This window comes from Actinoallomurus bryophytorum, assembly GCF_006716425.1.
GTDB classification, from domain to species: Bacteria; Actinomycetota; Actinomycetes; order Streptosporangiales; family Streptosporangiaceae; genus Actinoallomurus; species Actinoallomurus bryophytorum.
Genome location: NZ_VFOZ01000001.1, coordinates 1,081,436 through 1,196,496, shown reverse-complemented (window position 1 = coordinate 1,196,496; position 115,061 = coordinate 1,081,436). Strand labels below are relative to the sequence as shown.

Annotated in this window: 107 protein-coding genes, 1 tRNA gene, 3 rRNA genes and 2 pseudogenes (2 of these 113 running past the window's edge); 75 read left to right on the top strand and 38 right to left on the bottom strand. The window is 70.0% G+C overall.

All coding sequences use genetic code 11. The features are described 5' to 3' along the window. The 8 genes from FB559_RS05655 to ligD (FB559_RS05615) form a co-directional block, all read right to left on the bottom strand. Positions 1-120, bottom strand: the start of a protein-coding gene (locus FB559_RS05655) for a DEAD/DEAH box helicase (protein WP_246121374.1). 1,623 nt of this gene lie to the left of the window's left edge; 120 of the gene's 1,743 nt are visible here — the first part of the coding sequence; the start codon lies at positions 118-120; the stop codon falls past the left edge of the window. A gap of 1,453 nt (positions 121-1,573) precedes the next feature. Further along, positions 1,574-1,843, bottom strand: a complete 270-nt coding sequence (locus FB559_RS05645) for a GlsB/YeaQ/YmgE family stress response membrane protein (RefSeq protein ID WP_141954006.1) — start codon at positions 1,841-1,843, stop codon at positions 1,574-1,576. An 81-nt stretch (positions 1,844-1,924) separates the two neighbouring features. Beyond that, positions 1,925-2,149, bottom strand: a complete 225-nt coding sequence (locus FB559_RS05640) for a DUF3107 domain-containing protein (RefSeq protein WP_141954004.1) — start codon at positions 2,147-2,149, stop codon at positions 1,925-1,927. Between the two features lie 98 nt (positions 2,150-2,247). After that, complete coding sequence (locus tag FB559_RS05635) at positions 2,248-2,868, bottom strand: TetR/AcrR family transcriptional regulator (protein ID WP_141954002.1); 621 nt, start codon at positions 2,866-2,868, stop codon at positions 2,248-2,250. Positions 2,869-2,965: 97 nt separating this feature from the next. Next, on the bottom strand, positions 2,966-3,229 hold the full coding sequence (locus FB559_RS05630; RefSeq protein ID WP_141954000.1) for a hypothetical protein: 264 nt from the start codon (positions 3,227-3,229) through the stop codon (positions 2,966-2,968). Between the two features lie 11 nt (positions 3,230-3,240). Then, positions 3,241-4,584, bottom strand: a complete 1,344-nt coding sequence (locus tag FB559_RS05625) for a dihydrolipoyl dehydrogenase family protein (protein WP_141953998.1) — start codon at positions 4,582-4,584, stop codon at positions 3,241-3,243. Between the two features lie 154 nt (positions 4,585-4,738). Further along, positions 4,739-5,632, bottom strand: a complete 894-nt coding sequence (ligD, locus tag FB559_RS05620) for a non-homologous end-joining DNA ligase (protein WP_141953996.1) — start codon at positions 5,630-5,632, stop codon at positions 4,739-4,741. A 62-nt stretch (positions 5,633-5,694) separates the two neighbouring features. Then, positions 5,695-6,660 (bottom strand): non-homologous end-joining DNA ligase, encoded by a 966-nt coding sequence (gene ligD / locus FB559_RS05615; RefSeq protein WP_246121373.1) that lies wholly within the window; start codon positions 6,658-6,660, stop codon positions 5,695-5,697. Positions 6,661-6,856: 196 nt separating this feature from the next. Here ligD (FB559_RS05615) and ku point away from each other — a divergent pair, with 196 nt between their 5' ends. The 3 genes from ku (at position 6,857) to FB559_RS05600 (ending at position 10,507) form a co-directional block, all read left to right on the top strand. Then, positions 6,857-7,810 carry a non-homologous end joining protein Ku gene (gene ku / locus FB559_RS05610; protein ID WP_141953992.1) on the top strand — a complete coding sequence of 318 codons (954 nt, stop codon included), beginning with the start codon at positions 6,857-6,859 and terminating at the stop codon, positions 7,808-7,810. A gap of 189 nt (positions 7,811-7,999) precedes the next feature. Continuing rightward, a complete protein-coding gene (locus FB559_RS05605) occupies positions 8,000-9,448 on the top strand; it encodes a DEAD/DEAH box helicase (RefSeq protein ID WP_246121372.1) in 1,449 nt (482 codons plus the stop codon). A 141-nt stretch (positions 9,449-9,589) separates the two neighbouring features. Continuing rightward, the gene (locus FB559_RS05600) at positions 9,590-10,507 is read left to right on the top strand and encodes an alpha/beta fold hydrolase (RefSeq protein WP_141953988.1); all 918 of its coding nucleotides are present in this window, start codon (positions 9,590-9,592) and stop codon (positions 10,505-10,507) included. Between the two features lie 35 nt (positions 10,508-10,542). On the opposite strand, the gene FB559_RS05595 is transcribed toward FB559_RS05600, so the two are convergent. Then, positions 10,543-10,737, bottom strand: a complete 195-nt coding sequence (locus FB559_RS05595; protein WP_141953986.1) for a CsbD family protein — start codon at positions 10,735-10,737, stop codon at positions 10,543-10,545. Positions 10,738-10,941: 204 nt separating this feature from the next. Here FB559_RS05595 and moeZ point away from each other — a divergent pair, with 204 nt between their 5' ends. From moeZ to FB559_RS05575, 4 genes are all read left to right on the top strand, one after another. After that, the gene (gene moeZ, locus FB559_RS05590) at positions 10,942-12,120 is read left to right on the top strand and encodes an adenylyltransferase/sulfurtransferase MoeZ (RefSeq protein WP_141953984.1); all 1,179 of its coding nucleotides are present in this window, start codon (positions 10,942-10,944) and stop codon (positions 12,118-12,120) included. Positions 12,121-12,408: 288 nt separating this feature from the next. Continuing rightward, positions 12,409-13,164 carry a hypothetical protein gene (locus FB559_RS05585; protein WP_141953982.1) on the top strand — a complete coding sequence of 252 codons (756 nt, stop codon included), beginning with the start codon at positions 12,409-12,411 and terminating at the stop codon, positions 13,162-13,164. Then, positions 13,152-14,414 carry a S8 family serine peptidase gene (locus tag FB559_RS05580; RefSeq protein ID WP_141953980.1) on the top strand — a complete coding sequence of 421 codons (1,263 nt, stop codon included), beginning with the start codon at positions 13,152-13,154 and terminating at the stop codon, positions 14,412-14,414. Before FB559_RS05585 ends, FB559_RS05580 begins: the two co-directional genes overlap by 13 nt. Beyond that, on the top strand, positions 14,377-14,712 hold the full coding sequence (locus FB559_RS05575) for an MGMT family protein (protein WP_246121371.1): 336 nt from the start codon (positions 14,377-14,379) through the stop codon (positions 14,710-14,712). The genes FB559_RS05580 and FB559_RS05575 overlap by 38 nt, the downstream gene beginning before the upstream one ends. On the opposite strand, the gene FB559_RS05570 is transcribed toward FB559_RS05575, so the two are convergent. Continuing rightward, the gene (locus FB559_RS05570) at positions 14,705-15,190 is read right to left on the bottom strand and encodes a VOC family protein (RefSeq protein WP_141953978.1); all 486 of its coding nucleotides are present in this window, start codon (positions 15,188-15,190) and stop codon (positions 14,705-14,707) included. The two genes, FB559_RS05575 and FB559_RS05570, sit on opposite strands and share 8 nt — an antisense overlap. A gap of 199 nt (positions 15,191-15,389) precedes the next feature. On the opposite strand from FB559_RS05570, the gene FB559_RS05565 reads away from it, so the two are divergent. The 3 genes from FB559_RS05565 to FB559_RS05555 all read left to right on the top strand — a co-directional run bounded on the left by FB559_RS05565 (position 15,390) and on the right by FB559_RS05555 (position 22,383). Beyond that, a complete protein-coding gene (locus FB559_RS05565) occupies positions 15,390-18,539 on the top strand; it encodes an ATP-dependent helicase (RefSeq protein WP_246121370.1) in 3,150 nt (1,049 codons plus the stop codon). 64 nt (positions 18,540-18,603) lie between these two features. After that, positions 18,604-21,924, top strand: coding sequence for an ATP-dependent helicase (locus FB559_RS05560; RefSeq protein ID WP_141953974.1), 3,321 nt, complete (start codon positions 18,604-18,606; stop codon positions 21,922-21,924). Between the two features lie 207 nt (positions 21,925-22,131). After that, a complete protein-coding gene (locus FB559_RS05555) occupies positions 22,132-22,383 on the top strand; it encodes a PspC domain-containing protein (RefSeq protein ID WP_141953972.1) in 252 nt (83 codons plus the stop codon). A gap of 136 nt (positions 22,384-22,519) precedes the next feature. Here FB559_RS05555 and FB559_RS05550 read toward each other — a convergent pair whose 3' ends face one another. The 4 genes from FB559_RS05550 to FB559_RS05535 are packed head-to-tail and all read right to left on the bottom strand — an operon-like array spanning position 22,520 to position 27,943. Next, entirely contained in the window at positions 22,520-23,641 is a 1,122-nt protein-coding gene (locus FB559_RS05550; protein ID WP_141953970.1) for a type III PLP-dependent enzyme domain-containing protein, read from the bottom strand. Then, complete coding sequence (locus FB559_RS05545; RefSeq protein WP_141953967.1) at positions 23,641-25,299, bottom strand: IucA/IucC family protein; 1,659 nt, start codon at positions 25,297-25,299, stop codon at positions 23,641-23,643. Before FB559_RS05545 ends, FB559_RS05550 begins: the two co-directional genes overlap by 1 nt. Continuing rightward, positions 25,296-26,831 (bottom strand): IucA/IucC family protein, encoded by a 1,536-nt coding sequence (locus FB559_RS05540; RefSeq protein ID WP_246121369.1) that lies wholly within the window; start codon positions 26,829-26,831, stop codon positions 25,296-25,298. The genes FB559_RS05545 and FB559_RS05540 overlap by 4 nt, the downstream gene beginning before the upstream one ends. Continuing rightward, the gene (locus FB559_RS05535) at positions 26,828-27,943 is read right to left on the bottom strand and encodes an ATP-grasp domain-containing protein (RefSeq protein WP_141953965.1); all 1,116 of its coding nucleotides are present in this window, start codon (positions 27,941-27,943) and stop codon (positions 26,828-26,830) included. Before FB559_RS05535 ends, FB559_RS05540 begins: the two co-directional genes overlap by 4 nt. Before the next feature lie 174 nt (positions 27,944-28,117). On the opposite strand from FB559_RS05535, the gene FB559_RS05530 reads away from it, so the two are divergent. Together FB559_RS05530 and FB559_RS05525 are read left to right on the top strand one after the other, a co-directional pair. Further along, positions 28,118-28,921: an ABC transporter ATP-binding protein gene (locus FB559_RS05530; RefSeq protein ID WP_246121368.1), complete on the top strand. Its 804-nt coding sequence runs from the start codon at positions 28,118-28,120 to the stop codon at positions 28,919-28,921. After that, on the top strand, positions 28,921-29,541 hold the full coding sequence (locus FB559_RS05525; protein ID WP_141953963.1) for an HD domain-containing protein: 621 nt from the start codon (positions 28,921-28,923) through the stop codon (positions 29,539-29,541). The genes FB559_RS05530 and FB559_RS05525 overlap by 1 nt, the downstream gene beginning before the upstream one ends. Here the strand turns inward: FB559_RS05525 and FB559_RS05520 are convergent. Next, on the bottom strand, positions 29,495-29,764 hold the full coding sequence (locus tag FB559_RS05520) for a DUF4031 domain-containing protein (protein ID WP_141953961.1): 270 nt from the start codon (positions 29,762-29,764) through the stop codon (positions 29,495-29,497). The genes FB559_RS05525 and FB559_RS05520 overlap by 47 nt on opposite strands. A gap of 58 nt (positions 29,765-29,822) precedes the next feature. On the opposite strand from FB559_RS05520, the gene FB559_RS05515 reads away from it, so the two are divergent. Together FB559_RS05515 and nudC are read left to right on the top strand one after the other, a co-directional pair. After that, entirely contained in the window at positions 29,823-31,217 is a 1,395-nt protein-coding gene (locus FB559_RS05515; protein ID WP_141953959.1) for a dipeptidase, read from the top strand. 20 nt (positions 31,218-31,237) lie between these two features. Next, positions 31,238-32,134: an NAD(+) diphosphatase gene (nudC, locus tag FB559_RS05510; RefSeq protein WP_141953957.1), complete on the top strand. Its 897-nt coding sequence runs from the start codon at positions 31,238-31,240 to the stop codon at positions 32,132-32,134. Positions 32,135-32,413: 279 nt separating this feature from the next. Here nudC and FB559_RS05505 read toward each other — a convergent pair whose 3' ends face one another. Continuing rightward, entirely contained in the window at positions 32,414-32,611 is a 198-nt protein-coding gene (locus FB559_RS05505; protein WP_141953955.1) for a DUF5999 family protein, read from the bottom strand. Positions 32,612-32,891: 280 nt separating this feature from the next. On the opposite strand from FB559_RS05505, the gene FB559_RS05500 reads away from it, so the two are divergent. Further along, on the top strand, positions 32,892-33,302 hold the full coding sequence (locus FB559_RS05500) for a response regulator (protein ID WP_141953953.1): 411 nt from the start codon (positions 32,892-32,894) through the stop codon (positions 33,300-33,302). 30 nt (positions 33,303-33,332) lie between these two features. Here FB559_RS05500 and FB559_RS05495 read toward each other — a convergent pair whose 3' ends face one another. Continuing rightward, positions 33,333-33,992, bottom strand: a complete 660-nt coding sequence (locus FB559_RS05495) for a response regulator transcription factor (RefSeq protein WP_141953950.1) — start codon at positions 33,990-33,992, stop codon at positions 33,333-33,335. Between the two features lie 83 nt (positions 33,993-34,075). On the opposite strand from FB559_RS05495, the gene FB559_RS05490 reads away from it, so the two are divergent. The 9 genes from FB559_RS05490 (at position 34,076) to ptsP (ending at position 44,995) form a co-directional block, all read left to right on the top strand. Next, positions 34,076-36,028 (top strand): CHASE3 domain-containing protein, encoded by a 1,953-nt coding sequence (locus FB559_RS05490; RefSeq protein ID WP_141953948.1) that lies wholly within the window; start codon positions 34,076-34,078, stop codon positions 36,026-36,028. Between the two features lie 102 nt (positions 36,029-36,130). Next, positions 36,131-37,873, top strand: coding sequence for a pyruvate dehydrogenase (locus FB559_RS05485; protein WP_141953946.1), 1,743 nt, complete (start codon positions 36,131-36,133; stop codon positions 37,871-37,873). 1,239 nt (positions 37,874-39,112) lie between these two features. Further along, complete coding sequence (gene pfkB / locus FB559_RS05480; protein WP_141953944.1) at positions 39,113-40,051, top strand: 1-phosphofructokinase; 939 nt, start codon at positions 39,113-39,115, stop codon at positions 40,049-40,051. 40 nt (positions 40,052-40,091) lie between these two features. Beyond that, positions 40,092-41,273, top strand: coding sequence for a mannitol-specific PTS transporter subunit IIC (mtlA, locus tag FB559_RS05475; protein ID WP_246121367.1), 1,182 nt, complete (start codon positions 40,092-40,094; stop codon positions 41,271-41,273). Positions 41,274-41,276: 3 nt separating this feature from the next. Then, the gene (locus tag FB559_RS45255) at positions 41,277-41,576 is read left to right on the top strand and encodes a PTS sugar transporter subunit IIBC family protein (RefSeq protein ID WP_246121366.1); all 300 of its coding nucleotides are present in this window, start codon (positions 41,277-41,279) and stop codon (positions 41,574-41,576) included. Beyond that, positions 41,569-42,018, top strand: coding sequence for a PTS mannitol transporter subunit IIA (locus FB559_RS05470; RefSeq protein WP_141953942.1), 450 nt, complete (start codon positions 41,569-41,571; stop codon positions 42,016-42,018). The genes FB559_RS45255 and FB559_RS05470 overlap by 8 nt, the downstream gene beginning before the upstream one ends. Next, the gene (locus FB559_RS05465) at positions 42,015-43,049 is read left to right on the top strand and encodes a zinc-dependent dehydrogenase (RefSeq protein WP_141953940.1); all 1,035 of its coding nucleotides are present in this window, start codon (positions 42,015-42,017) and stop codon (positions 43,047-43,049) included. Before FB559_RS05470 ends, FB559_RS05465 begins: the two co-directional genes overlap by 4 nt. A 13-nt stretch (positions 43,050-43,062) precedes the next feature. Beyond that, positions 43,063-43,347 carry an HPr family phosphocarrier protein gene (locus FB559_RS05460; protein ID WP_141953938.1) on the top strand — a complete coding sequence of 95 codons (285 nt, stop codon included), beginning with the start codon at positions 43,063-43,065 and terminating at the stop codon, positions 43,345-43,347. Then, positions 43,340-44,995: a phosphoenolpyruvate--protein phosphotransferase gene (gene ptsP, locus FB559_RS05455; protein ID WP_141953936.1), complete on the top strand. Its 1,656-nt coding sequence runs from the start codon at positions 43,340-43,342 to the stop codon at positions 44,993-44,995. Before FB559_RS05460 ends, ptsP begins: the two co-directional genes overlap by 8 nt. Before the next feature lie 259 nt (positions 44,996-45,254). Here the strand turns inward: ptsP and FB559_RS05450 are convergent, their stop codons facing one another. Continuing rightward, positions 45,255-46,016, bottom strand: a complete 762-nt coding sequence (locus FB559_RS05450; RefSeq protein WP_141961514.1) for a DeoR/GlpR family DNA-binding transcription regulator — start codon at positions 46,014-46,016, stop codon at positions 45,255-45,257. Between the two features lie 835 nt (positions 46,017-46,851). Here FB559_RS05450 and FB559_RS05445 point away from each other — a divergent pair. The 4 genes from FB559_RS05445 to FB559_RS05430 all read left to right on the top strand — a co-directional run bounded on the left by FB559_RS05445 (position 46,852) and on the right by FB559_RS05430 (position 52,700). Then, positions 46,852-48,753 (top strand): ricin-type beta-trefoil lectin domain protein, encoded by a 1,902-nt coding sequence (locus FB559_RS05445; RefSeq protein WP_141953934.1) that lies wholly within the window; start codon positions 46,852-46,854, stop codon positions 48,751-48,753. Positions 48,754-48,802: 49 nt separating this feature from the next. After that, positions 48,803-50,254 carry a ricin-type beta-trefoil lectin domain protein gene (locus tag FB559_RS45250; RefSeq protein ID WP_141953932.1) on the top strand — a complete coding sequence of 484 codons (1,452 nt, stop codon included), beginning with the start codon at positions 48,803-48,805 and terminating at the stop codon, positions 50,252-50,254. A 28-nt stretch (positions 50,255-50,282) separates the two neighbouring features. Further along, positions 50,283-51,548 (top strand): glycoside hydrolase family 16 protein, encoded by a 1,266-nt coding sequence (locus FB559_RS05435; RefSeq protein WP_141953930.1) that lies wholly within the window; start codon positions 50,283-50,285, stop codon positions 51,546-51,548. 162 nt (positions 51,549-51,710) lie between these two features. Then, positions 51,711-52,700, top strand: coding sequence for a quinone oxidoreductase family protein (locus FB559_RS05430; RefSeq protein WP_141953928.1), 990 nt, complete (start codon positions 51,711-51,713; stop codon positions 52,698-52,700). 3 nt (positions 52,701-52,703) lie between these two features. Here the strand turns inward: FB559_RS05430 and FB559_RS05425 are convergent, their stop codons facing one another. Further along, positions 52,704-54,551: an ATP-binding protein gene (locus FB559_RS05425; RefSeq protein WP_185792054.1), complete on the bottom strand. Its 1,848-nt coding sequence runs from the start codon at positions 54,549-54,551 to the stop codon at positions 52,704-52,706. Positions 54,552-54,616: 65 nt separating this feature from the next. Then, the gene (locus FB559_RS05420) at positions 54,617-54,883 is read right to left on the bottom strand and encodes a mycoredoxin (protein ID WP_141953924.1); all 267 of its coding nucleotides are present in this window, start codon (positions 54,881-54,883) and stop codon (positions 54,617-54,619) included. A gap of 153 nt (positions 54,884-55,036) precedes the next feature. On the opposite strand from FB559_RS05420, the gene FB559_RS05415 reads away from it, so the two are divergent. The 3 genes from FB559_RS05415 (at position 55,037) to FB559_RS05405 (ending at position 58,807) form a co-directional block, all read left to right on the top strand. After that, the gene (locus FB559_RS05415; RefSeq protein WP_141953922.1) at positions 55,037-57,121 is read left to right on the top strand and encodes an ATP-dependent DNA helicase UvrD2; all 2,085 of its coding nucleotides are present in this window, start codon (positions 55,037-55,039) and stop codon (positions 57,119-57,121) included. A 33-nt stretch (positions 57,122-57,154) separates the two neighbouring features. After that, positions 57,155-58,015: an acyl-CoA thioesterase II gene (tesB, locus tag FB559_RS05410; RefSeq protein WP_141953920.1), complete on the top strand. Its 861-nt coding sequence runs from the start codon at positions 57,155-57,157 to the stop codon at positions 58,013-58,015. 78 nt (positions 58,016-58,093) lie between these two features. Then, entirely contained in the window at positions 58,094-58,807 is a 714-nt protein-coding gene (locus FB559_RS05405; RefSeq protein ID WP_221639893.1) for an alpha/beta fold hydrolase, read from the top strand. A gap of 128 nt (positions 58,808-58,935) precedes the next feature. On the opposite strand, the gene FB559_RS05400 is transcribed toward FB559_RS05405, so the two are convergent. Both FB559_RS05400 and FB559_RS43645 read right to left on the bottom strand, forming a co-directional pair. Continuing rightward, positions 58,936-59,814: a hypothetical protein gene (locus FB559_RS05400; RefSeq protein ID WP_185792053.1), complete on the bottom strand. Its 879-nt coding sequence runs from the start codon at positions 59,812-59,814 to the stop codon at positions 58,936-58,938. After that, positions 59,811-60,368, bottom strand: a complete 558-nt coding sequence (locus tag FB559_RS43645; protein ID WP_185792633.1) for an RNA polymerase sigma factor — start codon at positions 60,366-60,368, stop codon at positions 59,811-59,813. Before FB559_RS43645 ends, FB559_RS05400 begins: the two co-directional genes overlap by 4 nt. A 211-nt stretch (positions 60,369-60,579) precedes the next feature. Here FB559_RS43645 and FB559_RS05390 point away from each other — a divergent pair, with 211 nt between their 5' ends. The 5 genes from FB559_RS05390 to FB559_RS43640 all read left to right on the top strand — a co-directional run bounded on the left by FB559_RS05390 (position 60,580) and on the right by FB559_RS43640 (position 62,760). Beyond that, entirely contained in the window at positions 60,580-61,380 is an 801-nt protein-coding gene (locus tag FB559_RS05390; RefSeq protein ID WP_141953916.1) for a TrmH family RNA methyltransferase, read from the top strand. A gap of 121 nt (positions 61,381-61,501) precedes the next feature. Then, a complete protein-coding gene (locus FB559_RS05385; protein WP_141953914.1) occupies positions 61,502-61,759 on the top strand; it encodes a hypothetical protein in 258 nt (85 codons plus the stop codon). Between the two features lie 111 nt (positions 61,760-61,870). After that, entirely contained in the window at positions 61,871-62,140 is a 270-nt protein-coding gene (locus tag FB559_RS05380; protein WP_281286323.1) for a WhiB family transcriptional regulator, read from the top strand. Next, positions 62,137-62,346 carry a hypothetical protein gene (locus FB559_RS05375; protein WP_141953910.1) on the top strand — a complete coding sequence of 70 codons (210 nt, stop codon included), beginning with the start codon at positions 62,137-62,139 and terminating at the stop codon, positions 62,344-62,346. Before FB559_RS05380 ends, FB559_RS05375 begins: the two co-directional genes overlap by 4 nt. A 261-nt stretch (positions 62,347-62,607) precedes the next feature. Next, positions 62,608-62,760, top strand: coding sequence for a hypothetical protein (locus FB559_RS43640; protein ID WP_185792051.1), 153 nt, complete (start codon positions 62,608-62,610; stop codon positions 62,758-62,760). A 15-nt stretch (positions 62,761-62,775) separates the two neighbouring features. On the opposite strand, the gene FB559_RS05370 is transcribed toward FB559_RS43640, so the two are convergent. Continuing rightward, entirely contained in the window at positions 62,776-64,113 is a 1,338-nt protein-coding gene (locus tag FB559_RS05370; protein ID WP_141953908.1) for an ABC1 kinase family protein, read from the bottom strand. A 215-nt stretch (positions 64,114-64,328) separates the two neighbouring features. Between FB559_RS05370 and FB559_RS05365 the strand changes: the two genes are divergently transcribed. From FB559_RS05365 to FB559_RS05310, 13 genes and pseudogenes are all read left to right on the top strand, one after another. Then, positions 64,329-65,117: an enoyl-CoA hydratase/isomerase family protein gene (locus tag FB559_RS05365; protein WP_141953906.1), complete on the top strand. Its 789-nt coding sequence runs from the start codon at positions 64,329-64,331 to the stop codon at positions 65,115-65,117. 316 nt (positions 65,118-65,433) lie between these two features. Continuing rightward, a complete protein-coding gene (locus tag FB559_RS05360) occupies positions 65,434-65,964 on the top strand; it encodes a M48 metallopeptidase family protein (protein ID WP_246121365.1) in 531 nt (176 codons plus the stop codon). Continuing rightward, entirely contained in the window at positions 65,961-66,551 is a 591-nt protein-coding gene (locus FB559_RS05355; RefSeq protein ID WP_246121364.1) for a DUF2064 domain-containing protein, read from the top strand. The genes FB559_RS05360 and FB559_RS05355 overlap by 4 nt, the downstream gene beginning before the upstream one ends. Positions 66,552-66,674: 123 nt before the next feature. Continuing rightward, positions 66,675-66,779: pseudogene (locus FB559_RS46085) on the top strand (LacI family DNA-binding transcriptional regulator); the annotation flags it as partial. Continuing rightward, positions 66,753-67,643 (top strand): LacI family DNA-binding transcriptional regulator, encoded by an 891-nt coding sequence (locus FB559_RS05350; protein ID WP_281286322.1) that lies wholly within the window; start codon positions 66,753-66,755, stop codon positions 67,641-67,643. The pseudogene FB559_RS46085 and the gene FB559_RS05350, both read left to right, overlap by 27 nt. Positions 67,644-67,651: 8 nt before the next feature. Then, positions 67,652-68,848: an extracellular solute-binding protein gene (locus tag FB559_RS05345; RefSeq protein WP_141953904.1), complete on the top strand. Its 1,197-nt coding sequence runs from the start codon at positions 67,652-67,654 to the stop codon at positions 68,846-68,848. Next, entirely contained in the window at positions 68,845-69,933 is a 1,089-nt protein-coding gene (locus FB559_RS05340) for an ABC transporter ATP-binding protein (RefSeq protein WP_221639892.1), read from the top strand. Before FB559_RS05345 ends, FB559_RS05340 begins: the two co-directional genes overlap by 4 nt. Beyond that, positions 69,934-70,857 (top strand): ABC transporter permease, encoded by a 924-nt coding sequence (locus FB559_RS05335; RefSeq protein ID WP_141953901.1) that lies wholly within the window; start codon positions 69,934-69,936, stop codon positions 70,855-70,857. It abuts the gene before it with no gap. Beyond that, complete coding sequence (locus FB559_RS05330; protein ID WP_141953899.1) at positions 70,857-71,702, top strand: ABC transporter permease; 846 nt, start codon at positions 70,857-70,859, stop codon at positions 71,700-71,702. The genes FB559_RS05335 and FB559_RS05330 overlap by 1 nt, the downstream gene beginning before the upstream one ends. Further along, a complete protein-coding gene (locus FB559_RS05325; protein ID WP_141953897.1) occupies positions 71,699-72,439 on the top strand; it encodes a 5-deoxy-glucuronate isomerase in 741 nt (246 codons plus the stop codon). Before FB559_RS05330 ends, FB559_RS05325 begins: the two co-directional genes overlap by 4 nt. A gap of 7 nt (positions 72,440-72,446) precedes the next feature. Then, a complete protein-coding gene (gene manD / locus FB559_RS05320; RefSeq protein ID WP_141953895.1) occupies positions 72,447-73,658 on the top strand; it encodes a D-mannonate dehydratase ManD in 1,212 nt (403 codons plus the stop codon). Further along, a complete protein-coding gene (locus tag FB559_RS05315) occupies positions 73,648-75,081 on the top strand; it encodes a UxaA family hydrolase (RefSeq protein WP_141953893.1) in 1,434 nt (477 codons plus the stop codon). Before manD ends, FB559_RS05315 begins: the two co-directional genes overlap by 11 nt. An 11-nt stretch (positions 75,082-75,092) precedes the next feature. After that, positions 75,093-76,412, top strand: a complete 1,320-nt coding sequence (locus FB559_RS05310) for a mannitol dehydrogenase family protein (protein WP_141953891.1) — start codon at positions 75,093-75,095, stop codon at positions 76,410-76,412. A gap of 44 nt (positions 76,413-76,456) precedes the next feature. Here the strand turns inward: FB559_RS05310 and FB559_RS46585 are convergent. Then, a pseudogene (locus tag FB559_RS46585) lies at positions 76,457-76,867 on the bottom strand (helix-turn-helix transcriptional regulator); the annotation flags it as partial. Between the two features lie 19 nt (positions 76,868-76,886). Here FB559_RS46585 and FB559_RS05300 point away from each other — a divergent pair. From FB559_RS05300 to FB559_RS05285, 4 genes are all read left to right on the top strand, one after another. Next, positions 76,887-77,222, top strand: a complete 336-nt coding sequence (locus FB559_RS05300; RefSeq protein WP_141953889.1) for an ATP-binding protein — start codon at positions 76,887-76,889, stop codon at positions 77,220-77,222. Then, entirely contained in the window at positions 77,219-78,010 is a 792-nt protein-coding gene (locus FB559_RS05295; RefSeq protein WP_141953887.1) for an SDR family oxidoreductase, read from the top strand. The genes FB559_RS05300 and FB559_RS05295 overlap by 4 nt, the downstream gene beginning before the upstream one ends. A gap of 19 nt (positions 78,011-78,029) precedes the next feature. Continuing rightward, positions 78,030-79,082 (top strand): NAD(P)H-dependent amine dehydrogenase family protein, encoded by a 1,053-nt coding sequence (locus tag FB559_RS05290; RefSeq protein ID WP_141953885.1) that lies wholly within the window; start codon positions 78,030-78,032, stop codon positions 79,080-79,082. A gap of 159 nt (positions 79,083-79,241) precedes the next feature. Next, positions 79,242-79,439 carry a hypothetical protein gene (locus FB559_RS05285; protein WP_141953883.1) on the top strand — a complete coding sequence of 66 codons (198 nt, stop codon included), beginning with the start codon at positions 79,242-79,244 and terminating at the stop codon, positions 79,437-79,439. A 53-nt stretch (positions 79,440-79,492) separates the two neighbouring features. Here FB559_RS05285 and FB559_RS05280 read toward each other — a convergent pair whose 3' ends face one another. Together FB559_RS05280 and FB559_RS05275 are read right to left on the bottom strand one after the other, a co-directional pair. Next, positions 79,493-80,056: an NUDIX hydrolase gene (locus FB559_RS05280; RefSeq protein ID WP_141953881.1), complete on the bottom strand. Its 564-nt coding sequence runs from the start codon at positions 80,054-80,056 to the stop codon at positions 79,493-79,495. Further along, the gene (locus tag FB559_RS05275) at positions 80,053-81,348 is read right to left on the bottom strand and encodes a zinc-dependent metalloprotease (RefSeq protein ID WP_141953878.1); all 1,296 of its coding nucleotides are present in this window, start codon (positions 81,346-81,348) and stop codon (positions 80,053-80,055) included. The genes FB559_RS05280 and FB559_RS05275 overlap by 4 nt, the downstream gene beginning before the upstream one ends. 157 nt (positions 81,349-81,505) lie before the next feature. Between FB559_RS05275 and FB559_RS05270 the strand changes: the two genes are divergently transcribed. The 4 genes from FB559_RS05270 to FB559_RS05255 all read left to right on the top strand — a co-directional run bounded on the left by FB559_RS05270 (position 81,506) and on the right by FB559_RS05255 (position 84,476). After that, positions 81,506-82,591, top strand: coding sequence for an NAD-dependent epimerase/dehydratase family protein (locus FB559_RS05270; RefSeq protein ID WP_141953876.1), 1,086 nt, complete (start codon positions 81,506-81,508; stop codon positions 82,589-82,591). A gap of 145 nt (positions 82,592-82,736) precedes the next feature. Then, a complete protein-coding gene (locus FB559_RS05265) occupies positions 82,737-83,159 on the top strand; it encodes a molybdenum cofactor biosynthesis protein MoaE (protein WP_141953874.1) in 423 nt (140 codons plus the stop codon). A gap of 59 nt (positions 83,160-83,218) precedes the next feature. Beyond that, positions 83,219-83,410 (top strand): hypothetical protein, encoded by a 192-nt coding sequence (locus FB559_RS05260; RefSeq protein ID WP_141953872.1) that lies wholly within the window; start codon positions 83,219-83,221, stop codon positions 83,408-83,410. Positions 83,411-83,420: 10 nt separating this feature from the next. Then, positions 83,421-84,476 (top strand): YlbL family protein, encoded by a 1,056-nt coding sequence (locus tag FB559_RS05255; RefSeq protein WP_141953870.1) that lies wholly within the window; start codon positions 83,421-83,423, stop codon positions 84,474-84,476. A gap of 7 nt (positions 84,477-84,483) precedes the next feature. Here FB559_RS05255 and FB559_RS05250 read toward each other — a convergent pair whose 3' ends face one another. After that, positions 84,484-84,984 (bottom strand): PPA1309 family protein, encoded by a 501-nt coding sequence (locus tag FB559_RS05250; RefSeq protein WP_141953868.1) that lies wholly within the window; start codon positions 84,982-84,984, stop codon positions 84,484-84,486. A 118-nt stretch (positions 84,985-85,102) separates the two neighbouring features. Between FB559_RS05250 and FB559_RS05245 the strand changes: the two genes are divergently transcribed. The 5 genes from FB559_RS05245 (at position 85,103) to rrf (ending at position 95,234) form a co-directional block, all read left to right on the top strand. Next, positions 85,103-88,021 (top strand): UPF0182 family membrane protein, encoded by a 2,919-nt coding sequence (locus FB559_RS05245; protein WP_141953866.1) that lies wholly within the window; start codon positions 85,103-85,105, stop codon positions 88,019-88,021. A 55-nt stretch (positions 88,022-88,076) separates the two neighbouring features. Further along, positions 88,077-88,153: transfer RNA gene (locus FB559_RS05240), tRNA-Met, on the top strand. 1,722 nt (positions 88,154-89,875) lie between these two features. Next, a 16S ribosomal RNA gene (locus FB559_RS05235) occupies positions 89,876-91,390 on the top strand. Between the two features lie 478 nt (positions 91,391-91,868). Next, positions 91,869-95,015: ribosomal RNA gene (locus FB559_RS05230) — 23S ribosomal RNA — on the top strand. Between the two features lie 102 nt (positions 95,016-95,117). Next, positions 95,118-95,234 (top strand): 5S ribosomal RNA (gene rrf / locus FB559_RS05225). Together the 16S, 23S and 5S rRNA genes form the textbook arrangement of a ribosomal RNA operon. A gap of 283 nt (positions 95,235-95,517) precedes the next feature. Here rrf and FB559_RS05220 read toward each other — a convergent pair. Then, positions 95,518-95,847 (bottom strand): YnfA family protein, encoded by a 330-nt coding sequence (locus FB559_RS05220; protein WP_141953864.1) that lies wholly within the window; start codon positions 95,845-95,847, stop codon positions 95,518-95,520. Positions 95,848-95,991: 144 nt separating this feature from the next. Between FB559_RS05220 and FB559_RS05215 the strand changes: the two genes are divergently transcribed. Further along, positions 95,992-96,180, top strand: coding sequence for a DUF397 domain-containing protein (locus tag FB559_RS05215; RefSeq protein WP_246121361.1), 189 nt, complete (start codon positions 95,992-95,994; stop codon positions 96,178-96,180). Between the two features lie 497 nt (positions 96,181-96,677). Here the strand turns inward: FB559_RS05215 and FB559_RS05210 are convergent, their stop codons facing one another. Further along, positions 96,678-97,628: a sulfotransferase family protein gene (locus FB559_RS05210; RefSeq protein WP_141953860.1), complete on the bottom strand. Its 951-nt coding sequence runs from the start codon at positions 97,626-97,628 to the stop codon at positions 96,678-96,680. A 344-nt stretch (positions 97,629-97,972) separates the two neighbouring features. On the opposite strand from FB559_RS05210, the gene FB559_RS05205 reads away from it, so the two are divergent. After that, positions 97,973-98,998, top strand: a complete 1,026-nt coding sequence (locus FB559_RS05205) for an MFS transporter (protein ID WP_221639891.1) — start codon at positions 97,973-97,975, stop codon at positions 98,996-98,998. Positions 98,999-99,052: 54 nt separating this feature from the next. Here FB559_RS05205 and FB559_RS05200 read toward each other — a convergent pair whose 3' ends face one another. From FB559_RS05200 to FB559_RS05190, 3 genes are all read right to left on the bottom strand, one after another. Further along, a complete protein-coding gene (locus FB559_RS05200) occupies positions 99,053-99,238 on the bottom strand; it encodes a hypothetical protein (protein ID WP_246121360.1) in 186 nt (61 codons plus the stop codon). A 93-nt stretch (positions 99,239-99,331) separates the two neighbouring features. Continuing rightward, complete coding sequence (gene hisN, locus FB559_RS05195) at positions 99,332-100,132, bottom strand: histidinol-phosphatase (RefSeq protein WP_141953856.1); 801 nt, start codon at positions 100,130-100,132, stop codon at positions 99,332-99,334. Positions 100,133-100,223: 91 nt separating this feature from the next. Then, positions 100,224-100,697 (bottom strand): Lrp/AsnC family transcriptional regulator, encoded by a 474-nt coding sequence (locus FB559_RS05190; protein WP_141953854.1) that lies wholly within the window; start codon positions 100,695-100,697, stop codon positions 100,224-100,226. Positions 100,698-100,853: 156 nt separating this feature from the next. Between FB559_RS05190 and FB559_RS05185 the strand changes: the two genes are divergently transcribed. Then, a complete protein-coding gene (locus FB559_RS05185) occupies positions 100,854-101,738 on the top strand; it encodes a phenylalanine 4-monooxygenase (RefSeq protein ID WP_141953852.1) in 885 nt (294 codons plus the stop codon). A gap of 15 nt (positions 101,739-101,753) precedes the next feature. On the opposite strand, the gene rsgA is transcribed toward FB559_RS05185, so the two are convergent. Both rsgA and aroA read right to left on the bottom strand, forming a co-directional pair. Continuing rightward, positions 101,754-102,746, bottom strand: coding sequence for a ribosome small subunit-dependent GTPase A (gene rsgA / locus FB559_RS05180; RefSeq protein ID WP_141953849.1), 993 nt, complete (start codon positions 102,744-102,746; stop codon positions 101,754-101,756). A 2-nt stretch (positions 102,747-102,748) separates the two neighbouring features. Beyond that, entirely contained in the window at positions 102,749-103,999 is a 1,251-nt protein-coding gene (gene aroA, locus FB559_RS05175) for a 3-phosphoshikimate 1-carboxyvinyltransferase (RefSeq protein WP_141953847.1), read from the bottom strand. A 156-nt stretch (positions 104,000-104,155) separates the two neighbouring features. Between aroA and FB559_RS05170 the strand changes: the two genes are divergently transcribed. Beyond that, the gene (locus tag FB559_RS05170) at positions 104,156-104,857 is read left to right on the top strand and encodes an ATP-binding cassette domain-containing protein (RefSeq protein WP_185792050.1); all 702 of its coding nucleotides are present in this window, start codon (positions 104,156-104,158) and stop codon (positions 104,855-104,857) included. Here FB559_RS05170 and FB559_RS05165 read toward each other — a convergent pair. Next, positions 104,844-105,416 (bottom strand): DoxX family protein, encoded by a 573-nt coding sequence (locus FB559_RS05165; protein ID WP_246121359.1) that lies wholly within the window; start codon positions 105,414-105,416, stop codon positions 104,844-104,846. The two genes, FB559_RS05170 and FB559_RS05165, sit on opposite strands and share 14 nt — an antisense overlap. 54 nt (positions 105,417-105,470) lie before the next feature. On the opposite strand from FB559_RS05165, the gene FB559_RS05160 reads away from it, so the two are divergent. After that, positions 105,471-106,397, top strand: a complete 927-nt coding sequence (locus FB559_RS05160) for an SOS response-associated peptidase (RefSeq protein ID WP_141953843.1) — start codon at positions 105,471-105,473, stop codon at positions 106,395-106,397. Between the two features lie 20 nt (positions 106,398-106,417). Beyond that, complete coding sequence (locus FB559_RS05155) at positions 106,418-106,750, top strand: TraR/DksA family transcriptional regulator (RefSeq protein WP_141953841.1); 333 nt, start codon at positions 106,418-106,420, stop codon at positions 106,748-106,750. Positions 106,751-106,865: 115 nt separating this feature from the next. On the opposite strand, the gene FB559_RS05150 is transcribed toward FB559_RS05155, so the two are convergent. After that, complete coding sequence (locus FB559_RS05150) at positions 106,866-107,633, bottom strand: class I SAM-dependent methyltransferase (RefSeq protein ID WP_141953839.1); 768 nt, start codon at positions 107,631-107,633, stop codon at positions 106,866-106,868. 235 nt (positions 107,634-107,868) lie between these two features. Here FB559_RS05150 and FB559_RS05145 point away from each other — a divergent pair, with 235 nt between their 5' ends. From FB559_RS05145 to FB559_RS05120, 6 genes are all read left to right on the top strand, one after another. After that, on the top strand, positions 107,869-108,489 hold the full coding sequence (locus tag FB559_RS05145; RefSeq protein WP_281286225.1) for a sigma-70 family RNA polymerase sigma factor: 621 nt from the start codon (positions 107,869-107,871) through the stop codon (positions 108,487-108,489). Between the two features lie 37 nt (positions 108,490-108,526). Continuing rightward, a complete protein-coding gene (gene rsrA / locus FB559_RS05140; RefSeq protein ID WP_141953834.1) occupies positions 108,527-108,793 on the top strand; it encodes a mycothiol system anti-sigma-R factor in 267 nt (88 codons plus the stop codon). A gap of 254 nt (positions 108,794-109,047) precedes the next feature. Continuing rightward, a complete protein-coding gene (locus tag FB559_RS05135; protein WP_141953833.1) occupies positions 109,048-110,391 on the top strand; it encodes an HD-GYP domain-containing protein in 1,344 nt (447 codons plus the stop codon). Between the two features lie 28 nt (positions 110,392-110,419). Next, positions 110,420-111,685, top strand: coding sequence for an HD-GYP domain-containing protein (locus FB559_RS05130; RefSeq protein WP_141953831.1), 1,266 nt, complete (start codon positions 110,420-110,422; stop codon positions 111,683-111,685). 93 nt (positions 111,686-111,778) lie between these two features. After that, positions 111,779-113,107: an acetyl-CoA carboxylase biotin carboxylase subunit gene (locus FB559_RS05125; RefSeq protein ID WP_141953829.1), complete on the top strand. Its 1,329-nt coding sequence runs from the start codon at positions 111,779-111,781 to the stop codon at positions 113,105-113,107. Positions 113,108-113,176: 69 nt separating this feature from the next. Then, positions 113,177-113,389 carry a biotin/lipoyl-binding carrier protein gene (locus FB559_RS05120; protein ID WP_141953827.1) on the top strand — a complete coding sequence of 71 codons (213 nt, stop codon included), beginning with the start codon at positions 113,177-113,179 and terminating at the stop codon, positions 113,387-113,389. Positions 113,390-113,407: 18 nt separating this feature from the next. On the opposite strand, the gene bsaP is transcribed toward FB559_RS05120, so the two are convergent. After that, positions 113,408-113,608 (bottom strand): biotin synthase auxiliary protein BsaP, encoded by a 201-nt coding sequence (gene bsaP, locus FB559_RS05115; protein ID WP_141953825.1) that lies wholly within the window; start codon positions 113,606-113,608, stop codon positions 113,408-113,410. A gap of 49 nt (positions 113,609-113,657) precedes the next feature. After that, positions 113,658-114,209 (bottom strand): GNAT family N-acetyltransferase, encoded by a 552-nt coding sequence (locus FB559_RS05110; protein ID WP_221639890.1) that lies wholly within the window; start codon positions 114,207-114,209, stop codon positions 113,658-113,660. Positions 114,210-114,479: 270 nt separating this feature from the next. Here FB559_RS05110 and FB559_RS05105 point away from each other — a divergent pair, with 270 nt between their 5' ends. Beyond that, a protein-coding gene (locus FB559_RS05105; RefSeq protein ID WP_246121358.1) for an HAD domain-containing protein crosses the window boundary here: on the top strand, positions 114,480-115,061 show its 5' portion. Its footprint extends 18 nt past the window's final position; 582 of the gene's 600 nt are visible here — the first part of the coding sequence; the start codon lies at positions 114,480-114,482; its stop codon lies beyond the right edge, outside the window.

Here is a 115,061-nt window from a genome sequence, read left to right as displayed (position 1 = left end):
CAGCGGCTTCTTTTTCCCGTGCTCGATGCGCTGGAGCAGCGGGATGCCGAAGGCAAGGGTCTTGCCGGTGCCGGTACGAGCCTGGCCGATGATGTCGTGCCCGCTGAGTCCGATGGGCACGGCGAGTGATTGGATCGGGAACGGTTCGATGATGCCCTCGGTCTCGAGGGCAGCTGCAATTTCGGGGATTACTCCCAGATCATGAAATGTCGTCAGGGCCTTCAGCCTCCAGAGTGCGGGGTCCGCTCGGCGCCGCGCATGCACCACGTGGTGGCGCGGCAGGCCATCTCACGGTCGCAAACTCATGCGCCGGCCGCGACAGGGCCTTGATGCACCTGCCGGTCGTCGCATACGGTCGCGCACTCGCGCGGGAGGGACCAGCCGTCAAATTCTTCCTAAGGACGTGACCGGGGGTCGCGCTGTTCAGCGCGCGGTCACATTTCGCCACGCAGTGTAGCGGGGCAGATCGGAAACAGAAAGCCTCCGATGTAAAGGTCTAACACACGTCCGTCCCTTTTCATTCCGGGCGTCCCTCCATGTGACCGGGAGGCCCCGTTCGCCCGTCTGCCCTGCTAGGGCCGTGCGGCGGTCCGGACGCCGTGCCCGGACCACCCGAACCGGCGGCGCGGCTGCCCGATCAGGCCACACACCCCACCGACACACAGCCCGACACCCCCGCACGCAGGGTAGGAAGCCGTCGTGATCACCTGGCCGCTTCCGGCCATGGCCGACCGGGCATGAGATCGCTGGTAGGGCGAGGTCGAGCCCAGGAGCCGACGTTACCGGCGCGACGGGCGTGGCCGATGTTACTGACGGTGACAATGAGCCCGCGAAGCCTTGCGCCGAGCGCCTGGACCGCCTGGCCCACGCGAGCCTGAGAGCAGTGGTGGACTTCTGCGGCGAGCAGGGCGGAGCGCGGCATCAGGTTGTTCCTCGGAAGCGGGGACGGAGGCGGAGGCACGGACGCAGAGGAAGGCAGGGACGGGTGGAGGCAGGGACGGGGTGGAGGCGGGAATGGGGGCGGAGACGAGGACGGGTGCCATGCCGGCGGCCCGCTCCCAAGAACATGGCGCACGCGCCCGGTATGACGACGAGCTCGGCCTGCATACGAGCAGGACCTGTGCGACTTTCATGATCTGCGTGACACATGCGCTACGTGACGCACTGACCCAAGAGGACCGAACATCTTGGCGCGGCTGGCGTGGCTGGCGTGGCTGGCGTGGCTGGCGTGGCTGGCGTGGCTGTTCCCGCGTCTAGCGCTCGATCCCACGAGCCAGCACCTCGTGACCCCGTGACTGTGATCCGCGATCCCGCGCTCTGTGCTCGATCTCGCGACCTCGCCCACCTGCGTTCGACCTCGCGACCCGCGCTCGACCTCGGCCTCGAACTCGAACCGACCTCGCGAGACTCTGCCGAGGTTTCCGTACCGGCCCAAAGCATTACGCCAGCGTGTGGAGTCGGGCGTGGGGTGGTGAGGGCTTGAGTGGACCCCCGACACAGGCGGCCGGCCGGATTGCTCCGGCCGGCCGTTGTCTGTCGCGCGCCGGGGGGAATCCCGGCTGTGAAGACGGGGTCAGAAGACGCGGCGGCGGCGGTAGCCGCCCCAGCGTCCGCCGCCGCTGATCAGTGCGACCACGACCGCGGCGATGATGACCGAGATGACGAACGCGAGGACGCTTCCCACGCCGATCGCGTTGGCGACCACTCCGCCGATGACCGCGCCGACGATCCCGACCAGGATCGTCAGCAGGATGCCCATCGGGTTGCGGCCCGGGATGAGCAGGCGGGCGAGGGCGCCGATCACGGCGCCTATGACGATGAACCAGACCACTGTCATCACCATCGTTGTGACACCTCCTGCCGGCCACCCTCTTCAGCGGCGCGGCTCAGCGGTCTATGCCCCCTGACGAGCAGGTCATTCCGACTAAAACGTGCCAAATCCGACAGAGGGTGCCTCGTCAACGCCGATCTCGACATAGGCGAGCTTCGCGGCGGGTACGACGATCCGGCCGCTCTTGCTGTTGATCGTGAAGACGCCGTCCGCGTCGCTGAGCGCCTCGGACACCGCGCGTTCCACCTCGTCCGCCGACAGGGAGGTCTCCACGACCAGCTCCTTGGGCACGGACTGCACACCGATCCTGACCTGCACGTCGTTCCTCCGTGATCGTCCATCCACTGTGCGCCGACCCAGCGTACGAACCCCCGCATGACCGGCTCATCGGAACTATTGCACGCGTTGCGGGATGCTCAGGTCGTACGCGGGAAAGCGCCGATGCCACGCCAGGACAGGCGGGAGATGAGGTGCTCGGCCCGATCCTGGGAGATCGTGCCGTGCTGCGACAGCCAGTAGCGCGCGCTGACCTCGGCCATGCCGACCAGGCCCATGCCCAGCAGATGCGCCTCGTCGCTGGAGACTCCGGTGTCCTCCTGGATGACCTGGGCGATCATCTCCGCGCACTGCTGGTTGGTGCGGTCGACCCGGGCGCGTACGGGCGCGACGTTGCGCAGGTCGGACTCGAAGACCAGCCGGAACGCCTCGCCCTCGCCGGCCACGAAGTCATAGAAGGCCTCCATGGTCCGCTCGACCCGCAGCTTGTTGTCCGGCGTCGAGGCGAGCGCCTCGCGTACGCGCTGCACGAGGTTTTCGGCGTGCTCGTCCAGCAAGGCCAGGTAGAGCTCGAGCTTGCCGGGAAAGTGCTGGTAGAGCACTGGTTTGCTGACACCGGCACGTTCGGCGATCTCATCCATCGCGGCGGCGTGGTAACCCTGGGCGACGAAGACCTCCTGCGCCGCGCCGAGCAGCTGACGACGGCGTGCCATCCTCGGGAGCCGCGTGCCTCGCGGGCGGGCGTCCGGGGTTGCGGTCACGTGGGTTCTCCGATCAGCTGCTGAGCGGCGCCGGAACGCGAAAGCGCCTGGTTCCCCTCATCCTACGGCTGGGTAACACCGAGCGGCGAGCGACGCCTCACTGATGGTCGTCCTCGTCCGATTGGTCGTCGGGGACCGCGATGTGCTGATCCACGGCGTCTGCCTCGTTCGCCTCGGTGGGTACGGTGTCCGGCCAGCGCTCCGAGGAGTCGTGTACGGGCGTGTGCTGCTCGGCGGCGTCGGCGTCGTTCGCCTCGGCCGGCACCGTGAGCGGCTCGGACCGCTCGTCGTCGTGGGCGTACTGCTCGGCGGCATCGTTCTCGGGAGTCTCGATGCTCAGCTCGATGTCTTGGTCGGACATGCCTTCCCCTCTCAGAGACGCTCGGCCAGCTCGCGCAGAGCCGGTTCGATGGCCTCGCCGTAGGTCGGGAATGCGTGGATTACCTCGGTCAGGATGCTCAGCGGCGTCTCGGCCCGTATGGCCAGCGTGATCTCGCTCATCCACTCTTCAGCGTAGAGGCCGACCGCCGCGGCGCCGACCAGGACGCCCCGTGCGCGGTCGGCGTACAGCTCGACCCGGCCGCGGTCGTCGTTCTCGACCGTCGCCCGCGGGGTGTTCACCAGGTCGTACCCGGCCGCCATGAGCTCCGGCCCGGTGGCCGAGACCGGCGAGACCCCGACGGCGTACGCCGTCGGGGTGGTGTAGACGGCGCGTGGCACGGCGCGGTAGTCGGCCTCGCGGCGTTTGCCGAGCACGTTCGAGACGACCACGCGCCACTGGTAGTTGGCCGCGTGCGTGTACGGCGCGACGCCGGTGACGTCGCCGGCGGCCCAGACGTTCGTCCCGCCGGCGTCGACACCGGAGTCGGTGACGGCGGCCTTGCAGGTGACGTCGACCGCGATGCCCTTTTCGGAGTCGGCCTCGATGCCGAGCCGCTCGAGCCCGAGGTCCGCCACGCGTGGCCGGCGGCCGGCGGCGATGAGGATGCGGTCCGCGTCGATGTGGTTGCCGTCGGACAGGCGCAGGCGCAGACCGGTCTCGGTGCGCTCGGCGCTCGTCGCGCCCACGCCGAGGCGCAGGTCGGCGCCCGTGCGGCGGAGCACGTCGCCGAGCACGTCGCCGATGAACGGCGCCTCCGAGGCCAGCAGCCGGTCCGCCGCCTCGACGAGCGTCACCTGGGTGCCGAAGGCGGCGTAGATCTGGCTGAGCTCACACCCGACCGGGCCTCCGCCGAGGACGATCAACCGGCGGGGCAGCTCGGGGCGCGTCAGCGCCTCGTCGCTGGTCCAGGTGGGGACGTCGCCGATGCCCTCGACGCCGGGCACGACCGGCTCGCTGCCGGTGGCGATCACGAGATCGGTGTAGCCGTACTCGACACCGTCGACCTCGACCACGCCGGGGCGCGCGACGCGGCCGTGGCCGCGTACGACCGTGACGCCGGCCTCGGCCATCTCGGCGGCGGTGGGGGCGTCGTCGAGATGACGGGTCACCTCGTCGCGGCGCGCCACCGCGTGTTCCCAGGTCTCGCCCTGCCGGGCCGAGTGCAGCAGTGACTTGGACGGCATGCACGCGAAATAGGGGCACTCGCCGCCGACCAGGCGCTTTTCCACCAGCGCGACCGAGCGGCCCGCCCGTGCAAGGTCGGCGGCGATGTTCTTGCCCGCGCCGCCACCGAGCACAAGGACGTCGTAGCGCTTGTCCTGTGCGTCCGTCACCTGATCATCCTCCCAATTCGCACGCCCGGGCGTGCGTCAACCCGTGGGCCCCATGTCTCCCCGGTCCACGATTGTGACCTCTGGGATCGGCCCGCCGGACCATCGGACCCAATGGTGACGCACCCGTCGCCATCCTGTACGCGGCCTCGAAGGTTCATGGAAGTCCGGGGTGGAGCTCCAACATCGGCGCTAGGAGGTCCCCGTCCCGCTCGACACGTTCGAGCACGTCATCGGGGCCGAACTCGAGATCGGCGTTGTTCTCGATCTCGTCCCAGGTCACCGGCGTGGAGACGTACGGTTCCGGTGCCGCCCGCAGCGAGTAGGGCGCGACCGTGGTCTTGTGCCGGTTGTTCTGGCTCCAGTCGACGAAGACCTTGCCGTGCCGGAGCTTCTTGTCCATGCGGCTGACGACGAGGTCCTTGTGGTCCTTCTCGAGCCGCCGGGCCGCCTCCTTGGCGTACGCGGAGGTGCGCTCGTCGGAGGTCTCCTCGATCGGGACGTACAGGTGAACGCCCTTGCGGCCGCTCGTCTTCGGGAACGCCTCCAGGCCGTCGTCGTCCAGCAGCTCGTGGAGCAGTACCGCGACGCGGCGTACGTCGTCCATGGCGGCCGGCGCGCCGGGGTCGAGGTCGAAGACCATCAGGTCGGGATCGCGGGCGCCCCCGCGGGGTCCGGTGCGCCACTGGGGGACGTGCAGCTCCAGCGAGGCCAGGTTGGCCGTCCAGACCAGCGTCGGGAGATCGTCGACGATGACGAAGTCGAGCGAGGTACGGCTGCCCCCGGGCGTCGGCAGCTCCACGGTGCGCACCCAGTCCGGCGTGTGCGAGGGGGCGTTCTTCTCAAAGAAGGACTGCCCGTCGACGCCGTCGGGATACCGGAGCCGCGTCGCCGGGCGGCCCTTCAGATGGGGGAGCAGCACGGGGGCGACCCGGGCGTAGTAGTCGATGACCTCGCCCTTGGTGAAGCCGTGCGCGGGGTAGAGGACCTTGTCGAGGTTGGACAGCGTGAGCCGGGTGCCGTCGACCTCGACGCTCGTCTTGGCGCTCACGGAGGCCCCCTCCCCGGCCGGGCCGGTTTCAATCCTGAGCAGGGCCTTTCACCGCAGAACGGTCACGGCTCCCGGTGGACCTCCCGTGGCGGGATCTCCGGACGGAGGCCGCGCCAGGAGGCGTGCAGGAGCATCCCGTCTCTCGTCCACCGCGAGAACTCCACCTCGCCGGTGAGCGAGGGCTCGACCCAGTAGGCGAAACGCGCGTGCTCCCGCGGCACCTCGCCGGTGTACGGGCTGTCCGGCCGCTCCAGCGAGACCAGGCGCTTGTGCAGGTCGTCCAGGTCGGCGTCGGTGAAGCCGGTGCCGACGTGGCCGACGAAGCGCAGGTCCGGGCCGTCGTACACGCCGAGCAGGAGCGAGCCGACGCCTCCCTCACGCCGTCCGCGGCCGGCCTTCCAGCCGCCGATGACGACGTCCTGGGCGGCGAAGTTCTTCACCTTGCGCCAGAAGTCGACCCTGCGGCCGGGCCGGTACGGAGAGTCCAGGCGCTTGGCGATGAGCCCTTCCAGCCCCTGTTCTCTCGTGTAGTCCTGCAGCTCGCGTACCTGCTCGATCTCGGCGCCGTCCAGGTACGGCGGTGCCTCGATGGGGCCGGCCGCCAGCTCCAGTCCGTCGAGCAGCGCGCGCCGCTCGCGGTACGGCAGGTCGTACAGCGCGTGGCCGCCGAGGTAGGGAAGGTCGAAGGCGACGAAGTGCACGGGCACCTGGCGGATGAGCCGCGCGTCCGGGTGGTCCATGTGCATGCGGGCCTGCAGCCGCTCGAAGCTCGGGCGTCCCTCCGAGTCGAAGGCGACGACCTCTCCGTCGATCACGGCGGTCTGGTCGGGGAGCAGGTCGGCGAGCGCCTGGAGCTCGGGGTACCGGCCGGTCGCCTCGATTCCACGGCGGCCGACCGCGCGCACGCGACCGTCCGCGACGTACACGATCGCGCGTACGCCGTCCCACTTGAGCTCCAGGGCCCAGCGGGCGACGTCGTCCGGCAGCTCGCCCGTCGTGGCGAGCATCGGTTGGATGTTGTCGGGCATTGGGTCACCCATACGGCGTTTCTGCCCATCTCACTCGTGCCTGACGCCAGACCGGCCGGAGTACGCCACCGCGCGGTTCCCGATCAGCCCGATGGGTACTGGCCGTGACGAGGCGGCAACCGTATATTCGAACATACTTCGCAATTCGGCTAGTTCTCGGCACTAGATCGGCAGCGTGAGCGGGTAGGGAGACCTCATGCGCAGCATCTGGAAGGGCGCGATCTCCTTCGGCCTCGTCACCATCCCGGTGAAGCTGTACTCAGCCACCGAACAGCGTGACGTGGCGTTTCACCAGGTCCATCGCGAGGACGGCGGCCGGATCAAGTTCAAGCGGGTCTGTACGAAGGACGGCGAGGAGGTGCCCTACTCCGACATCGCCAAGGGCTACGAACTCCCGAGCGGCGAGATGGTCGTCCTGACCGACGAGGACTTCGCCAACGTGCCGCTGTCCACCAGCCGCCGCATCGACGTGCTGATGTTCGCGCCGATGGAGCAGGTCGACCCCATCTACTTCAACAAGTCCTACTACCTGGAGCCGGAGGCGCAGGGCGCCAAGCCGTACGTCCTGCTGCGCGACGCGCTGGAGAGCTCCGGCAAGGTCGCGATCGTCAAGGTCGCGCTGCGGCAGCGCGAGTCACTCGCCACGCTCCGCGTACGCGACGGGGTCTTCGTGCTCGAGACGATGATGTGGCCGGACGAGGTACGCGAGACGGAGTTCAAGTTCCTGGAAGAGGACGTCGACCTTCGTCCCCAGGAGCTCCAGATGGCCTCCTCGTTGATCGACTCGATGGAGGGCGACTTCGACCCGTCCGATTACACCGACGCCTACCGCGAGGCGATCCAGGAGATCATCGACGCGAAGGTCGAGGGCAAGGAGATCGTCGCGCAGGAGCCGTCCGAGGAGGCCCCTGCCGCGTCCGACCTGCTCAGCGCGTTGCGCGCCAGTGTCGAGGCCGCCAAGAAGGGGCGCTCCGGCGGGGCTGACGGCAAGGCGAAGAGCCGGTCCCGCGCCAAGACGCCGGCCAAGTCCGACACCAAGACGGACGGCAAGTCCGAGACCAAGAGCGGCGGCAAGGGCTCGCGGGCCAAGACGAGCGCCGCCAAGTCCAAGGAGAAGTCCGGCACGGGCAGCGGCCGCAAGTCGGCCTAGCCGGGGGCCTCATCCGAGCGAGATCTACGGCACAGGGAATAGATCCGCCCCCCGGGTCGGTTGTGACGCCCTGTAGGCTTTGTGTTTCGTGTTCAGGCGCATTCCGCGCCGATGGCCGGCTACGAGTCCGCGATCCCCCGGATAGTTGCGGATACCTCTCGAGGCGGGCCCTTTCTGAGAGGTTCTTTCTTGACATCAGCTTCATCGACCTTGCCCTCCTTCGCCGAGCTCGGCTTGCCGGAGGTGCTGGTCTCCGCACTGGAGCGTCGCGGCATCAGCTCGCCGTTTCCGATCCAGGCGGCCTGCCTGCCGGACCTCCTCACCGGGCGCGACGTGCTCGGCCGTGGACAGACCGGCTCGGGCAAGACACTCGCCTTCGGGCTTCCTCTTCTCACCAGGATCGCCGGTGCCCCGGCCGCGCCGAAGCGGCCGACCGCGCTGATCCTGGTTCCCACCCGTGAGCTCGCCATGCAGGTCCAGGACGCCCTGGCCCCGCTCGGCCGCACTCTCGGTCTGCACGCCAAGACCGTCGTCGGCGGCATGTCGATGACCAAGCAGATCCAGGCGCTGCGCCGCGGCGTCGACCTGCTGGTCGCCACGCCTGGACGGCTCACCGACCTCATCGAGCGCGGCGCCTGCTCGCTCCAGGACGTGCGGATCACCGTCCTGGACGAGGCCGACCACATGTGCGACCTCGGCTTCATGCCGGCCGTGTCCGCACTGCTCGACATGATTCCCAATGACGGTCAGCGGATGCTGTTCTCGGCCACGCTCGACGGCGACGTCGACAAGCTGGTCCGCCGCTACCTCCACAACCCGGTGACCCACTCGGTCTCCCCGGCCGCCTCGCCGGTCGAGACCATGGACCACCACATCTTCATCGTCGACCGCGCGCAGAAGCACGACGTCATCGCCGAGGTCGCGGGCCGCGAAGGCCGCACGATCATGTTCGTGCGCACCAAGCACGGCGTGGACTCCCTGGCAAAGCGGCTGGCACGCGTCGGCGTACGCGTCGGCGCCCTGCACGGCGGCAAGACCCAGGCGGCGCGTACGCGCACTCTCGCGGAGTTCCGTGAGGGCAAGGTCGGGGTGCTGATCGCCACCGACGTGGCCGCGCGCGGCATCCACGTGGACGACGTCACCCTCGTGGTGCACGTCGACCCGGCCGCCGACCACAAGGACTACCTGCACCGCGCCGGCCGCACCGCGCGCGCCGGTGAGCGGGGCACGGTCGCCACGCTGGTCGCGCACAACGAGGTCCGCAACGCCGAGCGCATGATGCGGCGGGCGGGCGTCAACGCCCAGCGGTCGCGGGTCGCGGTCGGCGACGACACGCTGATCCGCATCACCGGCGCGCAGGCGCCGAGCGGCATCCCGGTCGAGGTGGAGCCGGAGCCGCGTCCGCGGCCCCGTGGCCACCGGCCGGGCGGCGCAGGCCGCGACCGGCGTCCGGGCGGCGGGCGCTACGGCGAGCGCCGTGAGGGCCGCGCAGGCTCCAGCGGACGCTACGGCGAGCACCGCGACGGTGAGGCCCGCCAGGGCGGGCAGCGGCACGAAGGTCACGGCGGCGGTCCGCGCCGTGACGACCGGCCGAACCGCCGTCCCGAAAACCGTCGTCCGCGCGAGACGGCCCAGTAACGGCAGTCAGCCCCAGTAAGACATGTATTTGCAGGTCAGAGCCAGGGTCACCCACTTCGTGGTGGGTGGCCCTGACTATGTCCAAGATCGGGTCAAGGCGGGCGAGGGCACAGATTCGACGCGCGTATTGTTTCTCTCGATATGAGCGCTCCGATTCCGGCCTGGCCTGGCGAACTCATCTCGCTCGGTGATCTGGAGGTCTTCACGCGGACGGCGACCGCGCGCGATCCCGACGCCGAGCAGGCCGTTTTCGTGCACGGACTCGCGGGCTCCGCCTCCAACTGGACCGACCTGATGGGCCTGATCTCCGATGAGTTCGCGTGCGACGCACTCGACCTTCCGGGCTTCGGCTACTCACCCCCGCCGCCCCGCCGTGACTACTCGATCGACGCGCACACCCAGGCGGTCGTCCGTCTGATCGAAAAGCGTGCCCGCGGCCCCGTACACCTGTTCGGCAACTCGCTCGGCGGCGCGATCGCCACGCGCCTGGCGGGCACCAGGCCCGACCTGGTCCGCACCCTCACACTCGTCTCGCCGGCCCTGCCGGACCTGCGGCCGAGGTACGGCCCGGCGCGCATCCTGGCCGCGACCATGCCGGGCTTCGGCCCGTGGGCGGTACGCAGGTTCACCCTGCTGTCCGCCGAGCAGCGCGTGCAGGGAACGCTCGACATGTGCTTCGCCGATCCGACGTGCGTGCACCCGGACCGGCTGATGGAGCTCGTGGAGGACGTACGGCGGCGTGACGGGCTCTCGCACACTCCGGAGGCGCTCATCGCCTCGTCGCGCGCCATCGTCAACGCGTACGTTCGGCGCTCACTGTGGCGCTACGCCGCGCGCGTGACCGCGCCGACACTGCTGATCTACGGCCGGCACGACCGGCTCGTCGACCCGCGGATGGCGGCGCGCGCGGGCCGGGTGTTCAAGCACGCGCGCGTCGTCGTGCTGCCCGACGTGGGACACGTCGCGCAGATGGAACGCCCGGAGGTCGTGGCCCGGGAATTCCGCGCGATGCTCGAAGACATCGCGATGCCCGAAGACACGACCTCCGCCGCGGGCTGACCGCCGCTCGGCGGTGCCCAGCCACGCGTGCGCTCTTACTTCTTGAAGCTCTTCTTGATGTCCTTGCCCATGTCCTTCAGGTGCTCGCCGGCCTGCTTGGCGCCACCGGACATGCGGTCGCCGCGGCCCCGTGCCTCGAGATCGGGGTCGTCGGCCACCCGGCCGGCCTGCTCTTTGCTGTGGCCCTTGGCCATCTGCAGCTTGTTCTTGACCTTGTCTATGAGACTCATCGTTTGCATCTCCTCGCTGAGGGCGTACTGCTGCGATGTGCCCGCTATTTAGCGATCTATGCCGATCGGAGCCTGAGGCTCTGGCGACACCTGCCAGCACGGAACGATGGGAATGACAGACCGTATGGGAGAGTTGTCGCCTGGATAGGACACTGATGGGGAAAAGAGTGTCCGCCCGGAAGAACCCGACGCACAGGAGAGACCGTGTCGTTGCCACCCCTGGTCGAGCCCGCGGACGGGCTCACCGTCGATGAGGTACGACGCTATTCGCGCCACCTGATCATCCCGGATGTCGGGATGGCGGGGCAGAAGCGTCTGAAGAACGCCAAAGTGCTGTGCGTGGGCGCCGGCGGTCTGGGATCACCCGCGCTGATGTATCTCGCCGCGGCCGGCGTGGGCACGCTGGGCGTCATCGACTTCGACATCGTGGACGAGTCCAACCTTCAGCGCCAGATCATCCACGGCCAGTCCGACGTGGGCCGCCCGAAGGCCGAGTCGGCGGCGGCCTCCATCAGGGAGATCAACCCGCTCGTCAAGGTGATCGTCCACAACGAGGCCCTGTCCAACGACAACGTCATGGACATCTTCGCCGGCTACGACCTGATCGTGGACGGCACCGACAACTTCGCCACCCGCTACATGGTCAACGACGCCGCGGTGCTGCTCGGCAAGCCGTACGTCTGGGGCTCGATCTACCGCTTCGACGGCCAGGCGTCGGTCTTCTGGGCCGAGCACGGGCCGTGCTACCGCTGCCTCTACCCGGAGCCGCCACCGCCGGGAATGGTGCCCTCGTGCGCCGAGGGCGGCGTGCTGGGCGTGCTGTGCGCCTCCATCGGCTCCATCCAGGTCAACGAGGCGATCAAGCTGCTCGCGGGCATCGGTGAGCCCCTCGTCGGACGCCTGATGATCTACGACGCCCTGGAGATGACGTACCGCAGCGTCAAGGTCCGCAAGGACCCCGAGTGCCCGCTGTGCGGCAAGAACCCGACCATCACCGAGCTGGTCGAGGACTACGAGGCGTTCTGCGGCGCGATCTCGGAGGAGGCGGCCGACGCGGCCAAGGACTCCACGATCTCGGCCCAGGAGCTCAAGAAGATGCTGGAGGGCGACGACATCTTCCTGGTCGACGTCCGCGAGCCGAACGAGTACGAGATCGTCAGCATCCCGGGCGCCACGCTCATCCCCAAGGGTGAGTTCCTGTCGGGCGCGGCCCTGGAGCGGCTCCCGCAGGACAAGAAGGTCGTGCTGCACTGCAAGTCCGGCGCCCGCAGCGCGGAGGCCCTGGCGATCGTCAAGGACGCCGGCTTCTCCGACGCCGTCCACCTCGGCGGCGGCGTGCTGGCCTGGGTCAACCAGATCGACCCGTCCCTGCCGTCGTACTGATCTTTCGGGCCGGGCCGGGCCGGGACGTGGACCTGTTCCACGTCCCGGCCCGGCCGTTTCGTGTGAAAAGCCGTTCCGTGAGCGCGTTCCCGCGCGGAGGACCGCATCGCCACGGACCGCGACGGCGGGCCGGGCCGCGGCGCAGGACGCGGCTTCGGGAGGGCGTGGTTCCGCGTAGGTCCGCCGGTCGGCCAAGTAACCTAGACGAATATGGCGCAAAGCTCCGGGCCGGGCTGGCCCGCCCCTGGCCCGGCCTCAACCGGGTCGTGGCGAGGCCCTCACTCGGAGTTGCCGGAGCCGCCTCCCGACCCCAAGCGCTGGCACGAGCGGCGCGCGCTGTGGCTCGTCATCGCGGTCTTCACCGCGGTCGGCTATGTGGCCGTCGGAGCGCTCGCCACCGGCCGGGTCTACTGGGAGTTCCACCGAAAACCCACCGCGGGTGAGCTCTACCGTGCGGCCACCGACGAGGTGCGCGACCGATGGCGCACCTGGCCGGCCGAGCGGATCTTCCCCACCTCCGTGCCGTACACCTCCGAGCAGGGCGGTATCGAACAGGCCCGGCGCGTCGGGATCGCCTCCGGCATCGGATGCGCGGACGGCATCGATCCCGTGTCGGCGGGAGTTCTGCGACGCAGCGGCTGCCGCGCCCTGCTGCGCGCCACCTACGTCGACCAGCTCCAGGGCATCGTCCTCACGGTCGGGGTGGCCGCCGTGACCGATGACCGGGCCGCGCGCGCGGCCAAGAACGCGCTGACGCCCGCCGACCCGACCGTCCCCGGGGCGACCCTCCACGCGCTGCCCTTCCCGCGGACGATCACCTCCCGTTTCACCGACGCCGCCCGTCAGTACGCCGCCGCCGGTCAGGCCGGGCCGTACGTCGTGCTCACCGTGGCCGGGCAGACCGACGGTCGTCCGGGCGCGGCGGTACGCAAGAAGCACACCAGCGCGTTCCTCCTCGCACCCGAGATCGGGGGCAACATCGCGGACGCGCTGGCCCTGCGCGCCCTGCCCGACTGCTCGGAGAAACGGCAGTGGAAGTGCTGAGGCGGTCCGCCGCGCTGCTCCTGGCGCTGGCGGTGGTGTCCGGTCCGACGCTGGCCCTGCGTCCCTCGCCGGCACACGCGGACGAGGTCCGTTCACGTGAGCAGTGGGTGCTCGACGCCGTCTCCGCCGAGCGGGCCTGGCACGTCACCCGGGGCAAGGGCGTCACCGTGGCCGTGCTGGACACCGGTGTCGACGGCTCGCACCTCGACCTGTCCGGGTCGGTCACCACCGGACCGGACTACATCCACAGCGTCGCGCCGCACGCGGGCCGCCTCCACGGCACGTGGATGTCCTCGCTGGTCGCCGGCCACGGGCACGGTGCGAACGCGGGAATCATCGGGATCGCCCCCGAGGCCCACGTCCTGGCCGTACGGACGATCGCCGATCCGGAGGAGCCCGGCTACCACGCCTTCCGGCAGCGGTTCGAGTACCGGGACGCTCTGCACAAGGCGATCCGCTACGCCGCCGACCACGGCGCCGACGTGATCAACATGTCGCTCGGCGGCCCTGGTGTCTCGACGGGTGACCGGGCCGCGGTCGCGTACGCGATCTCGAAGGGGGTTGTCGTCGTCGCCTCGGCGGGCAACGAGGGCGACTCCAAGAGCTCCAAGAAGGTCGACAAGAACGGCCTCGTCCGGCTGTCCTATCCGGCGGCGATCCCCGGGGTGATCGGCGTGGCGGCGCTGAAGCGCGGCGGCGAGCCGGCCAAGTTCTCGGACCGCAACTCCAGCGTGCTCGTCGCGGCACCGGGGTCCGGCGTGGTCGGGGCCGGCCCCTCCGACACCTACTGGGACGGTGACGGCACCAGCCAGGCCGGTGCGATCGTGTCGGGCGTGGCGGCGCTGATCCGGGCGAAGTACCACGACCTGGCGCCCGCGCTCGTGGCCCAGGCGATCAGCGCGAGTGCCACCCATCGCCCGAAGAGCGGCTGGAACGAAAAGGTCGGCTTCGGTGAGGTGGACGCCGCCGCCGCGCTGACCGAGGCGGGCCGGCTCAGCCGGTACAAAGAGGTCACGGACGGCAGGACCGGTCGCTTCGACGAAGGGCCGATCAAGCCGGTCCAGGTCGAGCGCCATCCCCCGGGACTGGTCATCCTCGGCGGCTGGGTCGGTGTCGCGGCGCTGTTCGGCCTCGCCGGAGCGGTGATGAGCACCGTGCTGCTCGTACGGCGGATACGGGCCCGCCGCGAGGACGCCGAAGAGGGAGCAGGGTATGACGGGTACACGGGGTACGGCGGGTATGGCGGGTGACCCGACGGAGTTCGCCGAGCGGGTGCTGGACGTGGTCGAGCGGATCCCGCCTGGACGCGTCATGGCCTATGGCGACATCGCCGAGTACCTCGGCGAGGGAGGCCCCCGGCAGGTCGGCCGCGTGATGGCGCTGTGGGGCGGGGGAGTGCCGTGGTGGCGGGTGATCCGCTCCGACGGCTCCCTGCCGATGAGCCACGTGAACGGTGCCCGGCCCCACTACGAGGCCGAAGGCACCCCGCTGCGCGGCGATCGCGTCGACATCCGCCTGGCCCGCTGGGACGGCGGACCGCTCAGCTGACCTTGCTGCCGTACATCTCGCCGAGCGAGTCGGCGAGCAGCTCCAGCCGGGCGCCGTCGGGGTCGCGCAGGTAGATCGAGGAGCCGCTCTCCGTCTGGTACTCCACGCCGGCCTCCTCCAGCTTGCCCCGCAGGCGCTCCCAGGTGTCGCGGTCGACCGAGATCGCGACATGGTGCAGGCCGCCCAGCACCTCCGCGTACGGCCCGAGGTCCAGGCCGGGGAAGTCGAAGAACGCCAGCAGGTTGCCGTTGCCGATATCGAAGAAGAAGTGGTTCGAGCCCTCGTAGTCGCGGTTCTCGAAGATCTCGGTCAGCGGGAACTCGAGCAGGTCCTGGTAGAAGCGGATGGTCCGCTCCACGTCGGAGGACAGCAGTGCCATGTGGTGCAGCCCGCGCGCCGAGCTGGCCGGCCGGTCCTCGCGAAGATGGACCTGCCGCAGCCGGGTCCGCTCCGCCTCGATCGCATCGAGATCGATCATGGTTCACCTCATAGCGGTAGTTAGTTGAAAACTAAATCACCTCTCGGCCGTCCTCGCAAGAAGACCGCGTACCTGGGCGATCATGAGCCGAATCGGCCACGAATCAATCGCAACATTCGTGACATGCGTGCGTCTTGGCCAGCGCAGCCCCGATGATCTGCTGGAATCGTGTGTTGTGTCAGCAGCGTCCTATCGACTCGTGCGACGCGCCGGACCGGCGCAGGCGACACCGCCCGTGCTCGACGAGCACCAGCGGCGGGTCGTCGCGCACGCGGGCGGGCCGCTGCTGGTCCTGGCCGGGCCTGGCACCGGCAAGACCACGACGATCGTCGAGACCGTCGTGGACCGCATCGAGACGCGTGGTGTCGACCCGGAGCGGATCCTCGTCCTGACCTTCGGCCGCAAGGCCGCCGGCGAGCTGCGCGAGCGCATCACGGGCCGGTTGCGCCGCACCACACGCACGCCGCTGGCGCTCACCTTCCATTCCTACGCGTACGCCCTGCTCAACCGCGAGGCGGCGCTGGCGGGAGAGGCGCCGCCGAGGCTGCTGTCCGGGCCCGAACACCTGCTGGAGGTCCGACGGCTGCTGCAGGGTGAGGTCGCCGACGGCGCCTCCGCGTGGCCCCAGCGCCTGCACGAGACCCTCAAGACGCGGGGGTTCGCCGAGGAGCTGCGCGACTTCATCCTCCGCGCCGGCGAGCGCGGGTTCGGCCCCTCGGACCTGATCAACCTGGGGCGGGCGAACGGCCGCGACGACTGGTACGCCGCGGGCCGATTCCTGCACCGCTACGACGAGCGCTTCGACCTCGACCCGGTCATGGCCTACGACTACGCCGAGCTGATCCGCGCGGCGGCCGGGCTGCTGACCCTGGAGGACGTGCGACGGCGCGAGCGCGCGGCGTACGACGTGATCCTCGTCGACGAGTACCAGGACACCGACCCGGCGCAGGAGCACCTCCTGCGGCAGCTGGCCGGCGGCGGCGCCGACCTCATCGTGGTCGGCGACCCGGACCAGTCGATCTACGGCTTCCGCGGCGCCGACGTCACCGGGATCCTGGAGTTCCCGAGCCGGTTCCGCACGCTCACCGGCGAGGAGGCACCGGTCGTCTCGCTCCGCACCTGCCGCCGGATGACGCCGCCGATCCTGGACGCCTCGCGGCGGGTGGCCGAGCGCCTGCCGATCGGCGGCCTGACGAGCGAGCATCGCGACCTGGCCCCGGCCACCGGCGACGACGAGGACACCCAGGCCGTACGCGTGGTCGTGGCCGACAGCGCCAGCCAGGAGGCGGCGCTCGTCGCCGACGAGCTGCGCCGTGCCCACCTGCTGGAGCACGTCCCCTGGTCGCGGATGGCCGTCCTGGTCCGCTCGGCGGTGCGCCAGGTGCCGACGCTCCGCCGCGCGCTGGCCGCGGCGGGCGTACCCGTCGTCGTGGCCGGCGACGAGGTTCCCCTGGTCAACGAGCCGGGCGCGCGACCGTTCATCGTGTTGCTGCGCGGCGCGCTGCGGCCCGAGCTGCTCGACGAGGAGGCGGCCGAGGAGCTGGTCCTAGGGCCGATCGGCGGCGCCGACGCCCTCGGCCTGCGGCGGCTCCGGCGTGCGCTCCGCGACCTCAACTCCCTGCGGGAGGACGAGCCTGCCGACCGGCTGCTCGTACGCGCGCTGAACGACCCGCGCGAGCTGGTGCTGATCCACCCGAAGGTCCGCGCGCCGGCCGAGCGGGTCGCGCGGCTCGTCGGCCTCGCGCGTGAGGTCACCGAGCGGGGCGGCGACGCCGAGGCCGTGCTGTGGACGGTGTGGCAGGAGAGCGGGCTCGCCGGCCGGCTCCTGGAGCAGAGCATCCGGGGTGGTGCGCGCGGCGCGGCGGCCGACCGCGACCTCGACGCCGTGGTCGCGATGTTCGACATGGCGGCGCGGTTCACCGACCGGCTGCCGCAGGCCGGTCCCCGGCTGTTCCTGGACGACCTGGCCTCGCAGGAGATCCCCGGCGACAGCCTCGCCGAGCAGTCGCCGGACGGCGCCGCCGTCCGCATCCTCACCGCGCACCGCTCCAAGGGCCTGGAGTGGGACGTCGTGATCGTTTCGGGCGTGCAGGAGGGCGTCTGGCCGGACCTGCGGCTGCGCGGGTCGCTGCTGGGCAGCGAGGAGCTGATCGAGTCGGCGACGACGGCGCCGGCTCACGACGGCGACGCGCAGGTGGCGTCCATGGCGGCCAAGCTGCTGGAGGAAGAACGCCGGCTGTTCTACGTCGCGGCGACCCGTGCCCGGCGGCGGCTCATCGTGACCGCGGTCGGTGGTGAGGACGCCGAGGAGCGTCCCTCGCGTTTCCTCCGCGAGCTGCTGCCCGACGCCGCCGAGCACCTCCAGCTCGACGAGCGCACCCGCTGGCTGTCGCTGCGTGCCCTGGTCGCCGACCTGCGTTCGGTGGTGACCGACCCGGAGACCGCGCCACCGCTGCGGCGCACCGCGGCCGGGCACCTCGCCCGGCTCGCCCGCAGCGGCGTGCAGGGCGCCGACCCGCACAGCTGGTACGCCCTGACGGGGCTGTCGCAGGAGGGACCGGCCTTCGCCGAGGACGAGCGGCTCGTCCTGTCGCCCTCACAGGTCGAGACGTTCGAGAAGTGCGGGCTGCGCTGGCTGCTGGCCGCGAGCGTCGGCGCCGAGGACGGCGGCGCGGGGGAGTTCGCCACCATGGGCAAGGTGATCCACGCGGTCGCCGAGCTGGTCGGCGGCGACGAGGCGGCGAGCGACGCGGACATCGCCAAGCGGCTCGATGAGATCTGGGACGACCTGGACTTTCGCAGCGTCTGGTACTCCGCGAAGCAGCGCCGCCAGGCCGAGAAGATGGTCGACAAGTTCATGGAGTGGCACAACCGGCCCGAGGCGCGCGAGGTCGTCTCCGTCGAGGACGCGTTCAACATCGACCTGGGCCGCGTCGTCATCCGCGGCCGGATCGACCGCGCCGAGCGTGACGACGAGGGGCGCGCCTGGATCGTCGACATCAAGACCTCCAGCGTCGCCGTACGCGAGGAGGATCTCGCCCGGCATCCGCAGCTCGGGGTCTACCAGCTCGCCGTGATGCTCGGCGCGTTCGCCGACAAGGGCCTGATCGAGCCCGGGGGGGCGGAGCTGATCCAGGTCGGTAAGGGCGCATACAGCGCACGCGTGCGCATCCAGACCCAGCCTCCGCCGTCCGCGGACGAGGACCCCCAGTGGCCGCGCAAGCTCGTCGACCGGGTGGCCGAGGGGATGGCCAGCCCGTTCTTCGAGGCCCGGCGCGACGACCACTGCCGTACGTGCCCTGTGCAGAGCTGCTGCCCCGCACACGAGAACGGCGGACAGGTCACGTGACCTCCTTCGTCGGGGAGTTGACAACGGTGCTGTGTTCATCGGTTCCCTCGCTACGCTCGCTCACGTGATCAGCCCGCAGGAGCTGGCGCAGCGGCTCGGGGTTCCTGAGCCGACGCCGGACCAGGCGGCGGTCATCCAGGCGCCGCTCGCGCCCATGGCCGTGATCGCGGGGGCGGGGTCCGGCAAGAGCGAGACGATGGCGGCACGCGTCGTCTGGCTGGTGGCGAACGGCCTGATCCGCCCCGAGCGGGTGCTGGGCCTCACGTTCACCCGCAAGGCCGCGGCCGAGCTCTCGGACCGCGTACGCCGGCGCCTCGGGCAGCTGCGCGAGCACGACGACCTCATCGACCCGGAGATCCTCGACGGCGAGCCGACCGTCTCGACGTACCACGCGTACGCCGCGCGGCTGTTCGGCGACCACGCGCTGCGGGCCGCGCTCGAACCGACCATGCGGTTGATCACGCCCGCGGTGGCCTGGCAGATCGCGGCGCGGGTGGTGGACGCCTACGACGGGCCCATGGACGACGTCGAGTGGGCCCCCGACACCGTCACCAAGGCCGTGATCGCGCTGGCCGGCGAGCTCTCGGAGCACCTGCGCACCCCCGACGACGTACGCCGGATCGGCCTGTGGCTCGACGAGCGCTTCGCCGAGGTCAAGAAGCCGACCAAGAAGCACCAGGGGACCGTGCTGGCCGCACGTGCCGTACGCGAGCAGCTCCTGCCCCTGGTGGACGCCTACCAGCGGGCCAAGGCCAAGCGTGAGGTGCTCGACCACGGCGACCAGCTCGCGCTCGCCGCCAGGATCGCCGCGGAGCACCGCGAGGTGGGCGTGATCGAGCGTTCGCGGTACGGCGTGGTGCTGCTCGACGAGTACCAGGACACGAGCCACGCGCAGCTCGTGCTGCTCAAGTCGCTGTTCGGCGGCGGGCATCCGGTCACCGCGGTCGGCGACCCGTGCCAGTCGATCTACGGCTGGCGCGGCGCCAGTGCCGGCAACCTGCTGGGGTTCGTGCGCGACTTTCCCGAGGGCGACCGGGTCGCGCCGATGCGCCAGCTGTCCACGAGCTTCCGCAACGGCGAGCGGATCCTCGATGCGGCCGCCCGTATCCAGGGAGAGCTGCGCGAGGAGGCCAAGGACGTGCCGCGCCTGTGGCCGGGCGCGGACCAGCAGGCGCGTGGCCGCATCGAGTGCGCGATGCTGGAGACGATCGAGGACGAGGCCGAGCGCCTGGCCGAACGCCTCGTCACGCTGCTGCGGCAGCCGGGCGAGATCGCGCCGGACGGCGTGGCCTGGGACCGCACCGGCCGGCACGGAGCGGGCGTACAGCCCTCCGACATCGCGGTGCTGGCCCGCAAGCGGTCACAGTTCCCGCTCATCAGGGCGGCGCTGGAGGCGCGCGGCATCCCGGTCGAGGTCGTCGGCCTCGGTGGCCTGCTGACCGTCCCGGAGGTGCAGGACGTCGTCGCGACGCTCCGCGTGGTGCACGACCCGACGGCGGGGGCGTCGCTGGCCCGGCTGCTCACCGGCCCGCGCTGGCGGCTGGGCCCCCGCGACCTGGTGGCGCTCGGCCGCCGGGCCCGCGAGCTGGCACGCGAGGCCGCGCGCGACGTCCATCCCGACGCCGGCACGCCGCCGGAACGCACGGCCGCCGACCCGCTCCGGCAGGTGGTCGAGGAGCTGAACGACGAGAACGGCAGCCTCGTCGACGCCCTGGACGACCTGGGGGAGGGCGACGCCTACAGCGAGGAGGGGTTCGCGCGGCTGGAACGGTTGCGCGACGAGCTGCGGACCCTCCGCAGGCACGTCGGCCTGGCCCTGCCCGACCTGGTCACCGAGGTCGAGCGCACGCTCGGACTGGACATCGAGGTCGCCTCGCGTACGGGCCTGGACCCGGTGACGGCCCGCGCCGACCTGGACGCGTTCGTCGACGCCGCGGCCTCCTTCGCCGGCGACGCCGAGGACCCGACGCTGGGAGCCTTCCTCGCCTACCTCAGGGCCGCGGAGTCCGAGGAGTTCGGCCTGGAGGCCGGGCGCGTCGGCGAGACCAACAGTGTGAAGATCCTGACCGTGCACGCCGCGAAGGGCCTCGAATGGGAGGTCGTCGCCATCCCCGGGCTGGTCTTCAACCCGACCAAGGAGGGCACGCCCGGCCCGGGCTCGGTCTTCCCGGCACGGCCGCAGAGCTCCTCGCGGTGGACCACGAACGCCCGCACCCTCCCGTACCCCCTGCGCGGCGACCGCGCCGACCTGCCGGGGCTGCCGGGCCTGCAGAAGGACGACATCGAGACGTTCAACGCCGCGACGTCCGAGCGTGACGTACGCGAGGAGCGCCGTCTCGCGTACGTCGCCGTGACGCGTGCCAAGCACCTGCTCATCGCCACCGGCTATCGGTGGGGCACGTCGAGCAGGCCGCTGGGCCCGTCGCCGTTCCTGGCCGAGATCCGGGAGGCGTGCGAGGCCGGCGCGGGCCAGGTCGGCTACTGGGCCGAGGAGCCGATCGGCGAGGAGAACCCCCTCCTGGCCCGGCAGCAGACCGCCACGTGGCCGGTCGCCCCGGGACCATGGCCGGGAGAGGGGGGAGCGGAGGAGGACGAGCGGTACGCCGCGATCGCCGAGGGCGCCCGCATGGTCGAGGACGCCATGCACGGCCGCCCCCGCCGCGGCGCCGCGGCCTACTCCGCGGTCCCGGCCGCCGAACGCGGCCGCGTCTCGGCCTGGGCCCGCGACGTCGAGCTGCTCCTCGCCGAGCGCGACCGGTCCCGCGGCACGGACGGTCTCGCCGTCGACCTGCCGGGCCACCTGTCGGTGTCCTCCCTCGTGTCGCTGGCCCGCGATCCCGCCACGCTCGCCCGCCAGATCCGCCGCCCGCTACCCCGCCCTCCCGCGCCGTACGCACGGCGGGGCACCGCCTTCCACCGCTGGCTGGAGTCACGCTGGGGCCAGCAGCGGCTGCTCGACCTGGACGACCTGCCCGGCGCGTCCGACGACGGCGCCGCGGCGGACGGGCAGCTCGAGGCGCTGCAGGCGGCGTTCGAGGCGAGCGCCTGGGCCGACCGGGAGCCGCACGACATCGAGGTGCCGTTCGAGACGCTGATCGGTGACCGGCTCATCCGCGGCCGGATGGACGCGGTCTTCCGCACCGGTGACGGGGGCTACGAGGTGGTCGACTGGAAGACCGGACGCCCGCCGTCCGGCGACGAGGCGCGTGTGGTGTCCGTGCAGCTCGCCGCCTACCGCCTCGCCTGGGCGCGGCTCACCGGCGTCGACGTCGCCAAGGTCAGCGCCGCGTTCCACTATGTGGCCGCGGACGTGACCGTGCGCCCCGCCGACCTCCTGGACGAGACCGGCCTGGCCGAGCTGCTCGACCGCGTCCCGCAGGGCTGAGCGGCGCCGCCGGGGCACCCGGTGGTCACCACGGCCGTCGCGCCTCTCTTCCGCCGCATGACCGCGCGGCGCCGATCCGGCCGGGCGGCCGACCGGCGACCCTGAGGTGCGCCCTCTCGAGTCGGATGCGGCCCCCAGGGGCGGCTCAGGGTCGTATCAGGGCAGATCCCGATAACGCCGCAGAGGTCCCCCCGGCAGTATCGAGACATGAGCGAAAACACCTCCACCTTCTCGATCCGCCGCGACGATGACGACAAGATGTTCGGCGGTGTCTGCTCCAGCGTGTCCAACCGCCTCGGCGTCGACCCCAATGTCACCAGGATCGCCGCGGCCACCGTGACCTGCCTCACCGGCGGCACCGCGGTGGCCGCCTACGCCGCCGCCTGGATGCTCATCCCCCGTGAGGGCGAGGAGTCCTCCATCGCCCAGAAACTGATCAACAACCGCCGCCGCGGGTGACACGCTCGCGCGCTGATCCCGCGCACCGGAGAGGGCCGTGGCCGGCGGCCCTCACGGTGCGCGTCCGGTAACCGGTGTGGTCGACGAGGACGCCCCGGCCCACCGGCCGGACGATACGCCTCGGCGGTCCTGTCTCTCAGCCGACGTAGTGGACGCCCGGTTTCGGGTGCATCAGGAAGTCGTGATGTGAGATGTTCCAGGCGTAGGCCCCTGCCAGCGCGAACGCCACGATGTCGCCGACCGCGATGCGCTCGACGGCGGCGTTCCGCGCGAGCACGTCCTTGGGCGTGCACAGCTGCCCCACGACCGTGACCGGTCCGTCCACCGCCGCCCCGTCGCCCACCGGGAGCACGGTGAACGGCTGGTCGTGTCCCTTGGCCACCGGGGTGCGCAGATGGTGGGTGCCGCCGCGCAGAACGGCGTAGGACGCTCCGTGCGTCCGCTTCACGTCCAGTACGTCCGTGACGTACCAGCCGCAGTAGGCCGTGACCGCGCGGCCCGGCTCGATCCGCAGGACCTCGCCGGGCCTGCGCAGCGCCGCCAGCCCGGTGCCGTACGCCGCCCAGTCGAAGCGGCGGCCGGGCGCGCAGTAGTCGACCGCCATACCGCCGCCCACGTTGAACTCCGCCGGGCCGTCTACGCCGTCCAGCCATGAACGCCCCCACGCGAGCACCTGGGCCGCCACGTCGAGCAGCGGCACCGCGTCGAGGCCGGACGCGAGATGGGCGTGCACGCCGCGCAGCCGGAGCCACGGCGCGCGCGCCAGCAGGTCGAGGCAGGTCCCCAGCGCCTCGGCGTCCATCCCGAACGGGCCGCTCATCCGCAGTGACGCCCCGGCCGCGGCGAGCGGGAGGTTCACGCGCAGGAGAACGTCCGCCTCGCGGCGGAGCGCGGCGAGGCGGCGCAGCTCGCCCGGCGACTCGACGTGGATCCGGTGGAGGCGGCGGCCCGCGAGCGGAAACGCGGCGTCCAGCTCCTCCGCGGTCTTGCCCGGCCCGCCGAAGGCCACGCGCGCGTCCGGCAGGACCTCGCGAACGTGCGCGAGCTCGCCGCCGGAGGACACCTCGATCCCGTCGACGTACGGCTTGAGCGCCGTGAGGAGCCGCGCGTCGGGGTTGGCCTTGGCCGCGTAGAAGAACTCCGCCGGGACCGCCGCGCGTATCGAGGCGGCGTGCGCGCGCAGGCCGGCCAGGTCGTAGACGTACGCGGGCGGCGCGACGGACAGCGCGCATTCCCGTACGGCCCCGGGCAGCGGCATCAGGCCACCCCCGGACGAGAACCGGGGACCGCGCCGAGGTCGGCGAGGGGGTTCGGCACGGAGACGTAGGCCGCCTCGCGGTCGGGATCGCGGGCCCAGCGGGTGCGCAGGTTGGCCTTTGCCGGCAGCGGGACCCCGGCGAGCAGGGCGCGCAGGCGGGCCGCTCCGCCCGGTACGGCAGGCGTCTCCCCGGCGCAGCGTGCGACGTGGTGGCGGGCCAGGCGCCACAGCTCGCGCTCCAGCGGCGGGCACAGGTCGGCGATCGCGGCGGCGACCTCGGCCAGGTGGTTGACGAACAGGCAGTACACCACGCGGTCCCAGCCGCGTTCGGCGTCGTACGTCATGGCGCCGGCCACGGGTCCGGGCAGCCCGGCCAGGAACGAGGCCCACGGCCGGTGCAGCAGCTTGGTCCCCTCCAGGTCACGGAAGATCGCCTGGATCGGCATGCCGTCGTCGTCGAGGCAGATCAGGACGTTCTGCAGGTGGGGCTCGAGGACGACACCGTGTTCGAGGTACGCGCGCAGCACCGGCGGGGCGACGTGCCGGACGTAGGCGTCCCACCAGGCCAGCAGGTGTTCTGGGGACGCACCGCCGAGCAGCCGGGCGACGGCCGCGCCGCTGCGGGCGTACGGGTCGGCGACGGCGGCGGCGAGCAGGGGCGTGCCCGCGAAGCCGCCGACGCCGTCGCGCACGATGACCCCGAGTCCCTCGTGCAGCCGCGGGTCCGTCAGGGTGACCGTCCGGTAGCCGGGCTCGCCGAGCAGCCCGGCCGAGAGGCCCTCGAAGACCGGCCGCAGGATCCTGGTCAGCGCGACCGCGCCGGGCAGCTCGTACCAGGCGTTCTTGCGCACGCAGTTGGTGATGCGCACGTCGAGGCTGAACTTCAGGAACGCGTCGGGGACGTACACCGTACGCACCGAGGCGGTCGGCACGGCCTCCGGGCCGTACGGCCCGAGGTCGATGATCGCCTCGGACTCCGGCCTCAGCAGCGCGAGCTGCCAGGGGTGGGCGGGCAGCACTCGGTAGCCCGCACGGACCGGCGGGCCGAGCCGGTCCAGCAGGGAGACGTCGCCCTCCTCGGCGATGGCGTCCTCGCGGACCGCGAGCCAGTGCAGCGGGAACCGGCTGCCGGTCTCGGGGGCGTAGCGCGGCCAGTCCGCTCCCTGCCGCGCCTTGGGCGAAGGATGGAACCGGTGCCCGGCGAGGAGCGCCTGCTCGGAGTCCAGGAACGGATCACCGGCCGGCCGCCGCCCCTCACCGATCATGGTCGCGATCGCGTCGTGGCTGGCCGCGACCTGGTCCGCGAACTCGGGGTTGGCCCTGCCGGTCGTCAGCTCCAGCTCGCCGGCGACCAGCTCGGCGAGCCGCTGCCAGCCCAGCGGGCTCCAGCCGTCGCGCAGCTCCTCGACGGGCGTCGCGAGCCTTGGGGTCATCAGCGGCGAGCGGAGCAGCCGGGCCCGCAACATCACGCCGGCGCGGGGGAGGCGCACGACGAGATAGGGCAGGGCCGGCCAGACCTGCCGGCCCGGCGCGCACAGCTCCCGCACCGCGCAGTTGAGCAACGCCAGCGCGGTGATCTCACCCGCGTCGGCTCGTGGCCGTGTCTCCGCAGGGGCGAGGGCGGGCCGCGACGGTGCGGCGTGGGCGAGCGACGTCAATGCGCAGACCTCTTCAGGTAGTTCGGTCCCGGCGGACCGTAGTGCTTGTTGATGTCCTCGGCGCGGGTACGGTCCTTGCCGACGAGCGTCCCCGCGGTGACCATGGCCTTGCCGGGCAGCCGGTCGGCCTCGAGGGTCCGGGCGCGGAGGAAGCCCGAGCCGTCGTGAGCGTCGAGCGCCGCGCCGAGATGATCGCGGATCAGGCCGAGGCCCGTGGCGAGGGGGAGCAGGCCCCGTTCGGCGAGCCCGAAGGCGATCGCCCCCGCGCACAGGTGCACGGTGATCGTGGTGAACACCCGGGCCAGCGCCTCGGGGTCGGAGGTCAGCAGCCGCCGGTCACCGAACTCCGCGGGCTCCGGCGCCCATCGCAGCGTCTCGCGCAGGCGGCGCAGGTCGAGCAGGGCCCCGTCGTTGTCCTTGATCATCAGCCGCAGGGGTTCGCCGGGCACGACCGAGACGTTCTGCTGGTGGGCCTCGAGCGCGATGCCGTACTTCGTCAGGAGCATGACGTTCCAGTCGAACAGCGCGCCGAGATAGCTCCCGAAGAAGGAGGGCACGTCGTCGGTGAGCTCCTCGATGACGTGTCCGCCCTTCTCGGTGCGGGCCAGCAGCGCCGCCACCGGCACTCCCTCGGCCGGCATCCGGCGCAGCAGGTAGCCGCGGAGCGGGTCGTCGGCGTGCCCCCAGGTCTGCTCGTCGGCCAGGAGCACGGGAGATCCCTCCCGCGCGAGTACGGCGCGGAGCACGCGCTCGACGAGGGCGCCGTCGGCGAGCGTGGCCGGCATGATCACCCGGCGGTTCCGCAGGCCCAGGGTGCTCGTCGGCAGCGGCAGTTTGAGCTGCTCATCGGTGCCGACCACCACCGTGCGCATGGACAGGGTGGGCCGGACGGTGACGGCGGGGCCGGTCACCGTGGGCATCAGCCGCGCGGCCAGCGGATGCACCGGGAACACGTCGAGGTCTCCGGGCATCCCGAGGTCGGCCGCCGTGGGCCACCAGGCAGGCCGGTCGCCCCGGCACGTGGAGTGGGGCACCGTGGTCCAGCACAGCCGGAAGGACGGGCCGAACTCGGGCGCGTACGCGAGCAGATCGCGTTCGTCCACTCCGAGGCGGCAGCGCGCGGTGGGATAGACCGGATGGTCGACGGTCGCGGCGAGCGCCTCGTAGCGGGCGATGCCGTGCGGCCGTGGCGTCACCGCGTCGTACAGCCGCAGACTGCGGAGCGCCTCACGGCACTCGCGCTCGAAGGCGGTGACGTCGTCGCGGGGGTCGGCCAGCGCCCGCACCGCGGCGAGCACCTCATCCAGGGTGAGCACGTCGTCCACGACCAGGTCGGCCAGGAACCCCGGATACCGCCCCGCCCCGGACGGCTCGCGGGTCAGCCGGACGACGCGCCCCCCGGGCAGCGCCAGGACCTCACCCGAGACACGGCCCGACAGGCCGCCGTAGTCCTCGCGGACCAATGCGTCGAGGACCCGCGCGGCGAGGTAGGTCTCGCGGCCGGCCCGCACCGTCGCGGCGTCACCGGTCAAGGGATGATCTCCCAGGTGTGCCCGGCGCGGAATCCGCGGATCGCCGCCTCGACGCCCGCGGCGTCGGAGCCGACAGCCCGGATCATGCCGACGTAGTCGCGGTTGGTACGGGTCAGCTCGATCGTGTCACCGGCCGTACGGACCGGCCAGTAGGCGAGCCGCACACCGCCGGTCTCGTACTCCTGCCGCGGGGGAGCCGCGGCGAGTGTGCCGGACCGCTCGGCGATCACCGAGTCGACCGTGGCGTGGCCGGGGGCGGACGGGACCGGCGGAACCGGCTCGCCGAGGTGCGCGCGCAGCACCCATTCGAAGATCGGCACCCCCAGCAGGTCGGCGAGCAGGAAGTCGCAGTGGTCGCCGATGATCCGGTAGTTGACCTCCACGATCCGGGCGCGGCCCTCGTGGACGACGTACTCCGTGTGACACGCGCCGAAGCCGACGCCCAGCGTCCGCAGCCCGGCCAGCACCTCCTCCGCGCAGGGCGGCAGGGTCCAGTCGAGGCGTTCCTCGACGAAGTGGGGCGGAGCCGAGACCGTCGTACGGAATCCCCCGATGACCTGGCCGTTCAGGGTCTCCAGGGTGTGCAGCCGGCCGGGGAGGTACTCCTCGGCGACGAGCGCCTCGTGGCGCCGGGCCCAGATCTCCCGGCAGCGGGCGGCGAGCTCGGTCGCGTCGCCGACCAGGAAGACGTCCTCGCTGGCCACGCCCTCGCGCGGCTTGACGACGAGGGGGTACGGCGCGCCCTCGGGCGGCTTGTCGCCGGGCAGCAGCTCGGCCGCGTACACCCCGCGGAGCGTCCGGCGCATGAGGGCCTTGTTCTTGGTGCGCAGTGCGGCTCGCCAGTCCTTGCACGGGAGCCCGAAATAGTCGGCGGCCAGTGCGGCCGGCGCCTGGAGATGGTCGCTGTTGGAGAAGATCGCCGCGGGCGTGTCCGCGTCGCGCGCGACGGCGGCGATGATCGAGCGGAAGTCCGTGACGTCACAGCGCACGGTCTCCACCGGCCACGCGCGGTCGGTGAGCAGGGTGACGTCGAGACCGAGCGCGGCGGCCGCCGGGAGGAACCCGTGCGTCACCGAGTCGGTCTGCTTGCCGGCCACGATGTAGAGCCGCACGAGTCCCCCGCATGGTGAGGTAGGTAAGGCTTACCTAAGCCAAGGGTGACCATAGTGGCCCGGCCCCATGGCGCCACGCAACCAACGGGTCACGCGCGTGTCTTGGAGCCCACGCGGGCAGGCGCGCGGTAGCGCGGTCCTGTCCGCGCGGGCTCTTGGGTAGCCTGGCCCGCGATGAGCATCGCGATGACCACCGAGCCGCCGGCCGTGCTGCGCACGCAGGATGTCCGGTTCGTACGCGAGCGCCGGGCGCTGCTCGACGACGTGTCCCTCACCGTGTGCGAGGGCGAGCACTGGGCGCTGCTCGGCGCCAACGGCGCCGGAAAGTCCACCCTGCTCAGCCTGCTCGGCGCCTACCAGCACCCGACGAGCGGGGAGGTCCACATCCTGGGCCACCGCCTCGGCCGCGTGGACGTACGCGAGCTGCGCGCCTGGATCGGGCACGTCAACCCGAGTCATCCGCTCCGTTCCGCCCGCACCGTCCACGAGATCGTCCTCACCGGCCTCACCGGCAGCATCGAGCTGGTCCCGCACTGGAAGCCCGAGCCGGAGGAGCTGGACCGCGCCGAGGAGCTCATCGAGCTGCTCGGGCTGGTCTCGCACCGTGACGCCCGCTGGCCCACGCTGTCGCACGGCGAGCGCGGCCGTACGCTCATCGCCCGCGCCCTTATGCCGCGGCCCCGGCTGCTCCTGCTCGACGAGCCCGCCACCGGCCTGGACGTCGCCGCCCGCGAGCGGCTGCTGACCTCCATCGACCTGCTGCGGCGCGCCCAGCCGTCGCTGACCAGCATGCTCGTCACCCACCACCTGGAAGAGCTCCCGGCCAGCACCACCCACGCGATGCTGCTGCGGGACGGACGGGTGCTCGCCTCAGGGGCCGTCGACGGTGTCCTGACCACCGAACTGATCAGTGCCTGCTTCGACCACCCGATCACCATCGAGAAGGCCGCAGGCCGCTGGACCGCGAGGGCCGCCTGATGGAACTCCTGAGCCGCTGGCCGGGCCCGGAGGCGATCGGCACGGACCTCCTGCGCCGCTACGGCGAGCCGCACCGCCGCTACCACACCACCGAGCATCTCGCCGAGGTGCTCGACCGCGTCGACGAGCTGGCCGCCGAGGCAGGTGACGTCGACGCCGTACGCCTGGCGGCCTGGTTCCACGACGCGATCTATGACCCGTCGCGCGGCGACAACGAGGAGCGCAGCGCGGTCCTGGCCGAGCGGATGCTCGCCGACACCGACCTGCCGGCGGGGACCGTCGCCGAGGTCGCCCGCCTGGTCCGGCTGACCACGACGCACGACCCGCGCGACGGCGACCGCGACGGCGCCGTCCTGTGCGACGCGGACCTGGCCGTCCTGGCCGCGTCCCCGGACCGCTACGCGAGCTACGCCGCCGCCGTACGTGAGGAGTACGCCGCGGTGCCGGACGAGGCGTTCCGCGCGGGCCGCGCGGACATCCTGGAGAGCCTGCTGGGGCTGCCGGCGCTGTTCCGTACGGCCCCCGCACGGGAGCGGTGGGAGGCCGTCGCCCGGCACAACCTCCGGACCGAGCTCATGCTCCTGGGGCGTGCTTCCGGCGGCGCAGACCCGCGCGGATGAGCCGCGCCACCAGCTCCTGGGAGCCGATCGGCTCCGCGCCCAGGCGCAGGGCCGGCTGGTACAGGTCGGACGGCACGTCGTAGTGGTCCCGTTCGAACGCGCGCGGCGGCATTCCGAGGCGTTCGGCGAAGTCGTGCAGCTCCGCGAACGAGGTGTCGCTGACCATGTGGGACCACAACCGTCCGCGGGCGGGCCAGAGGGGGCGGTCGATGAAGACGGTCACCGCATTAGAGTGCCAGAGGCAGATCCGAGGCCTGACCAGCCCGCGAGGAAGCGGTTCAATGGACGTACGCGAATACATCGACGCCAACGCGAGCGGCTTCTTCGCCGCGCTGAAGGAATGGCTGGCGATCCCGTCGATCTCCGGTGATCCCGAGCGCCGCGACGACGTACGGCGCTCCGCCGTCTGGCTCGAGGCCCATCTTCGCGAGACCGGGTTCCCGGTCGTGGAGATCTGGGAGACCGGCACCGCGGACGAGCCGGGCCTGCCCACGGTGTTCGCCGAGTGGCCGGCCGAGGACCCGGCCGCGCCGACCGTGGTCGTGTACGGCCACCACGACGTACAGCCGGTCGAGCCCCTCGCCGAATGGGCCACCGATCCGTTCTCGCCGGTCGAACGCGGCGACCGGCTCGTCGGCCGCGGCGCGTCCGACGACAAAGGGCAGATCTTCTTCCACACACTCGGTGTGAGGGCCGGGCTCGCCGCGAGCGGCGGGACCGCGCCGCCCGTAACAATCAAGATGCTGGTCGAGGGCGAGGAGGAGTCCGGATCGACCCATTTCGCGGATCTGCTCCGGGAGCGCCGGGACCGGCTGGCCTGCGACGCCATCGTGATCAGCGACACGACCATGTGGGCGGCGGACGTCCCGTCCATGTGCACCGGCATGCGAGGCCTCACCGAGGCCGAGGTCTCGATGTACGGGCCGTCCTCTGACCTGCACTCGGGCTCCTTCGGCGGCGCGGTGCCCAACCCGTTGCACGCCATGACGCGGCTCCTCGCCGGCCTGCACGACGAGCAAAACCGCGTCACGCTCAAGGGCTTCTACGACGGCGTGATCGAGCTCACGGACCAGGAACGCGACTCCTTCGCGCGCCTGCCCTTCGACGAGGCCGAGTGGCTCGCGACGGCCGGCGGCAGCCGCGCGGCGTTCGGCGAGGAGGGCTACACCACGCTGGAGCGCGTCTGGGCGCGCCCGACCGCCGAGATCAACGGCATGTGGGGCGGCCACACCGGCCCCGGCGGCAAGACGATCGTGCCGCGCGAGGCGCACGCCAAGGTGTCGTTCCGGCTGGTCGCCGGGCAGGATCCGCAGGCGGTGCAGCAGGCGTTCGAGGCGTACGTGGCCGAGCACGCTCCGCCCGGCATCAGGGCCGAGGTGCACGTCACCGGGGCCGGGGTCCGGCCGTGCTTCTCGCCGATCGACTCACCCGGCGTGCTGGCGGCCCGGCGGGCGATGGAGCGCGTGTTCGGCAAGGAGGTGCTGTTCACCCGCGAGGGCGGCAGCGGCCCCGAGGCCGACCTCGCCGACATCCTGGAGGCACCGCTGGTGTTCGTGGCGGTCGGCCTGGACGAGGACCGGATCCACGCCCCCAACGAGAAGGTCGAGATGCCGCTGCTGCTCAGGGGCGCCGAGGTCGCGGCGTATCTCTGGGACGAGTTCGCCGGTCGGCGCTAGACCGGTGGGAAGGGTGCTCCGTGACTGAAACCACGCTCGACTGGCTGGCGCTCTCCCGTGGGGCGCTCGACCGCGTCGGCGAACGCCGTCGCGACGACGCCTGGCTCACCGAGGCGTGGGCCGACGCCCGTACGCGGGCCTTCGCGATCGACCACGGAAAGGTGCTGATCCGTCCGGATCCCGCCCTGGTGCTGCTCGGCCCGGACCAGGCCCCCGAAGGTGAGCGCTACCTGCTGGGCGTCGACGAGGACGGAGTCGCCTACTTCGCGGTGGCCGCGCCGCTGCCCGCCATCGAGGGGACCGAGCCCGCCGGCCTGCGCGGGGTCGGCGCGCTGCTCAGCGACCGTGACGCCGGGCTGCTCACGCAGGCGGTCGCCCTGCAGAACTGGCACGAGACCCACGCGTACTGCCCCCGCCACGGCGCGCCGACGACCCCCGCGTCCGCGGGCCATACCCGGGTCTGCCCGGTGGACGGCGCGGAGCAGTTTCCGCGTACGGACCCCGCGGTGATCATGCTGGTGCACGACGACGAGCGGATGCTGCTGGCCAGCAGCGCGAACTGGCCGATGCGGCGGGCCTCGGTCCTCGCGGGGTTCGTGGAGGTGGGCGAGTCACTCGAGCAGGCCGTCGCCCGTGAGGTGTACGAAGAGGTCGGGATCCGCGTCCACGACTGCCGCTACCTCGGCAGTCAGCCGTGGCCGCTGCCCCGCAGTCTCATGCTGGGCTTCTTCGCCCGCGCCGAGGAGGGGCAGGAGCTGCGCGTGGACGGTGAGGAGATCATGAGCGCCCGCTGGTACACCCGCGCGGAGCTTCTCGCCGCCACCGAGTCCGGCGAGCTGCTCCTGCCAGGCCGGATCTCCATCGCGCGGCAGCTGATCGAACGCTGGTACGGCGGCGAGCTGCCCGGTGATTGGTGACGAGCAGCTCGCCGCCGCCTGGCGGGGAGATGGGGGACTCTGCCGTGCGGCCTGTCGACGGGGGCCATCGTCGCCAGACCGCACGGCGGTCCTTCGGCTCGGGGGTGAGCCGACGGCGGGGGCCGGGGTTCACACGGGGCCGATGGGGTGTCTCAGTAGGGCAGTAGCCGTCCGGATGGGGTCCGGAGGTCGAGCTCGGGGAGCGGGTTGGCAGGCGGCCTGCTGACCTTGATACGGATGCGACGCATGGGGTCGATCCTTACGCTCGAAATTAAGAAATCAAGCGGCGAGCGTGAGCGGGCGGGCTCTGTGGGGTGAGATGGTGTGCCCGTCCGGGAACAGCTCGCCGGTGTCATCGAAGACCACGACACCGTTGCAGAGCAGGCTCCATCCCTGCTCAGGGTGCGCGGAGATGACGCGTGCGGCAATGTGATCCTCCGCGGTGGCCGCGGGGCAGTGCGGGCAGTGCTGGCACATGACGTCTTCTCCTCTCCCAGCTGGTTCGGGTTATGTATCCACCATCGCGCCTTCGGCGTCCCCCGTCTGCGCCGCCAGCACCCATCCTGCTGTCATGCCAGCGGCACCGGGCACCCCCCTGCTAGCCGGTACACCGGTGCTTCCACCGGGTCAGAGGTGCCCGAAGATGGTCTTTGACCTGCGCTCTTGCGGGCCCCCGGTTGGCGCCCTGTCAGCCGGAACGTCTATATTCCGGGTAGCGGCAATGCGTATTCGGCCATCGATTCGCCAGACTGGGGCAATGGACATGCGCTGTCTGATCGTTGACGACAACGACCGCTTCCTCGAGACCGCTCGCGGCGTTCTCGAGCGCGACGGGATCGTTGTGGTCGGCGTGGCCTCGGACAGCGAGCACGCCCGTGACCTCATCGACGAGCTCCGCCCCGACGTCGCGCTCATCGACGTCTGTCTGGGCGACGAGTGCGGGGTCGCGCTGGCCGACCAGATCGTCGAGAAGGCGCCGTCGAAACCGGCCGTGATCTTGATTTCGACCTATCCCGAGGACGACTTCGCCGACATCGTCACGGGCAGCGCCGCTCTCGGCTTCCTGCCGAAGTCGGAGCTGTCGGGCCCGGCGGTCCGAAAGATCGTCGGCGAGCGGTCCGGTGAGCCCGGTGACGTCGGCGGGCACGCCTCCGCCCACCACTGCTAGCCGCCCCTATTCCCTGACCGAGCGTGACCGCTAACGGTTGTCCAGGAACGTGATCACGGCGAGGACCCGGCGGTGATCGTCCTCGGTCTCCGGCAGCTGCATCCGCGCGAGGATGCTCCGCACGTGCTTCTCCACGGTGCCCTCGGTGATCCACAGCCGGTTGGCGATGCCGGCGTTCGACCGGCCCTCGGCCATCAGCGCGAGCACCTCGCGCTCGCGCTCGGTGAGGCCCTCCAGCGGATCGTCCTTGTGCCGGGCGGTCAGGAGCTCCTGGACGAGCCCGGGGTCCACGACAGAGCCGCCCTGGGCGATCCGCTCGACCGTCTCGATGAACTCGCTCACCTCGGTCACCCGGCTTTTCAGCAGGTAGCCGACACGCTGGCCGGCGGCGAGCAACTCTGTCGCCTGTTCGACCTCGACGTGCGCCGACAGCAGGAGAATGCCGATCGCGGGGAACTCGGCGCGGATGATCTGGGCCGCGTCCAGCCCCTCGGTCTCGTACGCGGGGGGCATGCGGATATCGACGATGGCGACGTCGGGCTGGTGCGCGCGAACAGCGGCGATGAGCTCCTCCCCATCGCCCGCCTGCGCCACGATCTCGAACCCCGACCGCTCCAGCAGGCTTGCCAGCCCGGCGCGAAGCAGGACGTCATCTTCGGCCAGAGCCAGTCGCGCTCTACGTTCGACCATCACTCTCCTCCGCACGTAGAGTGATTCCACACCAACCCTAATCTCATTATCGGCCAGTCTCTCCTGGTCGAGAGGAACGAGCAGTGACCAGATGGGCGTCACGCCGCTCGCAGCTGCGGGTCGACGCTCCACGGGGACTGAGCCGACGGTTGGTCATCGCGAGTGCCCTGCTGGCGCTGCTGATGACCGCCACGTTCTTGATCCTTTTTGGAGCGATCACCCGGCTGCGCGACGCGGCGGCACTGACGGGCCGGTCGGAGGAGGTCCTCGCCTCCTCCAGCCGGCTCGAACGTCTCATCGTGGACCTCGAAACGGGCGAACGCGGCTACATCATCACCAAAGATCCGACATTCCTGACGCCTTGGGAGACGGCACGAGCCGCGGTTCCCCAAGAGGCGGCGGAGTTCCGCCGGCTCGGCACGAAGATCGGCGGGGAGCAGGGAAAGCGGGCCGGCCAGATCTCGTCGGCCGTGACGTCCTACCTCCAGGACTTCTCCGTACCGCTCGTGACGAAGGTCCAGCGGCAACCGGGGGTCAGCGCGGCGGCCTCGGTCGCGGACGGGCAGCGGCGTGTCGACCGGATCCGGACCGATTTCGACCAGTTCATGGGGGTACAGCGCAGGCTCACCTCCCGCTACGAACAGCACTCCCTGGAGGCGTCCCGGCGGGCCATGGCGATGGCCGGCATCGCGGCGGTGGCCTCGTTCGTGCTGGTCTTCGTCTTCACCTCGTACCTGACGCGCGCGCTGGTACGCCCCGTGCGCCGCGCGTCGATCATGGCCGCCGACCTGGCCCGTGGTGAGCTGGGCGTCCGGATGCCCGAGACCTCGCTGGGCGAGATCGGCGTGCTCGAACAGGCCTTCAACACCATGGCGCGCTCCCTGGAGATGAGCCACGACAAGCTCCGCAGGGTCGCCGACGAACAGGCGGCCCTGCGCCGCGTGGCGACCCTCGTGGCGCGCGCGGTCTCCCCGCACGAGGTCTTCGAGGCGGTCGCCGCCGAGCTGGGCCGCATCCTGGCCGCCGACTTCATCGTGGTCAACCGCTTCGAGCCCGACCGGATGGAGACCGTGGTCGGCTCCTGGAAGGCCGAGAAGAACCCCGAGGCGGCACCGCCCACGGGCTCCTGCTGGTCGCTGGAGGGCCGGAGTCTTGAGTCGTCGGTGGAGCGGACCGGGCGTCCGGCGCGCGTGACCGACTACCAGCGCGCCACCAGCGGCATCGGCGTGTGGGCGCGGACGCGCGGAGTCAGGTGCGGCGCGGGGAGCCCGGTCGTGGTCGAGGGCCGTCTGTGGGGCGTGATGATCGCCTTCTCGATGAGCGAAGATCCGCAGCCGGAGGGGATCGAGGTCCGCATGACCGAGTACACCGAACTCGTCGGCACGGCGATCGCCAACGCCGAGAGCCGGGCCAAGCTCACGGCCGCCCGCGCCCGCCTCGTGTCGGCCTCCGACGAGACCCGGCGCCGGATCGAGCGCGACCTGCACGACGGCGCCCAGCAGCGCCTCGTCTCGCTCGGGCTCGAACTCCGCGCCGCTGAGGGCTCCATCCCCGACGGCCACGACGTTCTGCGGCAACGGGTGGCCAAGACCGCCTCGGGCCTGTCCGGCGTCCTGGAGGACCTGCAGGAGATCTCCCGGGGTCTGCATCCGGCGATCCTGTCCCGCGGCGGCCTCCACCCCGCCATCAAGGCGCTCGCCCGGCGGTCCGTGGTCCCCGTCGAGCTCGACCTGCACGTCGCCCGGCGCCTGGACGAGCGGCTCGAGGTGGCCGTCTACTACATCGTGGCGGAGGCGATGACGAACGCCACCAACCACGTGGACGCCTCGGTCGTACGGATCCACCTGCACCTGGACGAGGACGTGATCCAGATGGCGGTCGAGGACGACGGGGTCGGTGGCGCCGCCGTCGGCGGGGGATCGGGCCTCATCGGCCTCAAGGACCGCGTCGAGGCGCTCGGCGGCACGATCGACGTACGGAGCCCGAGCGGCAAGGGCACCTCGCTCCAGGTACGGATCCCGACCTGGACCGCTTAGGGCGGTCTGTCCTCCTGCCGTCGTGTATCGGACACGCCCTGGACCCCCGATTGCGGGTATGAGCCGGTCCGCAAGGGGTGGCCGCTTCACGGGGGAGTACGGATGGCCAGGCAGAGCATCGGCGAGCAGTTCGTCGGAATCCTCGTCCGCGCGGGGGTGGAACGCATCTACGGCGTCGTCGGCGACAGTCTCAATCCGGTCACCGACGCCGTCCGGCGTACGCCCGGCATCGACTGGGTGCAGGTGCGGCACGAGGAGTCCGCGGCCTTCGCCGCGGGCGCGGAGGCGCAGATCACCGGCCGCCCGGCGGCGTGCGCCGGCAGCTGCGGTCCCGGCAACCTACACCTGATCAACGGCCTGTACGACGCGCACCGCAGCATGGCGCCCGTGATCGCGCTGGCCGCGCAGATCCCGAGCAGCGAGATCGGCACCGGCTATTTCCAGGAGACCCATCCGGACCGGTTGTTCGCCGAGTGCAGCCACTATTCGGAACTGATCTCCAATCCCGCGCAGATGCCACGCGTCCTCCAGACGGCGATCCAGCACGCCGTGGGCCGCTCGGGCGTCTCGGTGGTCTGCCTGCCCGGCGACGTGGCGGCGCTGGACGCGCCCCAGGGGGCGGCCCAGCTGGCCCTCGTCACCCGGCGCCCGACGGTGCGCCCGGCCGACGAGGAGATCGCCGCGCTGACCCGGATGATCGACGACGCGGAGCGGGTCACGCTCTTCTGCGGCAGCGGTACGGCCGGCGCCCACGACGAGGTGATGAGGCTGGCGGACCGGCTGAAGTCCCCGGTGGCCCACGCGCTGCGCGGCAAGGAGTGGATCCAGTACGACAACCCGTTCGACGTCGGCATGTCCGGGCTGCTCGGGTACGGCGCGGCGTACGAGGCGATGCACGAGGCCGACCTGCTGATCATGCTCGGCACCGACTTCCCGTACACCAGGTTCCTTCCCAGCGATGTCCGGATCGTCCAGGTCGACGTACGGCCCGAGCATCTGGGCCGTCGCTGCCGGCTGGACCTCGCCGTGTGGGGCGACGCACGCGAGACGCTGCACGCGCTGATCCCGCTCGTACGCGAGAAGACCGACCGCCGGTTCCTGGACCGCATGCTCAAACGGCACGCGGACGCGCTCGAGGGCGCGGTGGCGGCCTACACACGCGACGTCGGGCGGCGCACGCCGATCCACCCCGAATACGTCGCCTCCGTCCTGGACGAGGAGGCGGCAGGGGACGCGGTGTTCACCGTCGACACCGGCATGTGCAACGTCTGGGCCGCGCGCTACCTCACACCGAACGGCCGGCGGCGGGTGATCGGCTCGTTCAGCCACGGCTCGATGGCCAACGCCCTGCCCCAGGCCCTGGGCGTGCAACTCGCCGACCGCGGCCGCCAGGTGATCTCGATGTCGGGAGACGGCGGTTTCTCGATGCTGATGGGTGAGCTGCTGTCGGTCGTCCAGCACGGGCTTCCGGTGAAGATCGTGCTGTTCAACAACTCCTCGCTCGCCATGGTGGACCTGGAGATGATGGTCGCGGGCCTGCCGCCGTACGGCACCGAGCACCAGCACACGGACTACGCGGCGATCGCCCGCGCGGCGGGCGTGCACGGGATCCGGGTGGAGGACCCGGGAGAGGTACGCACGGCACTGCGCGAGGCGTTCCGCCACGACGGACCGGCGCTGGTGGACGTGGTCACGGACCCGAACGCACTGTCTCTGCCGCCGCGGATCACGGGGGAGCAGCTGACCGGCTTCGCCCTGTCGGCGAGCAAGATGGTGATCAGCGGCGGCGTGGGGCGGATGGTGCAGCTGGCCCGCTCCAACCTCCGGAACATCCCCCGCCCCTGACACCACGCCGACCGACACCGCCGCAATCCCACGGGGGCTTGCCGAAGCGTGGACGGGACCGGAGCGTACGGGCGAGCACGGGCGCGGGACAGGGCGCGGGGGCGACACGCGCCGCGCGGAGCGGGCGGGGCGCGCGAGTGCGCGGGCCGGACGGAGCGCGGAGCGCGGGATGCGAGCAGACAAGGGGCGGAGCGCGAGGACCCGGAGTGCGGGCGGGCACGGACGCGGGAGGAGCGCGAGTGCGGGCAGACCCGGACATCAAGTCCGCAAACGGACCTGACGCAGAGGACGCGGGGCGTGCGGGCCTTGGGTATCACCTCGACCAAGGCGACGCGCTGCGGGCGACCGCGAACAACCCTCCCCCAGATTCGCCACGGGTACGCCGACGAACGCGCAGCGAATCCACCGTGATGCACGGGTCGGCAGACTCGTGACTGCGCGGCGTGTCGCTAGGCGCACGAGCAGGTGTCTTGTGCCGCAGCGAGGATGCGCGGCCTCGGCGCACTCGCGACCGCGCGGCGTTTTGTGCCGCAATGACGGCCATGCCGGGCCGATGCTCGTGGCGGTGCCCGTAGCTTCGCTGGGGCAGTCGGTGTGCTGCGCGGGGTGGGTGGCTCGGGTGGCAGGTCCTTCACACGCGTCCTCGGAGTCGGAACGCCGGCGGGCTGGTGGGGCTTGGGAACGAGTCGCTTCTCGGTGGAAGGCCCACTTGGCGGCGGCCATCCGGAGCTGAGGGGATACCGACGGATTCCTGGGCGGGACGCTCATCATCCCGTCTCCGCCGTGCCTCTACACCCGCGTGCCCGTAGCCGGCTGGTCGGTGTGCTGCGCGCGGTGGGTGGTCGGTGGCAGGTTCGTCCAGCCTCCGCCCCCGCTCGGCGCCAGTGCCCCCGCCTGGCCACCTCGGCCCGTGCCCTCCACCATCGCCCGTCCCCCCTACACCTGCGGCTTCCAGTCGGTGCTTCCGGAGGGGTGAATTTGTGTGATCTGGGGCACGTCAATCTCTTGACGGCCGGACGCATATGGGCGTAAACAAATGGAAACCAAACTGAAACGGCGGTGAAGCAACACGATGTGCGCCGATGAGAGGCGACGGGCGGCCCTGTGCCCGGCCGGCGTGGTGGGGGTTCAAGGCGCGCGCTGCCGCCTCGGGGGCGGGCAGGTCCGCCGCCGGTCCATGGTGGGTCTTCGGGCCGCCTGGACGGGGGGCACGGCCCGAGTGGCGAGGGCGGACGCGGCATGATCGTTACGTTGACCCTCAACCCGAGTCTGGATCGGACCATCGAGGTCGACCGTCTCGTGCGCGGGACGATGACCCGTGCCACCTCGGCGCGGCTGGACCCCGGCGGCAAAGGGGTGAACGTCTCGCGGGCCCTGCTCGCGAACAACGTCCCCTCCGTCGCCGTGGTGCCCGTCGGCGGTGCCGACGGCGAACAGCTCGTCCGCCTCCTGGAGGCCGACGGGATACCGCTCCGCGCGGTCGGCGTGGCCGGCCGGACCCGATCCAACATCACCATCGCCGAGCCCGACGGTGTGGTCACCAAGCTCAACGAACCCGGCGAGCCCCTGTCCCGCAAGGAGCTGGACGCGGTCGCCGACGCGGTGCTCGGCGAGACCGAGTCCGCTAGCTGGGTGGTGACCTGCGGAAGCCTGCCGCCCGGCGTACCGGACGGGATCTATGCCCAGATGTGTGAGTTCTTCACCCAGGCGGGCGTCCAGGTCGCGGTCGACGCGAGCGGCCCGGCGCTCCTGGCCGCGGTCGACGCCGCCCCGGTACTCATCAAGCCGAACCGGGACGAGCTCGCCGAGGCCGTAGGGCGGCCGGTCGACAGCGTCGGCGACGCCGTCGAGGCGGCACAGCAGTTGCGCGAACGAGGCGCCGGAAGCGTGCTCGCCAGCCTCGGCGCCGACGGCGCCGTACTGGTCGAGGACGGCGGCGTCACCATCGGCGAGGCACCGGTCGCCGGGGCGAGGAGCACGGTAGGGGCGGGCGACGCCCTGCTCGCCGGGTTCCTGGCCGCCGGCGCGCGGGGGAGCGAGGCGCTCGCCGAAGGTCTGGCATGGGGGGCGGCGGCGGTCCGCCTGCCCGCCAGCCGGATGCCGCGGCCGCAGGACATCCGCCGCGACATCGTCCACATCCATTCGCGTCCGGACCTGGGCCGGTCGCTGATCGCCTGATCTGCCCGGCAGATTCCCCAACCCCCAAGGGAGGCCCCTCATGGCCACTCCGTACACACCAGAAGTCACCGGTGGTGGCGTCAAGGCCACGATTCAGCGAGTCGGCGGCTATCTCGCCGGGATGGTGATGCCCAACATCGGCGCGTTCATCGCCTGGGGTCTCATCACCGCGCTGTTCATTCCGACCGGGTGGCTGCCGAACAAGGAGTTCGGCGCGCTGGTCGACCCGACGATCAACGTCCTGCTGCCGGTACTGATCGGTTACACCGGCGGGCGGATGGTGCACGGCCAGCGTGGTGCGGTCGTCGGTGCGGTCGCCACGATCGGGGTCGTGGTCGGCGCCGGAATCCCGATGTTCCTGGGCGCGATGATCATGGGCCCGGCCACGGCGTACGTGCTCAAACTGGTCGACGGCTTCATCCAGGAGCGGACCAAGGCCGGCTTCGAGATGCTGGTGGACAACTTCAGCGCCGGCATCCTCGGCGCGGCGGCCGCGGTCTTCGGCAACTGGGCGATCAAGCCGATCGTCAAGCACGTGACCACCTGGGCCGGCAGCGGGGTCGAGTGGCTGATCCACCATCACCTGCTCCCACTGGCGTCGGTGCTGATCGAGCCGGCCAAGGTGCTGTTCCTCAACAACGCCGTCAACCACGGGGTACTGGGCCCGCTGGGCGTGACGGAGGCGGCCAAGCACGGCAAGTCGATCCTGTTCATGCTGGAGTCCAACCCCGGGCCCGGCCTCGGCATCCTGGTGGCCTACCTGCTGTTCGGCCCGAAGCGCCTGCGGCCCAGCGTCCCCGCCGCGATCGTGATCCAGTTCCTGGGCGGGATCCACGAGATCTACTTCCCCTACGTCCTGATGAAGCCGCGTCTCATCCTCGCCGCGATTGCCGGCGGCGCCGCGGGCATCGGGACGTTCATGGTCACCGGTGCGGGTCTGGTCGCCACCCCGGCGCCGGGCAGCATCTTCGCGTACGCCGCGGAGACCCCCCGAGGCGGTTACTTCGGGGTGTTCCTCGGAGTACTGATCGCCGCCGGGGTCTCCTTCGCGGTCGGTTCGGTCCTGCTCGGCTTCGGCAGACTGGCCGGAGACCAGGAAGAGGAAGAAGCCGAGGCGGTGGCCGAGGACGAGTCGGTCGCGGTGACGGCCGAGGAGAAGTCGGCGACGACCACACGGACCGACGAGGCGCCGGCCACCGAAACAGCACCCCATGGAGCGTGACCGATGAACGGCAAGGACGTAAAGAAGATCGTCGTGGCCTGCGACGCCGGAATGGGCAGCAGCGTCATGCTGGCCAGCCAGCTGCGCAAGGAGCTGAAGAAGTTCGACGTCGAGGTGGAGCACACCCCGGTCAACACCATCCCCGGGGACGCGGACATCGTCGTCTGTCACCAGGGCCTCGCCGCACGCGCGGCGGCCGGCGCCGGCGGCAAGCCGATCGTCAAGTTCCAGGTCTTCATCGGCGACCCCGCCGTGAAGAGCCTCGTCAACGCGATCAAGAACGGCGGCGAAATCAGTGCCTGAGCTCCTCCACCGCGGCGCCGTACGTCTCGACGCGACCGCGACCGGCCGCGACGACGCCATCCGCCAGTGTGGCGAGGCGCTCGTGCGGACCGGCGCGGTGGAGCCGGCGTACGTCGTCGCGATGCTCGAACGCGAGCAGTCCGTGTCGACGTACGTCGGGGAGGGCGTCGCGATCCCGCACGGCACCCTGAACGGCAAGGAGTCCGTACGCCATGACGCGGTCTCCTTCGTCCGGTTCCCTGACGGCGTGAGCTGGGGCGATGACCAGCAGGTGGTGCTCTGTATCGGCATCGCCGCGGTCGGCGACGGCCACGTACGCCTGCTGTCCGAGCTCGCCCAGATCCTGCTCGACCCCGACCGGGCACGTGCCCTGCGGGAGACGAACGACATCGACGAAGTGGTACGGCTGCTGCAGCCGGCCGGAGAAGAGGAACCAGCGTGAAGGTCGCCCGTTTCTACTCGCCCGGGGACATCCGCGTCGAGGATGCCCCCGAGCCCTCCCCCGGCCCCGGGGACGTCAAGATCCGGGTCCGGAACTGCTCGACCTGTGGCACCGACGTGAAGATCTCCAAGTTCGGTCACCACCACATCCGGCCGCCGCGGGTCATGGGGCATGAGATCGCCGGTGAGGTGGTCGAGCTCGGCGAGGGGGTCACCGGCTGGCAGCCGGGCGACCGCGTCCAGGTCATCGCGGCGATCCCGGACGGCACCTGCGAGGAGTGCCGCCGCGGCCGGATGACGGTGTGCCCGAACCAGGAGTCGATGGGCTACCACTACGACGGTGGCTTCGCCGAGTACACGATCGTGCCGGCCAAGGTGCTCGCCGTCGACGGCCTCAACCACATCCCGGAGGGGCTGGGCTTCGACGAGGCGTCGGTGGCCGAGCCGCTCGCGTGCGTGCTCAACGGCCAGGAGCTGGCCCGCATCGGCGAGGGCGACGACGTCGTGATCATCGGCGCCGGTCCGATCGGCTGCCTGCACGTACGCCTGGCCCGCGCACGCGGCGCCGCGCGCGTCTTCCTGGCCGACCTGAACCCCGACCGGCTGGCGATGTCCGCCGAGCGGGTCAAGCCGGACGCCGCGCTCCACGGCACCGACCTGGTCGACCAGGTGATGAAGCTGACCGACGGGCGGGGCGCCGACGCCATCATCACCGCGGCCGCCTCCGGCGCCGCGCAGGAGCAGGGGCTCCAGATGGCGGCACGGCAGGGCCGGATCAGCTTCTTCGGCGGGCTGCCGAAGGACAACCCGGTGATCGCCTGCGACTCCAACCTCGTGCACTACCGCGAGCTGACGATCGTGGGTGCCAACGGCTCCAGCCCCCGGCACAACGCCCAGGCTCTCGAGCTCATCGCCTCCGGCGCGGTCCCCGTGGCGGATCTGATAACCCATCACCTGCCGCTCGCGGATGTGCTCGAGGGCATCGACATCGTGGCCCGCGGCACCGCCATCAAGGTCACCATCGAACCCTGACGAGGGAGCAAGCATGTCCGAGCGAACGGTAACGATCGCCTCCCGTACGGGTCTGCACGCACGGCCCGCCGCGCTGTTCGTCAAGGCCGCCGCCGACCAGGGCGTCCCGGTGAAGATCCGGGTCGGCGACGGCAAGCCCGTGCCGGCGGCCAGCATGCTCGCCGTGCTGTCGCTGGGCGCCCAGAAGGGCACCGAGGTCACCCTCGAGGCCGACGGGCCGGGCGCCGACGAGGCCCTGGACTCACTGGCCGCCCTGCTCGCCCGCGACCTGGACGCGGAGGAGCCGACCGATGCCTGAGGAGCTGCGGGGTATCGGGGTCAGCCCCGGCCTCGCGGCCGGGCCGGTCGCGCGGATGAGCCCGCCGCCGTCCCTCCCCGAGGCGCGAACGGTCAAGGATCCGGATGAGGAGGTGGCGGTCGCGGCGCGCGCCCTGGAGGCCGCTGAGAACCGGCTCCGCGAGCGTGCGGCCCAGGCGACCGGCGCGGCGCGCGACATCCTCGACGCCCAGTCGATGATCGCCGCCGACCCCACGCTGAAGGACGGTGTCACCGACCGGATCAAGGACGGCGCGGACGCCCCGCACGCCCTGCGGGACACCTTCGACGAGCACCGCAGGACACTCGAAGGGCTCGGCGGATACCTCGCCGAGCGGGCGGCCGACCTGGACGACATCGCCCACCGCGCCATCGCCGCGGCACTCGGGCTGCCCATGCCCGGCGTGCCGCAGCCGGGCCACCCGTACGTCCTGGTCGCCGACGATCTCGCGCCGGCCGACACGGCCACCCTCGACCCGGCGAACGTCCTCGCGCTGGTGACCGAACGCGGCGGCCCGACGAGCCACACCGCCATCCTGGCCCGCTCGCTCGGCCTACCCGCCGTGGTCGGCTGTGCCGGCGCGCTCGGCATCGCGGATGCGACCGCCGTGACGGTGGACGGCACCACCGGTCTCGTACGCGCCGGAGTCGGCGACGAGGAGGTCGACGGCGTACGCGCACGGGCCGCCGAGGAGCGGGCACGGCTCGCCGGTGGCACGGGTCCGGGGCGCACCTCGGACGGGCACGCGGTCGACCTGATGCTCAACATCGGCTCGGCGGCCGACCTCGCCGGGGTCGACCTGACCGACGTCGCGGGTGTGGGACTGTTCCGCACGGAGTTCCTCTTCCTGGACCGGCACGACGCGCCTGACCTGGAGGAACAGGTGGACGCGTACGCCGAGGCGTTCCGTCTCTTCGAACGCGGCACGATCGTGGTCCGCACCCTCGACGCGGGAGCCGACAAGCCGCTGCCGTTCCTCGGCCTGCGTGAGGAGCCCAACCCCGCACTCGGCGTACGCGGCCTGCGGGTGGCGCGCGAGCAGCCGGAGATCCTGGACACCCAGCTCGAGGCCATCGCGCTCGCCGCCCTGGAGACCGCCGCCGACGTGTGGGTGATGGCGCCGATGGTCTCCACGCAGCCGGAGGCCGCCGACTTCGCCGCCCGGGTCCGCGACCACGGGCTGCCCACGGCCGGCGTGATGATCGAGGTACCGGCCGCGGCCCTGCGCGCCGGGCGGTTCCTGGACACCGTGGACTTCCTCAGCATCGGCACCAACGACCTGAGCCAGTACACGCTCGCCGCCGACCGGCAGAGCGGTGGCCTCGCCGACCTGCTCGACCCGTGGCAACCGGCGCTGCTGGAGCTGATCGGGGTCTGTGCGGCGGCCGGTAAGACCGCCGGCAAGTCCGTGGGCATCTGCGGTGAGGCGGCCGCCGACCCGTTTCTCGCCCCGGTGCTGGCCGGGCTCGGCATCACCAAGTTGTCCATGAGCCCGCGCGGGCTGCCCGCCGTACGGGCGAGCCTCGCCGGGCACACTCTCGCCGAATGCGAACGTCTTGCCGCGCTGGCGCTGGACGCCGGTGACGCGGCCGAGGCCCGTGCCGCGGTACTCGCCGAGACGAACGGCTGACACCCGGCGGCACGGTCCGCGAATGCCCCCTGCGCGCGGCAGGGGGCATTCGTACGTCCGGTCGCTCTGTCACGGACATAAATACGCTTAGGCTTCGCTTAAGGGTTAGATAAACCTATTTCCCCTGCTCAGCCGGTATAAATGAGCTTCGTTCACATTTGGCCGTCGAAGGGGAGATCGGTGATCCACGTACGTACGGGGGCCGCCGCGTCGTCGTCACTACCATCGCCGAGAATTGTTCGGCCGGTCGCTCACCTGGTCAGACGCGGATTACCTCCGGCCCCGCGGCCGCCAGGTCCGCGGCCAGCCCGCTGTCCAGCCCGGTATCGGTGATCAGCACGCTGATGTCGGCCAGCGACGCGAACTTGGCGAGATAGTCGTTGCCGACCTTGGTGTGGTCGACGAGGAGCACCGTGCGCTGTGCGGCTCCGATCATCGACTGTTTCATGGCCGCCTCGGCCGGGTCCGGTGTCGTCAGGCCGACCTCGGCGGAGATGCCGTTCGTGGCCATGAACGCGACATCGACCCGCATTCGCGCGAGCGGCTGCATGGCCCAGTCGTCGACGGTCGCGAGCGTACGCCCGCGGACCCTGCCACCGAGCATGATCACGTTGAGGTTGGAGCGGGTGGCCAGGATGGTGGCGAGCGGCGGCGAGTTGACGATCACTGTCAACTCGCGGTCGCTGGGCAGCACCTGGACCAGGCGCCCCGTCGTGGATCCGGCGTCGATGATGATCGATCCGTCGGCGGGGAGCTCGGCGAGGGCGGCCTTGGCGATGCGTTCCTTCTCGGCGGTCATGACGGCGTCGCGAGCCGCCAGCGCCGGCTCGAAGCCGAGGCGCTCGACGGGGATGGCGCCGCCGTGCACGCGGCGCAGCGTGCCGGCACGCTCAAGAACCGTCAGGTCCCGGCGGATCGTCTCCATCGTGACGCCGAAGTCCTCCGCGAGCGTCACCACGTCGACGCGGCCCGCATCGCGTGTGCGCCGAAGAATCTCCTGCTGTCGTTCCTCGGCGTACATGTTGATTGACCACCGTTTCAAGGTTGTTTTACTTCTGTTTATCCCCACATCTGTGGTCCGTCAAGAGGGAGCGACGGCGGCCCATGGGCCTGTGAGGCGGCCCATCGTACGGCCGGACGGTCATGTCCGATGAGTGTTGACATGACTTGACCGCGACGTTAACGTCGGGACCACTGAAAGGAAGGTTTCTTAATAAATGGCCTCGGGGGATGCCGAACCAGGACTTCATCCCGCCGAAAGGGGCACGCGCCATGTGGCACCGCAGCCTCCAGCGAGACGCGATCGCCATGGTGCCGCCCTGTCCGTTCAGTGGCCGTACGGGATCCGCTCCCGCCGGCCTCCGGCCAGGGCCCGCCCCGGCCGGACGCCGACCAGAACCCGGCCCGGTGGGTGGCCGGGCCGGCTCCCTCGCCGTGCTCGCCCCGGCCGAGCCCCGGCTCGCGGATGACTCCGCCAGAGCCACCGGTGCCGGGCACGATCCCCGCCGCGCAGGACAGCCACCGAACGCCATCGCCTACGCGCCCGCCAGCGCGTACGCCGGCGACGGTGGTCCGGCCGGCCGGGGACGGGGGAGCAGGTCGACGGGAGGGTGGCGACCGTCACCCGGCCCGCGTTCCTTGTCCGGGCCCGCGCTGTTCTCGCAGCGGGTGACCCGGCCGAGGGTCTTTCACCGCGGACGGGGGCCGCCCAAGCACGACCACGCCTGCCGCCACAGGCATAACCGCCCAAGTACGACCATGTCTGCCGCCACAGGCATAGCCGCACGAGTACGACCTCGCCTGCCGCCACAGGCATATGACTCCTCCGCCCCCGAATCCTGGAGCCGAGACGCCCCATGAAGAAGAAAGCCCGCCGCGCCGGCCAAAGGCCCGCACGGCTGTTCGCCTCCTCCGCACTCCTTGCTCTCGTCGCCGCACTCTTCACCGGTGGGCTCTCTCCCGCGCACGCCGCGGGTGAAAGCGTCAACATCTGGCTGACCACGACCGATGACAGCGGCGGCCGCCACGTCACCCGCGGGCTGCAGCAGCAGACGCCGATCACCTTCGGGACCGGTGGCAGCGGCGCCCAGAACATCACCGTCAACGAGAACAACCGCTACCAGCAGTTCACCGGCGCGGGCGCGTCGTTCACCGACACCGCCGCCTGGCTGATGAACAGCAGCGGAGCGCTCAGCTCGACGACGCGCACCCAGGTGATGCAGCAGCTGTTCGACCCGAACAGCGGAATCGGCCTGGACTTCCTGCGCAACCCGATGGGCGCCTCCGACCTGGCCCGGAGCAACTACTCCTTCGACGACATGCCCTCCGGCCAGACCGACCCGAGCCTCAGCCACTTCTCCATCTCCCACGACCTGGCCGACGTCCTGCCGCTGACCAAGCAGGCACGGCAGCTCAACCCGGCCCTCAAGGTCATGGCCACGCCATGGAGCGCGCCGGCCTGGATGAAGGACAACGGCACGTTCAACCAGCCCGGCTGGCTGCAGTCCCAGTACTACGCCGCGTACGCCCAGTACTTCGTGAAGTACATCCAGGCGTACCAGGCTCAGGGCGTGCCGATCGACTTCGTGTCCGCACAGAACGAGCCGACGTGCTGCGGCGGGTATCCGTCGATGAGCTGGAACGGCTCAGGTCTGGACTACTTCACCAAGACCAACCTGCTGCCGGCCTTCCACACCGCCGGCCTGTCCACGAAGGTCCTCGCACTGGACTGGAACTGGGACACCTACGCGAGCTACGGCGCGCCGCAGGTGGACGACACCGCCATCCGCAACGACCCCAACTTCGGCGGCATCGCCTGGCACGGCTACGGCGGCGACGTCGGCCAGCAGACCACGACGCACAACCAGTACCCGAACCTGGACGCCTACGACACCGAGCACTCCGGCGGCACCTGGATCGGGAACCAGCAGCAAGAGGACATGCACAACATCATCGACTACACCCGCAACTGGGGTAAGAGCGTGGTGAAGTGGTCGCTTGCCGTGGACCAGAACATGGGCCCGCACAACGGCGGCTGCGGCACCTGCACCGGACTGATCACCGTGCACAACGGCGACAGCCGCAGCGGGCAGGTCGACTACACGGTCGAGTATTACGACATGGGCCAGCTCACCAAGTTCGTCAAGCCCGGCGCATACCGCATCGACTCTACGGCCAACTCCTCCGTGCCCAACGTCGCCTGGCGCAACCCGGACGGCTCCAAGGCGCTCGTCGCCTACAACGACACCGGTTCCGCGCAGTCGATGAAGGTCAACTGGGGCGGCGAGTCGTTCACCTACTCCCTGCCGGCCAAGACCACCGCGACGTTCACCTGGAACGGCACGCAGAGCGGCAACGGCGGTGGCGGTGGCGGTGGCGGCACGGGCCAGATCACCGGCCTGGGCGGTAAGTGCGTCGACGTCGCCGGGGCCAGCTCGGCCAACGGCGCGGCGGTGCAGCTGTACGACTGCAACGGCTCGGGCGCGCAGCAGTGGACGGTCGGCTCCGACGGCACCATCAAGGCGCTCGGCAAGTGCATGGACCTGGCCTCGGCCGGTACGGCCAACGGCACGCAGGTCCAGCTGTACGACTGCAACGGCTCCGGCGCGCAGCAGTGGAGCAAGGGCGCGTCCAGCTCGCTCGTCAACCCCGCGTCGGGCAAGTGCCTGGACGCGACCGGCCCTAGCTCGGCCAACGGCACCCGGCTGCAGATCTGGACCTGCACCGGCGCCACCAACCAGCAGTGGGCCACCCCTTAGCCATCTCCGTCACCACCGTTTCATTTCACCCCCGTCAGGAGAACTCTTCATGCCACGACCTCTGTTCAGCACGCCCCGGCGCGGGCTGGCCCGTCTCGCCGCGCTCGCCGCGATCCCCCTCGCGGCCGCGGGTGTGATGGTCGGCACCGGGACGGCCGCGCACGCGGCGGTCAACCCGGGACCGGGCTTCCCCGCCCACTACGCCGCCCCGTACGTCGAGACCTGGGGCTCGACCTCGGCCATGGCCAGCGCCCAGGCCGCGACCGGGCTGAAGTACTACACACTCGCCTTCGTCATCGCCGGCAACGGCTGCACCGCCACCTGGAACGGTGACACCTCCATCGACAGCAGCGGGTGGCAGACCGCGATCAACAACCTGCGTGCCTCCGGCGGCGACGTCATCGTCTCCTTCGGCGGCGCCGCCCCGACCGAGCTCGCCCAGGCGTGCTCGTCGGTCTCCGCGCTGCAGGCGCAGTACAAGAAGGTCATCGACACCCTCAACCTCACCCGCGTGGACATGGACATCGAGGGCGAGGGGGTCATCGACGACGACGCCGCCAACGACCGGCGCAACCAGGCGCTCGCCGCGCTCCAGCAGCAGTACGCCGCGGCCGGCAAGCACCTCACCGTCGACTACACCCTCTCGACCGACCCCGGCGGCCTGCCGCAGGACGGCCTCGACCTGCTGAACAACGCCAAGAGCCGGGGCCTGGACGTCAACCTCGTCAACCCCATGACGATGGACTACGGCCCGACTCTTGACATGGGACAGACCGCCATCAACGCGGCGAACGGCCTTCACACGCAGCTGGGCAAGATCTGGACGACCAAGACCTCCGACCAGCTGTGGGCCATGGAGGGCAACACGCCGATGATCGGCGTGAACGACTCCCAGAACGAGATCTTCACCACCGGCAACGCCACGACGCTGGAAAGCTTCGCGGCGAGCCACGGCATCCAGGAGCTCGCGTTCTGGGCGCTCGGCCGTGACAAGGCGTGTTCGACCAACGGCCAGCTCTCCGACACCTGCAGCGGCACGCCGCAGAGCGCGTACCAGTTCTCCCGCACCTTCAACGCGATCACCGGCGGTTCGAGCGGTGGCGGCGGTGGCGGTGGCGGCACCGGCGGTCAGATCACCGGCTACGGCGGCAAGTGCGTCGACGTGGCCGCGGCGAGCAGCACCAACGGCGCGGCCGTCCAGCTGTACGACTGCAACGGCAGCACGGCGCAGCAGTGGACCGTGGGCTCGGACGGCACGATCCGCGCCCTGGGCAAGTGCATGGACGTGAACGCGCCCGGTACCGCCAACGGCGCGACGGTGCAGTTGTGGGACTGCACGGGTGCGGCCAACCAGAAGTGGAGCAAGGGCGCGAACAACTCCCTGGTCAGCAGCGCGGGCGGTAAGTGCCTGGACGCCACGGGGCCGAGCTCGGCCAACGGCACCCGGCTGCAGGTCTGGACCTGCACCGGCGCCACCAACCAGCAGTGGACCACGTCCTAGCCCGATCGAGTACGAGAGGGAGAAAACGATGCACACCGCATCCCGCCGGCGTATCGGCCTGTTCACTCTGGCCGCCGCGCTGATCATCGGGTCCGGTGGCGCCGCCACGGCGGCGGCGAGCCCGCGGGCGCCTCAGGCCCCGCGGGCCGCCGCGCCCGCCGCGGCCACGTTCACCGATGACTTCAACGGTGCCGCCGGCTCCGCCGTCGACGGAGGCAAGTGGCGCCTCGAGACCGGCGACAACGTCAACAACCACGAGCGCGAGTACTACACGAGCGGTACGAACAACGCCGCGCTGGACGGCCAGGGCCACCTCGTGATCACCGCGCGCAAGGAGAACCCGGCCGGCTACCAGTGCTGGTACGGCACGTGCCAGTACACCTCGGCCCGGATGAACACGGCCTCCGCCTTCACCCAGGCGTACGGCCACTTCGAGACGCGGATGAAGATCCCGCGCGGCCAGGGCATGTGGCCGGCGTTCTGGATGCTCGGGACCGGCAACCAGGGCTGGCCCGGCAACGGAGAGATCGACGTCATGGAGAACGTCGGCTTCGAGCCCGGCAGCGTGCACGGCACGATCCACGGGCCGGGCTACTCCGGCAGCGGCGGCATCGGCGCCGGCTACACGCTGCCGAACGGCCAGGCCTTCGCCGACGACTTTCACACCTTCGCGGTCGACTGGGCGCCGAACACCATCACCTGGTCGGTGGACGGCCACGCGTACGAGACCCGTACGCCGGCCGACCTGAACGGCAACCACTGGGTGTTCGACCACCCGTTCTACATCATCATGAACCTCGCGGTCGGCGGCTACTGGCCGGGCGACCCGGACGGTTCCACCACCTTCCCGCAGCAACTCGTCGTCGACTACGTGCACGTCACCACCAGCGCGACCGGTGGCGGTGGCACCGGCGGTCAGATCACCGGGTACGGCGGCAAGTGCGTCGACGTGGCCGCGGCGAGCAGCGCCAACGGCGCGGCGGTGCAGCTGTACGACTGCAACGGCACGTCCGCGCAGAGCTGGACCGTCGGATCGGACCAGACCCTGCGGGCACTGGGCAAGTGCATGGACGTCACGTCGGCCGGTACGGCCAACGGCACGCCGGTGCAGCTGTATGACTGCAACGGTTCCGCCGCCCAGAAGTGGCAACCCGGCTCGGGCGGGACGCTGGTCAACACCGGATCGGGCAGGTGCCTGGACGCGACCGGCCCGAGCTCGGCCAACGGCACCCGTCTGCAGATCTGGGACTGCAACGCTTCCGCCGCCAACCAGAAGTGGACGCTTCCGTCCTGAGAACCCAGGGCCGGTGCCTGCCATACCGGCAGGTACCGGCCCTGATCAGGCGTGCCGCACCAGTGCCGGGGGTATGCCGAGTGACGGTAGGGACGAAAGCGGCACTCGGGGACATCGTGTCGCGTCAACGTCCGCTCCAGGGGGCTGCGAAGGGGGCGGCGGGTGAAGGCTGCGCGCGCGTATCCGATCACCGAGCACACCACCGACCTGCGCGTCGAGTACGTCGAAGATCCCACGCCCGGCACCGGAGAGGTGCTGGTGCAGGTCACCGCCGCGGGGGTGACCCGGTGGGACCACACGGTCGCCACCGGCGCGATGCCGGGCCCGGTCACGCTGGGCAATGAGGGAGCGGGCGTCGTCGTCGCCGACCCCGCGGGCCGGTGGGAGCCCGGCACTCGCGTGATGTTCTTCGCCGGGCCCGTCGGCGTCACCGCGGACGGCACGATGGCGGAGTTCGCCGTGATCCCGGAACAGAACCTTGCCGAGATCCCCGTGAACGTCGCCGACGAGGTGGCGGCCACGGTGCCGATCGCCTACCTCACCGCCGTGCTCGCCCTGCGCCTGGGCATGTTCTCGCCGGGAGCGCGGGTCTTCTCACCCGCCATCGGCGGCAGCATCGGCAACGCGACCGCCCAGGTGGCCCGCGCGCTCGGCGCCTCCGCCGTGGCCGGCAGCGCGGGCAGCACGGCCAAGGCCGAGGCCGTACGCGCGGCGCCGTGGGCGTACGGGATCGAGGTGGTCGACCTCGAGTGCGACCGGCTGGCCGGCGGGCTCGGCGCCGGTTTCGCCGACGGCATCGACGTCGCCGTCGACGGCGTCGGGGGCGAGCTGACCGCGCAGATCGCCGAGACACTGGCGACCGAGGGGCGGATCGTGCTGGTCGGCCAGTCCGGCGGCGGGGTGGCGCACCTGCCGATCGGCGACGTCGTACGGCGCCGCGCCAGCCTGCACGGGTTCTCCCTGACCGCGGTGGACGCCGCCGAGTCGCGTCTCGCCTGGTCCACCATCACCGGCCTGCTGGCCGACGCGCGGATCTTTCCGGTCATCGACTCGATCTATCCGCTCGACGCCGCGGGCGAGGCACTCCGCCATCTGATCGAGGACCGGCCCATCGGGAAGGTCGTCATCACCGACCTCTCGCGGGCCCGGTGAGCATCACCCGCGCTCGTCCAGCGGGAACTCGATCAGCAGGGAGGTCCCACCACGGGCCGGGCTGACGATCGAGATCTTGCCGCCGATGGCCTCGACGCGGTCGGTGAGGCCGATCAGGCCCGATCCGCAGCTCGGATCGGCTCCGCCGACGCCGTCGTCGCTGATCGAGAGCCGCAGGGTGCGGCCGTTCATGGCGAGTCCGATGTGAACGACGGAGGCGAACGCGTGCTTGGCCGCGTTCGTGAGCGCCTCGGACACGATGTAGTAGACGGTCACCTCGAAGCGCTGCGCGAGCCGCCCGCACACGGACACGTCGAGCTCGACCGGCATGGCGGACCGCCGTGCGAGCACCGTGAGCGCCGGCTTGAGACCGCCCTTGGACAGGATCGCCGGATGCAGGCCGCGTGAAAGCTCCTGCAGATCCACCACGGCGTCGTCCAGCGACTTCGCCGTCCGTGCCAGCTGCGTTCTGACCTCGTCCAGCTCCGGCGGGATCGCCTCTCCGATCCCGCGCAGTTCGAGGCCCAGGGAGACCAGTCGCTGTTGCGTCCCGTCGTGCAGATCGCGTTCGACGCGGCGGCGTGCCTCGTCGGCGGCGGCGACGACTCGGGCACGTGAGGCCTTCAGATCGGCGTTGCCCTGGGCGTTGGCGATCGCGGCGGCGGCGAGCTCGGTGAACTCCAGCATGCGCATCTCGGTGTCGTCCGGCAGCGGGTCGGACGTGCTGGCGGAGACGATCGCCACGCCCCACAGGGACCGGCCGACCACGATCGGACAGCCGACGGAGGAGACGATCCCCCGCGCGCGCAGCCTTCGGGTGAGCGGGCCGGCGCCCAGGTACGCGTCGACCCGCGAGGGCGCACCCGTACGCGACACCAGCTCGGAGACGGTGCCGGGTTCGAGGGTCCAGTGGGAGTGGAGCGGCATGGTGGCGTCGAGGTCAGGGCGGTTGTTCCAGTTGCCGACGGTGACCGCGGAGGCGACGGGCTCGTAGCGGGCCACCACTGTGTGCATCGCCCCCAGGATCCGCCCCATCTCGTGGGCGACCGCGTGGAAGACCTCCGTGGGCGGGGCGGCATGGGCGACCAGCGTGGCCAGGCGACGGAGCGAGGCCTGTTCGTCGGCGATCCGGGCGAGCTCGTCGCGGCTGTCGCGCAGCGCGTCCGCGACCTTCTTGCGCTCGCACGCCGCCTCCAGGAGCACCTCCAGCGAGGGGATCACGCGCTCTCGCAGGCGGCGTGTCACCTGCCGTGGCAGACCGGCGGGAACGAGGAGGGTGGCCATCACCTGTTCGCCACGGAGCGGGAAGGCCTCATGCCGGACGTCCGAGGCGATCACGCCGCGCTCGATCGCGGCCGAGGGCAGCCCCAGCGTCCGCGCCAGCCGCCGCGCGGCCGACTGCAGGACGGTGCCCGGGTCCGGCGTGCGCAGCAGGAGGCGGGCCAGCTCGGCGGACAGGTCGGCCTCCTTGCGCGCCTCCACCTCGGCGGACAGCAGCTGGGACAGCCTCGCGAGCGTGCAGGCCAGGAGCGCCAGAGCCATGAAGACGCCGAGGATCGCCAGGTCCTCGTCGCGGTTGAGCCGCAGGCTCCACGCGGGCGGAATGAGGAAGTAGTCGAACACGACGGTGCTGGCGAGGGCCATCAGGAGCCCCAGGACGAGACCCCACACCGTCGCGATCAGCAGCAGGCCGAGGAGGTACAGCACGCCGAGGGACTGGACCGGCACCATTTTCCCGAGCAGGGCGCCGACGGCCGTCTCCGTCATGAGGCACAGTGCCGCCACGAGGATTCCCGTGGCCAGGGGCGGGTGTACCCGGCGCCGGAGCGGCGCCAGCAGGGATGGGCGCATAACACACATTACCGCTGGCCCGAAACTGCATCCGGCCAGTGATCGCCCAGGTCAGGCCGACAGCGTCAGGTCGTCACGATCGCCGCGAGGCGCGCCTTCACGTCCTTGGCGGTGGGGTTGGTCACGGCGGTGCCATCGGGGAACACGACGACCGGGACGGTCTGGTTGCCGCCGTTGACACTCTCGACGAACGCGGCGGCCGCCGGGTCGCGCTCGATGTCGACCTCGACCATCTCGATCCCATCGCGCGACAGCTGCGTCTTCAGCCGCCTGCAGAAGCCACACCAGGTCGTGGTGTACATCGTGAGCTCACCCGTCGTGGGCGTGGTCATGACTCTCCCCGGCATCGTCGGTCAACCCTCAGTCGCGAACATTCTCTCAACACCGGGTCAGGCCACCTCATTCCCCGTGTCGCGACACGTGAGGGAAGGGGCGCGAGCGTCCGATGGGCCTGAGAGGATGAGCGATCCGAGGAAGGAGGGGCGATGGATGCGGATGAGGTCCTTGCCGGACTTGACCCGGAGCAGCGTGAGGTCGCCGAGGCCATACGCGGGCCGGTGTGCGTGCTGGCCGGCGCGGGCACGGGCAAGACCCGTGCGATCACCCACCGGATCGCGTACTCCGTGCTCACCGGTGTGGTCTCGCCGCAGCGCGTGCTGGCGGTGACGTTCACCACGCGCGCCGCGGGTGAGCTGCGCGGGCGGCTGCGGCAGCTCGGCGCCCCAGGGGTGCAGGCGAAGACGTTCCACGCCGCCGCCTTCAAACAGCTGCACTACTTCTGGCCGAAGGTCATCGGGGGTGAGCCTCCCCGGCTGGTCGAGTCCAAGCTCGGCCTGGTCGCCGAGGCGGCGCGCGCGTGCCGCCTGTCCTTCGGCCGCACCGAGCTGCGCGACGCCGCGGCCGAGGTGGAGTGGGCGAAGGTCACCCAGACCCGCCCCGGCGAATACGTCGCGGCCGCGGCCAAGGCCGCACGTACCCCGCCGGCCGACGCGGCCGACATGGCCCGCCTCTACGACGCGTACGAACAGCTCCGCCGCGACCGCAACCTGGTCGACTTCGAGGGCATGCTGGAGCTGACCGCCGCGATCTTCACCGAGCACCAGGAGGTCGCGAACCAGTTCCGCGACCAGTACCGCCACTTCGTGGTAGACGAATACCAGGACGTCAACCCGCTGCAGAAGCTCCTGCTCGACACGTGGCTCGGCGAGCGCAAGGACCTGTGCGTCGTCGGCGACCCGAACCAGACGATCTACTCCTTCACCGGCGCCAGCCCCTCGTACCTGCTCAACTTCACGATCGAGCACCCCGGGGCGAAGGTCGTCGAGCTCGTCCGCGACTACCGTTCGACGCCGCAGGTCGTGGGGCTCGCGAACGGCGTGCTGGCCCAGGCTCGCGGCGAGGCGCGCCGGCACCGCCTGGAGCTGGTCGCCCAGCGCCCCGCGGGCCCGGCGCCGGCCTTCCACGAGTACGACGACGAGGTGGCCGAGGCCGATGCCGTGGCCAAGCGCATCCGCGAGCTGCTCGACGAGGGCGTACCCGCACGCGAGATCGCCGTGCTGTTCCGCATCAACGCCCAGTCCGAGCCGTACGAACAGGCCTTCGCCGACCAGGGCGTGCCCTATGTCGTCAAGGGCGCCGAGCGGTTCTTCGAACGCGCCGAGGTGCGCCAGTCCGTGGTGCTGCTCCGCGGCGCCGCGCGCTCGGCGGGCGACGAGCCGCTCGTACGCGCCGTACGCGACGTCCTGGCCAGCGCCGGTCTCACGGACAAGCCGCCCGAGGGCAGGGGCGCGGCACGCGAGCGCTGGGAGTCCCTGGCGGCGCTGGCCCAGCTCGCCGAGGACGTGGCCGCCGACCGGCCGTCGGCGGGCCTGCGGGAGTTCGTGGCGGAGCTGGAAGAACGGGCCGGCGCGCAGCACGCGCCGACGCTCGAAGGCGTGACCCTCGCCACGCTGCACACCGCCAAGGGGCTGGAGTGGGACGCGGTCTTCCTGGCGGGCCTGGTCGAGGGCACGCTGCCGATCATCTACGCGGAGAAGAACCCCGAGCAGATCGAGGAGGAGCGCCGGCTGCTCTATGTCGGGGTGACGCGGGCGCGGGAGTTCCTGACGCTCTCGTGGGCGCTCGCCCGCTCTCCGGGCGGGCGCAAGGGCCGCCGGCGGTCCCGGTTCCTCGACGGCCTGGCGCCCCAGAGTGCCGGGCCTCCGCGTGTCGACCGGTCCCGGCGCCGGGCGGCCGCGCAGGGCCCGCAGCCGTGCCGGGTCTGCGGCCGCCCGCTGACCGCGGCGATCGAGCGCAAGCTCGGCCGCTGTGAGAGCTGTCCCGCCGACTACGACGAGGAGCTGCTGACCCGCATGAAGGACTGGCGGGTGAACACCTCCAAGAAGCTGAAGGTCCCGTCGTACGTCGTGTTCACCGACGCGACCCTTCAGGCGATCGCCGAGCGCGCCCCCGCGTCGGAGTCGGAGCTGGCCGCGATCCCCGGCGTCGGCGCGGTCAAGCTCGACCGCTACGGCTCCGATGTCCTCGCGCTGTGCCGGGGCGAGATGACCTCCGCCGACCTGGTTGACTGATGATCCGGTCAATTGAGTAGGGAACACCACGAAATGAACGGCGCACTGAAGGAGCTGCTCGATCTGCTCGATCTTGAGCAGATCGAAATGAACATCTTCCGCGGGCGCAGCCCCGAAGAACGCCAGCAGCGCGTGTTCGGCGGCCAGGTGGCAGGGCAGGCGCTGGTCGCCGCCGGCCGCACGGTGCCGCAGGACCGCCACGTCCACTCGCTGCACGCCTACTTCATCCGCCCCGGCGACCCGAGCGTGCCGCTGGTCTACACCGTCGACCGCGTACGCGACGGCCGGTCGTTCACGACGCGCCGCGTATCCGCCGTACAGCACGGCAAAGTGATCTTCACGCTGTCGGCGTCGTTCCAGGTCCTGGAGGACGGCCCGTCCCACCAGGCGCCGATGCCCGAGGTGCCGGACCCGGAAAGCCTGCCGACGTTCCGCGAGCGGCTGGAAAAGCTGTTCGGCCCGATGGCGGACGACTTCCACCGCAGGCGCCCGGTCGACCTGCGGCACGTCACCCCGCTCACCTGGGAGGCCGCCCGCGACCCGTCGCTGACCGGCCCGGAGTCGAAGGTCTGGCTGCGCGTCGACGGCGAGCTCCCGGACGACCCCCTGCTGCACGTCTGCCTGATGACGTACGCCTCGGACATGACGCTGCTCGACACGGTCCTGCTCAACCACGGCCTGGCCTGGGGCGACAAGAAGACCATGGGCGCCAGCCTGGACCACGCCATGTGGTTCCACCGCCCGTTCCGCGCCGACCAGTGGCTGCTGTACGCGCAGGACACCCCCAACGCCTCGGGCGCCCGAGGGCTGGCCCGTGGCGAGGTGTTCACCCGGGAGGGCGAGCTCGTCGTCTCGGTCGTCCAGGAGGGCCTGATCAGGACGACGGGGGCCTGACCCGCCACGGCCGGCCCGATCTTCGGGATCTCCGGGCCGATGCGAAGATGGGCAGGTCAGGGGCACTATGGTTCAACCATGGACCGGGACTCGCCGACCTACGTGCTGATACCGGGAGCCTGGCATGGCGGGTGGGCGTGGCGGCCGGTGGCCGAGCGGCTGCGCGCGGCCGGGCATCGTGCGATCTGCCTCACGCTGCCCGGCCTGGACGATGGTGATGACGCCACGGGGCTGGGGCTTCAGGACGCGGTGGACCACGTGGTCGCCGAGACGGAACGGCTGAGCTCCGGTCAGGTGACCTTGGTCGGGCACAGCTGGGGCGGCTACCCGATCACCGGAGCCGCTCACCGTCTGGCGGACAGGGTCTCCAAGGTCGTCTACTACAGCGCGCTCGTTCCCGTACGTGGCAGGTCGCTGGTGGAGGATCTGCCGGCGGGGGCTCCCGGCTTCCTGCCGGAGCTGATGGCGGCTTCGCCGGACCGCGTCTCGCTCACCCCAGAGGTCGTCCAGCGGCTGCTCATGCAGGGTGTCGCGGAGGACGCGCAACGTTTGCTGGCGGAACTGCTGACATCCCAGCCTCGTGGCTACTTCCTGGACGCGCTCGACGTCCCGGACGTGACCACGCTCGGCATTCGCGCTCAGTACATCCTCAGTGCGGACGACCGCGCGCTGCCCCGGCCCGGACTCGAGTACGCCGCCCGGCTCGGGCTCGAGCCCGTGATGGTCCCCGGGACCCACGAAGCCCTGTTGACCCACCCCGACGCGATCGCCGAGGCGATTCTGCACGGCTGAGCGGGCGAACAGCCTCGTACAGCGCGGGATCCGGGCCCGCGGCCCCCAGATCCGGCGCGTCAGGGCGGGCGTGGCCATCGGCCACGCCCGCCATACCCGTCACGCTGCCCGAGGGCCGGGCCCGGGGCTCAGCAGCCGTGCCACCACAGGTCGCCCGTCAGGACGGGCCCCGGCGCGTCGGGGCGCTTCAGCGTGGGGGCGACCAGGAGGAGGGCACGGCCCGGTCCGCTCAGGACACCGTCGTGGACGTACCAGGAGCCCGGGACCGAGCCCGGCGTTCCATGGCCGTCCGTGAACGTCACCGTCGGCACGCCGTGCCGCCTCAGCAGCGTGCGTACCTCGTCGACGGTCCTCTTCAGGTAGTGCACGCAGTGCAGCGGTCCGCCGGGAGCATTGAGGTCCGGAGGGTCCTGGTAGCTCTCACCCGGCCGGGCCTCGCGCCCGAGGTAGATGACCGCACTGCCGGTGTATCCGACCGGGATCTTCAACCCGATCGCGCAGCCCCCAGGCACCTCACACTTGGCGGGGTGGGCGATGGTCGTGATCAGGTCCTTCCTGAGGCGAACATCCGCCTCGGTCAGGCCGTTCTCCTTCGGATCCAGCACGAACGGCCGGCCCTCGGCGTCCGGCGTCGTGGGCACGAGCTTGAGCGAGATGTTGAGGCCGCGTCCCCGCAGCTGGGCCTGGTAGCGCGCCGGGTCGGCGAACAGGTCCTTCACCGTGACGACGTAGTAGCCACCCTGCCGCTTGATGTCCAGGGCCGCCGAGGCCGGGCGCGGGCCCAGGCCGAACGCCCCCGGCAGCAGCCAGGTCAGCGCCAGGACCACAGCGGCGACGGCGGCGACGAGCGGCACGCCGACCCGCCACCGGCGCGGCGCCGGCACACGGGGCCGCCCGGTGTTCCGTGGCACGGCCGTGATCTCGGCGCACAGCTCCCGCGCGTCCTCGTCCAGCCGAGGTGCGGTGTTCATCGGGTCGAGGTGTCGCACGATCCGGTCGACGTTCATCGGTTCACTCCTTCTGCCAGCTCCATCGCCCGGGTGCCGTAGCGCTCCAGGTCCGCGCCCGCCACCGCCAGCTCCCGGGCGAGACGCCTGCGGGCCCGGTGCAACCGCACCCGTACGGTGCCGCGCGAGCACCCCAGCACCGTCGCGATCTCGGTGGGAGACAGTCCCTCCCAGCCGGTCAGGGAGAGCAGTTCGCGATCACCTGCCGAGAGTCCGGCGAAGGCGGCACGCACCTCGTCGCACTCACGCGGCCGGTCCGCGAAGGACTCGGCGAATGACATCCGCAGGCGCGCCGTCAGCAGCTCACGCCGGGCCGCGCCCCGGTGAAGGTTGGCGAGGACACGGCGTGCCACGCCGTACAGCCACAGGCGCGTCTCGTCACCTGCCGGCACGTCGTGCAGCCGGCGCCATGCCGTGAGGAACGTCTCGCTGACCACGTCGACGGCATCGTCCGAGGACTCGGTACGACGCAGTGCGTACTGGGCGATCGCGGTGTAATGCGTCTCGTAGATCTTCTCGAAGTGCCGTCGAGGTCCATCCGGCGGATCATCCACGCCGTTTCCCTTCTCTGGATTTATCTCAGCAGATGTCCGGACCTCAGGGAGCGTTACAACCGTGCCTGTACCGCCTGGGCCTCGGCGCGGATCCCTCCCGCGGCGGCGCCTGTAGGGTGCCGATCGTGAGACTTCCCGGGCAGCTGCCGACCAGCCGGCAGGGCTGCGGGCTCCTGCGGGTTCGCACCGGGGCTCCGGCCGAGCGCGCCGCGTGAGCGCCACCGGGGCGTTGCGGGTCACGACGCGCAACGCGCGCTTCCAGCAGTGGGAGGCGCTCCTCACCAACCGTACGAAGCGTGGCCGGGCCGGGGAGTTCCTCGTGCACGGCGTACGGCCGATCACCATCGCCGCCGAGCGTGGCTGGCCCATCCGCAGTCTCCTGTACGCCTCCGGGCGCCGGCTGTCGTCGTGGGCCGAGGACATGCTGCGCGACACGCGCGCGGAGCGCGTCGAGATGGCTCCGGACCTGCTGGCCGAGCTCGCCGCCAAGGACGAGGCCGAGCTGGTGGCGGTGGCCGCCCTCCCGCCGGACGACCTGGACCGCATCACGCCCGGCGGGCCCGTGATCGTCTTCGACCGGCCCAGCGATCCCGGCAACATCGGGACCGTCGTGCGCTCCGCCGACGCGTTCGGCGCCGCCGGCGTCATCGTGACCGGGCACGCGGCCGACGTCTATGACCCCAAGGCCGTACGCGCCAGCACGGGGTCGCTGTTCGCCGTCCCCGTCGTGCGTGCGCCCTCGCCGGGGACGGTCGCCGAATGGGCCCGTGGTGCGGACATCCAGATCATCGGCACCGACGAGACCGGAAATCGGGACGTACACCGCTGTGATCTGCGCGACCCGGCACTGATCGTGATCGGCAACGAGACGCGGGGGATGAGCGCCGCATGGCTCGCTGCCTGCGACGAGGTGGTGCGCATCCCCATCGGCGGGGCGGCCTCTTCGCTCAACGCCGCGGCCGCCGCGACGGTGCTCCTGTACGAGGCCTCAAGGCAACGCTTCGAAAAATAAGAAATCGCAGGTGGAAAATACGTTGCCTGCATCCGGGAAGCGATCGTACGCTTCTCGCGAGCACATGAAGGGCTCTCTGATCGCAGAAGAGCCTTCGGACGAGAGAGGCGGTGGCAGTCCTGTGACGAACTTCAGCGCGTTGCTGACGTGGCCTGCCGCATGCCCGCGTACGACTGTGCTGTCCTCGCGCGGCCTCGTGCCGCTTACCGCCGCCGGCTATGCCTCCCCCGAAGCCGGGCGCGAGCGAGCTAGCGGCGTGGAGAAGCGCGTGGAGCAGCATGTCTTCGCCAAATCCGCGGCTGTTCAGGTCAATGACCAGGTCAAGGACACCGGCATCCGTATGCCCAAGGGTCCGCACCCCTGGAGACCGCCAGAGTAAAAGCTCTGGCAGGCCTCCAGGCCGCGGATCCCGAACCCGGGAACCGCGGCCTTTTTGTTTGGCCACACACAACCGAGCCAACGAGATCGAATCAAGAAAGGGGTGGAGACCTTGGGCCTCGCGCTCACCGCGATCAGCGAGAACCTTGATCTTCCCTGTCGGAACGAGCCTGAGCTCTTCTTCGCCGAGTCGCCACAGGACGTCGAACTGGCCAAGGCGCTGTGCGCCGAGTGCCCGATCCGGCGCGCCTGCCTCGCCGGTGCTCTCGAGCGCCGCGAGCCCTGGGGTGTCTGGGGTGGGGAGCTCTTCATCCGCGGCGTCGTCGTCCCACGGAAGCGCCCGCGTGGACGTCCGCGCAAGAACGCCGAGGTGGCGGCATGACGCCACCGCCCATCGAGCCCGAACACATCGAGAAAGAGCAGAAGATGAGCTTGCTGAGCATTGAACTGTCCCAGGAGCGAATACGCGAGGCCGAGCGCGACGCGGTGCGTCGGCGCGGCCTCGCCCAGGCCCGGGCCGCACGCCGGGCCCGGCGGGACGCCGAGCTGACCGCCGTCCGCCTCAGGCGCCTGTTCACCACGCGCTGACGGCCTCACCGAGAAGCTGACACGCCTCCCAGAGGAAACGGGACCCCCGGCACCAACGGCCGGGGGTCCTCGTCGTTTCCACGGCCCCGGAGCCCGGCGGCTCGCGGGGAGGGGCAGGCGAGCGAATCGTGCGCCGGCCGGCTCCAGCGGTTGGGATGCCCTGGTGGGGGCAAGGCATTGGCCAACGTCACCGCGTTCCGCTTCCGGTCGCGGGGCGAATCGGTGATGCTTGGGTGAGGCCGACAGAGGGGGCAGCACGGAATGGTCAGCTGTACGTCATGTGGAGTCACCGCCGAGTCACCGCTCGGCTGGACCACCGATGTGACCGAGCGGGGCGCGCAGCACCTGTGCGACCGCTGTAGCCGGGACAACCTCCGCTCGATCGAAGGCCGCCTGGACCCGGCCTACTGGTAGCCGGAGCACGGGCTCTCAGCTGGCGATCTCTTCCTCACCGGTCGGGTCGTCATCGGCGAAGCCGGGCACCCAGCGCAGCGCCTCGCCACGGAACGGGCCCTCCGCCTCGAGCTGGCACAGCACGCCCGTGCCCGCGGCCACCACGCGGTGGATCAGCACATACGACGGCGGGAGGTTCAGCTGGCGTACGACGTTGGTCGGCCGCAGGTCGGTGACCCGTGCGAACTCCTGGCGCAGCCACTCGCGGCTGAACTTGAAATTGTCCTCGATCAGCGGCTGGGTGATCGGCACGATGAACGACTGCAGCGACTCCGGGTCGATCTCCACGCCCTCGCGGATGAAGCCCTCCTCGCGCAGGGCATCCACGATCTGGTCGATGTCGAGAAGTGTGCCGATGCGCATGAGCACCCCGATGCGCCGGTGGAAACCGCCCGGCAGCCGGTCGACGGCGCCGAAGTCGATGACCCCGAGGCGGCCGTCGTCGAGCAGCCGGTAGTTGCCCGGGTGCGGGTCGGCGTGGAGCAGGCCGCACCGCGCCGGCCCGGAGAACAGGAACCGGCAGTACAGCAGGCCCACGTGGTCGCGTTGCTCCTGGGTGCCGCCCGTGATGATCGCCGAGAGCGGAGTGCCGTCCATCCACTCGGTGACGAGCACGTGGCCGGACTGGTCGACGACCTGCGGGACGTAGATGTCGGGATCATCGGCGTACGCCGCGGCGAAGGCGCGCTGTGAGTCCGCCTCGACCGTGTAGTCGAGCTCCTCGCTGACGCGCTGTTTGAGCTCGGCCAGCATCGACTTCATGTCGAGCCCGGGCATCAGCGCGGAGAACAGCCGGCTCAGCCGTGCGAGCTGGTTGAAGTCGCTCAGCAGCGCCTGTCCGGCGCCGGGGTACTGCACCTTCACCGCGACCGTACGGCCGTCGTGCCAGACCGCCTTGTGGACCTGGCCGATCGAGGCCGCCGCGGCGGGCCGGTCGTCGAACTCGTCGAACAGCTCCCGCCAGTCCTCGCCGAGCCCCTCGGCCAGGACCCGGTGAACGGTCCTGGCGGGCAGCGGCGGCGCCGCCTCCTGCAGCCGGGTGAGCGTCGCACGGTAAGGACCCGCGATCTCCGGCGGCAGTGCGGCTTCGAAGATCGACAGCATCTGGCCGAGCTTCATCGCCCCGCCCTTGAGCTCACCGAGCACCTTGAACAGCTGCTCGGCGGTGCGCTGCTGGATCTCGACGGCGACCAGCTCGGCGGACTTGCCGAACGTGCGCTTGCCGACACCGAGCGCCGTACGCCCGGCGAAGCCGATCGGGAGGGACGCCAGTTTGGCGGTCCGGGTCACGGCGCGACGGGGGAGATCGCTCATTCGCCTACCTGCTTGTTCGCGCATCCGCGAGGTTGCTGGGGCTGGAGGTCCGGTCGGACCACGTCGTCTTCATTGTCCGGGAGAGACGTAACGCGTCTATACCGATGTACGCCAGAACTTCACCGCTTGCACTTGTGAGCATAGGTGAACTGGACAACAGGGTAAGTGTGTGCTTTCTCACTGCCCTCTCCGAGCAGGCCCAATACCCTCCGATCATGAGCGAAGAGCTACTGGTGGACCGGCGTGCCGACGGAGTCGTCCTGCTGACCCTCAACGACCCGGCGCGTCGCAACGCGATGTCGGACGCGATGACGGCCGCCTGGCGCGAGGTCATCGCGGATCTGCGAGACGACGCGGGACTGCGGTGCGTGGTCGTGACCGGTGCCGGCACCGCCTTCTCCTCCGGAGGTGACCTGGCCTGGATCGCCGAACGAGGCGAGGTCGAGGTGGCCCCGCTCCGTGATCACATGCTCGGCTTCTACCGCACCTGGCTGTCGATCCGGTCGCTGGAGGTCCCCACCGTCGCCGCGGTCAACGGCGCCGCCGTCGGCGCGGGCCTCTGCCTCGCGCTCGCCTGCGACCTGAGGTACGCCGCCGCGGACGCCAAGCTGGTCGCGCCCTTCACCCGGCTCGGCATCCACCCCGGAATGGCCGCCACCTACCTCCTGCCCGAGGCGGGCGGGCTGCCGCTGGCACGCGAGATGCTCTTCACCGGCCGCGTGGTCACCGGAGCGCAGGCCGCGTCGCATGGCCTGGTCAACCGCGCGGTGCCGCGCGAGGAGGTCCTCGACGAGGCGCTCGGCGTCGCCGCGGAGATCGCCGAGCGGGCGCCGGTCGCCACCCGGCTGACCAAGGCCGCCCTGGCCGATGGCGGCCAGCCGAGCCTGGAGGCGGCGCTGCGGTGGGAGTCGCTCGCCCAGCCCGTGACCATGGCCTCGGACGATCTCGCCGAAGGGATCGCCGCCCAGCGCGAGAGGCGTGCCCCGAGGTTCACCGGCCGCTGAGCCCGTTCACTCCGGCCCGGCGCGCCCGGAAAGCCCCCGTGCGCCGGACCTGCCGCCGCCCTTCCCAGTCGGCCGCCGATCCGTGCGCCGCGGGGACCCCCGGTTCGCGTGACGGTAGGAGCGGAGCACGAGAGGCGTCAACGAAACCCTGTGGACGATGTTGGGGAACCGGTGGGGACGGGGCGGAGTGTCGCTGTGGACAGGCTGAGCACAAGGGTGTGGATAGTCCTGGGGATGAACCAATTACCTGGGTTCTACCTGCATCGATGCGATCCACCCCCTGTGGAGAAAACAAAGTTTTCGGTACGGTGCTACGGTGCCCCCCACAGGCGAGATAGAAGTCCGTCGCAGCGCGCGGCGCCGCCGCACGGTCACCGCGCGCCGCGACGGTGACAAAACGGTCGTGATGATGCCGGCCGGGCTGAGCGCCGCCGAAGAGCAAGAATGGATCACGATGGTGCTGGAGCGGCTCGCGAGGCGCGAGCAACGCCGGCATCCGAGCGACGCCGTCCTGTTCGACCGTGCGCGGGAGCTTTCCCAGCGCTACCTCGACGGGCTGGTCGCGCCCGCCAGTGTGCGCTGGGTCGGCAACCAGCACAGCCGCTGGGGCTCCTGCACTCCCGAAGACGGCACCATCCGGCTGTCGGCCCAGCTCCGCGGGATGCCCGCCTGGGTCGTCGACTACGTCCTCCTGCACGAGCTCACGCACCTCATCGAGCCCGGTCACGGACCGGCGTTCTGGAAACTGGTCAACCGCTACCCCAAGACCGAGCGCGCCCGCGGCTACCTCGAAGGCGTCGCCGCGACCGCAGGCCTGCCGCTCGAAGACGGAGAGCCCGTCACGTGAGCTCCCGCTTCGTCGCGGTCCTCGCCGGGCGCGCGGTCGCGACCCCGCCCGGCGCCGACCCCGCGGAGTTCCGGCTCGCCATGCTGGAGGACACCTACGAGGTGGTCGCCGGGCTGGAGTTCGTCACGCCCGTCCTCGCGCTGACCGAGCCCGACGAGGACGCCGAGGCCATCACCTGGCCGGGCACCCGGGTGGTGCTGACCACCGGGCTGGAGGCGCTGCTCGGCCAGCTCGCCGATCTCGGCGCCGACCAGGTGGCCGTCGTCGCCCACGACGCACCCGACCTGCCGCCCCTGCTGCTCGGCAAGCTCTTCCGCGCCCTCGGGAGCGGTGAGGTCGCGATCTGCCCGGCCAAGGACGGCGGCCTCGTGGCCCTGGCCGCCCGGCTGCCGGCCCCACCGTGGCTCAAGGAGATCGATCTCGACACCCCGGACGCCCCCGGCCGGCTGCGTGCCGCCGCCGGGCTCCCGGGAGCCGTACGCTCCGGGCCCGGCTGGCACCGGCTTCGCGCGCCGGAGGACCTGTCACGCCTCGATCCCGGGCTCGAGGGCTGGGACAACACCAGAATTCTTCTCGGCGGCGGGTAGCAAGTAAGGGTTTTATACCCAAAAGGCTACATTGACGGCTTCTGCAAAGGATTGCAGTCTTTCACTCAATCTCATGCGTCAAGGAGTTTCGTGGTGCCGGTAACCATCTAGGACGTCGCCCGTGAGGCGGGGGTCTCGGTGTCCACCGTGTCCCGTGCGTTCACCGTGCCGGAGATGGTGAAGGACGAGACCCGGCACTACGTGCTCGCCACCGCGGAGCGGCTGGGCTACCGCCCGAACCGCGCCGCACGGGGACTGATCACCGGCAAGACCGGAAACCTCGGAGTGATCGTCCCCGACCTGTCCAACCCCTTCTTTCCCAACGTGCTTAAGGGGGTCCAGGCGCGCGCCCGCGAGGCCGACTACGCGGTGTTCCTCGCGGACTGCGACGAGAACCCCGCGGAGGAGATGGCGCTCGTCCAGGCCATGGCCAAGCAGGTCGACGGTGTCATCCTCTGCTCGTCACGCATGTCGGCGACCCAGCTCGAGCGGGTGGTCGGCACGACCTCCCTGGTGTTCATCAACCGCCAGGTCCGTGGCCACGCGGCCGTGACCATGGACGCGGCGGGCGGGATGCGGCAGGCCGTCGATCATCTCGCCGCTCTCGGACACCGCAAGGTCGCCTACCTGAGCGGTCCGCGTACCTCGTGGTCCAACCGGGAGCGCCGGCGCGGACTGCGCCGTGCGGCTCGCGAGGGCATCGAGATCGTGGAGCTGGGCCCGTTCGCGCCGCGTTTCGACGGCGGGCCACATGCGGCCGACCTCGCGCTCGCCGAGGGCGTGACGGCGATCATCGCGTACAACGACCTGATGGCGCTCGGGGTGATGTCCCGGCTGGCCGACCGGGGCGTGTCCGTGCCCCGGCAGATGAGCGTCGTCGGGTTCGACGACATCGCGATGGCGGGCATGGCCACCCCGCCGTTGACGTCCGTGTCCCTGCAGAACGAACGAGCGGGCCGTGCGGCCGTCGACCTGCTCCTCAGCCTCCTGTCCGTCACCGGCGCCGAAGCGGGGGATCTTCGCCGGGAACTCGAATGTCAGCTGATCGTGCGGGCGTCGACAGCCGTACCGCCCGATCCGACTGGAAGGTGAATCCCCAGATGCGCGTTAAGAGTCTGAGCCTCGCGGCGGTGTTCGTCCTGGTGGGCGCGTGCGGCTCACCGAGCTCCGGAGGCGGGGCCAAGGACCTTTCCCCGAACTCGGTCCCGGACAACCCGAAGAAGGCCGTGACGCTCAACATCATCGACGTCGCGGGCAACCTCCAGCTCACGAAGGGGATGATCGACGAGTTCGTCAAGACGCATCCCAAGGTGATCAAGAAGGTCACGTACACCACCGCGACCGCGCCGGAGCTGCCCGGAAAGATCAAGGCGCAGCAGAGCGCCGGGCAGGTGCAGATCGGCCTGGTCCTCACTGGCACCGACGGCCTCGCGGCGGGCATCTCCCAGAAACTGTGGGTCAAGACCGACGACTACGCGAGCCGTCTCGGGAACGCGAACTACCTGCCGCCCGCGGCGAAGATGCAGGAGCTGGCCCAGGGCCACGGCGTCGAGGTCGTGTACTACCCGTCCGGGCCGCTGATCGAGTACAACCCCAAGACGGTGACCAAGCCGCCGGCCACCGCGCAGGACCTGCTCGCCTGGGCCAAGGCACACCCGAAGAAGTTCCAGTACGCCCGCCCCGCCAACTCCGGCCCGGGCCGTACGTTGCTGATGGGCCTGCCCTACATCCTCGGGGACAGTAACCCCAAGGACCCCAAGGCCGGCTGGACCAAGACCTGGGCGTACCTCCAGGAGCTCAGCAAGTACGTCGACTACTACCCCTCCAAGACGTCGGAGACGATGGCCAACCTCGCCAACGGGTCGGCCGACATCATCGCCTCCACCACGGGCTGGGACATCAACCCGCGGGCGCTCGGCCAGGTGCCGGCCGGTGACAAGGTCGCCTACCTCAAGGGCATGCACTGGGTCACCGACGCGCAGTACGGCGTCGTGCCGACGGGGGTCTCCGCCGACGTGCTGTCCGCGGACCTGCAGCTCCTCAAGTGGATGCTGACGCCGCAGCAGCAGGCCAAGGCCTACGACACCGGCTATTTCTACCCGGGCCCCGCCGTCAACGGCGTCACCGTGCAGATGGCCCCGCCGAAGTCCCAGCAGGTCATCCAGCAGTTCGGCCGCCCCGAGTACGACCAGTGGATCGCCAAGTTCCCCAAGGAGACCTCGCTGCCGGCCGAGCAGCAGGTCGCCGCGTTCGACCAGTGGGACCGCACCGTGGGCAGCGGAAAGGTGCGCAAGTGACGCGTCCCGACACGAGGATCTCGGAGCTGCGGCTGGACAAGGTGAGCCGCGGCTTCGGGGGTGTGCCGGCCCTGGAGGGGCTCGACCTGACCATCAGGGGCGGGGAGTTCGTGGCGCTGCTCGGCCCTTCGGGCTGTGGAAAGTCGACCGCGCTGAACTGCCTGGCGGGTCTGCTGCCGCTGAGCGGCGGCTCGATCTGGCTCGACGAGCGGCGGATCGACACCGTGCCGCCCGAACAGCGCGGCTTCGGCATGGTCTTCCAGAACTACGCGCTCTTCCCGCACATGTCGGTGCGCGCCAACATCGCGTTCGGGCTGCGGATGGCGAGTGTCGCCAAGGCCGAGTCCAGGCGGCGCGTCGACGAGGCGCTGTCGCTCGTCCAGCTCGGCGACCACGCCGCGAAGTTCCCCGGCCAGCTGTCGGGCGGCCAGCAGCAGCGCGTGGCGATCGCCCGCGCGATCGTGATGGAGCCGGCGCTGGTGCTCATGGACGAGCCGCTGTCCAACCTCGACGCGAAGCTGCGGCTGGAGATGCGCACCGAGATCAAGCGCATCCACCAGACGCTAGGGCTCACCACGGTCTACGTGACCCACGACCAGGAGGAGGCGCTCTCCCTGGCCGACCGGCTCGTGCTCCTGCGGGACGGGCGGGTCCAGCAGGTCGGCACTCCGGAGGAGGTCTACACCGAGCCCGCCAACCGCTTCGTGGCCGGGTTCATGGGCTACCGGAACGAGTTCGAACTGCCGGTGACCTCGGGTTCGGGTGCCGGCGCCGGCAAGTCCGTCGTCCTCGGCGACCTGACCGGCACGCGCCGCGAGGACCTGGGCGAGACCGCGGTCGCCGCGATCCGGCCCGAGGACTTCACCGTGGGCGACGGTCCGAACGCCATGGAGGTCGACGTCGAGGTCGTGGAGTACCAGGGCCGCGAGCAGGCGGTCCAGGCGCGTACGGCGGCCGGCGCCCCGCTCCATCTGCGTGCGGCCGCCCGCCTGGCCCCGGGTGACCGGGTGACGGTGTCGGTGCCGCCGGAGCGGGTGCTGGTGTTCGCGGCCGAGAGTCCGGCGGCCCCCGCGGAGGTGAGCTAGATGGCGGCCGACGCGTCCATGGCGCGTATGGCGCTGCGGCATCGCCTGGCCGACCGTGGCATGGACCGTACGCTGCTGCTCCTGTTGCCGGCCGTCATCTTCATCGTGGCGCTGTTCATCTATCCGTTCGTGTACGGGCTGCAGCTGTCCTTCCAGCCGCAGCCCGGATCGGAGACGGTGCAGCGGTACGGCTCGGGCCCGTTCGCCGACTACCACAACTTCTTCGCCGACTCCTATCTGCGGGACACCATCTGGACGACGCTGAAGCTCAGCCTGCCGGCGGCCCTGTTCAACGTCATCGCCTCGGTGCCGATCGCGTACCGGATGCGGGGGAGGTTCCGCGGCAAGCGGACGATCACCACGATCCTGGTCGTGCCGATCACGCTAGGCACGGTGCTGACCGCCGAGGGCCTGCTGGCGTTCATGGGCCCGACCGGCTGGCTGAACCGGCTGCTCATGGACGCGGGCATCGCCGACCACCCGGTGCGGTTCACCCACAACTACTGGGGCGTGCTGTTCTCGCTGATCATCTCCGGGTTCCCGTTCGCGTTCCTGCTGACGCTGTCCTATCTGAGCGGCATCGATCCCACCCTGGAGCGGGCCGCGGCCACGCTCGGCGCGGGCTGGTGGCAGCGGTTCCGGTACATCACGCTGCCACTGCTGGCACCGGGTCTGGGGATCACCTTCTGCCTGTCGTTCGTGCTGGCGTTCTCGGTCTTCCCCTCGGCGATCATGGTCGGCGATCCGGCCGGGCAGACCCGGGTGATCTCGATCGCGGCGTTCCACGCGGCCTTCGAGCAGTACGACTACTCGATGGCCTCGGCGATCGCCATGATCATGGGCGCCGTCGAGCTGATCGTCATCGGCCTGGTCCTCGGCTGGCGCTCCCGTCTGTACCGGGGCGCGACGGGAGGTAAGGGCTGATGGCGGCCGTATCGGGCGGACGGCGGGTCACTCTGCGGCCCGGGGCGTGGCTGGTCTGGGGCGCGGTCGTCTTCTTCATGCTGATCCTGGCCGGGGTCGTGGGCGCGGTCGTCGTCGACTCCTTCGGCACCCGGTGGTTCACCGGGTGGCTGCCGGCCGGCTGGACCACGCGCTGGTACGGGACGACGTGGCGGGAGTTCGACCTCGGCGGGGTGCTGGTCGTGACCCTGGAGGTCGCCCTGGCCGTGGTGGTGGTCTCGCTGTTCATCGGCGTGCCCGCCGCGTACGCGCTGGCCCGCCGGACCTTTCCCGGCAAGCGGGTGCTGATGGTGGCGTTCCTGCTGCCCATCCTCATCCCGCCGATCACGTACGGCGTGCCGCTGGCGACCGTCCTGTACAAGTTCCACCTGGCGGGCAAGTTGTCCGGCGTCATCCTGGCGAACCTCGTGCCGGCGGTGCCGTTCGTCATCCTCGTGATGACGCCGTTCATCGAGCAGATCGACCCGAAGATCGAGGCGGCGGCGCGGATGTGCGGCGCCCGTACCCGCGTGATCTTCACCAGGATCCTCGGCCCGCTGCTGCTCCCCGGCATGCTGGCCGCCGCCATCCTCATCCTGGTGCGTACGGTGGGCATGTTCGAGCTGACCTTCCTGACCGCCGGTCCCGACAGCCAGACGCTCGTGGTCGCGCTCTACTACTCGGTCTCCTCGGCGGGCATCCGCGCGCAGCAGGAGATCGACGCGATGGCGGTCATCTACACCATGTCCATGCTGGTGCTGCTCGTCGTGGCACTGCGCTTCGTCAATCCCACGCAGCTGGTCACCCAGATCAAGGAGAGAGATTGAGAACCCTGCTGACCCCGGGCAAGGAAACCGAGCTGATCGGGCTCGACCTGGCCGACCTGGCCGACGGTGAGACCCTCGAGCTCGACCGTGACGCCGAGATCGCGGCCGTGGTCCTCTCCGGCGTCGTCGACGTCGAGGGGCTCGGCACCGCGGGCGGGCGCAGCGACGTCTTCGACGGACCGGGCCACACCGTGTACGCGCCACCGGGCACGCCACTGCGGTTCGAGGCGACCGGCGGTCCCGCGCAGATCGTCATCGCCTACGCCCCGCTCGGCGACGGCACCCCCGGCACGGCGCGGATCATCGGCCCGGCCGACCAGGACGTCGCCGAGCGCGGTGAGGGGAACTGGTCGCGTACGGTCCGTACCATCCTCGGCCCGGGCGACGACGCCGGGCGACTCCTGCTCGGCGAGACGATCAACCCGCCCGGCAACTGGTCCAGCTACCCGCCGCACAAGCACGACACCCACGAGCCGCCGCGCGAGGTGAAGCTGGAGGAGGTCTACCTCTTCAAGCTCGACCCGGCCAACGGCTTCGGCATCCAGCTCCGTTACGACGGCAAGGGCGAGGAGGCGTTCACCGTCCGCGACGGCGACGTCGCCGCGATCCCGGCCGGCTACCACCCGGTCGTCGCCGCGCCCGGCTACAAGCTCTGCTACCTGTGGGTGATGGCGGGCCAGGGCCGGCAGATGATCCCCTACCTCGACCCCGAGCACGCCTGGGTCCAGACGGGATGAGGCCACGGTGAAGATCGTCGCGGCCAAGGTCATCGTCACCTGCCCCGACCGCAACTTCGTGACCCTGAAGCTGACCACCGACGACGGCCTGACCGGGGTGGGCGACGCCACCCTCAACGGCCGTGAGCTGGCGGTCGCCTCGTACCTGCGGGACCACGTCTGCCAGCTCCTGATCGGCCGCGACGCGAGCCGCATCGAGGACACCTGGCAGTACCTGCACAAGGGCGCGTACTGGCGGCGCGGGCCGGTGACGATGACCGCGGTCGCGGCGGTCGACACGGCACTGTGGGACATCAAGGGCAAGGCGGCCGGCATGCCGGTCTACCAGCTCATCGGCGGGCGGTCGCGCGACGCGGTCACGGTGTACGGCCACGCGAACGGCGCGACCATCCCCGAAGCGCTGGAGCAGGTCGGGGACCTCCTCGGCCGCGGCTACCGCGCGGTGCGGGTCCAGGTCGGCATTCCGGGCCTGGAGAAGGTCTACGGCGTCCCGGTGACGGGGGAGCCGTACGAGCCCGCTCTCGCCGGGGAGCGGCCGGACGAGGAGACCTGGTCGACCACGAAGTACCTCAACTTCATCCCGGGGCTGTTCGAGGCCGTACGCTCCCGCTTCGGCCGCGACTTCCACCTGTTGCACGACGCGCATCACCGGCTCACCCCGATCGAGGCGGCACGGCTGGGCAAGGCTCTCGAGCCGCATGACCTGTTCTGGCTGGAGGACCCGATCTCCGAGGAGCTGCAGGAGGGGTTCCGGCTCATCCGGCAGCACACCACGACGCCGATCGCGGTCGGTGAGGTCTACAACTCCATCTGGGACTGCCACCAGCTGATCACCGAGCAGCTCATCGACTACATCCGGATGGACGTCGTGCACGGCGGCGGCATCACCCATCTGCGCCGGGTCTTCGACCTGGCCGACCTGTACCACGTGCGCACCGGCTCGCACGGCGCCACCGACCTGTCGCCGGTGTGCCTGGCGGCCGCGCTGCACGTCGACATCGCGGTGCCGAACTTCGGCATCCAGGAGTACATGCCGCACACCTCGGCCACGAACGCCGTCTTCCCGCACTCGTACCGTTTCGCGGACGGGTCGATGTACCCCTCGGAGGAGCCCGGTCTCGGCGTCGACATCGACGAGGAGGCGGCCGCGGCGTACCCCTACCGGCAGGCGTATCTGCCGGTCAACCGCCTTGAGGACGGGAGCATGCATGACTGGTGAGACCCTGCTGCTACAGCCCGACGACGACGTGGCGGTGGCCCTGCGCGACCTGCCCGGCGTACCCCGCGGCCACAAGGTGGCCGTCCGCGACCTCGCCTCCGGTGCCCCGATCCGCAAGTACGGCCAGCTCATCGGCGTCGCGACCGCGCCGATCACGGCCGGTTCGCATGTCCACACCCACAATCTCGGCATGGGGCCGCACGACCGGGACTACGCCTTCGGCACCGACGTACGCGAGGTCGAGCCGGTGCCCGCGCCCGCGCACTTCCAGGGCATCCGGCGGCCGGACGGGCGGGTCGCCACCCGCAACTACATCGGCATCCTCACCTCGGTGAACTGCTCGGCGACGGTCGCCCGGATGATCGCCGCGCGGGCGTCCACGGAGGGCTTCCCCAACGTGGACGGTGTCGTGGCGCTGACCCACGGCACCGGCTGCGGCATGGCGTCTGACGGCGACGGGATCCGGCTGCTGCGCCGCACCCTGAACGGCTACGCGCGGCATCCCAACTTCGCCGCGATCCTCGTCATCGGCCTCGGCTGCGAGGTCAACCAGCTCACCGGGTTCGACCTGCCGGCCGATACCCCGACGATGACCATCCAGGAGCTCGGCGGCACCTCGGCGACCGTACGCCGCGGTCTGGAGGTGATCCGCGAGCTGCTGCCCGCCGCGGACGCGGTCACCCGCGTGCCCGTACCCGCTTCCGAGCTCGTCCTCGGCCTGCAGTGCGGCGGGTCGGACGGTTACTCCGGAATCACCGCCAACCCGGCTCTCGGCGCCGCCGCCGACCTGCTCGTACGCCACGGCGGCACCGCGATCCTGGCCGAGACGCCCGAGGTGTACGGGGCCGAGCACCTGCTGACCCGCCGCGCGGTCTCCCGTGCGGTCGGCGAGAGGCTGGTCTCGCGGATTCGCTGGTGGGAGTCCTACGCCGAGTCGATGGACAACAACCCCTCGCCGGGCAACAAGGCGGGCGGCCTGACCACGATCCTGGAAAAGTCGCTCGGCGCGGTCGCCAAGGGCGGCACCACGCCGCTGACCGCGGTCTACGAGTACGCCGAGCCGGTCACCTCGCGGGGCTTCGTGTTCATGGACACCCCGGGTTATGACCCGGTCTCGGCGACCGGGGAGGTCGCCGGCGGCGCCAACCTGATCTGCTTCACGACCGGCCGGGGCTCGGTGTACGGCTGCCGTCCGGCGCCCAGCCTGAAGCTGGCCAGCAACCGCGAGGTCTACCGGGCGATGGCCGAGGACATGGACGTCGACTGCGGTGTGATCCTGGACGGCGAGGTCACGGTCGCGGAGCTGGGCTCACAGATCTTCGACCTGGTCCTGGAGGTCGCGTCGGGCCGCAAGACGGCAAGTGAGGAGCTCGGCTTCGGCGACGAGGAGTTCGCCCCCTGGCAGCTGGGGGCGGTCATGTGAGGGAGACCACGTTGCGGTTGTCGCTGACGAGCCGGCCTCGTGAGGTTCCGGCCTCGGTCGGGATCGTGCACCTGGGCATCGGGGCGTTCCACCGTGCCCACCAGGCCGTCTACACCGAGGACGCCGGCGACGGCTGGGGGATCTGCGGGATCACCCAGCGCAGCGCGGCCGTGGCGTCGCGGTTGGCGCCGCAGGACGGCCTGTACAGCGTGCTGGAGCGCGGACCCGGCGGCGTCTCGGCGCGCGTCATCGGAGCGGTACGCGAGGTGCTCACCGGCTCGGCCACGGTCGCGCGTATCGGCGACCCCGCGGTGAAGATCGTCTCCCTGACGGTGACCGAGAAGGGCTACCGGCACGACCCGGCGACGAGGCGGCTGCGCGTTGACGACCCCGAGATCCTCCGCGACCTGGCCGGGCGACCGCCGGAGACGGTGATCGGCCGGCTGGTCGGCGGCCTCGCCGGGCGCGAGGCGCCGGTGACCGTCCTGTGCTGCGACAACCTCACCGCCAACGGCTCGTTCGTACGCGGGCTGGTCGAGGAGTACTGCGACCGAGGCGGCATCCGCCTCCCGTGCGAGGTAACCTTCCCGAACGCGATGGTGGACCGCATCACGCCCGCGACCACCCCGGAGGACCTCGACGAGGCCGAACGCCTGCTCGGCGTGCGCGACGAGGCCGTCGTGGTCACCGAGCCGTTCTCCCAGTGGGTCATCGAGGACACCTTCGCGGCCGGCCGGCCCGCGTGGGACACGGCTGGAGCGATCCTCACCACCGACGTGGCGCCGTACGAGACGATGAAGCTGCGCCTGCTCAACGGCGCGCACTCGATGCTGGCCTACCTGGGCGCGGACTTCACCTACGTCTCCGACGCGATCGCCGGCGGGCTAGGCGACGACCTGCGTCACTACATGGACGAGGACGCGACCCCGACACTCGACGTGCCACGCGGCTTCGACCTCGCCGCGTACAAGTCCTCTTTGATCGAACGCTTCGCCAACCCCGCCCTGCGGCACCGCATCGCCCAGATCGCGATGGACGGTTCGCAGAAGCTGCCGCAGCGACTGCTCGGCGTCGTACGCGACCGCCTGGCGACCGGGGAGGAACCCCGCTGGGCGGCGCTGGCCGTGGCGGCATGGATGCGCCACGTCAAGACGGCGAAGGAGCTGGACGACCCGATGGCCGAGACGCTGCGAAAGGCCGTGGCAGGCGCGGACAGTCCGGAAAAGGTGGTGGACGCACTGCTGTCGATCACCGACGTCTTCGGCCCGGACCTACGCGATTCCGTGGTCTTCCGCGACCTACTGACCGACCACCTCGGCCGCTTGCTGTGAAAGGTCGGCCACCTCACCCACAGAATTGGCGGCGGCGGATTCTCGCGCGTGAGGATCGTTTGACGTGCCATGCGGGTTTCCACGAGATCGTCGGGGTCTTTGGCCTGTCCGGCGATCAGGAGCGCATGGGCGTACCGCCTGGTCTGGAGCAGGCCGGGGACGAAGTAGGTCTGAAAGCTCTTGATCTCTGATGCGCGCGTCTCGTAGTCAAGATATTCGCGTAGCCAGTCGGCCAGATGCTGGCGGCGGGCGTGGTGCCAGAGGGTCTGGAAGTGTCGCGCCGTCCTGAAGTGCTCGTCGAGCTGTCTGGCGAACGGTAGGCCAGGGCGCCGGATCAGCCTCTCGCAGTGGCTGATGTTCGCCCGCGGGGTGTAGAGCGCCTGGCCGAGCTGCTCCTGGCCCAGACCGCGTTCCTCGCGGTGTCGCCGCAGTTCGTAGGCGAAGTAGGCGCTCACCGAGAACGTCGCGCTGGTAATGAGCGAGCTGGTGACCAACGCCGTCTGTTATGCCCCGGACCTGTTCACTCTCGAATGCTTCATCTCCGCCGGCGGCCGGTTCGTCGTGGAGGTGGCGGACCCCTCGACCGAACTGCCGATACCGGAAGAGGCAGGCCCGCTCGACGTCCACGGTCGCGGTCTGGTCATCGTCGACGCGCTGGCCGACGAGTGGCCGATGGCAGGGGCGGCAAGGTCGTCTGGGCGGCCTTCGATGTTCCCGCGCCTCGGCCATGACGCGCCGTCTGTCCAGGTTGTCGGCGGGTGCTGCGAGCTATTGAAACGTGTTCTAGATCCACTTAGGCTCTCCCCGTGATTCTGGACCGTTTCCGGCTCGATGGCCGGGCCGCGATCGTGACCGGTGCCGGACGAGGGATCGGTGCCGCGACCGCGGTCGCCCTTGCCGAGGCCGGCGCGGACGTCGTCGTGGCAGCCCGCAGTGAAGACCAGCTCCGAGAGATCGCCGCCCGCGTGGAGGCCGCCGGCCGGCGGGCCGTCGTGGTCGCGGCGGACCTGACCGACCTGGCCGCGGCCGCCGCGCTGCCCCAGGCGGCGATGGACGCGTTCGGCCGGCTGGACATCGTCGTGAACAACGTCGGTGGCACCATCCCGAACGCGTTCATGGACACGACCGTCGACTACCTGGACGAGGCGTTCCAGTTCAACGTGGGCATCGCCCACGCCGTGACCCGCGCCGCCGTCCCCTTCATGATCGCCGATGGGGGAGAGGGCGCGGTGGTCAACATCTCCTCGGTGATGGGCCGGATCACCGGGCGCGGCTACCTCGCGTACGGCACCGCCAAGGCCGCGTTCGCGCACTACACTCGCCTGGCCGCCGTCGACCTCGCCCCGCGCGTACGGGTGAACGCCATCGCCGCCGGTTCGGTGGCGACCTCGGCACTGGAGTTCGTCATCGGCGACGAGGGAATCCGTAAGCAGATGGAGGGCAAGACGCCGCTCGGGCGCATCGGCGACCCCGACGAGATCGCCGCCACGGTGCTCTTCCTGGCCTCTCCGGCCGGCGGGTTCGTCACCGGCAAGGTCCTGGAGGTCGACGGTGGGACCGAACAGCCCACCCTCGACCTGGGCCTGCCGGACCTTTGATTCCTCGAGGAGACTCAACATGACGCACCGCGTGGTGCTGTGGGGCACAGGGAACGTGGGCCGCAACGCCCTCATCGGCATCAATGCCCGGCCGGACCTGGAGCTGGCCGGCGTCTGGGTCTCCAACCCGGACAAGGTCGGCCGTGACGCGGGTGAGCTCGCCGGCCTCGGCCGCCTGGGCGTCTTCGCGACCAACGACGCCGACGCGGTGCTGGCGCTGCGTCCCGACTGCGTCGTCTACACCTCGATGGCCGACGTACGCCTGGACGAGGCGATGGGTGACCTGACCCGGATCCTGCGCGCGGGCGTGAACGTCGTCTCCAGCAGCCCGGTCTTCCTGCAGTTCCCCGACGAGGAGACCGGCGCGCCGATCCGCGAGGCGGCGCTGGAGGGCGGCGTCTCGATCTGGGTGAACGGCATCGACCCCGGCTTCGCCAACGACTGGCTGCCGCTGACGATCACCGGGATCAGCGAGAGCATCACCGAGGTCCGCTGCATGGAGATCCTCAACTACTCCACGTACGCGCAGCCGACGGTGCTGTTCGACGTGATGGGCTTCGGACGCCCGATGGACGAGACGCCCCTCCTGCTCTCGCCGACGGTCCTGACGCTGGCCTGGGGCAGTGTCGTACGCCAGCTCGCCGCCGGCCTCGACGTCGAGCTGGACGGCATCGAGGAGTGGCACACGCGCCTGCCGGCCCCGGAGACGTTCGAGGTCGACGCCGGCACGGTGGAGAAGGGCACCGCGGCGGCGTTGCGCTTCGAGGTCCGCGGCATGCGCGGCGGCCGCCCGGTCGTCGTCCTCGAACACGTCACACGCCTACGCGACGACCTGGGCCCCGACTGGCCCCAGCCCGCGGGCCAAGGCAGCTACCGGGTCGAGGTGAAGGGCGAGCCGAACTACACGGTCGACCTGCAACTCCTGGGCAAGAACGGCGACCACAACACCGCGGGCCTGAAGGCCACCGCGATGCGCCTGGTCAACGCCGTACCCTCCGTGGTGGCCGCCCCGCCCGGCCTGCTGACCGCCCTGGACCTGCCCTTGATCACGGGCCGCGGCCTGGTGGAGTGACCGGAAGAGGCGCCCTGACCGAGCCACCTCATGACGACCGGCCACCCGCATAGGGCTCGGTCCCAAGGCGAGCACCGCCACACTTGACGGTGTGGCGGCCAGGCCAGGCCAATTCAGGCATTGGAGAAATACGCTCAGGCTCCGACGAAGGAGATCCCGATGATTCTGATCCTGATTGCGGCCCTGATCCTTGCCTTAGTCGTCACGGCGGCCCTGTTCGACTTGAAGCAGCGCCGTCGGGGTGGCCCCATCACCGGTCACGACACCGCGGCGGCGATACGGCGGGCTCGGGCGAACACCGAAGGCCGCCCTGACAGCACCGGGAGCCCGGGTGGTGGGGGCGGCGGCGGTCGCTGACGATGTGCCCCGCCCGACACGATCGGTGGAGCGGCCTCGCCCGTGCTCGCCGGTCAGGCGTGCCGGGCGAAGACCTCGCGTGACGCGGTGGCCAGGCTTCGCAGGACGTCGTCCGCGAGGTCGGGGATGGCGTCCAGGGCGAACCAGCGCAGGTCGTCGGACTCGTCGCTGATCTTCTCCTGGGCCCCGGCCGGTGCGACCGCCGCGTACTGCACGTCCAGGTGGTACGAGCCGCCGTGGCACCAGACGCGGTGGCGGTCGACGCGCACCGGGCCCGGCAGCAGGCGCAGGCCCTCGATGCCCGACTCCTCCTCCGCCTCCCGCAGCACCGCTCCGGCGAGCGAGTCGTCGCCGTGCTCGCAGTGGCCGCCGAGTTGCAGCCACATCTTCGCCTTCGGATGCAGCGTGAGCAGCACGCGCTCGCCCGAGGAGTCCAGGACCGCCGCGCTGGCGGTCAGATGCCCCGGCACGCACTCACGCCACATGCCGTCCGCGTGCGTCGCCAGATGGGTGAGGAACTCCTGTCGCAGCGCGTCCTGCCCATCGTCGTACGGGTGCCAGCCGGACAGCACCCGTACGGCGTCGTCGTGCAGCGCCGCGCGAACCTCCGCGGTCACGCCTCGTCGTCCGGCTTATCGTCCTTATCGTCCTTCGGCCCGGTGAAGTCGGTGATGTCGAAGTCGGCGCTCTTGCCCTCGACGAATCCGATGGGGTCGTCCAGGTCCTCGTGGGTCGGCATCAGGTCGGGGTGCGCCCAGATGTCGTCGCGTCCGTCGTTGCCGCGTGCCTCGCCGAGGCTCGTCCACAGCGTGGCCGCCTCGCGCAGCCGGCGCGGCCGGAGTTCGAGGCCGACGAGAGTGGCGAACGTACGCTCGGCCGGGCCGCCGGTGGCGCGGCGACGGCGTACGGCCTCGGCGAGCTTGACCGAGGACGGCAGCCGGTCCTTCGCCGCGGCGTTCACGACGGTGTCCACCCAGCCCTCGACCAGGGCGAGCATGGTCTCCAGCCGGACCAGCGCCGCCTTCTGCTGCGGCGTCTCCTCCGGCGTCAGCGACAGCTCGCCGCCGAGCGCCTGCTGCAGCGCCTCGGGATTGTTCAGGTCGATCCCGGAGACCGCGTCCTCGATCTTGGACAGGTCGACCGTGATGCCGCTCGCGTAGTCCTCGACCGCGCGCAGCAGCTGCGGGCGCAGCCAGGGCACGTGCTCGAACAGCCGCTGGTGTGCGGCCTCACGCAACGCCAGGTAGAGGCGTACCTCGTCCTCGTCGACCTCCAGGCCCTCACCGAACGCCTTCACGCCCGAGGGCAGCAGCGCGCCGACGCCCGCGGGGGCGAGCGGCAGGCCGATGTCGCTGGAGCCGACGACCTCCAGGGCCAGCGCGCCGAGCGCCTGCCCTGCCTGGCCGCCCACCATGGCGCCGCCCATCTGCTGCACCATGCCGAGCAGCGGGCCGGCCATGGCCTGCATCTCCTCGGGCATCGCCGAGCCCATCGACTCGGCCATGCGCGCGGCCATGGGGTCGCAGACCTTGGTCCACACGGGCAGGGTCTGCTCGATCCACTCGGACCGGCTCCATGCCTGGGGGTTGCGGATACCGGCCGGAAGCGTCGTCACCTCGTCCAGCCACAGATCGGCCAGGCGGAGCGCCTCGACGACCGCGCGGCGCTGGGCGTCAAGGATCGACGGGTCGCCCTTTTCGGCGATCTGGTGCCGGGCGATGTCTTTCGCGAGGTCCCAGTTGAGCGGGCCGCCGCCTCCGCCGGACTGGTTGGACAGCATGTCGGCGAACTGGTGCAACATGGCAGCGAAATCCTGCATGTTGCCCGCGCCGAACGGGTCTTGACTGCCGGGCTCGTTCTCGTCACCGGGCTCGCCCGGACGGTTGAACCCGAAGGGGATATCACTCACGGGGCCTCCTTGGCCGGCCCCGCGAGCACGCTGCTGTGTTTAATGGCTCGGTCGCTCCGCTCGCTCACGGGCTCTACCTCGGGCAGGATGAATAGGTCACAACCTTCACGTTATCCGGTCGTAGCCGGGGGGCGTGCGATAGGAGGGCTCGCTCGACTTGAGTACACGACAGGTTCGCCCACGGCGTAGCGCCGGCCCGGTCATCGCCGTCACGGGGGCGGCTGATGGCATCGGGCGCGCCCTGGTCGCACGGCTGGCCGGCTCGGCGGACATCAAGAAGGTCATCGCGCTGGACGACCATCGGGGCGACGTGCCCGGTGTCACCTGGCGGGTCGTCGACATCCGCGACCCCCAGCTCGCTCAGCGCATCTCCGACGTCGACGCGATCGTCCATCTCGACGTCGACCAGTCACCGGAGACGGGCCACCGGGAGCGCCGCGCGTACAACGTCCGTGGCGCGCAGACCGTGGTCACCGCCGCGGCGGCCGTACGGGTCCGGCGGGTGATCCTCGTCACGAGCGCGATGGTGTACGGGGCGCAGGAGAGCAACCCGGTGCCCCTTCCGGAGGACGCGCCGCTGTCCGCCGAGTTCGACGACGGCATCGTCGGTGACTTCCTGGAGATCGAAGAACTCGCCGCGATGGCTCCGGTGGCGCATCCGGGCATGACCGTCACGGTCCTGCGCCCGGCGGCGCTGGTCGGACCGGGCATCGACACGGTCGTCACCCGCCACTTCGAGGCACCACGCCTGCTCACGGTCAAGGGCTGCGCGCAGCGCTGGCAGTTCTGCCACGTCGACGATCTGGTCACCGCGCTCGAGCTCGCCGTCTCCGGTGAGGTCACCGGCACGCTCGCGGTGGGCTGCGAAGGCTGGCTCGAACCCGAGGAGGTCGAGGAGATCACCGGGCGCCGTCGTTTCGAGCTGCCCGCCGCGATCACCTTCGGCACCGCGCAGCGCCTGCACCGCATCGGGGTCACGCCGGCACCGGCCACCGACCTGCACTACGTGGTCTATCCGTGGGTCGCCGACTGCGCCACGCTGCGTACGGCCGGGTGGAAACCCTCACGTGACAACGCCGAGGCGCTGAACGCGCTGCTCGAGGAGGTCGCGGGCCGCCACGCGCTCGTCGGACGCCGGCTGGCGCGCAAGGAGGCCACGATGGCCACGGCCGCCGGTGCGACGGTCGCCGTCATCGGTACCGCCGCGATCGTACGGAGGGCACGCCGCAAGCGCCGAGGCTGAATCCGGATCATTTCCGGCTGCTCGCCGATGCGACCGCTGAGACCCGTGTGACGTCGCAGTCGCGGGTGTTTTCGCCTGCGGATGGTCGCATGGGCGATATCGGGCGCGGCATAAGAGACATGAGCGGCGAGGTAGCGTTCGTTTGATGAACGTGATCCGGCTCGTGGAGCTTCGTGACACGCCGCTGTCCGTCGACGAGGTGCTGGCCGCCGTCGCCGACTCGGGCGCCGGCGGCACCGCGATGTTCATCGGGACCGTACGCGACGAAGATCATCGGCGTGCGGTGACCGGGCTGGGCTACTCGGCGCACCCCCAGGCCACCGACCAGCTGCGCGTCGTGATGGAGAAGATCGTCGCGGACCACGACGTACGCGCGATCGCCGCCGTGCACCGGGTCGGCGATCTCGAAGTCGGTGATCTTGCCGTGGTCGTGGCCGTGGCCTGCCCGCACCGCGACCAGGCGTTCGCGGCGTGTCGCAGGCTGATCGACGAACTCAAGGCCGAGGTACCGATCTGGAAACACCAGGTCTTTGCCGATGGCGGAAGCGAGTGGGTAGGGATCGGGTGATTTGTCGCGTCCAATGCTGGTTAAGTTAAAGGTGACCGGTATTGGGGAGGTGGCGCGGCATGTCAGTCCTGGCGTGGTGGGTCATCCCTGTGACCGTCGCATTGCTCGTGGGTGCGGTCATTCGTACGTGGGGCCGCCGGCCGCGGTTCCGGCGCTCTTTCGAAGAGGTTGAGTACTTCAAGAGCTTCCTGAACGCGCTCGAACGACACAGCGTCGAGAGGGCCGAACGGGGTGACCACACGACCGCGTAGGCTGCCGGGCATGTCCCGTCGTGCTGCCACACTGGTTTTCGCGAGCGTGCTCATTCTTGTGCTCGGGGTGATCGGTGCCTTCATTCCCGTGCCGTATGTCGCACTGCGTCCCGGCCCCACCACCGACACGCTCGGGCAGCTCGGCAAGGCGCCGCTCATCCAGATCACCGGCGCCAAGACCTACCCCGTCAACGGGCATCTCAACTTCGTGACCGTCGCCTACCAGGGCGGCCCGGGCAACCGGATCGACCTGTTCACCGCGCTGCGCGGCTGGCTCGACCCGGACGTCGCGATCGTGCCCGAAGAGGCGATCTTCCCCAAAAACGTCTCGACCAAGAAGGTCGAGCAGGAGAACACCGAGGAGATGGCCTCCTCACAGGAGGCCGCGACCGCGGCCGCGCTGCACGAGCTGCACATGCCGACGCCCACGACCGTGGTCGTGGACTCCGTCCAGCAGGGACTGCCCGCCTACGGAAAGCTGCGCTCCGGCGACGAGATCGTGGCCGTCGACGGCAAGAAGATCAAGCAGACGCCCGAGGTCAGCGCCGTGATCAGCGCGCACAAGCCGGGCGACACGGTGAAGTTCACGGTCCGGCGCGGAGGCAAGGAGTCCCCGGTCGAGGTGGGCACCATCGCCTCCACGGACAAGACCACCGCGGGAAAACCCGTGGTCGGCGTGGTCCTGCGGGAGAAGTTCGACTTCCCGGTCACCGTGAAGATCAGCGTCGGCGACGTGGGCGGGCCGAGCGCCGGGCTGATGTTCTCGCTCGGCATCTACGACAAGCTGACCCCTCAGACCATCACCGGCGGCAAGTTCATCGCCGGTACGGGCACGATCACCCCCGAGGGTCAGGTCGGCCCGATCGGCGGCATCCAGCAGAAGATGGTCGCCGCACGCGACGCCGGCGCCACGATCTTCCTCACGCCCACGCAGAACTGCGCCGACGCCGTCGCCTCCGACCCGAAGGGGCTGCGGCTCGTACGGGTGGACACCATGCACGGTGCGCTGGACGCGCTGAACGCCCTGCGCACCGGCCAGGGCGCCGTGCCCGCCTGCCCGAAGTGAGCCGGGGTCAGGCGAACGTGGAGGCCAGCGTCTCGGCGAGCGCCGGGACCAGCTCGGGGCCCGAGAGCACCTGATCGTCGCTGTCGTGGCCGCGCAGCCGCATCGCCGAGTGCCGGTCGCCGTCGCGAAGCACCCCCACGACGAGCCGTACGTCCTCACGGCCCGGGTGCCCACCCGCCCAGCCGACGGGATCCTCCTCGGGAATGTGCTCCTCGGCCCCTTCGGGCAGCAGGATGCGTTCGACGACGAGCACGCAGCCCGCGACCTGCTCGGGCCATTCGATGCCGCCGAGGACTTCGTCGATCGGTTTTCCCGCCGGCAGCTCGGGCTGTTCGAGCGCGGCGAGCCGGCCCGTAGCGTTCGGCACACCGAGACGTCGCGCGAGTTCCGGCTCGTTCTCGTGCAGCTCGATGGCCTCGACCAGGGCGTAGAGCCGCGGCGCGGCATCCCACCCGACGCTCGAGGCGTGGCGCTCGAGCTCGAGAACGAGGTCTTCCAGTCGGCTCATCCGTCTATTTTTTCACCCTCCGCACGGGTGATTTCGCCGTAGGTGGCCGGTCGTGTACGGGAACCCTGGGTTGCCTCGGTAAGTTGCTTTCACAGACACCCGGCGAAGGGGGAAGGCTGTGACCTTCCGGAGCCCAGGCTTTGGCGGCCGCATCAACGTGGGCCGATCACGGCTCCTGCTACCCGTGATAGTGATCCTTGTGATCCTCGTCGCGGTGTTTCTCGCGTTCACCGCGATCTGGACCGACGTCCTGTGGTATCGATCCGTCGGTTTCTCCTCGGTCTACACCAAGCAGATCACCACCCGTGTCCTGCTCTTCTTCGCGGCCGGCCTGATCATGGTCGCCCTCCTGGGCGCCAACATGGTCACCGCCTACCGCCTGCGGCCCGGGTACCGGCCCTCATCGGTCGAGCAGCAGGGCCTCGACCGCTACCGGGCCGTCGTCGACCCGCACCGGCGGCTGATCACCATCGGGCTCCTGAGCCTGGTCGGCCTGCTCACGGCCTCGGCGGCCGCGGGTCAGTGGCGCGTCTGGCTGGCGTTCCTCAACCGGCAGAAGTTCGGCGTCAAGGACCCGCAGTTCCACAAGGACATCTCGTTCTTCGTCTTCACCTACCCGCTGCTGCGGGTGGTGCTCGGCTTCCTGTTCACCGCGGTGATCCTGACCTTCCTCGCGTCGCTGGTCGTGCACTACCTGTACGGCGGCGTCCGGGTGCAGGGGCCGGGGCAGAAGGTCAGCCCGGGTGCCCGCGCGCACCTTTCGGTGCTGTTCGGGGTGTTCGTGCTGCTCAAGGCCGTGGCGTACTGGTTCGACCGGTGGGGTCTGGCGCACTCCGAACGCGGCGTGGTCACCGGCCCGTCCTACACCGACGTCAACGTCGTGCTGCCGGCCAAGACCATCCTCGCCGCCATCGCGCTCATCTGCGCGCTGATGTTCTTCGCCACGCTCTTCCGGCCGGGTGCGATGCTGCCCGGCATGGCGTTCGGCCTGCTCGTCCTGTCGGCCATCCTGATCGGCGGGGTCTTCCCCCTGCTGATCCAGACGTTCCACGTCAAGCCGAACGAGGCCGACAAAGAATCCAAGTACATCGGCCGCAACATCGCGGCCACCAGACAGGCGTACGACGTGGGCGGCACGAAGGTCACCGACTACCTGCCCAACACCAAGCTGTCCCCGGCGCAGGCCAAGCAGGAGACCTCCACCCTCCCCAACGTGCGCCTGCTCGACCCCGCCGTGGTGTCGCCGACGTACCAGCAGCTGCAGCAGATCAAGGGCTTCTACAAGTTCCCGAACCCGCTCGACATCGACCGGTACCCCAACCCCGCGGACAACAACGCGCTCAAGGACACCGTCGTCGCCGTGCGTGAGATCGACGGGCCACCGTCCGGCCAGGCGAACTGGATCAACAGCCATCTGGTCTACACCCACGGCTACGGCTTCGTGGCGGCCCCCGGCAACCAGGTCGACTCCCAGGGCGCGCCGGACTTCACCGAGAAGAACATCCCGCCGACGGGTGCGCTCGGCATCACCGAGCCACGCATCTACTTCGGTGAGCGCTCCCCGTCGTACTCGATCGTCGGCGGGGCCGGCAACCGCGAGCTGGACTATCCCGACGACAAGAGCCCCACGGGACAGCACAACAGCTCGTACGCGGGCAAGGGCGGCGTACCGATCGGATCGCTGTTCAACCGGACGCTCTACGCGTTGCGCTTCAAGGAGAAGAACCTCCTGCTGTCCGGCGCGATCAACCCCGACTCGCGGATCCTGTACAACCGCACCCCGCGCGAACGCGTACAGAAGGCCGCGCCCTGGCTCAAGGTCGACGGCAACCCGTACCCCGCCGTCGTGGACGGCCGGATCAAGTGGATCGTCGACGGCTACACGACCACCCCGGACTATCCCTACTCCGAACGCACCAGCCTCGCCGACGCCACGAAGGACACCAACACCGAAAGCCGCGTCTCGGTGGCGGCCCAGTCCGGCGACCGCGTCAACTACATCCGCAACTCGGTGAAGGCGACCGTGGACGCGTACGACGGCACTGTGAGCCTCTACGCGTGGGACCCGACGGATCCGATCCTCAAGACGTGGATGAAGGCGTTCCCGGGCACCGTGCAGCCGCGTACGGCCATCCCTGCCAGTCTGCTGGCGCACCTGCGCTACCCCGAGGACCTTTTCAAGGTGCAGCGCCAGATCCTCGCCCGCTACCACGTGGAGACCCCGCAGGCCTTCTACGGCGGCCAGGACTTCTGGCAGATCCCCAACGACCCCACGAGCGAGGGCACGGTCGAGCCGCCGTACTACCTGAGCGTCAAGATGCCCGACCAGACCACGGCGGGCTTCTCCCTGACCTCGACGTTCGTGCCCAAGGGCAAGGTCACCAACCTGACGGCGTTCATGGCCGTCGACAGCGTGCCGACGAGCCCGACGTACGGTCAGATCCGTATCCTCCAGGTACCGCGTAGCCAGGTGACTCCAGGGCCTGAACAGGTCCAGAACACCTTCGAGAACAATCCGACGGTCTCCCAGCAGCTCACGCTGTTGCGGGGGCCCGGCTCGAGGACGGTGAGCGGCAACCTACTGACACTGCCGTTCGGTGGAGGCTTCTTGTACGTCGAACCCGTCTATCTCCAGGCCAACGCCGGGGGAGGGTCCTACCCGCTGCTGAAACGCGTCCTCGTGTCGTACGGGAACGACATCGGGTTCGGAGCGACCCTGGAAGACGCACTCAACCAGGTCCTCAAGGGCGGAGGCGTCACGACGCCGACCGGTCCACCACTGCAGTCGAGCGAGGACGTACAGGCGGCGATCGACGCCGCCAACAAGGCGTACAGCGACGCGCAGAACGCTCTGGCCAAGAGCGACTGGACGGCGTACGGGGAGGCGCAGAAGCAGCTCAAGTCCGCGCTCGACCAGCTGGCGAAGCTGCGCAACCAGGGCAAGTCCGCGCCGGCCACCCCGACGCCGGTGCCGAGCGGTTCACCCACGCCACCGGCCACGCCGGCACCGACACCGACACCGAAACCGAGTGGCTAGCCGTATCGATTTGCATAGCGGGAGCGGGTGCCCATAGAGTTAGGGCACACCGCAACGCGGGGTGGAGCAGTTCGGTAGCTCGCTGGGCTCATAACCCAGAGGTCGTAGGTTCAAATCCTACCCCCGCTACCAAGACAAGGCCCGGAGGATTTCCTCCGGGCCTTTTGCTTATGTGCTGGTGTCTTTGCTGCTTTGGCTTCGGTTCGATCTTTCGCGGTTTCCTTTGGCGTCATCTCTGCCGCGGGACTTCGCGATGCGGGGGAGCCGCGTCTCGGTGGGGGGCGTTCGACCGACGTTCGGCAACAAGCTCGTTCACGAGTCCGTCTGAGGCCTTCCGCAGCGCGACGGGGTTGTGTCACCTGGGCCTGTCGTCGGCTGGCGGGGCCGCTGCGCATTCCGTCTGCGTCGTCCGTCTGCGTCGGCTTCCACTTCTGTCGTTCTTCGGTAGGTGACGCCTTCCCGTGAACGTTGAGCCGTATCGGCTTCACGCGCGTGGGTGGGATCGACTACACCGCACACGCAAGTAGCGCCACCGGAAGTGTCGGCTGCACGCGCGGTGGGATCACTCGCAGCGGGATCACTCCGGCGAGCGCATCTCACCGACCGCCACTCGAGCCGGCGTCGTGCCCGCCATCAGCTCGGTATCTGTGCCGACCGGGAGCCCCCAGCCGCAACCCTCGCCGATGAACGGCCGCCGTCCAGGCGGTCGTCCCCGCACATCGCCGGGACCTCGTGTGCCGGGACCTCGTGTGCCGGGACCTCGTGTGCCGGGACCTCGTGTGCCGGGACCTCGTGTGCCGGGACCTCGTGTGCCGGGACCTCGTGTGCCGGGACCTCGTGTGCCGGGACCTCGTGTGCCGGGACCTCGTGTGCCGGGACCTCGTGTGCCGGGACCTCGTGTGCCGGGACCTCGTGTGCCGGGACCTCGTGTGCCGGGACGGGACCTCGTGTGCCGGGACCTCGTGTGCCGGGACCTCGTGTGCCGGGACCTCGTGTGCCGGGACCTCGTGTGCCGGGACCTCGTGTGCCGGGACCTCGTGTGCCGGGACCTCGTGTGCCGGGACCTCGTGTGCCGGGACCTCGTGTGCCGGGACCTCGTGTGCCGGGACCTCGTGTGCCGGGACCTCGTGTGCCGGGACCTCGTGTGCCGGGAGCCCGTCGCCGAATGACAGCGGGTGTGTTCCGGGCCGGCCGGAACAATGGCGACATTTTGTCGCTCGTGCTCTTAACTACCGCCCGCCGTGGTGTCGGTGTCCAGGCCCGCGCGTGGACCATCTTCAGCTCGGTGACCAGGCTCGGATACGGGTGTGGCCAACGAGGAAGCAGGGGATGGCGGGGCCGATTTGACCAAGGTCCGCGATCTACGTAATGTTCTCTTCGCCCCAAGGGAAACGGGACGCCGGAAGGCGCCCGAGACTGGCGGGGAACCAACACCTGGCGGAGAGTTCCGGAGCAAAGCACCGGATCGAACCGGTAAGGTGAGGGTCTCCCCGATAGACGGGATGCAGGACGCCTCGCGGTGGCCGGCCCGGATGGGGACTCTTCAGCGGGTAGGTTGATCTTCGGGATCTTTGCGGGTTCTGGGGTTGACTTGGTGGCTGGGGATGGTAAGTTAGATGGGTTGCCCCGGAGAGGGTCCGGTTGGATCTTTGATGGTGTGTGTCCGTTTCTTGAGAACTCAACAGTGTGCTAAAAGCCAGTGCCTTTAGGTCCTCGACCGAGGCGGCTGGGTGGGTCCCTTTGCGGGCTTGTCTGGTTGTTTTGGTTTTGGATTTCTTTGGCAAGATATGATTCTTGCCAGGATTTTTTCGGTTTGGTTTGGCAGCTGCCCGGTGGGTGGTTGTCGTTGTGACCTTAACGGAGAGTTTGATCCTGGCTCAGGACGAACGCTGGCGGCGTGCTTAACACATGCAAGTCGAGCGGAAAGGCCCTTCGGGGTACTCGAGCGGCGAACGGGTGAGTAACACGTGAGTAACCTGCCCTTGGCTCTGGGATAAGCCCGGGAAACTGGGTCTAATACCGGATATGACCATTGGATGCATGTCTGATGGTGGAAAGTTTTTCGGCTGGGGATGGACTCGCGGTCTATCAGCTTGTTGGTGGGGTAACGGCCTACCAAGGCGACGACGGATAGCCGGCCTGAGAGGGTGACCGGCCACACTGGGACTGAGACACGGCCCAGACTCCTACGGGAGGCAGCAGTGGGGAATATTGCGCAATGGGCGAAAGCCTGACGCAGCGACGCCGCGTGGGGGATGAAGGCCTTCGGGTTGTAAACCTCTTTCACCACCGACGAAGCTAACGTGACGGTAGGTGGGGAAGAAGCGCCGGCTAACTACGTGCCAGCAGCCGCGGTAATACGTAGGGCGCAAGCGTTGTCCGGAATTATTGGGCGTAAAGAGCTCGTAGGCGGTCTGTCACGTCTGCCGTGAAAACCCGAGGCTTAACCTCGTGGCTTGCGGTGGATACGGGCAGACTAGAGGTAGGTAGGGGAGAACGGAATTCCCGGTGTAGCGGTGAAATGCGCAGATATCGGGAGGAACACCGGTGGCGAAGGCGGTTCTCTGGGCCTTACCTGACGCTGAGGAGCGAAAGCATGGGGAGCGAACAGGATTAGATACCCTGGTAGTCCATGCCGTAAACGTTGGGCGCTAGGTGTGGGGTCCTTCCACGGATTCCGTGCCGTAGCTAACGCATTAAGCGCCCCGCCTGGGGAGTACGGCCGCAAGGCTAAAACTCAAAGGAATTGACGGGGGCCCGCACAAGCGGCGGAGCATGTTGCTTAATTCGACGCAACGCGAAGAACCTTACCAAGGTTTGACATCACCGGAAAACTCGCAGAGATGCGGGGTCCTTTTGGGCCGGTGACAGGTGGTGCATGGCTGTCGTCAGCTCGTGTCGTGAGATGTTGGGTTAAGTCCCGCAACGAGCGCAACCCTCGTTCCATGTTGCCAGCACGTAATGGTGGGGACTCATGGGAGACTGCCGGGGTCAACTCGGAGGAAGGTGGGGATGACGTCAAGTCATCATGCCCCTTATGTCTTGGGCTGCAAACATGCTACAATGGCCGGTACAAAGGGCTGCGAGACCGTGAGGTGGAGCGAATCCCGGAAAGCCGGTCTCAGTTCGGATTGGGGTCTGCAACTCGACCCCATGAAGTCGGAGTCGCTAGTAATCGCAGATCAGCAACGCTGCGGTGAATACGTTCCCGGGCCTTGTACACACCGCCCGTCACGTCACGAAAGTCGGCAACACCCGAAGCCGGTGGCCCAACCCTTGTGGGGGGAGCCGTCGAAGGTGGGGCCGGCGATTGGGACGAAGTCGTAACAAGGTAGCCGTACCGGAAGGTGCGGCTGGATCACCTCCTTTCTAAGGAGCACCTGGCCACACACACTCGAGGGTTCTCGGGGTGTGGGGTCCATGACTCATGCTGCGGGCGAATGTTCTGCGGGTGGGTTGCTCATTAGTGGAGCACTGGCTATTCGATTCTCATTGGTTGATCCCAGACGCGAGTACTGCCTCTACTCTTCGGAGCGGGGGTTCAGGAAACCCGTCGGACGGATGGGTCGGGGAGGGTCGAGCACACTGTTGGGTCCTGAGGAAACGGACACCAGGATTTGTTCTGGTGTTGGTTGTCTTCAGGTCGCCTTTGAGCCTGTCCTGCCACGGTTGGTGGGGTGGGTTTGGGCGTGCGGGCCGGTCTTGCCGTCATACCGCATCCATGGCTTCTTCCCTTGTGTGTTGTCTGTGGGGTGGGGGGTTTTGGGTGGTTTGGTGGTGGTGTGGGTTGGTGTCCGTTCGTGTTTTGAGAACTGCATAGTGAACGCGAGCATCTTGTAACTTTTGTGTTCAAGTTTTTAAGGGCACACGGTGGATGCCTTGGCATCAGGAGCCGATGAAGGACGTGGGAGCCTGCGATATGCCCCGGGGAGTTGGCAACCGAGCGTTGATCCGGGGGTTTCCGAATGGGGTAACCCAGCACCCGTCATGGGGTGTTGCCGCCGTCTGAATTGATAGGGCGGTTGGTGGTAACGCGGGGAAGTGAAACATCTCAGTACCCGCAGGAAGAGAAAACAACAGTGATTCCCTGAGTAGTGGTGAGCGAAAGGGGATGAGGCTAAACCATGCGCGTGTGATAGCCGGCGGGCGTTGCGTGTGTGGGGTTGTGGGAGCATCTGTATCTGGTCCGCCTGGCCGGATGTGAAGTTATAAAACGGTTGGGTAACCGAACGGCCTGGAATGGTCGACCGTAGTCGGTGATAGTCCGGTAGGTTAAACCTTTCCGTCTTCATATGGTGTTTCCCGAGTAGCACGGGGCCCGTGAAATCTCGTGTGAATCTGCCAGGACCACCTGGTAAGCCTAAATACTCCCTGATGACCGATAGCGGACTAGTACCGTGAGGGAAAGGTGAAAAGCACCCCGGTGAGGGGGCGTGAAATAGTACCTGAAACCGTGTGCCTACAAGCCGTCAGAGCGTTAACACCCTTTCGGGGGTGTTGTGATGTGATGGCGTGCCTTTTGAAGAATGAGCCTGCGAGTTATGGTGTGTGGCGAGGTTAACCCGTGTGGGGGAGCCGTAGCGAAAGCGAGTCTGAATAGGGCGTTTTTAGTCGCATGCTGTAGACCCGAAGCGGAGTGATCTACCCATGGGCAGGTTGAAGCGCGGGTAAGACCGTGTGGAGGACCGAACCCACCAGGGTTGAAAACCTGGGGGATGACCTGTGGGTAGGGGTGAAAGGCCAATCAAACTCCGTGATAGCTGGTTCTCCCCGAAATGCATTTAGGTGCAGCGTCACGTGTTTCTTGCCGGAGGTAGAGCTACTGGATGGCCTAGGGGGCCTACAAGCTTACTGAAGTCAGCCAAACTCCGAATGCCGGTAAGTGAGAGCGTGGCAGTGAGACTGCGGGCGATAAGGTTCGTAGTCGAGAGGGAAACAGCCCAGATCATCGGCTAAGGCCCCTAAGCGTGTGCTAAGTGGTAAAGGATGTGGAGTTGCCGTGACAACCAGGAGGTTGGCTTAGAAGCAGCCACCCTTGAAAGAGTGCGTAATAGCTCACTGGTCAAGTGATTCCGCGCCGACAATGTAGCGGGGCTCAAGCACACCGCCGAAGCCGTGGCACTCCAACACGTCCCTAGTGAGGGTTTTCGGATCCTTGTTCAGGGGTTGGGGTGGGTAGGGGAGCGTCGTGTGGGCGGTGAAGCGGCGGCGTGAGCCAGCCGTGGAGGCCACACGAGTGAGAATGCAGGCATGAGTAGCGAATGAGGGGTGAGAAACCCCTCCGCCGGATGACCAAGGGTTCCTGGGGCAGGCTAATCCGCCCAGGGTAAGTCGGGACCTAAGGCGAGGCCGAGAGGCGTAGTCGATGGACAACGGGTTGATATTCCCGTACCCGCTGACACGCGCCCATGCTGAACCCACTGACACTAACGCCGCAAGCTCACCTTGTAACCTTCGGGTTGTTTGGTGGGGGAGCTGCGGACCTGAGGTGGTAGTAGGCAAGTGATGAGGTGACGCAGGAGGGTAGCTCAACCCAGGCGATGGTTGTTCCTGGGGTAAGCATGTAGCCCGGTGTGTAGGCAAATCCGCACACCATTAAGGGTGAGATGTGATGCCGAGCCGATTTAGGTGAAGTGAGTGATCCCATGCTGCCGAGAAAAGCCTCTAGCGATGTGTGTCGGCGGCCCGTACCCCAAACCGACTCAGGTGGTCAGGTAGAGAATACCAAGGCGATCGGGTGAACTGTGGTTAAGGAACTCGGCAAATTGCCCCCGTAACTTTGGGAGAAGGGGGGCCCCTGCTGGTGACCAGACTAGCTCTGTGGAGCTGGTGGGGGTCGCAGATACCAGGGGGAAGCGACTGTTTACTAAAAACACAGGTCCGTGCGAAGTCGTAAGACGCTGTATACGGACTGACGCCTGCCCGGTGCTGGAACGTTAAGGGGACCGGTTAATCCGCTTCGGCGGGTGAAGCTGAGAACCTAAGCGCCAGTAAACGGCGGTGGTAACTATAACCATCCTAAGGTAGCGAAATTCCTTGTCGGGTAAGTTCCGACCTGCACGAATGGCGTAACGACTTCCCCACTGTCTCAACCACAGGCCCGGTGAAATTGCACTACGAGTAAAGATGCTCGTTACGCGCAGCAGGACGGAAAGACCCCGGGACCTTCACTACAGCTTGGCATTGGCGTTTGGAGCGTCTTGTGTAGGATAGGTGGGAGACTATGAAGCTCATACGCCAGTATGGGTGGAGTCATTGGTGAAATACCACTCTGGTCGTTTCGAGCGTCTAACCCGCACCCGTGAATCCGGGTGGGGGACAGTGCCTGGTGGGTAGTTTAACTGGGGCGGTTGCCTCCCAAAATGTAACGGAGGCGCCCAAAGGTTCCCTCAGCCTGGTTGGCAATCAGGTGTTGAGTGCAAGGGCACAAGGGAGCTTGACTGTGAGACAGACATGTCGAGCAGGTGCGAAAGCAGGGCCTAGTGATCCGGCACCGACGTGTGGAAGTGGTGTCGCTCAACGGCTAAAAGGTACCCCGGGGATAACAGGCTGATCTTGCCCAAGAGTCCATATCGACGGCAAGGTTTGGCACCTCGATGTCGGCTCGTCGCATCCTGGGGCTGGAGTAGGTCCCAAGGGTTGGGCTGTTCGCCCATTAAAGCGGCACGCGAGCTGGGTTTAGAACGTCGCGAGACAGTTCGGTCCCTATCCGCTGTGCGCGCAGGAGACTTGCGAGGGTCTGTCCCTAGTACGAGAGGACCGGGACGGACGAACCTCTGGTGTGCCAGTTGTACCGCCAGGTGCATGGCTGGTTGGCTACGTTCGGTCGGGATAACCGCTGAAAGCATCTAAGCGGGAAGCCTTCCTCAAGATGAGGTCTCCCAACCTACGGGTTGTAAGGCCCCCAGCTAGACGACTGGGTTGATAGGCCAGAAATGGACGCACCGCAAGGTGTGGAGTTGACTGGTACTAATAGGCCGAGCGGCTTGAACACACACAACAGACTTAACTGCTGTGCTCTATGTTCGCGTTCACTATGCGGTTCCCGGGACACGACCGGGAACCACTCACCGGAGTCGTGCTCCTGTTCAGGCGTTTCGGTGGTCATAGCGGTGGGGAAACACCCGGTCCCATTCCGAACCCGGAAGTTAAGCCCTCCAGCGCCGATGGTACTGCACCGGGGACGGTGTGGGAGAGTAGGACACCGCCGGACATAAACATATAAGAAAGAGCGGACAGAACCCCCCGGGGTCCTGTCCGCTCTTTCCATTAAATAGGCCCCTTTCCCCACCTCAGTGGGGGGAGGGGCCTATTTGCATTTACTGGGACAAACGCCGAGGTAAACCATCCGGGCTCGCGAGTACGCGGAGGACCGCGCAACGTCCGCCGGCGGTCCGGCTTGGGCTGGTGGTGTCCCATGGCACGCGGGGAGTGCTCAGGCGGGCGGGCGGTGCGGTCAGGGCTGATGGTGGCCCCAAGAGGCAGTGGGCGGTTGGTCAGCGGGGGGCGTACATGATGATGGTGACGCCCAGGAGGCAGCAGAGGGCGCCGAGTACATCGAAGCGATCCGGGTGGAACTTGTCGACGACCATTCCCCATACGAGGGAGCCTGCGACGAAGACCCCTCCATAGGCCGCGAGAATGCGCCCGAAGTGGGGGTCCGGCTGAAATGTGGCGACAAATCCGTACGCCCCCAGGGCGGCAATGCCGGCTCCGATAAAGAGTACTCCGCGGTGTTCGCGGAGGCCTTGCCAGATCAGCCACGCGCCGCCGATCTCGGCGATTGCGGCTAGTAGGAAGAGGGCGGCCGAGCGCAAGGTGGTCATGGAGGCATTGTGGCGCCAGATGCCACCAGGACAGCACAACAACCCGCTCCAGCGGGCCGTCCCTGCTACCGTTTACCATGTTAAACCTGTGGGACGGGCGGCCCGTCTCACCAGTGAATCCTCATCGTAGAACAGAGGTGCGCGGTGTCCGAGGCTGCCGACGAGGGCCGGAGCGAGCGCCTCATTGCGGTTCGCGACAGCAAGGACCCCGAGGGCCCCAAGCTGTTCTTCACCGTGAGCGCATGGCGCGATTTCCTCGACCGTATCAAGGCGGGCAAGCACGAGCTGCCCGAAGAGATGCGCGGGGAACTCGACGAGCGTTTCGTGCTCTGAACATCCCACCCCCTGAGCAGGGCACGGCCCACTCAGCGGGGACATCCGGGCGGGGAGACCCCGCGACCTGATCACAACCCACCACGATGGGCAGGAACGGCCGACGCCGTTGCTGACGTAAGGGCTGCCAACATGGGCTGGCAGGTCCAGGGAACGTGACCCCAGCCAGTGCCGTTGGCGAAGCACGCCCGTGAAGTGTCGGTAATACCCCAGCGGGTCTGCGGCATTGTCCGACGGCGCATACACGGGGGCCGCGACGATGCCCAGCCGCTCTCGGGCATTACCGGCGGCGGCGCGCACGCGAGGGCCACGCAACGGATTCGAGGTTCGGGGACGACGCTCCGGAGAGCGGACGGGGATGGCGCGCAGACCCCAGGGAATGGCACGTCACGCGACAGGAACGGGCTCGTGGTCGCGCATCCGTGCGACACGCGGGTCAGGGTCCATCAGACGCCTCCAGTAACGCCCAAACCCGATGCCACCAGCCTTGACGCCGCTCAGGCCTCGCCGCCGCCGTTGAGGCAGGACGCCACGGATTGGGGCTCGGCGGCGCGCAGGCGAAGGTCCAGCATGGCTCGTTTGCGGGCCGCCAGGCGGCGGTGTGTGGTCACCGTGGCGTACCGGGCCAGGTGGCGTGCTGACGGGCGGGACGCCGGCGACGGCTCGTACCCGTACGCCAGCAGGCGGTCGGTCATCACCGCCTCGCAGAGCTCCAGCTCCCAGCGTTCCAGCCGCCGGCTCCCCGGCACCTCGGCGTGCCACCGCTTCCACTCAGGCGTCCCCCGCGGCATCACCATCGACGGCGCGTACTCCTCACCGAGGAACGCGCACAGCCGCCGGAGCTCGTCCTCCGGATCGCCGGCCAGCCGCTCGTACTGGATCTCCATGTACGCATCGGACGGCAGGCGGGCCGCGGCGGCCTGACCCGCGTCGATGGCCTGGGTCCACGTGGCGATCGCGTGGTAGACGCCCATGCGCCACCACGGTGCGCGTTTCAGCTCGGCGACGCAGTCTCGTCCGTCCCGTACCAGGTGCACGATCTGTGCGTCCGGGAACATCCGCAGCAGCGCGTCGATGTGCTGCACGTATCCCGGCCGCTTGTCCCCCCAGCGCGGCTTGCCCAGCCGTCGTGCGTACGCGCGCAGTGCTATCTCCAAGGCCGACCCCAGCGTCGGAGGGCCGGCGACGATCTCGTCGGCGATCGTGCGGGGGTCCAGGCCCAGCCCGCTGAAACGCGTGCCGGCGCCGGCCACGATCCACTCGGCCAGGGCCTGCCGGTTCGGGAGCCGGCGCAGATCCCCGTACGCGCCGCGGTGTTCGTACGCGTCCAGCAGGAGGCGGGTCTCCGGGGGGATCGCGATGCGGGGATGGGCGCGCAGCATGAGGCGCAGCAGTGTCGTGCCCGAGCGCGGGCAGCCGAGTACGAAGATCGGCCGATCCGTGGCCACGAGTGATCACCCCCCTTGACGGGCAATCCTCCTGGGCACGCAACCCGAGCGTACGGCCGTGGCGGGGCTTGGGTGTTTCCGGCCCGAACGCGACATAGTCGCGAGGGGGAAAACCCGGTCGACCCGCCGGAAGCGCTGCGGTTAGGGTCATTCGGCTGTGAGGTCCGCGCTACGGCCACTCGCCGCGTCCAGGTTCCGCATGCTGTTCTTTGGGCGATCGGTGTCCTTCCTTGGCAACGCGATGGCGCCGATCGCGCTCGCGTTCGCGGTACTCGATCTGACCGGGTCCGCCGGCGACCTGGGCGTCGTGCTGGCCGCGCGCAGCCTGCCCATGGCCGCCCTGTTTGCTGCTCGGCGGTGTCTGGGGCGATCGGCTGCCACGGCACGTACTCCTCGTCGTCTTCTCACTGGCCGCCGCGGTCACCCAGGCGGTCGCGGCGGCGCTGCTGATCAGTGGTGCCGCGCACATCTGGCAGCTGGCGCTCCTGGAGGCGGTGAACGGGATGACGGCGGCCTTCCTGGGCCCCGCGTCCATCGGCGCGGTACCGCAGACGATCCCGCCGCACCTCACCCAGCCCGCCAACGCGCTGCTTCGCCTCGCCACGAACGTCGCGACGATGGTCGGCGCCGGCCTGGCCGGTGCGGTCGTGGCCGGCTTCGGCGCCGGCTGGGGCATCGCCCTCGACGCCGCGACGTTCGCCGTCGCCGCGGTGTTCTTCGGCCGGCTCGCGCTCCCGCGGAGCGGGCTCCCGCCGACGGGAGTACTGCGCGAACTCCGCGCGGGCTGGCAGGAGTTCCGCTCTCGTACGTGGCTGTGGGTGATCGTGGTGCAGTTCGCGTTCGTGAACGCGGCGTTCGCCGGCGGCTTCGGGGTGCTCGGCCCGCTGGTGGCCGTGCGCGACCTGGGCGGCGCCGCGACCTGGGGCCTCGTGGTGGCGGCCGAGTCGGCGGGCCTCATCGCCGGCGGGGTGCTCGCGCTGTGGCATCGCCCGCGCAGGCCCCTGCTGATCGCGATGTACGGGGTGCTGGCCGGGGTGCCGTTGCTCCTCACCTTGGCCGTCATGGCGCCCGTGCCCGTCGTCTGCGCGACGGCCTTCGCCGCCGGGATCGGGTTCGAGACCTTCGGCGTGCAGTGGGACACCACCGTGCAGCACCACGTGCCCGCCGAGGCGCTGTCGCGGGTGTACGCCTACGACGCGCTTGGCTCGCTCGTCTTCAACCCGGTCGGGCAGGGACTGGCGGGGCCGGCGATGGTGGCCTTCGGGCTCGGCGGCGCGATCGGGCTCAGCGCGGCGGTGATCCTGGTGGCCACGCTGGCCGTCCTGCCGGTACGTGACGTACGGACGCTGCCTCGCCACGTACCCGCATGATCCGGCGGGCCTGAAGCCTGCGCGGACAGGACCGCGCCCTGCCCGCGCGTGCTCTCAGCCGAGGCGCTTGCGCCGCTGGCCGCGCAGACGCCGCCGCTGTGACGGGTCGAGCATGAGGTATCCGGCCGCGGGCACGCCCACGAGCAGGAGGACGCCCAGTAGCTTGACCCAGCCGGGCAGCAGGATGAAGGCGATAAGCGCGACGATGACCCCGACGACGATGTATCCGGTGCGTCCCACGATCTTCTCCGTTCCGTGGACTCCGTAAAGGAGAACGAGCGGGCACGAGCCCGCTGTTCCTCAGATCACAAGATATATCGTGTTCGGCTCACATCAGACGGCGTGGCTCGGCTCGCTGCCGAGTTTCTCGAGTACGGCGGCGTGCAGCAGCCCGTTGGTGCAGACGACGCTGCCACCGTCGGCGCGCGGGACGCCGGACAGGTCGGTGAAGACCCCGCCCGCCTCCTCGACGATGACCTGGACGGCCGCGACGTCCCACAGGGACACGTCGGGCTCGGCCGCGACGTCCACGACACCCTCGGCGACCATCACGTGGGACCAGAAGTCGCCGAACGCGCGGGTGCGCCAGACCGAACGGGTGAGGTCGAGGAAGCCGTCCAGGCGTTGCTGCTCCTCCCAGCCGGTCAGGCTGGAGAAGGAGAACGACGCGTCCTGGAGGTCGGTGACGCCCGAGACCCGGCAGCGGGTGGCCTTGGCGAGGCTGCGCCCGGTCCAGGAACCGCCGCCTCGTGCCGCCCACCAGCGGCGGTTGAGGGCCGGCGCGGACACGAGGCCGACCACCGGGTCGTCGCCCTCCATCAGCGCGATCAAGGTCGCCCAGATGGGTACGCCGCGCATGTAGTTCTTCGTGGCGTCGATCGGGTCGATCACCCAGCAGCGGGGGCCGTAGCCGGTGCGGCCGAACTCCTCGCCGTGCACCGCGTCGCGCGGCCGTGTTCGCTTCAGCGTGTTGCGCAGGGTCTCCTCGACCCTGCGGTCGGCGTCGGTTACCGGGGTGAGGTCGGGTTTCGTCTCGACCGTCAGGTCGAGCGCACGAAACCGGCGCGTGGCGACATCGTCGGCCGCGTCCGCCATGACGTGTGCAAGGCGTAGGTCATCCGAATAGTCCGCCACGGCGTGCAACGCTATCGCGACAGAGGCGTGCACAGACAGAGCAGCCCCGCTTACGCTCCAAGATCTTCTACAGCGGCGGGTACGGGACGAACTAGCGTGGTGCCGCCCGGATGAGGGGTTCGACCCGGTACGGAACCTGCGTCGACAGCACCACGCTGGTGTCGGTCCGGTGCACCGCCGGCGAGGCCAGCACCGTGGCGATGATCTCCTGCAGGTGGTCGGTGCTCCGCGCCGCGACGCGGCACAGCAGGTCCGAGCTGCCGCTCGTGCCGTGCACCTCCAGGACCTCCGGAAGCGTCTGGAGATGCTGTACGGCCTCGGCCACGAGTCCCTGCGCGATCTGCAGGGACAGGAACGCCAGTACCGGATAGCCGAGGCGCGCCGGGCGTACGGTCGGGCCGAAGTCGGCGATGACCTCGCGGGCGACCAGTTTGTCCACGCGAGCCTGTACGGTGCCGCGCGCCACGCCGAGCAGGCGGGCCAGCTCGGTCAGCCCGACGCGTGGATGCGCTCTCATCGTCTCCAGCAGCCGGGCGTCGAGGGCGTCGATCTCACTGGGCGACATGACCAGAGATTAGCCGCGATATAGACCCGAATTAGGCGAATCGTCCAGATCATCTGTGCACTCTTGTCAGTCTCCGGGCACATCTGCTGTCCTCTCGTCGTGGCCCGCCGTCAACGGCGCCGGCGGGTCACGACGCCGAGCCTCCCGAGGAGCACGATGTTCGAAGAAGCCACCTACCTCGCTCCGATCGCCCAGGACGCCGACGGCGAGGTGGTCGTCCAGCTCTCCCGCAGCCACCCCGGCTTCGCCGACCCGGACTACCGCGCACGGCGCAACGCCATCGCCGCACTCGCCACCGCGTACGTGCCCGGCGACCCCATCCCGGCCGCGGAGTACACCCCCGCCGAGCACGAGGTGTGGCGCATCGTCTCCGGCGAGCTGGACATCAAGCACCGCAAGTACGCCGTGCGCGCCTACCTCGACGGCAAGGAGCGCCTGGGCCTGCCGGGCGACCGGGTGCCCCAGCTCGAGGAGGTCTCCGCGTGGCTGGAGCCGCTCACCGGCTTTCGCTACCTGCCCGCCGCGGGACTGGTGCCGCTGCGCGACTTCTACGGCACGCTGGCCGACTCGCGCTTCCATTCCACGCAGTACATCCGCCACCACACGGTCCCGCTCTACACCCCGGAGCCGGACGTCGTACACGAGGTGATCGGGCACGCGAACGCCCTGGCCAACGAGCGGTTCGCCGCGCTGTACCGGCTGGCGGGCGGGGCCGCGCGGCGGGTCGAGTCGGCGGAGGCGCTGGAGTTCGTCTCCAAGATCTTCTGGTTCACGATGGAGTTCGGCGTCATGGCCGAGGACGGTGAGCCGAAGGCGTACGGCGCCGGGATCCTGTCCTCGTACGGGGAGATCGAGGAGTTCCGCGGCATGGACATCCGGCCACTGGACCTCGCCGCGATGGGTGCGACGACCTACGACATCACCAAATATCAGGACGTGCTGTTCCTGGCGGAGTCCATGGACCAGCTCGAGGACGTCGTGGGGGGCTTCTGGGCATCGTGCGACGACGACTCGATCGCCGCGCTCGCCGCACGCCGGTAGGCGCGCGCGGCCGCGTCAGGCCTCGTCGGCGTCGCGGCTCGTGAGCAGGCGGCGCAGTGAGTCGAGGCGGGAGGGTGCGGCGTGGCCGGCCGCCACCCACGCGTCGAGCGCGCAGTCGTCCTGCAGGTGGGTGCAGTGCGTCGGGCAGTCCGTGGCGCCCTCGAGCAGGTCGGGGAACGCCGCCAGTACGTCCTCCGGCTTGACGTGGGCCAGCCCGAAACTGCGCACGCCCGGCGTGTCGATGATCCAGCCCTCGTCGCCCGGCAGCGCGAGCGCGATCGCGGACGAGGACGTGTGCCGGCCGCGCCCGGTCACGGGGTTGACCGCGCTCACGGCCCGCTCGGCGTCCGGCACGAGGGAGTTGACCAGCGTCGACTTGCCGACCCCCGAATGGCCGACCATGACGCTCATCCGCCCGGTCAGGTGGGTGCGCAGCTCGTCCACGGCCTCGTCCTTGCGCGTGACGACATGGGCGACGCCCAGCGGGGCGTACATCTCCTCCAGCGCGTCAGGGGAGGCGAGGTCGGCCTTGGTCAGGCACAGCAGGGGTTCGAGGCCCGCGACGTAGGCGGCGACCAGGCAGCGGTCGATCATGCGCGGCCTGGGGGGCGGATCGGCCAGCGCGGTGACGATGACCATGCTCTCGGCGTTGGCGACGATGATCCGCTCGATGGGGTCGCTGTCGTCCGCGGTGCGCCGCAGGGTCGAGACGCGGGGTTCGAGGCCGACGACGCGTGCCAGCGAGTCGGGCCGGCCGGAGACGTCGCCGACGAGGCGTACGCGGTCGCCGACCACCACACTCTTGCGGCCCATCTCCCGCGCGCGCATCGCGGTGACGGTGCGTCCGTGTTCGGCGACCAGGCACCGGTAGCGGCCACGGTCGACGGCCATCACGAAGCCGCCGATGGCGTCCTCGTGCGCAGGGCGGCGACGGGTACGCGGCCGGGATCCTTTCCCGGGACGTACCCGCACGTCATCCTCATCGAGTCTCGCCCAATCGCGCGCCATGCCTAACGCAGCATCTCCGCCCAGATCTCGCCGAACTCGGGAAGGGTCTTGCCGACCGTCCCGGGATTCTCCACCTCGACGCCGGGTACGGCCAGGCCGAGGACGGCGCCGGCCATCACCATCCGATGGTCGTCGTAGGTGTGGAACACCCCGCCGTGCAGCGGCCGTGGCCGGATCTCCAGACCGTCGGGAAGCTCGCGAACGTCGCCGCCCAGGCCGTTGATCTCGGCGGTCAGCGCCGCCAGCCGGTCGGTCTCGTGCCCGCGCATGTGCGCGATGCCGCGCAGCCGCGACGGGCCGTCGGCCAGCGCGGCGACGGCGGCGAGCACGCAGCTCAGCTCGCTGACGTCGCCGAGGTCGACGTCGATGCCGTGTATGGAGCCCCCGCGTACGGTCAGGTCCCCGTCCTCGCGGGTCACCGAGGCGCCCATCGCGGCGAGCAGGTGACGTAGCTCGTCGCCGGGCTGTGTCGTCTCGGCCGGCCAGCCGCGCACCGTCACGCGCCCGCCGGTCACCAGCGCGGCGGCCAGGAACGGCGCCGCGTTGGACAGGTCCGGCTCGACGTCGAACTCGCCGCCGCGCAGCGCGCCCGGCTGCACCCGCCACACGTCGGGGCCGGTCTCGACCGAGGCCCCCGCGTCGCGCAGCATCCGCACGGTCATCGCCAGGTGGGGGGCGGAGGGCACCGGCGGGCCCTCGTGGCGCACCTCCGCGCCCTTGCCGTAGCGGGGGGCGGCCAGCAGCAGGCCGGACACCATCTGCGACGAGCCCGAGGCGTCGATCGTGACCGACCCGCCCGGCACGGCGCCGGTGCCGCGCACCGTGAACGGCAGCGCGTCGCCCTCGACGTCGGCGCCGAGGACGCGCAGCGCGGCCAGGATCGTGCCCATCGGGCGCTTGCGGGCATGCGGGTCGCCGTCGAAGAGGATCTCCCCGGTGGCCATCGCGGCGACCGGGGGCACGAAGCGCATGACGGTGCCCGCCAGGCCGACGTCAAGTGTGGCGGGGCCGCGCAGCTCACCCGGCGTGATCCGCCAGTCGGCGCCCGCGTCCTCGACGCCCGCGCCGAGGGCGCGCAGCGCGCCGGCCATGAGCAGCGTGTCGCGGCTGCGCAGCGGGCGGCGTACGAGCGACGGGTCCTCGGCCAGTGCGGCGAGGACCAACGCGCGGTTGGTGATCGACTTCGAACCCGGCAACGCGACCGTGGCGTCGGTGGGCCCGTCGGCCGCGGGTGCGGGCCACATCTGAGGCATGACTGAAGGGTACCGGCCAATGACAGGGCGGGATCTTACGAAACCCCAAGGTGCCGGGACGGTCGTGGTCTGGGAATCGGGTGGTAGATCTCGCGGCGACTGTCGTACCCCGTGTCTACGGTGAGCTCACGGACCACGGATACAGGGGAGGCGGCAGTGGAAGCACCGCCATTGACACGCGACACCGCTCGGACACTGATCGCCGAGCCTCCGGCCCCGCTGCCGTTGCCGCCCGGCCCCTACGAGCTGCACGTCACGGGCCTGCGCACCCGCTGGCCGGACGGCGAGGCGGTCGCGCTGGACGACGCCGACCTGGTGCTGCCCGCCGGGCGGCGGGTGGCCCTGGTCGCCCGCGGCCGGGTCGGCACCTCGGCGCTGGCCGCGGTCCTGCTGCGGTTCCTCGACTACGAGGGCACCATCACGCTCAACGGCGTGGAGCTACGCGACCTGTCGGGTGACGACGTGCGCTCGGTCATCGGCCTGTGCGCACGCGACACGCGCATGCTGCCCGCCACGGTGGCCGGCAACGTACGCGTGGCCCGCCCGGACGCGACGGACGAGCAGGTCGCCGGCGCGATGCGGCGGGCCGGGCTCGACCTGCCCCCGGACCAGGCCATGGGCGAGCCGGACGGCGACGTACGCCAGCGCGTCGCACTGGCGCGGGCTCTGCTGGCCGATGTGCCCATCATCATCGTGGACGATCCGGATGACGGGCGCGCCGGCGACTCCGCGCTCACCGAGCTACTCGCGGCGGCGGAGGATCGTACGCTGCTGCTGGTCACGCACCGCGTGATTGTTCCCGGTGCCGCGCCGATCCTCCGTCACGTCGACGAGGTCATCACGCTCAGCGACCTGTGAGCTTCGCGGCCCTGCGCTGCGTCTGGGCGGCGTGCTTGGACGCCTTGCGCCGGGCGCGTTCGGCCTTGCGACCGGCCTCTGCCCTGGCGATCGCCGCCTGCATGCGCGCCTCGCGCAGTCCGGTCTTGGCCGCCTTGACCGGGCGGTGCCGGCTCGGCGCGGCCCCGGCGTACAGAAGCGCGCCGAACAGCCCGGCGTTCTTCAGCATCAGGGCGCGTTCGACGGCGCGGCTGCCCGGGTCGTCCTCCGACCAGAACTGGTGCTCGGTGAGCAGCGCGGGCACCATCTCGGCGGCGAGAAGGAGAGTCGTCAGGCGCTGGAACCTGCCCAGCGCGAACAGCGCCCCGGCGCCGAGGCTGATCGCTCCCTGGATACGTACGAGCGTCTCGGGATCCTTGGAGGGAAGCCACGACACCCGGTCCGCGAGCGGTTTGAGAGCGGGGCCGACCTTGTCCGCGCGGGGGGCCGGATTGCGCAATGTCTCGAGTCCGGTGACCATGAATGGTGCCGCGACGAGCGGTCGCGCGATGGTCCTGATGATCTGCATAACACCGGTCATGCCCATAGAAGGCGCGGCCAAGCACGGTTGGGAAAGAGAGGGGAGCCCCGGGCGATGTGCGGTCGGTACGCGTCGACGCGCGGACGGCAGGAGCTGGCCGACTTCTTCGGCATCGACGTCGACGACGCGGACGAGCTGGAGCCGGACTTCAACGTGGCGCCGACCAAGCCGGTGCCTATCGTCTTGACCCGCCTGAGCGGTGGCGACGCGGCGAGTGGTGCGGGGGAGGCGGGACGAGCCGCCGGCGCGGTGACCGAGGGGCGGACGCGAGCGGGAGGCGCACGCGGCAGCGACGCCGCCGGTCTGGGACGAGCCGCTGGGGAGCAGGAGCGGCCGGGAAGCGTGAGCGACGGTGCGGGGGGCGAGGAGCGAGCGGCCCGCGTGGAGCGGGCGCGACCGGAGAACGTGCGCGAGCTGCACGTCGCGCGATGGGGGCTCGTGCCGTTCTGGGCCAAGGACGTCTCGATCGGCGCCCGGCTGATCAACGCGCGGGTCGAGACCGCACACGAGAAGCCGGCGTTCCGCCGGGCCTTCGCGCTGCACCGCTGCCTCGTGCCCGCCGACGGCTACTACGAATGGCAGGCCACCGAGGACGGTGGCAAGCAGCCGCACTTCATCCGCCCCGCCGACGGGGGAGTGCTCGCCATGGCCGGCCTGTACGAGGTGTGGCGGTCACCGGACGCCGCCGGCGGGCGGGTGCTGAGCTGCACCATCATCACGACCGAGGCGACCGACGACGTGGGGCGCATCCACGACCGGATGCCGATGCTGGTCGAGCCGGACAGGTTCGGAGCGTGGCTGGATCCGGCTCTGACCCACCCTGATGAGGTGCGTTCTCTGCTGGTTCCGGCGGCCTCGGGGCGCCTGGAGTCCCATCCGGTGTCCACCGCGGTGAACAAGGTGACAAATAACGGGCCCGAACTGGTCAAGCCGGCGCCCCAAGTGGGTATTTCTTCTTCAGCTCCCCTCACTCTCTTCTGACCCACGCGTCGGAGGTGCGCATGAGCCTGGACACCGCGCAGAAGCGCCTGGATGAGATGCTCGCCGCCCTGGATCGCTCGATCGCGGTCCTGAAGGGCGAGCAACCGGAGGCCGAACACCACACGGCCGACGCGGGCGCGAGCCTGTCCGACACCGAACGGGTCGACGCCGCCCTGGACACGATGCGCCGCCAGCGGACGGAGGTCCTCGCCGCGCTGGGACGCGCGCGTGAGGGCACCTACGGCAAGTGTGTCGACTGCGGCCTGTCGGTGACGGAGGGACGCCTGGAGGCACGCCCCGAGGCGTCGCGCTGCGTGGCCTGCCAGGCAAAACGCGACCGCTCCCGCCGCTAGGGCGCCGTGCGGTAGGACGGGGATTCGTCAGACACGCCCCAGGGCGGGTCCGGCGGATCCCCTGTCCGAGCGCGCGACGCTCGCTGCGGATGGGGATTCTGAGAGAGCGCCCGGCTCACGCGTCGACCCTCTTGATGGCGCTGGCGACGAGGTGGATGCCCACCGGCTCGTCGCTCTGCGGTGCTGTCAGCTCGGCGCGTACGAGCCGGGTGAGCGCCTGTGGGCTCGAGCCGAGCACGTGTTCGACCGTCGAGGGGGACAGCGCCGTACGCGGCCTGATCCACTCGACCTCCAGGCCGCACTCGGTGAGGAGCTCGCGTAGCTGCTCCACGCCGAAGCACCGGGTGATCGAGCCGTCCGGCCAGGGCACGAGCACGACCTCCGAGCGTGGCACGTCGGACAGGTGGGCCCAGTAGTTCTGCTCGGCGAGGATGGCCATGCCGAGCACGAGGGAGTCGACGCTCAGCAGGACGCGGCCGCCGGGGCGCAGCACGCGGGCGATCTCGGCGACGACGTCCTCGGTGACCAGGTGGCGCGAGAGCATCCGCGCCTCGGCCACGACGGCGTCGAAGGAACCGGGGGCGAGGAACCCCAGCGAGACCGCGTCGGCCACGACCGTACGCGTGCGTTTCGGGCGCGGCGTGGCGCGGGGCGCGTCGCGTACTTCGACCACGGTGTGGCCCGCGTTGGCGGCCTGGTCGGCGTACCGCGCCTGGGATCCGGACAGGTCGAGAATCCGCGACGGCCGGCGAGGCAGCCATCGAGACAGCTGCGCGGCCGCTACGGCCCAGTAGAAGGTCCAGTAGCTCGCGAGCGTCTCGGCCTCGCCGACTGCGGGATGCTTCGCCGGAATGGACAGCACGGCGGCTCCTCGGGGATGCATTTCTCCCAATCCTTCCCTGTTGGCGGTACGCGCTCACACTTCATGCCGGTTTCCCCCGCTCCCGGGAATCCCGCGGACGCCTTGCGCGTTGCACAGCGTCATAACGGACACTGGTCTGGGAAAGTTCGAGGTGATGATGGCCGTCTTGCTGGCGGACCGGCACGAGACGCCGGCGGCCCACCCGCTATCGTCTGGAGCGTATGGTTTCGATGCCGGGATCGGCGCTACGGAGGAGGTGGGTCAGGTACCCGAGGCAGTAGAGACTCTGGAGCAGCGCACACGCCGTTTCGAGCGTGACGTGCTCCCGTTCCTCGACCAGCTGTACTCCGCCGCGTTGCGCATGACGCGCAACCCCGCCGATGCGGAGGACCTGGTTCAGGAGACGTTCGCCAAGGCGTTCGGATCCTTTCACCAGTTCCAGGAGGGCACGAACCTCAAGGCCTGGCTCTACCGCATTCTCACCAACACCTTCATCAACTCCTACCGCAAGAAGCAGCGGGAGCCGAAGCAGTCGGCGTCGGAGGAGATCGAGGACTGGCAGCTCGCCCGGGCCGAGTCGCACACGTCGACCGGGCTGAAGTCCGCGGAGGCCGAGGCTCTCGAACACCTTCCGGACTCCGATGTCAAGAGGGCGTTGCAGGCATTGCCCGAAGATTTCCGTATGGCGGTCTATTTCGCCGATGTCGAGGGCTTCGCCTACAAGGAGATCGCCGACATCATGGGCACTCCGATCGGCACGGTGATGTCCCGGCTGCACCGCGGCAGGCGTCAGCTCCGGTCGATGCTCGAAGACTATGCGCAGGACCGCGGGCTCGCCCGCGCGAACGGAGGCCAGAGCAAGGAGGATTCCGCATGAGCGAGCGGAAGCCCCTGCCTCCAGATGAGGTGGCGAAATGAGCTGCGGAAAGCCTCACGAGACCCCGTGCACCGAGGTGCTCGCCCGTATCTACTCCTATCTCGACGGGGAGCTGGACGAGCACGGGTGCTCCGACATGAGGCAGCATCTCGACGAGTGCGGTCCCTGCCTGCGGGAGTACGGCCTGGAGGAGTCGGTCAAGAAGCTCGTGCACAAGAGCTGCGGCTGCGACCCGGTGCCACAGGATCTCAGGGCGAAGGTGCTCGTGCGTATTCAGCAGGTCCGCGCCGACCTTGTCGACTGACCGAATCTCCGCCGAAGAGCGTCCACTCAGACCCTAGGTGACGATTCATTCACGCTTTGCTCACGTTTCCCTGCGCGTCTGCGCCATGTGGCCCGGTCGGGTTAGGCTTACCACCGATTCTTCGAGCGTCCATCGAAGACGGGCGGTGAGTCGGGTACGGACGAGCTTCCCTGAGCAGGGAGCTCACTGGGGAGGCAGAGAAGAATGCGTCAAGGCGTGTCCTGGGCTTAGCCCATAACCTCGTGGGGGCGGCATTGCGTGGACTACCCCTCGCCGCGCGGGCATATGTATGCACGGTCGTCGTGCTCGCGGCATTCTCCATCGGCCTCTCGTCCTTCCACGGCATCGACTGGACCACACTCGCCGTTCTCGCGCTTCTCTCGGTGATCTGTGAGTCCGCGCCGGCCCCGCTCGACAGCAAGAACGCCCGCGTCTCGCTGAGCTACTCGGCCGGCCTGGCCTCGGTCATCCTGCTCGGCCCGGCCGGCGCCGCGATGGTGGGCGCCTCGGCGATCTTCGCCGGGCGGCGCGACATCGGCCTGGTGAAGCGCCTCTTCAACGGCGCACAGTTCGCGCTCGCCGGATACCTCGCGGGCGTCGTCTACATCGCGGCCGGTGGCGAGACCGGCAAGCCGACCAACGGCTCTTTCCCCGGCATCATCACGCCGTACGTCGGCGCGGTCGTCACCTACGTCGCCGTCAACTTCGCCCTCGTGGCGGTCGTCCTCGTGCTGACCAAGCTCGCGCCGCTGTGGGGGTTCCAGTGGCGGCCCATCGGCAGCCTCGCCGCCGGCCAGCTCGCGTACGGCATGTTCGGCCTGCTGATCGCGGCGCCGTGGGGGCTCATCGGGCCCTTCTCCGCGGTGCTGGTGCTGCTGCCGATGCTGCTCGCCCGCTGGGCGTTCGAGCAGACCAGCGCCCAGAAGCGCGCCCACGCCGCCACCATCGCCGCGCTCTGCCAGGCGGTGGAGACCAAGGACTACTACACGCGCGGCCACAGCGAGCGCGTGTCACGCGGCTCGGCGATGATCGCCCAGGCGATCGGCATGCCGCCCTCACGGGTGGGCGCGATCCGCTACGCCGGGATGCTGCACGACGTCGGCAAGCTCGGCGTGCCGACCAAGGTGCTGCAGAAGGCCGGTGACCTCACCGAAGAGGAGTTCGCCGCGATCCAGCTCCACCCGATGCGCGGCCTGGAGATCGTCCGCGAGATCGGCTTCCTCGACGAGGCCCTCGCCGGCATCATGCACCACCACGAGCGGATGGACGGCACCGGCTACCCCATGGGCCTGGCCGGCGGGGAGATCCCGGAGTTCGCCCGTGTCATCTCGGTGGCCGACGCCTTCGACTCGATGACCTCCAACCGGTCCTATCGCGCCGCCCGTTCCCTCGAGGAGGGCATCTCCGAGCTGCGGCGCTGTGCCGGCACGCACTTCGATCCCGCTCTGGTCGAGGCGTTCATCGCCGCCCTCGAGAGCGAGGGATGGACCCAGCCCGAGCCGGTCTGCCCGCCGGAGGGCGAGGAGATCGAGACCACCCAGCAGGACCACGACGACCCCAGCACACCGCTGCGCGTGGCGAGCGAAGGCGTCCGGTGACACGGGTGACCGGCGAGGGCACTGCGGCATGAGCGCGACGGCAGGCCGGCAGCGGCCGGCGTGGCAGTCGCTCGACTCCGGTCAGCTCCTGCTGATCGCCGTGGCGGGAATGCTCGTCATCGCCTCCGTCACCCAGGTCGGCGCCGTTGGCCTGAAGGACTCGCGCACGGCCATCATGTTCGGCGCGCTGATCGCGGTCGGCGAGCTGCTCCGGATGATCATGCCCGGCAACCGCGAGGTGGCCCCGATCGCCAGCGCCGGCTCCCTGGGGTACGCACTCCTCCTGCGGGTGGGCAACGAACCGGCCGCGCACTCGGCCTTCCAGGTCGTGACCGTCACGGCCTGCGGCACGCTCGTCGGGGCGCTGCCGCACATCGCCGTCGGCCGGATCCCGGCGCTCGACGCGATGGCCCGCCGGATCCTCAGCCCGGCGCTCGTGGCGTTCATCTTCCGCCCGCTCGTCACCTCGTCGCTGCGGCATCACTGGCCCGTGCTCATCACCGTGATGGCGCTGACCGTGATGCTCGCCTGCGCGGCCGAGGTCGTGGCCGCCGCGACCATCCGCGCCGAGGCCGTACGCACCCGGTTCGGGATCGCCCTGGGCGACGAGATCTGGGCGAAGGTCCCGCTGTGCGCCGCCTCGGGAGCGACCGGCATGCTCATCGCGGTGAGCATGTTCGTGATGGGACCGGTGGCCCTGCTGGTGTTCACCGCGCCCATCCTCGTGACGCAGTTCGCGTTCCGGCGCTTCGCCGGCATCCGGGCCACCTACCTGCAGACCGTACGAGCCCTGTCCCAGGTCACCGAGGTCGGCGGATACGTCGAGACGGGCCACTCGAGGCGTGTCAGCGAGCTGGCCGTCGCGATGGGACGCGAGCTGGGCATGACCGAGGAGGCGCTGCTCGAGCTCGAGTACGCCGCGCTCATGCACGACATCGGCCAGCTCTCGCTGCGTGACCCGATCCCGGGCGGCGCGACCGTGCTGGCCTCACCCAACGAACAGCGCCGCATCGCCGGCCTCGGCGCCGGAGTGATCACCAAGACCGGTGTCCTCCACGAGGTCGCCGAGATCGTACGCCGCCAGTCCGAGCCCTACCGCGCGGCCGAGGGGTCGGCGCCACCGCTGGCCAGCCGCGTCATCAAAGTCGCCAACGCCTACGATGATCTCGTCGGGGCGTCATCGGACCGCGACCGGTCCGCCGCCGTGCTCGAACGCCTGCGGGGGGATTCGGCCGCGGAGTACGACCCGACCGTGGTCGAGGCTCTCGGCCACGCCGTCGACCGCATCCGCTGACAAGGCGGTCACAGGAGTTTTTGTCGGCGGGAGACGCACTCCGCCGGGTGGCGCGTGGTTATTCTTCCTGGGCTGACGAAATGAGGAGGACTGGTGTTCGAGTCGGTGTTGGTGGCCAATCGAGGCGAGATCGCCCGGCGGGTGATCCGAACCGTGCGTGCGCTCGGGATCAAGGCGATCGCGGTCTACTCCGAGGCCGACGCCGACCTCCCGTACGTCGCCGAGGCCGACGAGGCGGTGCTCATCGGCCCCGCACAGCCCGCGAAGAGCTATCTCGACGTCGACGCGGTGATGGAGGCCGCGAGGCGTACCAACGCCCGTGCCATCCACCCCGGCTACGGCTTCCTGGCCGAGAACGCCGCGTTCGCCCGCAGGGTCAACGACGACGGGCTGATCTGGATCGGCCCGCCGGCGGACGCGATCACCGCGATGGGCGACAAGATCAGCGCGCGCAACCTCATGGAGCAGGCGGGCGTCCCGGTCGCGGCCGGCACCCGCGAGCCGGTGCCCGACGCCGACGCCGCGGTCGCCGCCGGCCTCGGCTACCCGGTCATGGTCAAGGCGTCCGGCGGGGGCGGCGGCATCGGCATGAGCGTCGCCTACGACGAGGCCGGGCTGCGCAAGGCCTTCGAGACCGCGCGTACGCGAGCCGAGCGGTTCTTCGGAAACTCCGACATCCTGCTCGAACGCTTCGTCGAGCGCGCCCGCCATGTCGAGATCCAGATCCTCGGGCTCGCCGACGGCACGGTGGTGGCGCTCGGCGAGCGTGACTGCTCGGTGCAGCGCCGGCACCAGAAGGTCGTGGAGGAGACGCCGTCCACCGGGGTCGGGCCGGAACTGCGCGCCCGCATGCTCGCCGCGGCCGTACGCGCCGGTGAGGCGGTCGGCTACCGCGGCGCCGGCACCGTCGAGTGCCTGGTCGACCCGGTGGCACAGGAGTTCGTCTTCCTCGAGATGAACACCAGGCTCCAGGTCGAGCACCCGGTCACCGAGCTGGTGACCGGCATCGACCTGGTGGAGCAGCAGCTGCTCATCGCCGCGGGGGAGCCGGTGACGTTCACCACCGCCGCGCCGCGCGGGCACGCGATCGAGTTCCGTGTGTACGCCGAGGACCCCAAGCGGTTCCTGCCCAGCCCCGGCGACATCACGGTCTGGGAGGAGCCGTCCGGAGACGTCATCCGGGTCGACTCGGGCTACCAGGCGGGCAACAAGGTCACCCCGTTCTACGACCCGCTGCTGGCCAAGCTCTGCGTGTACGGCGCGGACCGCGCGCAGGCCCTCGCCACGGCGCGCACGGCGGTCGAGGGGTTCCGTATCGAAGGACTCAAGACCAACCTGCCATTCTTTGCGGAGCTGCTGGCGAACCCCGAGTTCGTCTCCGGTGACTACGACACGGGTCTCGTGGAGCGGATGCGCGCGTGATGACCTGGTCGGACGATTTGATCGACAAGCGCGTCCGGTACACGCCGGCGCCCGAGGAGAGGAGCCGCGTTGTCTGAGGTACGCGCGGAAATGGTGGCGAACGTATGGAAGGTCGTCGCCGCCGAGGGGGACACGGTCGAGGAAGGTGACACGCTCGTCATCCTCGAGTCGATGAAGATGGAGATCCCGGTGCTCGCCGAGGACTCCGGCACGCTCGTCAGTCTCAAGGTCGCCGAGGGTGACGTCATCCAGGAAGGCGACCTGATCGCCGTCATCGAGTAGCCGCCTGGGGCCCGGTCGTCAGGACGCCGGGCTCACCGCCGTGCGGATGCCGTGCCTGGTGCAGTCGGCGGTCCAGCCACCGGGCGTGACCTGGACGACCATGCGGCGGCGGCACTCGGCGCAGTAGCGCGGCGGCTCCATCTCCCGCGCGGCCAGGCATCCCTCGTGCTCGCCGGTCGTCAGCGGGTCTCCGCAGTGGTCGCAGTATGTCGCCGTCACGGTGCAGCAGCGTACTCCCCAGGGCCGGGCCAGGAGGCCGGTGGCGGCCTCAGAGAGCCAGCGCGTACGTGAGGAGCTCGACGCCGGGCTGTGGCTGCCAGTCGCGCTCTGGCGTCCGCGCGAAACCCAGCCGCCGGTAGATCCGGTGCGCCGCGTGCATCATGGGCTCGGTCGACAGGCGAAGGGTCACGCAGCCGTCCTCGCGGGCGCGGGCGACGCAGTGGCGTACGAGCGTCTCGCCGATGCCGAGCCCGCGTACGGCCGGCACCACCGCCAGCATCCGGAACTCCGCCTCACCGGGCACCGTGAGCTGCGCCCAGGCGCTGCCGTGCGGGCAGTAGGTGACCGTCCCGGCCGTTTCCCCGTCGTGCATGGCCACGAGGAGCTCCGCCTCGCGTGCGCGGGAGGCGGCGTCGCGCAACCGCGTGATGTAGGTGCTGTTGGGACTGATGTACCCGGCGGCGACATAGATGGCCGCGGTGAGCTCGCCGACCCGGATCAGCTCGTCCTGCCGCGCGATCCGGATCTCGATGTCGGCCGACGGCGCGGGAGGAGGCGAATATGGGGGCTCTGCCGGTTCTGACCGGGTCTCCTCACTCACGGGTTGAGCCTAGAACACTACAAAGCGGGATCGGTCACCCGGTCCGGGAAGGCGGGGAACAGGTCCCCTTTTGTGGTGGGAAAGCCGCAGGTCAGACTCCCCGTGCGGGGAACTAGCCGTCCTTTGTCCGGGTCGACCCTGCGTGTGGACCTGGGGTCCGCCGGGCGACGGGTGGCCTGCCGTGGCCCGGGGCGGGCGGCCGTGCACCGGTGCGACGTCGCGCACCGGACGCGTCGCCTGCCGATGACCGCCACCGCTATCGTGCCGGCGGTGAATGGTGCCGCAGGCCGTCCGCTGCTCTTCCTCGACGTCGACGGACCACTGATTCCGTTCGGGATCGACCCGGAGCGGCCCCCGGACGGGCCGCCGGCATGTCAGGCCGGGCCGGAGCCGCCGGGGGTATCCGCGAATCCGCTCCTGGCCAGGCTCGACCCCGAGCACGGGAGGCGGCTGTCGGCCCTGCCCTGTGACCTGGTGTGGGCCACGACCTGGATGGCGGACGCGAACGACGAGATCGCCCCACGGATCGGCCTGCCCGAACTACCGCTGGTGACCTGGCCCGATTCGCCCGAGGACGACGAGGGCCTCGACGGGCTGCACTGGAAGACCCGTGGCCTGGTCGAGTGGGCCGCCGGACGCGCGTTCGTCTGGGTCGATGACGAGATCACCGACAGGGATCAGGCCTGGGTGTCGGCACACCACAGGGGGCGGGCTCTCCTTCACCGCGTGGACCATCGTCGCGGCCTCACCGACGAGGACTTCGAGGTCATCGGTCGATGGCTGGCGCGCTCATGGAGCCAAGCGCGGGACACGAAGGCCTCCTGCCGGCGGAGCCGTCGCCCGGCGGCTCCG

Bases quoted from the DNA above. Each gene is read 5' to 3' on its own strand.
- FB559_RS05285 (WP_141953883.1), top strand. From the start codon at position 79,242: ATGATTCTGATCCTGATTGCGGCCCTGATCCTTGCCTTAGTCGTCACG.
- mtlA (WP_246121367.1), top strand. From the start codon at position 40,092: ATGGCCACTCCGTACACACCAGAAGTCACCGGTGGTGGCGTCAAGGCC.
- FB559_RS05130 (WP_141953831.1), top strand. From the start codon at position 110,420: ATGAGCGCGACGGCAGGCCGGCAGCGGCCGGCGTGGCAGTCGCTCGAC.
- FB559_RS05185 (WP_141953852.1), top strand. From the start codon at position 100,854: ATGTTCGAAGAAGCCACCTACCTCGCTCCGATCGCCCAGGACGCCGAC.
- pfkB (WP_141953944.1), top strand. From the start codon at position 39,113: ATGATCGTTACGTTGACCCTCAACCCGAGTCTGGATCGGACCATCGAG.
- FB559_RS05460 (WP_141953938.1), top strand. From the start codon at position 43,063: ATGTCCGAGCGAACGGTAACGATCGCCTCCCGTACGGGTCTGCACGCA.
- FB559_RS05500 (WP_141953953.1), top strand. From the start codon at position 32,892: ATGGACATGCGCTGTCTGATCGTTGACGACAACGACCGCTTCCTCGAG.
- FB559_RS05370 (WP_141953908.1), bottom strand. From the start codon at position 64,113: ATGAGCGATCTCCCCCGTCGCGCCGTGACCCGGACCGCCAAACTGGCG.
- FB559_RS05405 (WP_221639893.1), top strand. From the start codon at position 58,094: ATGGACCGGGACTCGCCGACCTACGTGCTGATACCGGGAGCCTGGCAT.
- ku (WP_141953992.1), top strand. From the start codon at position 6,857: ATGCGCAGCATCTGGAAGGGCGCGATCTCCTTCGGCCTCGTCACCATC.
- FB559_RS05525 (WP_141953963.1), top strand. From the start codon at position 28,921: ATGGAACTCCTGAGCCGCTGGCCGGGCCCGGAGGCGATCGGCACGGAC.
- FB559_RS45255 (WP_246121366.1), top strand. From the start codon at position 41,277: ATGAACGGCAAGGACGTAAAGAAGATCGTCGTGGCCTGCGACGCCGGA.
- FB559_RS05190 (WP_141953854.1), bottom strand. From the start codon at position 100,697: ATGTCGCCCAGTGAGATCGACGCCCTCGACGCCCGGCTGCTGGAGACG.
- FB559_RS05435 (WP_141953930.1), top strand. From the start codon at position 50,283: ATGCACACCGCATCCCGCCGGCGTATCGGCCTGTTCACTCTGGCCGCC.
- aroA (WP_141953847.1), bottom strand. From the start codon at position 103,999: ATGCCTCAGATGTGGCCCGCACCCGCGGCCGACGGGCCCACCGACGCC.
- FB559_RS05415 (WP_141953922.1), top strand. From the start codon at position 55,037: ATGGATGCGGATGAGGTCCTTGCCGGACTTGACCCGGAGCAGCGTGAG.
- FB559_RS05335 (WP_141953901.1), top strand. From the start codon at position 69,934: ATGGCGGCCGACGCGTCCATGGCGCGTATGGCGCTGCGGCATCGCCTG.
- FB559_RS05450 (WP_141961514.1), bottom strand. From the start codon at position 46,016: ATGTACGCCGAGGAACGACAGCAGGAGATTCTTCGGCGCACACGCGAT.
- FB559_RS05260 (WP_141953872.1), top strand. From the start codon at position 83,219: ATGTCAGTCCTGGCGTGGTGGGTCATCCCTGTGACCGTCGCATTGCTC.
- FB559_RS05550 (WP_141953970.1), bottom strand. From the start codon at position 23,641: ATGCCGCTGCCCGGGGCCGTACGGGAATGCGCGCTGTCCGTCGCGCCG.
- FB559_RS05365 (WP_141953906.1), top strand. From the start codon at position 64,329: ATGAGCGAAGAGCTACTGGTGGACCGGCGTGCCGACGGAGTCGTCCTG.
- FB559_RS05575 (WP_246121371.1), top strand. From the start codon at position 14,377: ATGACGGGTACACGGGGTACGGCGGGTATGGCGGGTGACCCGACGGAG.
- FB559_RS05375 (WP_141953910.1), top strand. From the start codon at position 62,137: ATGACGCCACCGCCCATCGAGCCCGAACACATCGAGAAAGAGCAGAAG.
- FB559_RS05630 (WP_141954000.1), bottom strand. From the start codon at position 3,229: ATGTCCGACCAAGACATCGAGCTGAGCATCGAGACTCCCGAGAACGAT.
- FB559_RS05290 (WP_141953885.1), top strand. From the start codon at position 78,030: ATGACGCACCGCGTGGTGCTGTGGGGCACAGGGAACGTGGGCCGCAAC.
- FB559_RS05250 (WP_141953868.1), bottom strand. From the start codon at position 84,984: ATGAGCCGACTGGAAGACCTCGTTCTCGAGCTCGAGCGCCACGCCTCG.
- FB559_RS05515 (WP_141953959.1), top strand. From the start codon at position 29,823: ATGGACGTACGCGAATACATCGACGCCAACGCGAGCGGCTTCTTCGCC.
- ligD (WP_246121373.1), bottom strand. From the start codon at position 6,660: ATGCCCGACAACATCCAACCGATGCTCGCCACGACGGGCGAGCTGCCG.
- tesB (WP_141953920.1), top strand. From the start codon at position 57,155: ATGAACGGCGCACTGAAGGAGCTGCTCGATCTGCTCGATCTTGAGCAG.
- FB559_RS05315 (WP_141953893.1), top strand. From the start codon at position 73,648: ATGACTGGTGAGACCCTGCTGCTACAGCCCGACGACGACGTGGCGGTG.
- FB559_RS05160 (WP_141953843.1), top strand. From the start codon at position 105,471: ATGTGCGGTCGGTACGCGTCGACGCGCGGACGGCAGGAGCTGGCCGAC.
- FB559_RS05345 (WP_141953904.1), top strand. From the start codon at position 67,652: ATGCGCGTTAAGAGTCTGAGCCTCGCGGCGGTGTTCGTCCTGGTGGGC.
- FB559_RS05425 (WP_185792054.1), bottom strand. From the start codon at position 54,551: ATGCGCCCATCCCTGCTGGCGCCGCTCCGGCGCCGGGTACACCCGCCC.
- FB559_RS05220 (WP_141953864.1), bottom strand. From the start codon at position 95,847: ATGACCACCTTGCGCTCGGCCGCCCTCTTCCTACTAGCCGCAATCGCC.
- FB559_RS05330 (WP_141953899.1), top strand. From the start codon at position 70,857: ATGGCGGCCGTATCGGGCGGACGGCGGGTCACTCTGCGGCCCGGGGCG.
- FB559_RS05420 (WP_141953924.1), bottom strand. From the start codon at position 54,883: ATGACCACGCCCACGACGGGTGAGCTCACGATGTACACCACGACCTGG.
- FB559_RS05505 (WP_141953955.1), bottom strand. From the start codon at position 32,611: ATGTGCCAGCACTGCCCGCACTGCCCCGCGGCCACCGCGGAGGATCAC.
- FB559_RS05165 (WP_246121359.1), bottom strand. From the start codon at position 105,416: ATGACCGGTGTTATGCAGATCATCAGGACCATCGCGCGACCGCTCGTC.
- FB559_RS05645 (WP_141954006.1), bottom strand. From the start codon at position 1,843: ATGGTGATGACAGTGGTCTGGTTCATCGTCATAGGCGCCGTGATCGGC.
- FB559_RS05445 (WP_141953934.1), top strand. From the start codon at position 46,852: ATGAAGAAGAAAGCCCGCCGCGCCGGCCAAAGGCCCGCACGGCTGTTC.
- FB559_RS05300 (WP_141953889.1), top strand. From the start codon at position 76,887: ATGAGCGAGCTGGTGACCAACGCCGTCTGTTATGCCCCGGACCTGTTC.
- FB559_RS05530 (WP_246121368.1), top strand. From the start codon at position 28,118: ATGAGCATCGCGATGACCACCGAGCCGCCGGCCGTGCTGCGCACGCAG.
- FB559_RS05555 (WP_141953972.1), top strand. From the start codon at position 22,132: ATGAGCGAAAACACCTCCACCTTCTCGATCCGCCGCGACGATGACGAC.
- rsrA (WP_141953834.1), top strand. From the start codon at position 108,527: ATGAGCTGCGGAAAGCCTCACGAGACCCCGTGCACCGAGGTGCTCGCC.
- FB559_RS05255 (WP_141953870.1), top strand. From the start codon at position 83,421: ATGTCCCGTCGTGCTGCCACACTGGTTTTCGCGAGCGTGCTCATTCTT.
- FB559_RS05485 (WP_141953946.1), top strand. From the start codon at position 36,131: ATGGCCAGGCAGAGCATCGGCGAGCAGTTCGTCGGAATCCTCGTCCGC.
- rsgA (WP_141953849.1), bottom strand. From the start codon at position 102,746: ATGGCGCGCGATTGGGCGAGACTCGATGAGGATGACGTGCGGGTACGT.
- FB559_RS05600 (WP_141953988.1), top strand. From the start codon at position 9,590: ATGAGCGCTCCGATTCCGGCCTGGCCTGGCGAACTCATCTCGCTCGGT.
- FB559_RS05155 (WP_141953841.1), top strand. From the start codon at position 106,418: ATGAGCCTGGACACCGCGCAGAAGCGCCTGGATGAGATGCTCGCCGCC.
- FB559_RS05495 (WP_141953950.1), bottom strand. From the start codon at position 33,992: ATGGTCGAACGTAGAGCGCGACTGGCTCTGGCCGAAGATGACGTCCTG.
- FB559_RS05400 (WP_185792053.1), bottom strand. From the start codon at position 59,814: ATGAACGTCGACCGGATCGTGCGACACCTCGACCCGATGAACACCGCA.
- FB559_RS45250 (WP_141953932.1), top strand. From the start codon at position 48,803: ATGCCACGACCTCTGTTCAGCACGCCCCGGCGCGGGCTGGCCCGTCTC.
- FB559_RS05265 (WP_141953874.1), top strand. From the start codon at position 82,737: ATGAACGTGATCCGGCTCGTGGAGCTTCGTGACACGCCGCTGTCCGTC.
- FB559_RS05570 (WP_141953978.1), bottom strand. From the start codon at position 15,190: ATGATCGATCTCGATGCGATCGAGGCGGAGCGGACCCGGCTGCGGCAG.
- FB559_RS05150 (WP_141953839.1), bottom strand. From the start codon at position 107,633: ATGCATCCCCGAGGAGCCGCCGTGCTGTCCATTCCGGCGAAGCATCCC.
- ptsP (WP_141953936.1), top strand. From the start codon at position 43,340: ATGCCTGAGGAGCTGCGGGGTATCGGGGTCAGCCCCGGCCTCGCGGCC.
- FB559_RS05595 (WP_141953986.1), bottom strand. From the start codon at position 10,737: ATGAGTCTCATAGACAAGGTCAAGAACAAGCTGCAGATGGCCAAGGGC.
- FB559_RS43640 (WP_185792051.1), top strand. From the start codon at position 62,608: ATGGTCAGCTGTACGTCATGTGGAGTCACCGCCGAGTCACCGCTCGGC.